A 115,343-nucleotide genomic window follows, 5' to 3' on the forward strand; every position below is an offset into this window, starting at 1 on the left:
CCACCCAAGTATCCTTTCCAAACAAAAATATGCCGCCACACTCGTTCGGCGCCGCAGCAGCCGGTGAGTAAAGCGTACAAATGACCTTAAAGAAACAGCGAGTTGGTAAAGTTTTTAAAGTTTACGCAATAACCTCGCCCGGTGCTGCAAACAGCGCAATTTTTTTGATCGCGGTTGCCTAAATATTAACTTTATTCCAACATGAATGCTCACTACGCCGCAACGGCGGCTTAATAAAAAGCAGGAGCGGATATGATTACGCTGTGGGGCAGAAACAACTCGACCAATGTGAAGAAAGTGCGCTGGGTGCTGGAAGAACTCGACCTCCCGTATCAGCAAATTCTGGCAGGCCTGGAGTTCGGTCTGAATCACGATCCGGCCTATCTGGCCATGAATCCCAATGGGCTGGTACCGCTATTGAAAGATGAGACGACCGATATCGTGCTCTGGGAATCAAACACCATTATTCGCTATCTGGCCGCGCAGTATGGTCAGGATCGCCTGTGGGTGGAGTCGCCCGCCGAACGCGCTCAGGGCGAGAAATGGATGGACTGGGCAAACGGCTCGCTCTCGCCGGCCCATCGGCCGATTTTAATGGGGCTGGTGAGAACCCCGCCGGAAAAACGCGACCCCGCCGCGATTGAAGCCGGAATTGCCGCCTGCGAAAAGCTGTTCGCCATTCTGGATGATGAACTGTCGCGTCATCAGTGGCTCTCAGGCAAGTCCTTCGGCCTCGGCGACATCGCCGTCGCGCCGTTCATTTATAACCTGCTGGAAACCGTTAAAACCTGGCAACCGCGCCCGCACCTGCAGCGCTGGTATCAGCAAATTAACCAGCGCCAGGCCTGGCGCAACGTGGTGATGATCCCGGTCACCTGATATTAGCCCGCCGGGCTCACCTTCAACAGCTCGCCGTTGGATTCGTCGGTTAGCACATACAGATAACCATCGGGTCCAACGCGCACATCGCGGATACGTTTTCCGCGATCGCCCAGAATCCGCTCCTGTTCCGTGACGTTATCGCCGTCAACCTTGAGAACAATCAGCGATTTATCCTTCAGCGCGCCGATAAACAGCCGGTGACGCCACTGTGGGAAGGTCTGCGCGTCGTAAAACGCCATACCGCTCACCGCCGGCGACTTCTCCCAGACAAACAGCGGCGCTTCGGTTCCTTCCGCCGTTTTGCCTTTGGCTTCGGGGATCGGCAGGCCGCTGTAGTTAATGCCGTGCGTCGCCAGCGGCCAGCCGTAGTTTTTGCCTTTTCGCGGAATATTGATCTCATCCCCGCCTCGCGGCCCGTGCTCATTTAACCACAGCGTATCGCTCCACGGGTTCATCGCCATCCCCTGTGGATTACGTATACCGTAAGACCAGATTTCAGGCCTGACGCTGGCCTGGCCGACAAAAGGATTATCATCCGGGACCTTGCCATCAGCCGTTAGCCGCACCACTTTTCCCTGCAGCTTATCAAGATCCTGAGCGGTCGAACGCTGGTTATTCTCCCCGAGTCCAATAAACAGATAACCGAGGCCGTCGAACACCAGCCGTCCGCCAAAATGATTGCCGGTTGAGAGCTTCGGCTGCTGGCGGAAAACTACCTGGAAATTTTCCAGGCGTTGGAGGTCATCGCTCAGTCGGCCGTAACCTACGGCGGTCCCGGCCTTGCCGTCACTTCCCCCTTCGGCGTAGCTCAGCCAGACCCGGCGCGACTGGGCGAAATCCGGGGCCAGCGCCACGTCCAGCAGACCGCCCTGTCCGTTGGCCCAGACCTGCGGCACGCCCGAAATCGCAGGCGCGAGGCCTTTATCCCGCTGCCACAGCCGGAGCTCGCCGCCGCGCAGGGTAATCAGAATCCCCCTGTCGTCGGGAAGAAAGGCCAGCGCCCATGGGTGTTCAAGCTGGTTCTGCAACACCTCTACGCGCTCCCGGGCGGCAAGGCTTGCCGTTGGCAACAACAGCGCGATAAGGGCGATCAGGGTAAGGGTCTGGCGCATGGCATACTCCTTTTGTCAGCAATGCGATAAGGGTAGCCAGCGAGGGAAAACGGGAAGGGATTTTTACATAACATTAATCAGGGGGAGCAGGCTCCCCCTGATTTCAGGCGTGAGTAATGGGCTGAGAATCATTCAATTTATGAATATTTAGCCGCAATACCGCCAGACAGCTTTCCAGCTTATCTACGTCGACAGCGATGTAGGAAGGGCAGTCATGATGTCCGCTCAGCAGGCAGACCGCTGCGGAAGCGACGGCCTCGCCTGCCAGCCGCAGGGCATCCTTTTCCTCCGGTGCGACGGCGTGCTGCAGGCGCGGCGCGTGTTGACGCATTTCATGGCACAGTTCAAACAAGTTATCACGTAGATGGTCGTTTTCGCTGACTGACATATAGCCTTTTGCCTTACGTAGCTGCAAATAAGCGTCGAGATCAATGTTGGCATTAATGAGCTTATTCATCAGGTTACGATACAGTCTGTCAACGGTCATCGCAGATCCTCCTCTGTCGTCCTTTACCACAACCATAATATGGTTATTTTTTGTACAAAACGATGAGGCAGATCAATAATTCTCAGGTCATTAACATCCTTTACAATGTTACAACGACGATTAAAATTCTCGCCTGCGATCTCAATGACCAACGATCGAAAATGTAATACGTTCTCAAAACAAAAACCCTTTAAAATCTCGATGATGAAATTATTTATTGCAGTAATGATCACATATTAGAGCAATGCACATTGCCATAAAATGCCGTCAGGTGTCATATCACTTCATAAAATGTATTACGTATAACATTGAATAAAAACAGCAAGCAGATCGATCCTGTTTGTTACCTTTACCGCTACCGCTTGAAGGAACTGAAATGATTACGCCCGGCAAAAGAAACTATATCTTGTTGAGTCTTTTCGATTTCCTCTACCTCTTCGCCTGGTCCTCAACCATGGCGTTCTTCGTTATCTGGACCACTCAGCATCTCGGGATTAGCGCAACCAAAACCGGCCTGCTCTACTCGGTCAACGCCTTTATCGCCCTGCTGATGCAGCCCTTCTTCGGATTTATTTCCGATAAGTTCGGCCTGAAAAAACGACTGATCTGGATCCTGGTCGCGATGCTGCTGCCGGTAGGCCCGTTCTTTATTTATTTGTATGCGCCACTGCTGGTGCACAGCTTCTGGCTGGGCGCGCTGCTTGGCGGGGTATACCTGGGGATTATTTTCAATTCCGGTTGCGGAGTTATCGATTCGTATATTGATAAAATTTCGCGGCGCTACCAGTTCGAATACGGCCGGGTCAGGATGTGGGGATCGTTAGGCTGGGCCGCAGCCGCGTGGATCGTCGGCAAATATATCGACAGCAATCCGAACCTCGCCTTCTGGTTGGCCAGCGTCGCCATCGTTATCGCGGCGATCTGCTTTATGATGACCAAAATCGAACTAACCGAAGCGGAAATGCAAAAAAGCAGTGCGCTGAAAGTTTCGCACGCCCTGGAGCTGGCGAAGAACGGCCAGTTCTGGATGCTGCTGGTCTTCACCCTTTTCGTCACGCAAATCTATGACACCTACGATCAGCAGTTCGCCCAGTATTTTTCTCTGCAGTTCCCGACGCCGGAGGAAGGCAATCGCTGGTACGGCATTCTTGCCTCCATTCAGGTATGCGGCGAGACTCTGTTTTTATGCCTGATGCCGTGGTTCGTAAACCGCACCGGCGCGAAGTGGGCGCTGATCATCGCCGGGCTGATTATGTCGGTGCGTATCGTCGGCTCCGCGATTCCGCTGGGTCCGGTGTGGATCGGCGCGGTAAAAATGATGCATGCGCTGGAAAAACCGCTGATTCTGGTGTCGGTGTTTAAATTTATCGCCGCCAACTTCGACAACAAGCTCTCGTCGACGGTCTACCTGCTGGTGCTGTTCGTCGCCTCTATCGCCACGGCCATTTACTCGCCGCTGGCCGGGTATTTGTACGATACCATCGGCTTCGCGCATACCTATTATATTCTGGGCGGCATCGCCGGACTGTTTACGCTCATCTCGGTATTTACGCTGCGCGATAATAGAGAACCGACCGCGCCGGGGGCTGCGCCAGGCGCAGGCGTGGCGCAAAGCCATTAAGCAACATTCGCCCGGAAGCCTCTTTCGGGCGAATTAACGGAAACTCCACTGTACGCTCATCACAAATATAGCCGGGACGATAATGCCCGTTTCGACGCCGAAATAATCGGTAAAATTGTACTGCAGGCCATGGTAAATATAGGGAGAGAAACCGACGCCAGTAAGTTTCTTTGCCGTTCGATAAGTGCCTGAATCGCCGCAATCGCGAAAGGCTTTAAAGAAGAACTCGCCGGTATAGGCATAGACGCCCTTGAACGTCCAGCCATTTGCCCCCGCGTACCAGTCTCTTCGTGCCCCCAAAGAGAGGCAGCGGTCGGCAAAACTATTCTTCATGGTCCCGACCAACGCGCTGTACTTTGAATCCGCAGACAGCTTACGCTCAACGGAAAAAAACTGGTTGTTGAATTTTTCATTATATTGGCCGTGATTACCGGTCATATGATAGACAAATGAACCGGTATTGACCGAATATAACGCCATCTCGTTGGCATAAACGGGCGTCGTGCTAATCATGGACAGCGCGCAGACTAAACCACCCAACTTTTTAAACATGGGAAACCTGATAAAAAATAAAGACGAAAAGCAGCGGCTATTTTACCGCTTCAGGTTAAACCAGATCTAAACCGACTTCCCCCGGTTGCCGAGATAATGGGTGAATAACCCCCTTATTTTGATTAACAATCTGGATAATCATCCCTATAAAAAGAAACACGGATATCGCCGGGCTAACAAGAAAAGGAGTATAAACTTTCCGCCGATCTCTGTAGAATCCCTGCCCTGACCATCCCAATAATTGAACACTTTTTAAGCTATGAGCAATGTCACCCATCAGCCGAAGATCGGCTTTGTCTCTCTGGGCTGCCCGAAAAATCTCGTGGACTCAGAACGTATCCTGACTGAACTGCGCACCGAAGGATATGACGTGGTTCCCTCCTACGATAACGCTGATATGGTTATCGTTAACACCTGCGGCTTTATCGATAGCGCCGTGCAGGAGTCGCTGGAAGCGATTGGCGAAGCGTTGAAAGAAAACGGCAAAGTGATCGTCACCGGCTGCCTGGGCGCAAAAGAAGATCAGATCCGCGAAGTGCATCCGAAGGTGCTGGAAATTACCGGGCCGCACAGCTATGAACAGGTGCTGGAACACGTCCACCACTACGCGCCGAAGCCTAAACACAACCCGTTCCTGAGCCTGGTGCCGGAACAGGGCGTGAAGCTGACGCCGCGTCATTACGCTTACTTAAAAATTTCCGAAGGCTGCAACCATCGCTGCACCTTCTGCATCATCCCGTCCATGCGCGGCGATCTGGTCAGCCGTCCGATTGGCGAAGTGCTGGCGGAAGCCAAACGCCTGGCCGACGCCGGCGTCAAAGAGTTGCTGGTAATCTCTCAGGACACCTCCGCCTACGGCGTTGATGTCAAACATCGCAGCGGCTTCCACAACGGTATGCCGGTCAAAACCAGCATGGTTAGCCTGTGCGAAGAGCTGGCGAAGCTCGGTATCTGGGTACGCCTGCACTACGTCTATCCGTACCCGCACGTTGATGATGTGATCCCGCTGATGGCGGAAGGTAAAATTCTGCCTTATCTCGATATTCCGCTGCAGCACGCCAGCCCGCGTATTCTCAAAATGATGAAACGCCCGGGCTCCGCAGACCGCCAGCTGGCGCGCATCAAGCAGTGGCGTGAAGTTTGTCCCGAACTTACCCTGCGTTCGACCTTTATCGTCGGCTTCCCGGGCGAAACGGAAGACGATTTCCAGATGCTGCTCGACTTCCTGAAGGAAGCTCGCCTCGACCGCGTCGGCTGCTTCAAATACAGCCCGGTTGAAGGCGCAACCGCCAACGAACTGGCGGATCAGGTACCGGAAGAGGTGAAAGAAGAGCGCTGGAACCGCTTTATGCAGCTGCAGCAGCAGATCTCCGCCGAGCGCCTGCAGGAGAAAGTCGGTCGCGAAATTATGGTGCTGATCGACGAAGTGGATGAAGAAGGGGCAATTGGCCGCAGCATGGCCGATGCGCCGGAAATCGACGGCGCGGTGTACCTGAACGGTGAGAGTAAAGTCAAACCGGGCGACGTTGTGCGGGTGAAAGTCGAACACGCCGACGAATACGATCTGTGGGGCAGCCGGGTTTAATTTCGCCCGCTAACCGTATCCCGGATAACGGCGCTCGCGCGCCTTATCCGGACGACAAAACCGCACAGGATTAACGTGCGGAGTGCTTTCCCGGACACCTGTCCGGGCTGCACAATCCTCGAACGCCTACCCTTTTATCCTCGGATCCAGCGCATCGCGTAGTCCGTCACCCAGCAGGTTAAACGCCAGCACCGTCAGGAAAATCGCGATTGCCGGGAACAGCGCCACGTGCGGCGCCATCACCATATCCGCCCGCGCTTCGTTGAGCATCGCCCCCCACTCCGGCGTCGGCGGCTGCGCGCCAAGCCCCAGAAATGACAGGCTGGCGGCGGAGATAATCGACACGCCAATACGCATTGTAAAGTAGACCACAATCGACGATACCGTTCCGGGCAAGATGTGATTAAACAGGATGTTGGCATCGCTGGCGCCAATGCTGCGCGCCGACTCAATAAAGGTCTGCTGCTTAAGCACCAGGGTATTACCGCGCACCAGACGCGCAAATGCCGGGATCGAGAAGATCGCCACCGCGATAATCACGTTCGACATTCCGCTTCCCATTACCGCCACGACCGCAATTGCCAGCAAAATCCCCGGGAAAGCGAACAGCACGTCACAGATACGCATAATGATGCGATCCCACCAGCCTTCGTAGTATCCGGCCAGTAGTCCAAGTACGGTGCCAATGGTCGCGCCGATGAATACCGCCAGTACCCCTGCGGCCAGCGAGATCTGCGCCCCCACCAGCACCCGACTGAAGATATCCCGCCCCAGCGAATCAACGCCGAACCAGTGCATCATCGACGGGCCGTCGTTGAGCCGGTCGTAGTCAAAATAGTTTTCCGCATCGAACGGCGCAATCCACGGCGCCACGATCGCCACCGCGATCAGCAGCAGGACAAATATCCCAGCCCCCATCGCCACCGGCTGACGGCGAAACCGCCGCCAGAACTCGTGCCATGGGGTACGTATCTGCCCGGGTTTAATCCCCGGCATCGCGTTGATAACCGCTTGTCTTCTCCAGTTGAGCAATCGCACCTTACTTGTACCTGATAGCTGGATTAATGGCGGCATACAGCACGTCCACCACTAAATTAATAAGAATAAACTCCAGCGAAAACAGGAGGACTTCCGCCTGAATCACCGGATAGTCGCGCATCTCCACCGAGTCCACCAGCAGACGTCCGAGGCCTGGCCAGTTAAAGACCTTCTCCACCACGATTGACCCCCCGAGCAAAAAGCCGAACTGCAGCCCCATCATGGTCACCACCGGGATCATCGCGTTGCGCAGGCCGTGCTTGAGCACCACCAGCGTTTCGCTGACGCCTTTCGCCCGCGCGGTACGCATGTAATCTTCATGCAGGACATCAACGAACGAGGCGCGGGTAAAGCGCGCCATTACCGCCGCCACCGCGGCGCCCAGGGTCAGCGAAGGCAGAATATAGTGGCGCCAGCTGTCTGCGCCCACCGTCGGCAGCCAGCCCAGCTCAACGGAAAAGACCTGCATCAACAGCATGCCGAGCGCAAACGCCGGGAACGAGATCCCAGTCACCGCCAGCGCCATCCCCAGGCGATCCGGCCAGCGGTTGCGCCAGACTGCCGCCACGATCCCCGCCGCCATCCCGAACACCACTGCCCAGCTCATGCTGGCGAGCGTCAGCCAGAATGTCGGCATAAAACGGCTAGCGATTTCGCTGCTTACCGGGCGACGCGAGGCCATCGAGGTACCGAAATCCCCCTGCACAATATTGCTGATATAGTGCCAGAACTGCACGTGCAGCGGCCGATCGAGCCCCAGCTGCTGGCGCACCATTCCCACCACCTGAGCGTCAGCTTCCGGCCCGGCAATCAGCCGCGCCGGATCCCCGGGCAGCATATGCACGAACAGAAACACCAGCACCGCCACAATCAGCAGCGTGGGGATGAGCCCCAGCAGGCGTTTAATCACATAATTGAGCATGCTTCTCCTTGCGCGAAGTCCCCGCAGCCTGCGCCCGGGGACCCACAGCTATCTACTTAAGATCCGCCTGTTCAAAGCTAAATCCGGTATCCGGCTGGATATAGAATCCGGTCAGATTTTTACTGTGTGCTGAGACCAGTTTTTCGACCACCAGCGGCACCCACGGCGACTCTTTCCAGATAGTATCCTGCGCGTCCTTATACAGCCGCGTTTTTTCCTGCGCATCGGTGGTTTTCAGCGCGTCGTTGAGATCTTTATCGACCTGAGGGTTGCTATAGAAAGCGGTATTAAACAGGGTCGGCGGCCAGTTTTGCGACGCGAAAAGCGGCGACAGCGCCCAGTCCGCTTCCCCGGTCGACGCCGACCAGCCTGTGTAGAACATGCGTACGCCGCTCTCTTTCTGCCCCTTACCTTCCACCTCCGCCGCGCGTTGACCCGCATCCATCGCCGTCAGTTGCGCTTTAATGCCCACCTGCGCCAGCTGCTGCTGGGTAAACTGCAGCACTTTCTGCGCCGTGCTGTGGTTGTGAGACGACCACAGCGTGGTGCTAAATCCATTGGGATAGCCGGCCTCTTTCAGCAGCTCGCGGGCCCTGGCCGGATCGTACGGCCAGGCGCTGTAGGTTTCAGCGTAGGCAATAGACGGCGGCACCACGCCGGTCGCCGGGGTGGCATAGCCCGCAAAGGCCACTTTCACCAGCGCCTGACGGTTGATGGCGTAGTTAATCGCCTCGCGCACTTTAGGGTTATCGAACGGCTTCTGCGTCACGTTCATGCTGATATAGCGCTGCATGATCGATGGGCTGGCCACCAGCTCCAGCTTGCTGTTTTTCGCCAGCAGCGGCGCCTGCTCGTAGGGGATCGGGAACGCAAACTGCGCTTCGCCGGTCTGCAGCATCGCCGCGCGGGTATTGTTATCCACGACCGGACGCCAGGTAATGGAGTCCAGCTTCGGCAGCCCCGGCTGCCAGTAACCGGCGAACTTCTTCACTTTAACGAAGTCGGTCTGATTCCAGGTGTCGAGCTGGTACGGGCCGGTGCCGACCGGATGGAAACCAATCTCTTTACCATATTTCTTCAGCGCCGCCGGAGAAATCATCGCCGTCGCCGGGTGGGCCAGGATATTAATAAACGCCGAGAAAGGCTGTTTGAGAGTAATTTTCACCGTCGTCGGGTCAACCGCCTCGGTGCTGGCGATATTTTTATACAGGTTATAGCGCTTGAGATGATTTTCCGGATTGCTGGCGCGATCGAGGTTGGCCTTGACCGCTTCGGCATTAAACTCGGTACCGTCCTGGAACTTCACCCCCGGGTGCAGCTTAATGGTATAAACCAGCCCGTCCGGAGAAACGGTATAGCTTTCCGCCAGCACGTTATGCAGTTTCATCTCTTTATCCAGGCCGAACAGCCCCTGATAGAAAGACTTCGCCACCGCCTGCGACAGCGTGTCGTTAGCATCATAGGGGTCGAGGGTCGTAAAGTTAGAACCGACCGCCACCACCACATCTTTTGCGGCAAAAGCCGGCGTCGCTGCCAGCGCCGAAGCGACGCCCAGCGCCAACAGCCATTTGCCTGAAACGCGTTGAGTCATGTTGTTCTCCTGAAATGCTGCATTATGGATGTCGTTGTTATCGTGCCAGCACGTCGGCGGCGGACTCTCTGGCGACAAAGTGCCCTGGCCCAACCTGCTGTAACGGCGTACTCACCCCCTCTTCGCCCCGTCTGAAGATATTCCCCGGCAGCTCGTCGGAGAGCAGCACGCGCTGCGGACGACGATGCGCAGGGTCGGCCACCGGAACAGCGGCCATCAGTTTACGGGTATAGGGATGCTGCGGGTTTTCAAACACCGCGCGGCGCGGGCCAATTTCGACAATGCGCCCTCGATACATCACCGCCACGCGGTGGCTGATGCGCTCAACCACCGCCATGTCATGGGAAATAAACAGAAATGCGATGCCCATCTCGCGCTGCAAATCGAGCATCAGATTGATAATTTGCGCGCGTATCGACACGTCCAGCGCCGACACCGACTCATCGGCAATCACCACTTTTGGATTGAGCGCCAGCGCGCGGGCAATACAAATGCGCTGGCGCTGACCGCCGGAAAACTCGTGCGGATAGCGCCAGGCATGTTCCGGCTCCAGTCCGACACGTTCCAGTAGCCAGGCGACACGTTCACGAGCAGCATCTCCCTCCAGCAGGCGGTGCACGCGCAGCGGCTCCATAATCGAATAGCCCACCGTTTGCCGCGGGTCGAGGGAAGCGTAAGGGTCCTGGAAAATAAACTGGATATCGCGACGCAGCGCCTGAAGCTTACCGCTCGTCAGCGTATCAATCCGCTGACCGTTGAAGGTAATGCTGCCGCCCTGGGTTTCCACCAGACGCAGCAACGCCCGTCCGGTGGTCGATTTACCGCAGCCGGACTCCCCTACCAGGCTTAAGGTTTCGCCGGGCCATAAATCAAAGCTGACTTTTTCGACCGCATGCACTTCACGGGTAATACGGTTGAGAATGCCGCTGCGCAGCGGGAAGCGCGCGACCAGATCGCGAACTTTGAGGATCGGATCCCCGGCCACAACAGTGTTCTGCTCCTCTGGCGACGGGCTTTGGTTCAGCAGCGGGAAACGGCGCGGCAGAGAGGTGCCATGCATCGCGCCCAGCCTCGGCACCGCGGCCAGCAGCGCCTGGGTATATGGGTGCTGCGGCGCGCGGAAAATCTCCTCCACGCTGCCGGTCTCCACCGCTTCGCCGCGATACATCACCAGCACGCGGTCGGCGATATCGGCCACCACGCCCATATCGTGGGTAATAAAGATAACGCCCATCGACATCTCTTTTTGCAGAACGGCGATCAGCTGCAAAATTTGCGCCTGGATAGTCACATCCAGCGCGGTCGTCGGTTCATCGGCAATCAGCACCGCCGGACGGCAGGAGAGCGCCATGGCGATCATCACCCGCTGACGCATACCGCCGGAAAGCTGATGCGGAAAGCGCGACAGCATGGCTTCCGCTTCCGGAATGCGTACCTGATCGAGCATTTTTTTCGCTTCGCGCAGGGCCTCATCATACTTCAGGCCCTGATGTAATCGAATCGACTCGGCAATCTGTTCACCGATGGTGAAGACCGGATTCAGCGAGGTCATCGGCTCCTGAAAGATCATCGCCATATCCGCGCCGCGCACGCCGCGCATATCGGCGTCAGACTGTTCGCTCAGCTCAATCACCTGCCGGTTGCGACGACGCAGCAGCAGCGCATCACTGCGCACTTCGCTGACCGCCCGATCGAGCAGGCGCATCAGTGCCAGCGACGTTACCGATTTCCCCGAGCCGGACTCGCCGACAATCGCCAGCGTCTCGCCGCGCCGCAGGGTAAACGACAGGTCGCGAACGGCGGAAAAAGCCTGCGGCTGCTGGCTAAACGCGACGTTCAGGCCGCGCACCTGCAGAACATCATTAGCATCGATTTCTTGACTATGCGGCAACGCCCTTTCCTCTTATTCGCGATAAATACCAATCGTGGGCGTATCACCCGCATAACACCAGGCCCGGTACATGCCTTCGCTATTAAACGGCAGCGCCACGTTGCCTTCACGGTCGACGGCGATCAGGCCACCGCTGCCGCCCAGCGCAGGAAGTTTCTCCATCACCACCCTTTCGCAGGCCTCCTGCAGGCTAAGTTGGCTGTACTCCACCAGCGCCGAAATATCGTAGGCCGCCAGCGTACGCATAAACACTTCGCCGGTGCCGGTACAGGAAACGGCGACGCTGGCGTTATTGGCATAGCAGCCCGCCCCCGGCAGCGGGCTATCGCCGACGCGTCCCGGCAGCTTATTGGTCATACCGCCGGTTGACGTCGCCGCCGCGAGGTTACCCGCCAGATCCAGCGCAACCGCGCCGACGGTGCCCATTTTGTGCCGCTCATCCAGCGGCGCGGCGTGGTGGTCGAGCACGATATCGCCGCCCTCCTGCGCCTGACGCAGCTGCAGCAAGCGCTCGGGGGTCGAAAACAGGCTGTTATCGACGTGTTCCATACCGTGGGTAGCGGCAAACGCTTCCGCCCCCTCGCCAATCAACAGCACGTGCGGGCTCTGTTCCAGCACCAGGCGCGCCGCCAGCACCGGATTACGTAAATGCTGAACTCCCGCGACGGCGCCGGCCTGCAAGCGGCAACCATCCATCACGCAGGCATCGAGTTCATGGCGGGTATCGCGGGTAAATACCGAGCCAATACCGGCGTTAAATAACGGGCACTCCTCCAGCAGCCGGACCGCTTCAGTTACCGCATCCAGCGCGCTGGCCCCGGCCGCCAGCATTTTTTGTCCGCTATCGACAATCGCCGCCAGCGCCGTTACGTACTCCCGCTCACGCGCCGGCGTCATCTGCGCGCGGCTAATCGCCCCGGCCCCGCCGTGAATTGCTATAACCGCCTTACCCATTACGCCGTTCCTTACCGATAAAGTGTATAAATATCATTATCGTGCTGACTGTCCTATACAATTTTTGAATATAGAAAGAGCAGACGATGATGTAAAGCTTGTCCCCTGGTGGGATATAGCCCGCCCCTCTTTTCTGCCATAATAGGCGTTTTCGATGTTTGCCCGCAGGAGAAACACATGGATTTTACCGCCGGACTGATGCCGCTCGACACAGCCCTGACCCAGATGCTCACTCGTATTACGCCGCTGAATGCGACGGAAACCGTACCGCTGTTGCAGGCCTTTTCGCGCGTAACCGCCCATGATCTCGTTTCGCCGCTCAACGTGCCCGGTTTTGATAACTCGGCAATGGACGGCTACGCCGTACGCCTGGCGGATCTCGCCGACGGCGCAGCGCTGCCGGTAGCGGGCAAGGCCTTCGCCGGTCAACCTTATAACGGCGTCTGGCCGGCGGGCGCCTGTATCCGCATTATGACCGGCGCGCCGGTACCGGAAGGCTGCGACGCGGTGGTCATGCAGGAGCAGACCGAACAAACCGATGACGGGATCCGCTTTATCGCCCCGGTGAAAAGCGGGCAGAATATCCGTCGTCTCGGCGAAGATATCGCCCATGGCGCGGTCGTCTTCCCCGCGGGAACACGCCTGACCGCCGCCGAGCTGCCGGTCATCGCCTCGCTGGGCATTGCCGAGGTTGACGTGGTGCGTAAAGTGCGGGTGGCGGTGTTCTCCACCGGCGATGAACTTCAGCTGCCGGGCCAGCCGCTGGCCGATGGGCAAATTTACGATACCAACCGCCTGGCGGTACACCTGATGCTGCAGGAGCTGGGCTGCGAAGTGATTAACCTCGGCATTATTCCCGACGACCCGGCTAAACTGCGCGAAGCCTTTATTCAGGCTGACCAGCAGGCCGATGTGGTGATTAGCTCCGGCGGCGTTTCCGTCGGCGAAGCGGACTACACCAAAGCGATTCTCGAAGAGCTGGGGGAAATCGGCTTCTGGAAGCTGGCGATCAAGCCGGGAAAACCTTTCGCTTTCGGCAAGCTTAGCCACAGCTGGTTCTGCGGCCTGCCGGGCAACCCGGTTTCCGCAACGCTGACCTTCTACCAGCTGGTTCAGCCGCTGTTGGCGAAGCTGTCCGGCAACGTCGGGCAAGCTCAGCCGATGCGCCTGCGCGTGCGCGCCGCCTCCGGCCTGAAGAAATCGCCTGGCCGCCTCGATTTTCAACGCGGCGTGCTGCAACGCGGCCCGGACGGCGAGCTGGTGGTTAGCAGCACCGGTCACCAGGGCTCGCATATCTTCAGTTCATTCAGCCTCGGCAACTGCTTTATCGTGCTGGAGCGCGAGCGCGGCAGCGTGGAAGCGGGCGAATGGGTGGACGTTGAGCCGTTTAATCATCTGTTCGGAGGGCTGTAATGAGCGTGGAGTTGAGCGATGCGGAGATGCTGCGCTATAACCGGCAGATTATTCTCCGCGATTTCGATTTTGACGGTCAGGAGCAGCTGAAAGCCTCCCGCGTGCTGGTCGTCGGCCTCGGCGGGCTGGGCTGTGCCGCCGCGCAGTATCTGGCGGCGGCAGGCGTCGGCCAGCTAACCCTGCTCGATTTCGACACCGTCTCGCTCTCCAACCTTCAGCGTCAGACCCTGCACAGCGACGCCGCCATCGGCCAGCCGAAGGTCGACTCCGCCCGCGCCGCGCTGGCGCGGATTAATCCCCACGTTCAGCTCACGGCGCTCAACGCGCGGCTGGAAGACGCGGCGCTGGCGGCGCAAATCGCCGCCCACGATCTGGTGCTCGACTGTACCGACAACGTCGCGATCCGTAACCAGCTCAACGCCGGATGTTTCCGCCATAAAACGCCGCTGGTCTCCGGCGCGGCGATTCGCATGGAGGGGCAAATCAGCGTCTTTACGTATCAGGAAAATGAACCCTGCTACCGCTGCCTGAGCCGCCTGTTTGGCGACAACGCCCTCACCTGCGTCGAAGCCGGCGTCATGGCGCCGCTGGTTGGCACCATTGGTTCGCTACAGGCGATGGAGGCGATTAAGCTGCTGACCCGCTACGGCAGCCCGGCGACCGGCAAAATCGTGATGTACGACGCCATGCGCTGCCAGTTCCGCGAAATGAAGCTGCCGCGAAACCCTCACTGCGAGGTGTGCGGTACGCCCTGACCCTTTTCCGGCGGCACCGCCGCCGGACGTTTTGTGACCCGCCGAGACTTTTTTCGCCTCCGTTTCTCCCCCTCGCTGTGCTTGTTGATTTATATCAATACAACTTTCATTCGAAAGTAATTTAATCTTCATATGCAAATAAGAGAGTGAATCATGATCTTCAACATTCAGCGTTATTCAACCCATGACGGCCCGGGGATCCGCACTGTCGTCTTCCTCAAAGGGTGTTCGCTGGGCTGCCGCTGGTGCCAGAACCCGGAAAGCCGCGCCCGCACGGCGGATTTGCTATATGACGCCCGCCTTTGCCTGGACGGCTGCGACCTCTGCCAGCAGGCTGCGCCGGAGGTGATTACCCGCAAGCTGGACGGTCTGATTATCCACCGCGAAAAGCTCACCGATGCGCATATCGGCAAATTGCGCGACTGCTGCCCGACGACGGCATTAACCGTGTGCGGCGAAGAGAAAAGCGTCGACGAGATTATGGCCACGGTACTGCGCGACAAGCCATTCTACGATCGCAGCGGCGGCGGCGTCACGCTTTCCGGCGGTGAGCCGTTTATGAATCCCGGGCTGGCCCGACAGCTGTTTGAGGCCAGCCACAACGCGAGGATCCACACCGCGGTCGAAACCTGTCTGCACGTGCCGTGGAAATACGTTGAGCCCTCTTTGCCGTTTATCGACCTGTTTCTCGCCGACCTCAAGCACGTTAACGAAGCGATTTTCCAGCAGTGGACGGACGGCAGCGCCCGCCGGGTGCTGAATAATCTGCAGCGCGTCGCGCAGGCCGGAAAGAAAATCATCATTCGCGTGCCGTTGATCCAGGGCTTTAACGCTAACGAAAGCGATATTGCCGCCATTACCGATTTTGCCGCTGACCGCTTAAAGGTCGGCGAGATCCATTTCCTGCCGTACCACACGTTAGGAATGAATAAATACCAATTACTCAGTCAGCCCTATACCGCTCCGGACAAACCGCTTGCTGCCCCCGAGCTGCTCGCCTTCGCGCAGAACTATGCTCAGAGCAAAGGTTTAACGGCGACTCTACGAGGATAACCCTATGACAATATTGAAACTGGATACTCTGAGCCCGCGCATTCAGGCGCATAAAATGGCGCTGGTGCATATCGTTAAGCCGCCGGTCTGTACTGAGCGCGCCCTGCACTATACCGAAGCCAATCAGCAGCACCTGGATAAACCGATCCCGGTACGCCGCGCGCTGGCGCTGGCTCATCACCTGGCGGAACGCACGATCTGGATTAAGCACGATGAACTGATTGTCGGCAACCAGGCCAGCGAAGTTCGCGCGGCGCCCATCTTCCCGGAATACACCGTAAGCTGGATCGAAAAAGAGATCGACGACCTCGCCGATCGCCCCGGCGCCGGTTTTGCCGTTAGCGAAGAGAACAAACGTGTGCTCCACGAAGTGTGCCCGTGGTGGCGCGGTCAAACCGTACAGGATCGCTGCTACGGCATGTTTACCGACGAGCAAAAAGCGCTGCTGGCGACCGGCATTATCAAAGCGGAAGGCAATATGACCTCCGGCGATGCTCACCTTGCGGTCAACTATCCGCTGCTGCTGGAAAAAGGCCTCGACGGCATGCGAGCGAAAGTCGCCGAGCGCCGTTCGCGCATTAACCTGACCGTGCTTGAAGATCTACACGGCGAGCAGTTCCTCAAAGCCATTGATATCGTGCTGGAAGCGGTCAGCGAACACTGTAAGCGCTACGCCGGGCTGGCGCGCAGCATGGCCGCGACGGAGATCCGCGAATCCCGCCGCGACGAACTGCTGGCGATAGCCGAAAACTGCGATATCATCGCCCACGAGCCGCCGAAGACCTTCTGGCAGGCGCTGCAGCTGTGCTATTTCATCCAGCTGATTCTGCAGATCGAATCCAACGGCCACTCGGTCTCTTTCGGCCGCATGGACCAGTATCTCTACCCTTACTACCGCCGCGACGTTGAGCTGGCACAATCATTGGATCGCGAACACGCCATCGAGCTGCTGCACTGCTGCTGGCTGAAGCTGCTTGAGGTGAACAAAATTCGCTCCGGCTCGCACTCTAAGGCGTCCGCCGGTAGCCCGTTGTACCAGAACGTCACCATCGGCGGCCAGAATCTGGTGGGCGGCGTAGCGCAAGATGCAGTGAACCCGCTCTCCTACGCGATTCTGGAATCCTGCGGTCGCCTGCGCTCGACGCAGCCTAACCTCAGCGTGCGCTACCACGCGGGCATGAGCAACGACTTCCTCGACGCGTGCGTGCAGGTGATCCGCTGCGGCTTCGGCATGCCGGCGTTCAACAATGATGAAATCGTTATTCCTGAATTTATCAAACTCGGCATTGAGCCGCAGGACGCGTACGACTATGCCGCTATCGGCTGCATCGAAACCGCCGTCGGCGGCAAATGGGGCTATCGTTGCACCGGGATGAGCTTTATCAACTTCGCCCGCGTCATGCTGGCAACCCTGGAAGGTGGCCGCGACGCCACCAGCGGCCAGGTTTTCCTACCGCAGGAACATGCGCTGTCAAAAGGTAACTTCGACAACTTCGAACAGGTTCTGGCCGACTGGGATACACAGATCCGCTACTACACGCGCAAATCTATCGAGATTGAGTACGTGGTCGACACCATGCTGGAGGAGAACGTGCACGATATTCTCTGTTCGGCGCTGGTTGATGATTGTATTGAGCGCGCGAAGAGCATCAAGCAGGGCGGCGCGAAATATGACTGGGTTTCCGGTCTGCAGGTCGGCATCGCTAACCTCGGCAACAGCCTGGCGGCGGTGAAAAAGCTGGTGTTCGATCAGGGCGTTATAGGCCAGCAGGCGCTGGCAAAGGCGCTGGCTGAAGACTTCGAAGGCCTGACCCACGAGCAGTTGCGCCAGCGCTTAATCAACGGCGCGCCGAAATACGGCAACGATGAAGACAGCGTGGATATGCTGCTGGCTCGCGCCTACCAGACCTATATCGACGAGCTGAAGCTGTATCATAACCCGCGCTACGGCCGCGGCCCGATCGGCGGCAACTATTACGCCGGTACCTCCTCCATCTCCGCTAACGTGCCGTTTGGCGCGCAGACTATGGCGACGCCGGATGGCCGTAAAGCGCACTCGCCGCTTGCGGAAGGGGCCAGCCCGGCCTCCGGTACCGACCACTTGGGGCCGACCGCGGTGATCAGCTCGGTGGGTAAACTGCCGACCGGCTCAATCCTCGGCGGCGTACTGCTTAACCAGAAGCTGAACCCGGCCACGCTGGAGAACGCGTCGGATAAGCAGAAACTGATGGTGCTGCTGCGCACCTTCTTCGAGGTGCACAAAGGCTGGCATATTCAGTACAACATCGTGTCGCGCGAGACGCTGCTGGAAGCGAAGAAACACCCCGACCAGTACCGTGATTTAGTGGTCCGCGTGGCCGGTTACTCGGCGTTCTTTACCGCCCTGTCGCCGGATGCTCAGGACGATATTATCGCCCGTACCGAGCATACGCTGTAACTAACATCCCCGGCTTGCGTTACGCTTAGCCGGGCTACAGGTTCTTAGCCGTTTGCGGGCCGGAGCCCCGGGTAAGGCGTTTACGCCGCAACCCGGGGTTTTCTCCTGCACATCGGTGAATGCAAACTTTCATTCGAAATAAATTTGTGCTCCCCATCACATTGTAATTAGAATGTTACTGGTCGAAGTTAAGCCAGGAGCATGTGTTATGACCGTTAAAGTTATCGTCACCGATATGGACGGAACTTTTCTCAATGACGCCAAGCAGTATGACCGCTCGCGTTTTCTTGCGCAGTTCGCGCAACTCCAGCAGCAGGGTATTGAATTCGTTGTCGCCAGCGGCAACCAGTACTACCAGCTGATCTCTTTTTTTCCGGAAATCCGCGACCAAATCTCCTTTGTTGCCGAGAACGGCGCGCTGGTTTACGAACACGGTCAACAGCTGTTCCACGGCGAACTTACCCGTCATGAATCCCAGGTGGTAATTGGCGAACTGCTCAAAGATCCGCAGCTCAACTTTGTCGCCTGCGGCCTCGAAAGCGCTTACGTCAGCGATCGCGCGCCCGACGCCTTTGTCGCGCTGATGTCAAAGCACTACCATCGTCTGCAGCGTATTAGCAACTACCATGGCATCGACGATAAGCTGTTTAAGTTTTCGCTTAACCTGCCGGATAGCGAAATTCCGCAGCTTATCGACAAACTGCACGTCTCGCTGGACGGCATTATGAAGCCGGTCACCAGCGGCTTCGGCTTCGTCGATTTGATTATCCCCGGCCTGCATAAAGCCAACGGCATCAGCCGCCTGCTGAAGCGCTGGAACATCTCGCCGCAGGCGTGCGTGGCCATCGGCGACAGCGCGAACGACACGGAAATGCTCAAGCTGGTGAAATACTCTTTCGCGATGGCCAACGCCGCCGAAAGCATCAAGGCGGTGTCGCGTTTTGCCACCGATGATAACAACCACGACGGCGCGCTGAACGTCATTCAGGCCGTCCTCGACCACGCCGCCCCCTTCAATCAGTAACGCCGCGCCGGGGTTGACCGCCCCGGCTTCCCGTTTTGTGCACCTCTGCATAATTTTAAACTTGCATTAACTTAATTTTAACTTAAATTATCATATGTAAGATTTAAAACTTTCGAATGAAAGATGAGAGGTCATCATGGCTGTTACCCATACCAGTGAAACTTTACCTGCCGATCCTAAAGCGGCTATCCGCCAGATCAAGCAGGAGCTGCGGGCGCAAATTGGCGATGTACAGGCGGTGTTCGATCGGCTGACCGCGCGTATCGCCGCGCGTCTGGAAGAAATTGACGCCCTTAAAGCCAGCGGCCAGGACGTCTGGCCGATAATCCCGTTCGAGGCGATTGCGCGTGGCCAGGTCACGGAGGCCCAGCGCGAGCTCATCAAGCGTCGCGGGTGCGCGGTCATCAAGGGCCATTTTTCTCGTGAACGGGCGCTGGCGTGGGATAACTCAATGCTCGACTATCTCGACCGCAACCATTTTGATGACGTCTACAGAGGCCCGGGCGATACCTTTTTCGGCTCGCTGGAGGCATCACGGCCGGAAATCTATCCAATTTACTGGTCCCAGGCGCAGATGCAGGCGCGACAGAGCGATGAAATGGCTGCCGTGCAGTCGTTCCTCAACCGTCTGTGGACGTTTAACCGCGACGGCAAGCAATGGTTCGACCCGGATGTCAGCGTCATCTACCCGGACCGCATTCGCCGCCGCCCGCCGGGGACCACCTCGAAAGGTCTGGGGGCGCATACCGATTCCGGCGCCCTGGAGCGCTGGCTGCTGCCGGCCTATCAGAAAGTGTTTGCCGACGTGTTTAACGGCAACATTGATGCTTACGACCCGTGGGACGCGGCGCACCGCACCGAAGTCGAAGAGTATACGGTCGACAACACCACCAAATGCTCGGTGTTCCGCACCTTCCAGGGGTGGACCGCGCTCTCCGATATGATCCCCGATCAGGGCCTGCTGCACGTGGTGCCGATCCCGGAAGCGATGGCTTACGTGCTGCTGCGTCCGCTGCTCGATGATGTCCCGGATGATGAACTGTGCGGCGTCGCGCCGGGTAAGGTGCTGCCGATTTCGGAAAAATGGCACCCGCTGCTGATCAAAGCCTTAAGCTCTATTCCGGCGCTGAATGCGGGCGATTCGGTATGGTGGCACTGCGACGTGATCCACTCGGTCGCGCCGGTGGAAAATCAGCAGGGCTGGGGCAACGTGATGTATATTCCCGCCGCGCCAATGTGTGAGAAAAACCTCGCCTACGCGCAGAAGGTCAAAGTCGCGCTGGCGCACGGCGCCTCGCCGGGCGACTTCCCGCGCGAGGATTATGAAGCCAGCTGGGAAGGTCGTTTCACGCTGGACGATTTAAACATCCACGGTAAGCGCGCGTTGGGGATGGCGAATTAATCGTCATATAGCCCCTTCGCTTCAACGGCGGTACGGCGGTTACCGGCGCGTATCCGCCGCACCGAATCACGTACCGCCAGCGTGCCATGCAGGAGTAACGCGCCGTGCGGCGCATCGGGACGGATCAGCCTCTGCTGTAGCAAATGTACCGCTTCAACGCCTAATTCATCGCGCGGGACGTGGACGGCAGTTAGCGGTACATCCTGAATCGCCGCCAGGTTAAAGCCGTCGATGCTCATGACGGAAACATCCTGCGGGACGCGCAAACCGCGTTTTTGTAAAGCGGCGATCGTGCCTGCCGCCATAAAATCACCGCCCACCAGAAATGCCGTCGGCAGTGGGCCGTCGCCGCGCTGATCCAGCCACTCCCCGACTTTTTCCTCGGTATCCCTGGCGCTGAAGTTGGCCACGGCGAGTAAATCCCTGCCATCAACGAAATGGAGATTCCGCGCCCGCCATGCCTGCTTAATGCCCAGCAGACGCAGCTCCATGGTATAGCGACGCAGGCACATCACGTTCATGATCGCCTGATGCCCCATCTCAAACAGATACCGGGCGGCGAACTGGCCGATCAGCCGATGATCCGGTGCGACGGAGGGTAAACGCATTCCAGCGTCATGGCAGTTGATCATCACGCAGGGCTTCGCCAGATCGGCCGCCAGATCGTGAATATGCGGATCGTCGATACCCAATAAAATAGCGGCCTGGGTCGATGCTTCATGCATGCGCTGCAAAAACAAATTGGCATCGCTGTCGTTCTCTTCCAGCGCGCAATAGCGCAGGTGTACCTCATGCGGCATAAGGGCGCTATTGATGCTTTGAATCACCCGATAGTAGTAAATATCCGTGCGTTCATCGAAAGCGCGCTGAGGGGCAAATACCACGAGGTTGTTGAGCAGCATTCGCCCGGCGGCGATCCCCTCCATCACGCCCAGCTCGCGGGCGCACTCCAGTACCCTCTGGCGAGCCCTGGCGCTGGTATTCGCTTTCCCTGCCAACACCCGCGATACCGTGCTCACCGACAGCCCGGTACGCGCCGCGATTTCGCTCACTTTTAGCTTTTTGTCCATTTTGTGATCGCGCTCTACTTTGCTCATGAAAAAATTTTCATATTGAGAATGTGAATATTTTTAAGCGATTTGGCGATGTCATACTGCGATCTGGATCGTCCCATGAAAATATTTGCAGAATTGTCGCTATTGCCCGCTCGCATTCTCCCTTAGCCTGAATTGGTCCAACACCTTTGATATTAGTCAACCAATAGTGTCGAGACATCAACCTTAACAAACAACGAAATAGAAAATTTTAGCGACAACTCAGCAAGCGGGTTGGTCAATTTTCCCTACTATATGTCTCGTGGAGAGTTCTATGAGCCAAGGCCTCAATAACGATATGGCGGTCAGTAAATCACGCCGCATAGTGAAGAACCTGCGCTGGTGGATGCTGGTGCTGTTTTTGCTCGGCGTCACCGTTAACTACATCACGCGCAATTCGCTGGGGATTATCGCCCCGGAATTAAAAACCTCTCTCGGTATTACCACTGAACAGTACTCGTGGATCGTCGGCGCTTTTCAGCTGGCGTATACCATTTTTCAGCCGCTCTGCGGCTGGCTTATCGACGTCATTGGTCTCAAGCTCGGCTTTATGATCTGCGCCACGCTGTGGGCCATCGCCTGCATCGCCCATGCCGGCGCGGGGAGCTGGCTGCACCTGGCGATTCTGCGCTTTTTCATGGGCGGCGCTGAGGCGGCAGCGACGCCAGCTAACGCCAAAACACTCGGCGAGTGGTTCCCTAAATCCGAACGCCCAATCGCAGCAGGCTGGGCCGGGGTTGGTTTCTCCATCGGCGCCATGCTGGCGCCGCCGATTATCTACTTCGCGCACGCCTCGTTCGGCTGGCAGGGTGCATTTATGTTCACCGGCGCGCTGGCGCTCGCATGGGTCGTACTGTGGTGGGCGTTCTATCATAACCCTGAAAAACACCCTAACCTCGGCAAAGCCGAGCTGGCGCTTATCCAGCAGGACAATGAAGCGCCGCCGGTCAAACTGCCCTTCTTTACCGCGCTGAAAACCGTATCGAAAAACAAGCGCTTCTACGGTATCGCCATTCCGGCCTTTATGGCTGAGCCCGCCTGGGCGGTGCTGAGCTTCTGGGTACCGCTCTACCTGGCGAAAGAGCACGGCATGGATTTAAAACAAATCGCCATGTTTGCCTGGCTGCCGTTTCTGGCGGCCGACCTCGGCAGCGTCGCCAGCGGCTATCTGACCAAACTGTATACCCGCTGGTTCGGCTGCTCGCGGGTGAACTCGGTGGTCGCCAGCTCCGTCACCGGCGCCTTCCTGATGATTTCGCTCGCCACCGTGGCGATCACCCGCGATCCCTATATCACCATCGTACTGATTTCAATTGGCGGCTTCGGCCACCAGATCATCTCCTGCATGCTCAGCGCGCTGGTGGTGGAGTCGTTCGATAAAGGACAGATGGCGACCGTGAACGGGATGCGCGGTTCCGCCGCCTGGATCGCCAGCTTTCTATTCTCGCTGCTGATTGGCGTCACCGCCGACAAAATCGGCTTCAACCCGCTATTTATCGCCATGGGGTTCTTTGACCTGATTGGCGCGGTATTCCTGGTGGCATTTATTGCTGAACGTCGCGCAAAACGCGCCTGAGAGTGGATGTAAAAAATGAAGACTTTGAAAAACTGGACCTTACACCAACGGCTGGACCACCACGTTGAGCTGATCGTAGACGGCCAGCACACCCTGTGTCTGTACGTGCTGGAAGAGAATATGTTCCGCGTGCTGCTAAAGCGGCACGGCCAGCTGGCGCTGGATCGCACCTGGAGTATCGCTCCCCAGCAGGACGTGCCGTGGGAAGGACGCCCGCGCGAAGATTTGAGCGGCTTTAGCCTCCCCGCCTGGCAGCTCACGGAGCATAGCGATACCCTGAGCATCGCCACCGACCAGCTGCGCGTCACCGTCCACCAGCCGCTGTGGCTGGAATGGAGTTATCGCGATGAAGCTGGCGAGTGGCAGCCGCTGGTTAACGACCGCCCCACCAGCGCCTACCTGGCGAATGCGCACGGCGACGGCGTTGCCCACTACCTGAGCCGCCGCAAAGACGAACGCTTCTATGGTCTGGGCGAAAAAGCCGGCGATCTGCAGCGTAACGGTAAACGCTATGAGATGCGTAACCTCGACGCCATGGGCTATAACGCGGCGAGCACCGACCCGCTGTACAAGCATATTCCGTTTACCATCGCGCAGCGTAGCGATGTCAGCTACGGTCTGTTTTACGACAACCTGAGCAGTTGCTGGCTGGATCTCGGCAACGAAATCGATAATTACCATACCGCCTATCGCCGCTGGCAGGCGGAAGCGGGAGACATTGATTACTATCTTTTTTCCGGCAAACGGGTACTGGATATCACCAAAGCGTTCGTCCGCCTGACCGGCAAAACGCTGTTCGGACCGAAATGGAGTCTCGGCTACAGCGGTTCGACGATGCACTACACCGACGCGCCGGATGCGCAAAACCAGCTGATGAACTTCATCCGCCTGTGCGATGAACACGCCATTCCGTGCGATTCATTCCAGCTATCTTCCGGCTATACCTCGATTGACGGCAAGCGCTACGTCTTTAACTGGAACAACGACAAGGTGCCGCAGCCGAAGGTGATGAGCCAGGCCTTCCACGATGCCGGACTGAAGCTGGCGGCCAATATTAAGCCCTGCCTGCTGCAGGACCATCCGCGCTATCACGAGGTCGCGGAGCGCGGGCTGTTTATCCGCGATTCACAGGCTGATGCTCCCGAGCGTTCCAGCTTCTGGGATGACGAAGGGTCGCATCTCGACTTTACCAACCCGCAAACCGTCGCCTGGTGGCAGGAAGGCGTGACGACCCAGCTGCTGGAGATGGGCATCGACTCTACGTGGAACGATAATAACGAGTATGAAGTCTGGGACGGCGAAGCCCGCTGTCACGGATTCGGCTACGAAATTGCTATCAAACATATTCGCCCGGTGATGCCGCTGCTGATGATGCGCGCGTCGCTGGAGGCTCAGCAGCGCTTTGCGCCGCAGAAACGCCCGTATCTGATCTCTCGCTCCGGCTGCGCCGGGATGCAGCGCTACGTTCAGACCTGGAGCGGCGATAACCGCACCAACTGGGACACGCTACGCTACAACACCCGGATGGGGCTGGGAATGAGCTTGTCCGGGCTGTTCAACGTCGGACACGATGTCGGCGGCTTCTCTGGCGATAAACCGGACCCGGAGCTGTTCGTGCGCTGGGTACAAAACGGCGTTATGCATCCGCGCTTTACCATTCACTCGTGGAATGACGACCAGACGGTCAACGAAGCCTGGATGTACCCGGAGGTCACCCCAGCTATCCGTTCAGCCATTGAGCTGCGCTATCGTCTGCTGCCGTACCTCTATACCCTGCTGTGGCAGGCTCACGCCGACGATGAACCGATGCTGCGCCCGACCTTCCTCGATCACGAACACGATGCGCAGACGTTTGCTGAATGCGACGACTTCCTGCTGGGTCGCGATCTGCTGGTTGCCAGCGTCGTCGAACCCGGCGCGCGTCAGCGCCGCGTGTGGCTGCCGGCAAACCAGGACGGCTGGTACGATTTTTACAACCACCAGTGGTATGCGGGCGGCCAGTGGATCGTCCTTGATGCGCCACTGGAAAAACTGCCCCTACTGGTTCGCGCCGGGGCAGGCCTGCCGCTGAGCGAGCGCGTCCGCCACGTCGATGCGCAAACAGACGATAATCGCGAGCTGAAGCTGTTCCCGCTGAAGGGCATGGGGACCTGTCGCGGCCTGCTGTTTGAAGACGACGGCGAAAGCTGGGGCTACCGGAACGGCAATGCGCTGTGGGTGGAATGGGAAATGGTCTGCGATAGCGCCAGCATTAACCTGAAGGTCAAGGCGCGCGGCGATTATCGTCCGGCGTGGAAAGCGCTGAAGGTGTCGTTGCCGGCGGGGGAAAAACGCAGGCTGCTGGTGAACGGTGAAGAAAGGAGCGAGTGGCGGGTGTAGTGCGGATAAGGCGCAGCAGCGCCTTTGGGAAATTCAGCCACTCTGCTAACGGCTCCCGGGGGCGGCGCTTGACGCGCCTTGCCCGGGCTACAGGTCCATCGCCGTCTGCGGGCCGGTAGCCCGGATAGGGCGCAGCAGCGCCGCAATCCGGGACAAGCAACAGAAAATTATTCGATACCTTTAGTGCGCAGATAATCTTCGTAGTTACCGGTGAAGTCGATCACGCGCTCCGGCGTAATTTCAACGACTCGGGTCGCCAGCGAGCTCACAAACTCACGGTCGTGAGAAACGAAAATCAGCGTTCCCTGATACATCTCCAGCGCCATATTCAGCGATTCGATCGATTCCATATCCAGGTGGTTGGTCGGTTCGTCCATCACCAGAATGTTCGGTTTCTGCATCATCAACTTACCGAAAAGCATACGGCCTTTTTCGCCACCGGAGAGCACTTTCGCCGGCTTTTTGATATCGTCCTGGCTGAACAGCAGTCGGCCCAGGATGCTGCGCACCGCCTGCTCGTCATCGCTTTCCTGTTTCCACTGGCTCATCCACTCAAATACCGTCAGATCGTTTTCGAATTCATATTCGTGATCCTGCGCGTAGTAGCCAATCTGCGCGTTCTCGGACCATTTAACGGTACCGTTATCCGGCGTCAGATCGCCGACCAGGGTTTTCAGCATTGTGGATTTACCCACGCCGTTGGCGCCCAGAATAGCGATCTTCTCCCCCACTTCCAGCAGCAGGTTGAAGTTTTTAAACAGCGGGCCGTTGTCAAAGCCTTTTGCCAGCGCTTCCACTTCCAAAGCGTTACGGAACAGCTTTTTATCCTGCTCAAAGCGAATGAACGGGTTCTGACGGCTGGACGCTTTCACTTCGTCCAGCTTAATTTTGTCAATCTGACGGGCGCGCGAGGTCGCCTGGCGAGATTTAGAGGCGTTGGCGCTAAAGCGGCTCACGAAAGATTGCAGGTCGGCAATCTGCGCTTTTTTCTTGGCGTTATCCGCCAGCAGACGTTCACGCGCCTGGGTCGCCGCGGTCATGTACTCATCGTAGTTGCCCGGGTAAACGCGCAGCTCGCCGTAATCCAGATCCGCCATGTGGGTACAAACCATGTTCAGGAAGTGACGGTCGTGCGAAATGATGATCATGGTGCTGTCGCGATCGTTGAGGGTCTGCTCCAGCCAGCGGATGGTGTCGATATCCAGGTTGTTCGTCGGTTCATCAAGCAGCAGGATATCCGGGTTGGAGAACAGCGCCTGCGCCAGCAGCACGCGCAGCTTCCAGCCGGGAGCCACTTCGCTCATCGGGCCGTAATGCTGTTCAACCGGGATGCCGACGCCGAGCAGCAGTTCGCCGGCGCGCGCTTCAGCGGAGTAGCCGTCCATCTCGCCGTAGAGCACTTCAAGGTCAGCCACCTTATAGCCGTCTTCTTCGCTCATCTCCGCCAGGGAGTAGATGCGATCGCGCTCTTGCTTCACTTCCCACAGCTCGCCGTGGCCCATAATGACCGTATCCAGTACGCTGAACTCTTCAAATGCAAACTGATCCTGGCGCAGCTTACCGATACGCTCGTTCGGGTCGAGGGAGACGTTACCCAGCGTCGGCTCAAGATCGCCGCCGAGGATCTTCATAAAGGTGGACTTGCCGCTACCGTTGGCGCCAATCAGGCCGTAACGATTGCCGCCGCCAAATTTGACGGAAATATTTTCGAACAGCGGCTTACTGCCGAACTGCATGGTGACGTTGCTGGATACTAGCACGGGGTTATCCTGAAAATAGAGAATGAGAAGTGTGATGAACCAGACATTATGCCAGCAAATGCTTCACTTTTCACGGGGCGTTATAAAATCATCAATGACGCTTGTGTTAGGGTCGTGTCATATTGCGCGGTTACACTGCTTAATGCGTAATTTTTTTACCTTAATCTGGAAGGAACCTATGACCACACTCTCCCGCCATCCGGCTTTCTTATCGCTGCAGGGCGGTATCAACTTTCGTGACCTGGGCGGCCAGCGTACCGCCGACGGCCGCCGCGTGCGGGCCGGAAAACTATTCCGCTCCGGCTCGCTGCATATGATGACGGCCGATGACCTCACCCACCTGGACGCAATCCCCCTTAGCCGGGTCATTGATTATCGCGATCCGGGAGAAGTGAATCGTAGCCCTGATAAGCTGAACGAAGCGGCTCGCTACCTCAACGCGCCCGCGAATCCGCACGTTCGCGACGTTAACGCCAAAGTCACCGAGCTCAACGCCGCCACGCTAAACGCCCTTAACGGCGAGCAGTTTATGCTGGAGCTCTATCGCCAGCTGCCATTCAATAACGCTGCTTATCGCCAGCTGGCCGGTTGGCTGATGGAGCCTTTCGATGGCGCGCTATTGCAGCACTGTGCGGTAGGGAAAGACCGTACCGGCGTGGGCTGCGCGCTGACGCTGTTCGCCCTCGGCTGCGATCGCCACACGGTGATGGAGGAGTACCTGCTCACCCAGGGCATGCTGACGCAGGTCGAGGATTTTTTGCTCGAATCCCTCGGCAATGAGCTGACCGCCCGCGGCCGGCAAAACCTGGCGGAAATGATGACGGTGCATGAATCTTACCTTGCCGCCGCGCTTTCCGGCATTGATGAACGTTACGCCAGCGTCGATGCCTGGCTGGAAAAAGAGTATCAGCTCACGCCGCAGGCGCGAGAAGCGCTCCAGGCACGGCTTCTGGAGGGGTAACCCCCTCCCGTTTTTAGTCTGCAGGGCCAGCGTTGACGGGCTACACTCACGGTCACAGGAAAAAAATGTGATTTCGTACACATCTCATTTACCTGTTTGCCGGAAAGCACATATAATGCGCTCCCATCGACTTCCTGTTTAAACTGACAAAGGCCTGTGCGGCATTAATATCGCCCACGACATAAAGATTATGAAATTATCAACACTCTTCGCGGCAGCCTTCGCCATCGTGGGCTTTTGCAACACAGCTTCTGCTGTAACCTACCCTCTGCCTACCGACGGCAGCCGTCTGATTGGCCAGAACCAGGTGATCACCATTCCGGAAGGCAACAAGCAGCCGCTGGAATATTTCGCCGCCGAATACCAGATGGGTTTATCCAACATGCTGGAAGCCAACCCGGGCGTGGACACCTTCCTGCCAAAAGGCGGCACCGTGCTGAATATCCCGCAGCAGCTGATCCTGCCGGACACCGTGCATGAAGGTATTGTCATCAACAGCGCGGAAATGCGCCTTTACTACTATCCGAAGGGCACCAACACCGTCATCGTGCTGCCGATCGGTATCGGCCAGCTCGGCAAAGACACGCCAATCAACTGGGTAACCAAAGTTGAGCGTAAAAAAGCCGGTCCGACCTGGACGCCTACCGCCAAAATGCACGCTGAATATGCCGCAGCAGGTGAACCGCTGCCGGCCGTTGTTCCGGCCGGCCCTGATAACCCGATGGGCCTGTACGCGCTGTATATCGGCCGCCTGTACGCTATTCACGGCACCAACGCCAACTTCGGCATCGGCCTACGCGTCAGCCACGGCTGCGTGCGTCTGCGTAACGACGATATTAAATTCCTGTTTGAAAACGTGCCGGTCGGCACCCGCGTAGAGTTTATTGATGAGCCGGTAAAAGCCACTACCGAGCCTGACGGCAGCCGCTTCATTGAAGTTCACAACCCGCTGTCCACCACTGAAGAGCAGTTCCAGGGCGGTGAGATCGTACCGATTAACCTGACCAAATCCGTACAGGCGATTACCAGCCAGACTGACGTAGACCAGAGCGTGGTCGATCAGGCGATCCAGAACCGTTCCGGTATGCCTGTGCGTCTGAACTAACAGCGCATCGCGCAGAGCGGCGGGCCCGGTGCCCGCCCTTTTTTTATCCGTTATTCACCAGAATAATTCCGCCGTGATCGTAGCGATAGTGGCAATGGGCATACTCCAGCGGCGTACCGTCCTCCAGATAAATCACCTGCTCCACCTCCAGCACCGGATCGCTCGCTTCACAGTTGAGGTGCTCCCTGTCCAGCGCCTGCGGTTTCATCGCCCGCACCACCCGATACGATCCCATCATCTTGAGCCCCAGCGTCTCCTGCAGGTAGCGAAACACCGAGCCTTCGAGATGCGTTTTATTCAGGCCGGGCACCAGCGCGACCGGCATCACGGTGAGATCCAGCGACACCGGCTCCTCGTTAAGCAGCCGCAGGCGAACGAAATCATAGACCGGGGCATCGGCGTCAATCAGTAACGAACTTTGCTCCTTTTCCGTCGGAAAGCGCAGCTCGAAGCGAATCACCCGGCTAGCCACTTCCCCTAAGTGCTCCCAGGTTTTGGTGGCACCAAAATAGTCGCTACCGGGCAGTTCCCACTGCGAAAGCTGGAGGAAATTTTTGCGCACGAAGGTTCCCTGCCCCTTACGGGTGTAGATAAGGCCTTCGACAATCAGCTGACGCATCGCCTGCTGGATCGTCATCCTGCTGGTGCTGAACTCCGCCGCTAACGCGAACTGGTCGGGTAACGGCGCGCTGGCGGGATACTGCTGGCTGATGATACGTTTTTTGATTTCCCGCGCGATACTCAGATATTTGGCCGTCATTCCCCGATCCTTTTACGTTACTGATAGCGACTGGCGGGCAGAATATACCATCTGCCCGCGCGAGGCGCCGTTACATCTCTTCGCCGTTACTGCGAATGACCCGCTTTAGCCAGGCATAGCTTTTCTTCGGAACGCGTTTAAGATCCTTCAGGTCGTGGTTTTCACGGTTCACGTAGACAACGCCGTAGCGTTTGCGCATATCGCCCTGCGAACTAAGGATATCGATCAGCCCCCAGCCCAGATAGCCAACCACTTCCGCGCCGTCCTCAAATATCGCCTCTTTCATGGCGTTGATATGATCGCGATGATAGGCGACGCGGTAATCGTCAGCGATCGGGTTCTCGCCGTCCCAGGACTCAATCACCCCGATGCCGTTTTCAATCGGGAAGACCGGCAGACGCCAGTCGTTGTAGTAGCGGGTAATGATGGTGCGAAAACCCAGCGGGTCAATCTGCCAGCCCCACTCGGTGGCCTGCAGAAAGTCATTCTTTTTATCGCCAAACTGCATGTAGTGGTTCACCGGCGTACCCGGCGGGATCGGGTCGCTGTCGAGAACCTTGCTGGCATAGTAGCTAAAGGCCAGATAGTCGATTTTGACCTGCGCCATCAGCGCCAGATCCTCTGCGCGGTAAATATCCGCAAAGCCTTCGCGGGCGACAACGTGCATGACTTCCGGGCTGTAGCCCTCCCCGGCGAAGGCGCGCAGCAGATTCTGGTTTAAAAACTCGTCGAGCTGCTGGGCGCAAAGGATATCACGCGGTTTACAGGTCGCCGGATAAACCAGCGCGTGGGCCAGCATGCCGCCCATCAGGCACTGTGGCTTCGCCTGGTGCAGATACTGCGTCAGGTGCACGTGGGCCATCATCACGTGGTGCTGGATCTGATACAGCTCGCGCAGGGTCTTCTCGCCGCGCATGTAGCCAGAAATCAGAAACGCGTCCGGCATATGGTAGAGATTCTGTTCATTAAAGGTCAGCCACCACTTTACCTTGTCGCCAAAGCAGTCGATCATCTTCTGCCCGTAACGAATAAAGGCTTCCATCACCCGACGGTCGGTAAAACCGTTGTAGCGTTCAGCCAGCGACAGCGGCATATCGAAGTGATACAGGCAGATCATCGGCTCAATGCCGCGGGCAATCAGGTCATCGATAAACTGGTGATAAAAGGCGATACCTTCTTCATTGAACTCACCGTCGCCTTCCGGGCAAACGCGGCTCCAGGCTATCTGGAAACGATAGCAGTTCATGCCCAAATCCTGCATCAGGTCGAAGTCTTCCCGGTAGCGGTGGTACGAATCGGTCGCCACCTTCCAGTCAGATGTCAATTCCGCCGGCTGGCGGATATCGTAAACCGACATCCCTTTACCACCCTCATTCCACGCTCCCTCGGTTTGCATGCTGGAAACCGAGTTACCCCATAGAAAATCTGCCGCCAGTGTTCTGTTCATCGCTCGCACCTATGACTAGTCATATAAATTTCATGACTAGTCATATAAACGAAATCTTATTTTCGGGCAAACTCAGGGATCGTTTTTTGTGAGCGCAGCGGATAAAAAAGCCGGATCGCGAAACAGACGATCCGGCGTGCAAGAACGGAAATTACTGCTGTGCGAGCTGGTCGCGACGGTATTCTCCCTGGCGCTCCAGCATCCAGCCCGGATACTCTCGCGGTAGCGTGCTGACCGCATCAAGCCGTGCCAGTTCATCATCATTCAGGGTAATGCTGGTTGCCGCAAGGTTCTCGGCGAGCTGCTCTGCACGCTTCGCGCCAATAATCACGCTGCTTACCGCTGGCTGATGAAGCAACCAGGCCAGCGCGATTTGCGCCACCGAAACGCCCTTCGCATCGGCAATCTCACGCATCACATCAATGCAGTCAAAAGCCCGCGCTTTGTCCACCGGCGGGAAATCAAACTCCTGACGACGGCCGCCGCTCGCCGACTGCCCGTCGCGATCGTACTTACCGCTGAGCAGCCCTCCCGCCAGCGGACTCCAGACCATCAGGCCCAGTCCTTCGCTCCGCATCATTGGCACCAGCTCGCGCTCCAGATCGCGCCCGGCAATGGTGTAGTAAGCCTGCAACGAGGCAAAGCGCGCCAGCCCCAGTCGTTCGGATATTCCCAACGCTTTGACTATCTGCCATGCCGCCCAGTTCGACACGCCGATATAGCGGACGTGGCCGTGCTGCACGAGATTATCCAGCGCATACAGCGTCTCCTCGATGGGGGTCGCCGGGTCGAAGCCATGGAGTTGATAGAGATCGATATGATCGAGCTGCAGGCGACGCAGACTCTCCTTCACGCTGCCGATGATGTGATAGCGCGAACTGCCGCGCGAGTTCACGCCTGCGGTGCCGGTCTCGCCAAACACTTTGGTCGCCACCACGACATTTTCACGCGGCACTTTCAGATTCTTCAGCGCCTGGCCGGTAATCGCTTCCGAGCGCCCTTCCGAATAAACGTTTGCGGTGTCGATAAAGTTGATGCCCGCATCGAGCGCGCTGCCCACCAGCCGCTCAGCCTCCGCCTGGCGTAGCTGACCTACCTTACCCCACAGGCCGCCTTCACCGCCGAAGGTCATGGTGCCCAGGCACAGTTCAGAGACAAAAAGGCCGGTATGGCCCAATTTTTGATAACGCATAGAACTCTCCTTCAATCAGGGTGATTCACCATCGTGAATAAAGTTATACCCCGGAAAAGGAGAGCGCGAATGTGGCGTTTCTGTCCGTTTCTTGCCCAATTCTCTAAAAATCAGAACTGCAGCAATCCATACCCCACCAGCGCCGCCCACAGCAGCATGGGCAGGGAATAGACGTGGAAACGCCACCAGATACGGCGATCGCCGGCCATTCGCAGCGCAATCAGATTGGCCAGCGAGCCTGGCAGCAGGCCGAACCCGCCGACATTAACCGCCCAGGCCAGCAGCGTTGAGGGCGGAACGTAATTGAGCAGCAGAATGGTCGCCGGGACGTTACTGATAAACTGCGACAAGCCAATCGAGGTCAGCCACAATCCTCCCGCCGAGAGCTGGCCGACGCCGTTGAGCGCATGCTGTAGAACAGGAAGCTGGATCAGCAGGTGAACGTCAATAAACATCGCCATAAACACCAGTAGCAGCGTCCAGTCGACGTTGATAATCACCGCCCGCGCCAGCAGCAGAAAACCCAACGCGATCAGCGCCAGTCCCCACAGCTCCTGCTTCAGTTCTAAGGCGATCAAAAAGACCAGATAGAACGCCAGACAGCTCCAGACCAGCGTTGGCTGCCACGATGGAGCCTTATCGCTGCTCTGATAGTTGAGACGCTTCGCGGGAAAACAGAACCAGCACAGCGCCAGCAAGGTGATCATCATCGCCGCCGCCAGCGGCAGCATCTGGCCGATAAAGGCCGGAAAGGAAAGGCCTGAGCGCCCCCAAAGAAGAATGTTTTGCGGATTTCCAATAGGTGTTAACAACGACCCGGCGTTCACCGCCAGCGCTTCAAAAATGATTAACCGGCTTGTTGGGATGGCGCACCATTTTTTCAGGGTCAGCGTGAGCGGTACGACAATAAACAGCGCCACGTCGTTAGTTAAGAAGGTGGAAAGCAGCGCGGCCGCCAGCACCATAAAAATGGCCAGCTGGCGTTCGGTCACAAAGCGGCGCGCCATTTTGCGGCCAATTACGTCAAAATAGCCGCTCAGTTCGATACCTTTGGTCAGTAGCATCAACCCGCTAAGGGTGATAATCGTATGCCAGTCAATGGCGTGAAGCCAGGCGGCGGGGGCAAACGGAACAAAGAAGCTTAAAACAACGCCAATAATCAACAGCAGATGTAAAAAGCGGTCGCGGATCAGCGACTGAACAAAGACGAGGTTCATTCTCCCAGTGACCCCTGCTTGAGGGTAAACTGTTTAAACATTGCCAGCGTCTCTTCGCTGACATGATGCTCCATCCCTTCGGCGTCGCGACGAGCAATCTCCGGGCTAACACCGATCACCAGTAAAAAGTTTTCGACGATCTGGTGGCGTTCCCGGCTTTCATGGGCCAGCTTCTCGCCTTCCGGGGTTAAAAAGATCCCCCGCCAGGGGATCTGTTCGATCAACCCGACGCTGGCCAGTCTTTTTAACATTTTCGCAACCGTTGGCTGCGACACCCCAAGACGCGCGGCCATATCGACCTGACGGGCTTCTCCTACTTCCATAATCAGATCGGAGATCAGCTCCACGTAGTCATCAATCAGCTCCCGACGATGCGCCTCGCGCACCTGACGAAATCCCTCAACGTGCTCTTCGACATTCACTAGCTGCGTCACTTTTTTTGTTATTGGCTTACCTGCGCGACGGTTCATTGTGCTTCCTCATTCCTGTGACGCATCAAGCATCATATAAAAGGATCCCTATTGTAATGGATCGCGCACGGAGAACAAAAAATTAACGTTTTAGCCATAGCTATAAAATATAGCCTGTGCTATATCTGTACGTAATACACACATCCTTCAAGGAGCGAAGGACGAAGTTACAGGAGGTCGTTATGAATGAATTCAAGAGGTGCTTAAACGTGTTTACTCATTCTCCTTTTAAAGTCCGGTTAATGCTTGTCGGTATGCTGTGCGATCTGATCAACGGCAAACCCCCACAGGATAAACCCAATAACTAGTGCGGCGTCGCGGTACGCCGCTTCATTTTTCTGTCATATTTCCCTGCCAGACTGGCTGATTACTCAGCGCTTCAGCAACTTTTTTCAAGTTTTGTAAGCTTTCTCCCAAAACAATCCGTTATGGATGGTTGACCTTAACATTTGCAAGCCCTATCTTTTGTCAGCCCTGCCACTACTGCGGCTCGCAGATACCCTCTTCACGCACTGTCCAGCAGGTTTTACCCCTTGATGCCAGGGGACGCACATGGCTCTTTTTTGATTGTTTACTATGAATGTCACGCTGAAAGAAACGCTGGTCGCCCGCGGACTGGTACTGAACCCATGGACAGGATTCTATTTTTTACAATCGCTGTTTATTAACCTGGCGCTGGGCTACGACTTTAGCCTGCTCTATACCGTTGCTTTTACCTGCGTGCTGCATCTTCTGTGGCGCAGCTTTCCGCGCGCGCAAAAAGTGCTGGTCGGCGTCTATTCGCTGCTGGCGGCCATGTACTACCCTTTTGGCCAGGCCTACGGCGCGCCCAACTTCAATACGCTGCTGGCGCTGCATGCCACCAACCTCGAAGAGTCCACCGAGATCCTGACTATTTTCCCGTGGTACAACTATCTGCTGGCCGTGTTTATCTTTGCGCTCGGCGTCATTGCCGTACGCCGCAAGCCGGAGACGTCGGCGCGCTGGGGGAAAATGGATACGCTGGGGCTGCTGTTCTGCACCGCGATTTTCTTTCTCCAGCCGGTGCAAAACCTCGCCTGGGGCGGCGTCTTTAAGGTTATCGATACCGGCTATCCCGCCGTCCGCTTCGTTAAAGATGTGGTGGTGAATAATAATGAAGTGCTGGATGAGCAGGCGCGAATGGCGCAGCTCGCCAATATGAAAGATAGCTGGCATGTACTGGCGGTGAAGCCGAAGTATCATCTGTATGTGGTGGTGATTGGCGAGAGCGCCCGTCGCGATGCGCTCGGCGCCTTTGGCGGCCACTGGGACAACACCCCGTTCGCCAGTTCAGTAAAAGGCTATCTGTTCAATGACTACGTTGCCGCCAGCGGTTCAACGCAGAAGTCGCTCGGTTTAACCCTCAACCGGGTGGTCGACAATAAGCCGCAGTTTCAGGATAACTTTGTGACCCTCGCCAACCGCGCCGGTTTTCAGACATGGTGGTTCTCGAATCAGGGGCAAATTGGCGAATACGATACGGCGATTGCCAGTATTGCCAAACGCGCGGATGAAGTTCAGTTCCTCAAGAACGGCGATTTCGAGGCTAATAAAAATACCCAGGATGAGCAGCTCTTAACGCTGACCGCACAGGTGCTGGCCACCCGCCGTACCCAGCCGCAGCTGATTGTCCTGCATTTAATGGGCTCACATCCGCAGGCCTGCGATCGCACCAAAGGGAAATACACGGTTTTTGTTCAGTCGAAAGAGACTTCCTGCTATCTCTACACCATGACGCAAACCGACACGCTGCTGAGCAATCTTTATACTCAGCTACAAAATTCTGGCGAAACCTTCTCGATGACCTATTTTTCCGATCACGGTCTGGCATTTAAAGAGCGCGGGAAAGAGGTACAGTACCTGGCGCACGACGATAAGTATCAGCAGAATTTCCAGGTACCGTTTATGGTGCTCTCCAGCGATGATAAAGCGCATAAGGTCATTAAAGCGCGGCGCTCCGCCAACGACTTCCTCAGCTTCTTTTCCCAGTGGACCGGCATCAGCGCTCAGGAGATTGCCCCGCGCTATCGTTTCATCTCTGAACAAAAGGCCGGCCCAACCTACATCACCAACTTCCAGCTGAAGAAAGTGGACTATACCCATTTGGGTACCGACGCATTCACTATCAATTAACGTAGACGCATAAACAGCAGGCAAAAAAAATCCGCCCCATGAGGCGGATTTTTTATATCACCGAAGTGATTAGAAGCGGTAACCTACGCCAGCAATCCAGGTGCCAACGTCAACGTTACGAATGCGAGACTGCTCGTAGGAGAAGTCCAGGGCAACGTTTTCGATCGGGTTGAACTGCAGACCAGCACCGTAAGAGAAACCGTAGTCGCTCATGTCAGATTTGTTCGGGTAGCTGTTGTCCTGGAATTTACCGTAACCAACACCTACTACGCCGTAGATGCTAGCCCAGTCGTTCAGACGGTAAGCCGGACCTGCGGTGATACCGTAGTACTGGCCTTTTTTGTAAACGCCAGATTCAGAACGATCTTTTTCGGTGTAGGTGAAAGAACCGATAACACCCAGCGGGTTGTTGTCTTGCTCGTAGCGGTACTTAAGGTTGAAACCGCCTGCTTTGTTCGCTTCACCCTGCATGTCGCTCTGCGCGTAGCCACCGGTAACGGTAGAAGTCGCAGCGAAAGCAGTGGTACCTACGGATGCAGCCAGAACAACGGCCAGTGCTGAAAAACGTGCAATTTTATTCATAACCACCTCAAATGTGTTTCTAATAAGTCCTAAGCTTTAAATATAACAAAAACTTTTGGGAAACTCTTTTCACTTTACATTGTCTAACGTACTTTTTCATGTAACCAAAGGTTTCTACGTTTCTATAACAAACTGGAAAACAAACCTTTTTTACAAATATACTCCTATTAAGGCTCATAAATCGCCAGACGTGTATCCAGATTATTCCTAATCTGCTGGTGAAATTATCTTCGCACCCTGCCCTATTGTACTGCTTTTAAGACCCTTTTTTTCAACATTAGCTCAACCGGGGCGGGGTAATTCAATTACACTGGAACCTTTACCGCATTTGACAAAATTGACAGGAGAAAGGATGCCCGGCTCGTCTCGTAAGGTACCGGCATGGTTGCCGATACTGGTTATTTTAATCGCCATGATTTCCATCCAGAGCGGCGCCTCGCTGGCCAAATCTCTCTTCCCGCTAGTCGGCGCCCCAGGCGTTACCGCCCTGCGCCTGGCGCTCGGTACCTTAATCCTGGTGGTCATCTTCAAACCCTGGCGCCTGCGCTTTGCCCCTGAGCAGCGTCTGCCGCTGCTCTTCTACGGCCTGTCGCTTGGCGCGATGAACTACCTGTTCTATTTATCGATTCAACGCATTCCGCTCGGCGTCGCCGTCGCGCTGGAGTTTACCGGGCCGCTGGCGGTAGCGCTGTTTGGATCCCGCCGTCCCCTCGACTTCGTCTGGGTGGCGCTGGCGGTGCTCGGGCTATGGTTCCTGCTGCCGCTGGGACAAAGCGTGGCGCAGATCGATCCCGTTGGCGCGCTGCTGGCGCTCGGCGCGGGCGCCTGCTGGGCGGTTTACATTCTGACCGGCCAGCGCGCCGGAGAAGAGCATGGCCCGGCAACGGTTGCCATGGGGTCGCTAATCGCCGCGGTGGTCTTTGTGCCGATGGGGATGATTCAGGCCAGCGATACGCTATTTCAGTGGGGACTGCTGCTACCGGGGCTAGGGATCGCCATTTTATCAACCGCGCTACCCTACTCTCTGGAAATGGTTGCCTTGACCCGCATGCCCAGCAAGACCTTTGGCACCCTGATGAGCATGGAGCCGGCTCTCGCCGCACTTTCCGGAATGGTGTTTCTTGGCGAAACGCTAACCGCGACCCAAACGCTGGCGCTGGGGGCGATTATTCTTGCCTCGATGGGATCCACGCTGACAATGCGTCGGGAAACGAAGATACAGAAGGTCGACATCAGCTAGCGGAAAGGAGCTGATTGACGAGAAAATTAATCATCTCCTTAATTTATAAACTATTTTTTCTGACTAACAGCCCTGCGCTATCAGACCGATAGAGACTACCGCCGCTGCAAAGCTCAAATCCGTTGCTATACTTAATTCCGCAAGTTATTGGGATGAGACGCTCCGAATAATTCGAATCTGAAGTATGACGAGTACAAATATCAAGAGGATATGACACTATGAGTACCGCAAAACTGGTTAAAACTAAAGCAACGAATCTGCTCTATACCCGTAACGACGTCGCTGATAGCGCGAAGAAAGCGACCGTTGAGCTGCTGAATCGCCAGGTGATCCAGTTCATTGACCTGTCTTTGATTACCAAACAGGCTCACTGGAATATGCGCGGTGCAAACTTTATTGCCGTTCATGAGATGCTGGACGGCTTCCGCACTGCGCTCGTCGACCACCTTGATACGATGGCAGAACGTGCCGTACAGCTTGGTGGCGTAGCGCTGGGTACCACTCAGGTCATCAATAGCAAAAGCCCGCTGAAAAGCTACCCGCTGGATATCCATAGCGTCCAGGACCATCTGAAAGAGCTGGCCGACCGCTATGCCATCGTCGCCAACGATGTGCGTAAAGCCATCGACGAAGCGAAAGATGAAGACACCGCTGATATCTTCACCGCCGCCTCCCGCGACCTGGATAAATTCCTGTGGTTCATCGAAGCCAATATCGAGTAACGCCAATTGCCGTCAGCCACGCTGGCGGCTTTTTTTACCCCCCCCCCCGCCACGCACCACCTCAGTGCATGAGAATGTTCAAAATACGTGCAAAAGTAAATCAATTGTAATAATCACCTCACACAATCGTTACGCCGAGATTGTTTTAACATCAGGGTTTGCGCTAAAAATGCTCGTGTTATGCGATGCTCTTATGATGCACCAAAGTAACGCCCCATATTGGTGCATTTAATGTTGTCCGTTATCAAAATTGTGCAACAGGATTCATCCTGGTTGTTATAAAACAACAGGTTGTAAAACTGGCATGATATTTTCATAAGGCAACTTGTTCTCGCAGGGGATCGTCCCGTGGATAAAAAAGGAAATGCTATGAAGTCTGTATTTAAAGTTTCACTGGCTGCACTGACCCTGGCTTTTGCGGTTTCTTCTCACGCCGCTGATAAAACACTGGTTGTCGCGACCGATACGGCGTTTGTTCCGTTCGAATTTAAGCAGGGCGATAAGTATGTTGGTTTCGACGTTGACCTGTGGGCAGCGATTGCAAAAGAGCTTAAGCTCGATTACACCCTGAAGCCAATGGACTTCAGCGGCATTATTCCGGCGCTGCAAACCAAAAACATCGATCTCGCGTTGGCGGGAATCACCATTACCGACGAGCGTAAAAAAGCCATCGACTTCTCAGACGGCTACTACAAAAGTGGCCTACTGGTCATGGTCAACGCCAATAACAATGATATTAAGGATGTCAAGGATCTGAACGGTAAAGTGGTTGCTGTGAAAGGCGGCACCGGTTCCGTCGATTACGCAAAAGCGAATATCAAAACTAAAGATCTGCGCCAGTTCCCGAACATCGATAACGCCTATATGGAACTGGGCACCGGTCGTGCCGATGCGGTCCTCCACGATACGCCAAACATCCTTTACTTCATCAAAACTGCGGGCAACGGCAAGTTCAAAGCGGTAGGCGAATCGCTGGAAGCGCAAAACTACGGTATCGCTTTCCCGAAAGGCAGCGATGAGCTACGTGAAAAAGTGAACGGCGCACTGAAAACGCTGCGTGAGAACGGCACCTACAACGAAATTTATAAAAAATGGTTCGGTACTGAACCCAAATAATAATTAGCGATTATCTCTTCCAGGCCAGCTGTGGTCTGGTAGACCTGGAGCACTCCGGGCTACCCCCTCAGCAGGCCTGAATAGTTTTCTCAGAGGGTATTCCTCTGTTTTCGAGACGGTAACAGGAACACATTATGCAGTTTGACTGGAGTGCCATCTGGCCCGCCATTCCTATTTTGCTGGAAGGCGCCAAAATGACGCTGTGGATTTCGGTCCTCGGCCTGGTCGGCGGTCTGATAATCGGTCTGGTGGCCGGTTTTGCCCGCTGTTTCGGCGGCTGGATTGCCAACCACATCGCGCTGGTCTTTATCGAAATCATCCGCGGCACCCCGATTGTGGTGCAGGTGATGTTCATCTACTTCGCTCTACCCATGGCGTTTAGCGATTTGCGTATCGACCCGTTCTCCGCGGCGGTGGTCACCATTATGATTAACTCCGGCGCCTATATTGCGGAAATCACCCGCGGCGCGGTGCTGTCGATCCATAAAGGCTTTCGCGAAGCCGGCCTCGCGCTGGGCCTCTCTCGTCGGGAAACCATTCGCTACGTGATCCTGCCGCTGGCGCTGCGCCGTATGCTGCCGCCGTTGGGCAACCAGTGGATTATCAGCATCAAAGATACTTCGCTGTTTATCGTCATCGGCGTGGCCGAACTGACCCGCCAGGGCCAGGAAATTATTGCCGGTAACTTCCGCGCGCTGGAGATCTGGAGCGCCGTTGCGGTTATCTATCTGATCATCACCCTGGTGCTGAGCTTTGTTCTGCGTCGTCTTGAAAGAAGGATGAAAATCCTGTGATTGAATTTAAAAACGTTTCCAAGCACTTTGGTCCAACCAAGGTGCTGCATGATATCGATCTGAAGATCAACCAGGGCGAAGTCGTGGTGATTATCGGGCCGTCCGGCTCCGGTAAATCGACCCTGCTGCGCTGTATTAACAAACTTGAAGAGATTACCAGCGGCGATCTGATCGTCGACGGTCTGAAGGTCAACGACCCGAAGGTTGACGAGCGGCTGATTCGCCAGGAAGCCGGTATGGTGTTCCAGCAGTTTTATCTGTTCCCGCACCTGACGGCGCTGGAAAACGTGATGTTCGGCCCGCTGCGCGTTCGCGGCGCCAATAAAGCGGCGGCGGAAAAACTGGCGAAAGACCTGCTGGCGAAAGTGGGCCTCGCGGAACGTGCGCACCACTACCCTTCTGAGCTTTCAGGCGGACAGCAGCAGCGCGTGGCCATTGCCCGGGCGCTGGCGGTTAAACCCAAAATGATGCTGTTTGATGAGCCAACTTCCGCGCTTGACCCTGAACTGCGTCATGAAGTGCTGAAAGTGATGCAGGATCTGGCCGAAGAAGGCATGACCATGGTTATCGTTACCCACGAAATCGGCTTCGCCGAAAAAGTGGCGTCGCGCCTGATTTTTATCGATAAAGGGCGCATTGCGGAAGATGGCGATCCGCAGATGCTGGTGAATAACCCGCCCAGCCCGCGCCTGCGCGAGTTTTTGCAGCACGTAGCCTGATGCCCCCCGGCTCTCCCTTCGCGGGAGAGCCGCTTTCCAGAATCACTGCGTTGAGAAAGTCTCCTCTCCTGTTAAGAAAGACAAACGTGCAAGGGATCAACTGATATTATTCTTATTAAATATAATAACCGGGAGTTATTAAACTCATCCACATCAAGAGTCATTGAATAGCTATTATCTACACCGTGGATATATGAAGTGTGCTCTTCGCCAATAATTATCACTTTATAAACTTTTCGCTCCTGCATTCTCCACCGACTCCCCCCTCTTCAGTTCAGCATGACGCAAAAGCATTCATATTCTTTTTGTGATGAGCATCAAAAACAAAATCATTTCACAATAAAAAGTAAAAATATCATGCTTCTATAGCTAAACAGCTTTTCTTAGCCGCACCGTTTATTAGGGAATGATGAACTATGAACCGAAGCTTTAATATCGTCTGGAGCGCTACACGTAATATGTTTGTCGTCGCGCCGGAATTTGCCAGCAGTAATGGACGCCTTCTCAGCCATACCCGAATCAACGTTCTGGCGGCATCATTTTTATGCGTGTCTGGCGTCGCCCTGGCAGAAGACCGCACTTTTACAACTTATAATTCTGGTGAATATAAATTAAGCGGAACCTATCTTTCCAGCAACCACGACCCCAATAGCAGAGGAGCAACTGCAATCTCAGCATGGGGTTGGGGTAATGAGGAAATTGTTATCAGTGACGAGGGTGTCGTCACGATCAGGACCTCAGGTTCGCAAACTAATGGCATATACATTGACGGAGCCAATAGTAGCCTAACGCTTGATAATCAGGGTTGGTCAATACTCACCGCGGGCAATAGCTCATCGGCGGTGACCGCGGTTTCAGGAGCCCAGATATCCCTCAACGGCGGTTCAATCGCTACCCAAGGTGAAAATTCGTTTGCAGTATCTACTTCTGATGTTAACAGCATAGCCACCCTCAATGATGTCACGATTACGACAGCAGGGGACCGGGCTGGCGGTCTGATTGCCTATGATGGTGGAAAAATTGCGCTGACGGACGGCAGTATCATCACTGAAGGATATTCAGCAACCAGCGTCCTTGCATCTTCATCAGAAAGCATCATTGACCTCGATAACGTATCTGTTTCATCGGCAGGTGACTGGAGTACTGCGCTATCAGCCAACAATGGCGCTCATGTTACAATGACAGGCGGTAGCGTAGCCACTGCAGGAATATATTCACATGGACTAACATCCTATAACAACAGTGTAGTTACGCTGAAAGACGTGACGATTTTAACCTCGGGTAACAATTCTGACGGCTTGTCAGCAAGCTTCAATGGCTCTATCAATACTATAGGTGGCAGTATTACAACCACAGGTGATTATGCTAATGGTATCTATTCTGGGGATGTGGATAGCCCAATCGACCTGAACAGCGTCACAATATCTACCTCGGGTGAGTGGTCTTATGGATTATTCTCACGTGGAAATATCGTCATGAGTGATAGCAGCATACAGACTAGCGGAAACTACTCTGATGGAGTCAGAAACAGCAGCAATATTCTTTTGCAACTCAGCAATGTCAATATATCAACTAAAGGTGATAACGCTTTGGGACTGTTTACCAACAGTGGTGATATTCACTTAGTAAACAGTAAAGTGACCACGTCTGGCGATCATGGCTATGGAATTGCGTTGGATAATGCGAATGTTTATCTGGATAATATTGACGTACTGACTCACGGTGAATTTGCTTATGGATTAGAAGCTGACAATACAAGCCAAACCACCATAAATAATTCTCATCTGGAAACCTCAGGTAACGAGGCTCATGCAACCTATGCATATTTTGCCAAAATATTACTTAATGATGTCGATATATTGACCTCAGGTTCTATTGCTGCCGGAATATACTCCCGGGAAGGCAGTCATATTACGGTAACGGGCGGAAGCATTAAAACCATTGGAAATAATGCTAACGGAATCGATGTTTACCATTCAGATGTTGAATTAAAACAGATATCGATAGAAACTCAGGGAAAATATGCCCATGGACTCAGAATCAGTGACAAAGGAACACTTACGGGTGATGATCTAAATGTGTTCAGTAATAGAGCATCTGGTGTATTACTGGACAAAAGCTGGAATTCGGCATCGGCATCATTAACGAATAGCCAGATAACTGGCGATAGCGCGGCCTATTATCTGGATTCGTCATATGCTTATTACGACGATGAGGTCAATTCGCTAAATATCACCGGCGGCAGCGTTACCGCCACAGCAAAGGACGGGAGTGCATTTTATGTCAATGCAGGTGCCGCAGATATTACCGTTGATAATCTGCAAAACGTCAGTGCTGCAAATCTGCTGACGGTTAATGATAACAACTGGAATAACGTTATATTCCGCGCCAAAAATGACAGTACCCTGAGCGGTGCCATTCAGGCCGGAAACAGCAATGTCACGGTCGACCTGGACAAAACCAGCCTCTGGAATGTTCACGGCGATTCCGCGATCGGTAATCTTACTAACGCTGGTGTCATTAATCTCAATACCGCTTCTGGTTCTCTTTATGCCGAGAAATTAATGCTCACCGACAGCAGCGTACTCAACATACAATTGGATCACGGCGTTGGTGAACCGGTTATTGTCACAAGCTACAGCAGCCTTAATGGGGCGTTGAATATTAGTGGCATCGGTAATATTAATAATTCTTTAATAACCACGCCGTACACCTTTACGCTTATTAGCGCAGAAAATGAAATCAACGGAGACTTCAATAATTTCACTGTTGCCGGAATAGATGCGAAAGAAACCGACTTTTTAACCATAGATGGACGAATTAATCCTGACAATAAAGCGCAATATGAGTTAGTCACTGCACTTTCCTGGTATGCAGATAAACACAATGCCGCAACCGATGCGCACGGAACCTTTACGCTAAGTGCAGCGAACGGCGAATTTACAGTAAATAATCATCTCGATGATGTCACAAATACGCTAGCCTCAACCAATAGCAGCGGCTGGGATGGGAAATCACTGACTAAACTGGGCGACGGTACGTTGATTCTCTCCGCGGCCAATACCTACAGCGGTGATACTCACGTTAAAGAGGGCACCTTATGGCTGGAAAACAGCGGAATAATTGGCTCCGCTGGAAGTAAGCAAAAAATTAACATCGCATCAGCAGCTCGTTTCGGCGGTAGCGGCATTGTTAATGGTAACGTCTTTAATAGCGGCAATCTTGCCATGAGCAAAAGCGGAGAGGTTGGCAACAACCTGACCATCAATGGCGACTATACCGGCAATAACGGCAACCTCTTTTTCAATACCCGGTTAGGTGGCGATAACTCGTTAACCGATAAACTGACGATCTCCGGTGATTCAAACGGTAATTCTACCGTCTATATCACTAACGTGGATGGCAAGGGTGAATTGACGAATAAAGGTATTGAATTAATTGACATTTCAGGAAATTCAAACGGTGTCTTCACCCAGGGAAATCAGGTCCAAATTGGCTTGTATGAATACCGTTTGTACAAGGATACCGGAGACTGGTATCTACGCTCGCAATCAAACGCACCTGTAGATCCTAAACCTGATGACGGCAACAGCGGCAACGTCGACCCGGTTAAGCCTGATGACGGCAACAACGGCAACGTCGACCCGGTTAAGCCTGATGACGGCAACAACGGCAACGTCGACCCGGTTAAGCCTGATGACGGCAATAACGGCAACGTCGACCCGGTTAAGCCTGATGACGGCAATGACGGCAACGTCGACCCGGTTAAGCCTGATGAGGGTAACCATGGCGATACCCCCCCATCAGGTTCGCATCAATATCGCGCTGATATAGGGGCATATCTTGGTAATCAGTGGATGGTACGCAACTTGCAAATGCAAACGCTTTACGATCGCGAAGGCAGTCAGCTTCGAACCGCTAATGGCAATATGTGGATGCGGTTTAAAGCTGGACGTGCCGATTCCCGGGCCGTTAGCGGCAACGTTGATATTAACAACAACTACTCTCAAATCCAGATAGGCGGGGACATACTCGCCTGGGATAACGGTGAACAAAGCCTGGTCACAGGCATTATGGGCAGCTATATCAATGCCGACACTGACAGTACCGGTAATCGAGGTATGGATGGCAGTCAACTGTCAGCCAGCGGCAACGTTTCCGGGTACAACGTAGGCATTTACTCGACCTGGTTTGCCGATTCCCAAACGCACCGAGGGCTATACATTGACAGCTGGTACCAGTACGGGATGTATAGTAACACAGTGAAAAACGGGGGTATCAGCTCAACGGACTATGATTCCCACACTCATACGGCCTCGCTGGAAGCGGGATATCGATACGACGTTCCCCTGAAAGGAGGGCATCAGATGAGCCTGACGCCACAGGCGCAAATCATCTGGCAGAATTATTCTGCTGATACCGTTGTCGACAAGGGAAGAACGCGTATTGATGGGCAAAGCAGCAGTAGCTGGGCCTCCCGCCTCGGTCTACGCGTGGATGGCAAGCTATATAAAAATCGCACCTCTGTCATTCAACCCTTTGCGGAAGTCAACTGGTTGCATACCAACGATGATATCTCCGTTGCATTTAATCATACTGACGTTCAGATGGATTTACCGGCAAATCGCGCCGAACTCAAAGCGGGAATTGAGGTGAATCTCAATAATCAGTGGAGCGTAACAGGAATGGTGACGGGTCAGAAAGGCAGCAATCATTACGATGACCTTAACGGCAGCCTCAACGTCCGATACAGCTGGTAAAACATATCCCCCCGGCTCTCCCTTCGCGGGAGGGCCGCTTTCCAGAATCATCCCAACCTCGCTCAGCGGATCTCACCTTCTATACTTATTGGTTTGAGATGCAATGGAGGTGCCTGTGTCGCGGATTTTGTTACTGCTTGCCCTACTCTTCACTGCTCCGCTCTGGGCCGCGACGCTGCCCGGCGTTCCGGCAAGCACAGCGGACCAGTCCAGCAGTAGTGAACCCGATCTGGCGCAGAAGAAAGCGGCCTACGGCGCGCTGGCCGACGTGCTTGAAAACGCCGATGCCCGTCAAGAGCTTATCGATCAGCTGCGGAAAGCCGCCGCCACGCCGCCGCCGGACAGCACACCGAAGCTGACGCCGCCGGAAATAAAAGACGAGACCACGGTACTGGAGAACGTCACCCAGATCAGCCGCGAATACGGTGAACAGCTCTCGTCACGTTTTTCCCAGCTGTGGCGCAACATCACCGGTTCTCCGCACAAAGCGTTTAATTCTCAAACCTTCACCAGCGCCGCCTGGCATTTCCTGCTGCTGGCGGGCCTGGTCTTTGCGTTCTGGTGGCTGGTACGCCTGGCGGCCCTGCCGTTATATCGCAAGATGGGTCACTGGGGACGGCATAAAAACCGCGACCGCAGCAACTGGCTTCAGCTACCTGCAACCATCGCCGGCGCGTTTATTTTCGACCTGCTTCTGCTGGCGCTCACCCTCTTCGTGGGCCAGCTTTTAAGCGATCGCCTGAACGGTAATAATCCCACTATCGCCTTCCAGCAAAGCCTGTTTCTCAACGCCTTCGCGCTGATTGAATTTTTCAAGGCCATTCTGCGGCTTATTTTCTGCCCGCGCATCCCGGAGCTACGGCCATTCAACCTCAGCGATGAAGCGGCGAAATACTGGAACCTGCGCCTCAGCGCGCTGAGCAGCCTGATTGGCTACGGGCTCATCGTCGCGGTGCCAATTATCTCCAACCAGGTCAACGTACAGTTTGGCGCGCTGGCCAACGTGATGATTATGCTGTGCATTACGCTCTGGGCGCTGTATCTGATATTTCACAATAAGAAATTGATTACCCAGGGACTCATCCATCTCGCCGACCGCTCGCTGGCCTTCTTTAGCCTGTTTATCCGCGCCTTTGCGCTGATCTGGCACTGGCTGGCCTGCGCCTATTTTATCGTGCTATTTTTCTTCTCGCTGTTCGACCCCGGCAACAGCCTGAAATTTATGATGGGCGCGACGCTGCGCAGCCTGGCCATCATCGGCGCCGCCGCGCTGGTCTCCGGTATTCTGTCGCGCTGGATTGCGAAAACCATCACCCTGTCGCCGGAAACTCAGCGCAACTATCCTGAACTGCAAAAACGGCTTAACGGCTGGATCTCCGCCTCGCTGAAAGCTGCACGGATATTAACGGTCTGCGTGGCGATTATGCTGCTGCTCAGCGCGTGGGGCCTGTTCGATTTTTGGCAGTGGATGCATAACGGCAGCGGGCAAAAAGCGGTGGATGTGCTGATTCGTATCGCGCTGATCCTCTTCTTCTCGGCGATTGGCTGGACGCTGCTCGCCAGCCTGATTGAGAACCGGCTGGCATCGGATATTCACGGCCGCCCGCTGCCCAGCGCCCGCGCCCGAACGCTGTTGACGCTGTTTCGCAACGCGCTGGCGGTGGTCATTAGCACCATTACTATCATGATCCTGCTTTCGGAAGTGGGCGTGAATATCGCCCCGCTGCTGGCCGGCGCAGGCGCGCTGGGCCTGGCGATTTCGTTCGGCGCGCAAACCCTGGTCAAAGACATTATTACCGGGATTTTTATCCAGTTTGAGAACGGCATGAACACCGGCGACCTCGTGACGATTGGGCCGTTAACCGGAACGGTGGAGCGCATGTCGATTCGTTCCGTCGGCGTACGCCAGGATACCGGCGCCTATCATATTATTCCATGGTCTTCGATAACCACCTTCGCCAACTTCGTGCGCGGTATCGGCTCGGTGGTGGCCAACTATGATGTTGACCGGCAAGAAGATCTGGATAAGGCCAACCAGGCGCTGAAAGACGCGGTCGCGGAAGTGATGGCGCAGGAAGAAATCCGCGGGCTGATCATTGGCGAGCCCTCTTTCGCCGGGCTGGTGGGCTTAAGCAACACCGCTTTCACCCTTCGCGTTACCTTTACTACTCTGCCGCTGAAGCAGTGGACGGTCCGTTTCGCCCTTGATACTCAGGTAAAACGACACTTTGACCTCGCGGGCGTGCGGGCACCGGTACAAACCTACCAGGTCCTGCCGATGCCAGCGCCGGTGGGACCGCCGGCTCCCACCGAGCCGACGTTATAAAGGCCGACGGCGTTTGGCTTCGTCCATAAAGGTCCAGGCGATAAAGCGGCTCTGCTTATTCCCCTGGGCCATCTCTTTTTTCACCACTTTCACCGCACCGACGTCGGTCAGCGCACGGTAGAGCGGCGGCAGATTGTCGCCGCGAGAAACCAGCGAGGTAAACCATTTCACCTGACGGCCAAACTGCTGGCTTTCCTTAATCATCTGCGTAATAAAAGCGACCTCGCCCCCTTCGCACCACAGCTCCTGCTGCTGGCCGCCAAAGTTCAGCACGCTCTCCTCGCCCAGCCCCAGGTTGCGACGTTTACGCTCACCGCCCGCCTGCGCGCTGGCGGCAGAATCATGGAACGGCGGGTTACACAGGGTCGCGTCGTAGGTCTCATTTTTATGAATAATGCCGCTCAGAATCGCTTTGGCGTCTTTTTGACGGCGCAGACGGATCTGGCGAGTGAGGCCTGGGTTACCGTTGACGATAGCCTGGGCGCTGGCGAACGCCTCGGCGTTCACTTCGCTGCCGGTGAAGCGCCAGCCGTACTCGTGCACGCCGATGAGCGGATAGATGCAGTTTGCGCCAACGCCAATATCGAGAATGCTGGCGTTGGCCGGGATGGTCCCGCTATCCAGCGCCAGCAGATCGGCGAGATGATGGATGTAATCCGCCCTGCCCGGCACTGGCGGGCAGAGAAAGCCATCTGGTATATCCCAGTGTTTCACCGCGTAGAAGTGCACCAGCAGCGCTTTATTCAGCGCCTTCACCGCCAGCGGATTGGCGAAGTCGATGGTCTGCTCACCCACCGGGTTAAGGGTGATAAAGCCCTTTAGCTCAGGGTGGGCCTGGCACAGCGCGGGCAGGTCGTAGCGTTGTTGGTGACGGTTACGCGGGTGTAACCCCGGTTTCTGGGCTTTCATGGCAATCTCCTTTGAACAGCCGCGTAAGATACCCGTTGACGGCGGCGCGGTAAATAAGTGAGTCTGGATATCTCTTTTTTTGTCACGGGTGTCGTATGTACTTCTACCAACCTTCGCACGGACACGGGCTGCCTCACGACCCGCTGAACGCTATTATCGGGCCGCGGCCCATCGGCTGGATAGCTTCCGTTGATAACAGCGGCCAGCGTAACCTCGCCCCCTACAGTTTTTTCAACTGCTTTAACTATCGGCCGCCCATTATTGGTTTTGCCAGCAGCGGCTGGAAAGATAGCGTGCAGAATATTGTTGAGACAAAAGAGTTCGTCTGGAATCTGGCCACCCGCCCTCTGGCGGTCGCGATGAACGAAACCTCCGCCACCCTCCCCCATAACGAAGATGAATTCATCCGCGCCGGGCTGACTGCCGCTCCCAGCCGCATCGTCAGCGCGCCGCGGGTCGCCGAAAGCCCGGTAAACTTCGAGTGTCGTCTCTCGCAATGCATCCAGTTAAACACCGCCGAAGGGCAAGCGGTTGACACCTGGCTGGTGCTGGGCGAAGTGGTGGCGGTGCACATCGATGAATCGCTGTTGGATGACGGAATTTACCAGACCGCCAAAGCCCAGCCGATCCTGCGCGCCGGAGGACCAAGCGCCTATTACGGCATCGACGAAAGCCTGCGTTTTGATCTTATTCGTCCGGACGCCCGCTAAGCCTACTTCCCGGCCGGCAATCTCTCCGTTGCCCATGCCGGGCTGCTGATTTCCGTTTCCCCGCTTTAAGCTCCCCCGTACGCTTTATGTAGAAAAATTGCAGTCAATGTAAATAAATGTATTTATTTTTTTATAAATGAGTGATAAAAATTCGTTCGTTTTTGATAATGATTATCACAATCATTATCAAAATCATTGCTTTTGTAAAAAACACCTGCAGTGGTCGGGGCGAAGCAACGCTTCGTCTGCGGTCGTTATGGCCTAATTAAAACGATAAGTCACTTATTGAAATGGAAAAAAATAACAATTTGCCGTTCAGCAGTTTTAACTCGCTCACTCTCTTCACTGGCTTATGTCTGAGTCTTTCTCCGACCGGCCAGCTACTTGCAGCGGATAGCACTGAAAATAATAGTGGAGAAACGCTGGTGGTCGAAGCGCAGACGCCATCGCTTTACGCGCCGACCCGCTCCGCCGATCCAAAATTTTCTCGGCCGATCGCCGACACCACGCGAACGGTTACCGTGGTTTCAGAGCAGGTGATGAAGGATCAGGGGGTCACTAACCTCACCGACGCGCTGAAAAACGTTCCCGGCGTCGGCGCTTTCTTTGCTGGTGAAAACGGCAACTCGACCACCGGCGACGCCATTTACATGCGCGGTGCGGACACCTCCAACAGCATTTACGTCGACGGTATCCGCGATATTGGCAGCGTCAGCCGCGATACGTTTAATACCGAACAGGTCGAAGTCATCAAGGGACCTTCAGGCTCCGACTATGGGCGCAGCGCGCCGACCGGCTCGATCAATATGATCAGCAAACAGCCGCGCCTCGATTCCGGTATCGACGCCTCCGCCAGCGCTGGCAGCGCCTGGTTCCGACGCGGCACGCTGGATATTAACCAGGCCATTGGCGAAACCAGTGCGGTGCGTCTGAATCTGATTGGCGAGAAAACCCACGACGCGGGCCGGGACAAGGTGAAAAACGAGCGTTACGGCGTCGCGCCATCAGCGGCATTTGGTCTCGGCACCGAGAACCGCCTTTACCTTAACTATCTGCACGTGACCCAGCACAACACCCCCGACGGCGGCATCCCTACCATCGGGCTGCCGGGCTATTCTGCTCCCAACGCCGGCACCTCGGCGCTGAATCACTCCGGCAAGGTCGCCACCAGCAACTTCTACGGCACCGACTCCGACTACGATGATTCCACGACCGATACTGTGACGATGCGTTTCGAGCACGACCTGAGCGACACGACGACGATCCGCAATACCACCCGCTGGTCTCGCGTGAAGCAAGATTATCTGATGACCGCGGTGATGGGCGGAGCGTCAAACATTACCCAGCCAAACCCCAACGATGTGGGCACCTGGACCTGGTCGCGCCTGGCGAATACCAAAGACACCAGCAACAAGATCCTGACCAACCAGACTAACCTGACATCGAAGTTCTACACCGGCGCTATCGGACATGACGTCAGCACCGGCGTGGAGTTCACCCGTGAAACCCAGACCAACTACGGGGTATATCCGCTCACGCCTCCGGCGGTGAATATTTACCATCCGAACAGCGACATCTCCATCGGCGGCCTGAACCGCAGCGGCGCCAACGCCAACGGACAAACGGATACCTTCGGCATCTATGCTTTCGATACCCTGCAAATTTCCCAGGACTTCGAACTTAACGGCGGGATCCGTCTGGACAATTACCAGACCAAATATGATAGCGCCAGCCTGTGCGGCGGTACCGGACGCGGTGCCATCGCCTGCCCGGCCGGGGTCGCGAAAAATACTCCCGTCACCACCGTCGATACCTCAACCAGCGGTAATCTGGTGAACTGGAAGGCCGGCGCGCTATACCACCTGACCGATAACGGCAACCTCTACGTCAATTACGCCGTTTCCCAGCAGCCGCCGGGAGGCAGCAACTTTACCCTCGCGCAAAGCGGCACCGGCAGCAGCGCCAACCGAACCGACTTTAAACCGCAGAAGGCCAAAACCAGCGAGCTCGGCACCAAGTGGGAGCTGATGGATAAACACCTGCTGCTGACCGCCGCCCTCTTTCGCACCGATATTGAAAACGAAGTCGAGCAGAACGATGACGGCAGCTATTCGCAGTACGGTAAGAAGCGCGTTGAAGGCTATGAGATTTCGCTGGCCGGTAACATCACCCCTGACTGGCAGGTAATTGGCGGCTATACCCAACAGCATGCCAGCGTTCGTGAAGGCGCGAACACCGCCCAGGATGGCACCAGCGCGCTGCCGTATACGCCAGAGCACGCGTTTACCCTCTGGAGCCAGTACCAGGCCACCGATGCGATCGCCGTCGGCGCCGGCGCACGATACGTCGGCAGCATGCATCGCGGCAGCGACGGTGCGGTCGGCACGCCTTCCTATACCGAAGGCTACTGGGTGGCCGATGCTAAAGTCGGTTACCGCATTAACCGTAATTTCGACCTGCAGCTGAACGTCTATAACCTGTTTGATACCGACTACGTCGCCTCGATTAACAAGAGCGGCTACCGTTATCACCCGGGCGAGCCGCGGACCTTCCTGCTCACCGCCAATATGCATTTCTGATCACCGGCGGGGCGGCAACGCCCCGTTTTCTCAGGAGATAAAACGATGATGTACCATATTCCCGCCGTTCTCACCCCTCAGGAAGTGGACGATTTTACCGCTCAGCTTCAGCAGGCGGAATGGGTTGACGGGCGCGTGACGACCGGCGACCAGGGCGCTCAGGTCAAAAATAATCAGCAGGTGGACACCCGCAGCAACCTCTACGCCAAGCTTCAGGGCAACGTGCTGGCGGCGCTAAACCGCAGTTCGCTTTTTTTTGCCGCCGCGCTGCCGAAGGCCATTTCCAGCCCGCTGTTCAACCGCTACCAGCAGAGCGAAACTTATGGTTTCCACGTCGACGGCGCGGTGCGCAGCCTGGCGCAGGGCGGCTGGATGCGCACCGATCTTTCCGCCACCCTCTTTTTAAGCGCTCCGGAAAGTTACGCAGGCGGTGAGCTGGTCGTCAACGATACCTACGGGCAGCACGCGGTTAAGCTCCCGGCCGGGGACCTGGTGCTCTATCCTTCGAGCAGCCTGCACTGCGTCACCCCGGTGACCTCAGGCATCCGCGTCGCCTCGTTCTTATGGATTCAGTCAATGATCCGTGACGATAAACGCCGCAGTATGCTGTTTGAACTGGATGGCAATATTCAGAAATTAAAAAGCCGCCACGGCGAAAGCGACGAAGTGCTATCTCTGCTTAATCTGTACCATAACCTGCTGCGCGAATGGTCAGAGATCTGAACCTTGCCTGCTCATTTTTTACCCCCATATTCTCTATACTAAAGAGAGACGAGATAGCGAGGTGAACTATGGCATCAGGTTGGGCAAATGATGACGCGGTGCAGGAACAGATCGACAGCACCATCAACGACGCGATAGCCCGGGCGCGAAATGAGCTGTCATCGGGGGAAAGCAACAAATTTTGTGAAGAATGCGGAGAGCCGATTCCTGAGGCGCGCCGACGAGCGGTGGCGGGAGTCAAATACTGCGTTAAATGCCAACAGGAGAAAGATTTACATAACAATACATTTTCGGGATATAATCGCAGAGGATCCAAAGACAGCCAGCTTCGCTGACCGATGTTTACCGTTCATTACCGCATATCGCATTAACTTTTCGCGCACGTTTTTTGGCAAACGGAGTGGCAAAATGTGCCCTTCCAGCCTGCTGGACGCCGCCGCAACCTGTTTCGCCGCCAGCGGCTTAAATAATTTATTAATATTCAATAAATTAATAATCATTCAAAAAATTAGATAGAGATTGTTAATTTCCTTCGATTTTATCTCCCGCTAAAAACCGTGATACTTATCACATCGACGGAACATCGTCCCCTATACAGAACAACCTGCGAGAGATTAATTATGAAAAACATCAAATACGCTGCTGCCGCTATCGCCCTTTCCGCTCTGTCTTTCGGCGCCTTCGCCGCTCAGCCGGTAACATCGGCTCAGGCAGAGAGCATGAACAAAATCGGTGTGGTTTCTGCTGAAGGCGCGACGACGCTGGATGGACTGGAAGCCAAACTGGCTGAAAAAGCAGAGGCCGCTGGCGCGACCGGCTATAGCATTACCTCCGCTAACAGCAACAACAAACTGAGCGGTACCGCGGTTATCTATAAATAATCGCCAGATTTCCTGTAGCAACACTCTGTAATGCCACTGTTTTAACCCTGTAAGATCCTTTAATACCCTTGCCTTGCCCGTCCACGCCACTGGACGGGCTTTTTTTTGCCTGCCGATACGGTTACCAGCTCTCAGCCACCTTCGCCAGCCCTTGCTCCAGAGAGGAAACGACGCCGGTCGCCACCAGACAGCAGGCCAGCTGAATTTTCAGCGATTGCGGCAACGGCTCGCTCCCTACAGAACAGCGCTCGATCCAGCGCGCGGTCACTTCGGGATCTTTTGACGCCGGCAAGACGAGCGCCTGCTCCGCTGCGCCATCCTGACGTTCGTTAACCACCCGCGTACCGGCCGCGTCAATCAGGCTGATCTGCGGACAGCGCTGCGGATTGGCGTAAACTTCGCCTTCGGTTCCGTGCATCAGCAGCGCCCGGCCGCCGATCCCGGCAAAGAATTTCGCCACCCTGCCAACGTATTCAGGATGCGAAACGCTCGACAGGCGCAGCGCCGCATCTTCAGCAAACGGCGTCGCCAGCTTGGCCAGCGTGTGGGCGCTGTTACGCACCCCCATGCGCCAGCGCATCGCCAGCTGTTTTTCCAGCGGCGGACAAAATGCGCCGACCGGCACGTAAACCGGCTGGTGGCTGTCTAACCGCGCCTGGGCCTGGCCTGCCTGAAGCGTCGCCGGGATCCCCATCAGTTCAAAAATCGTTTCCGTCAGCACGCGGGTGGGATCGTGGCTTACGCCGTGAACAATCACCGGGAAGCCAAGCTTATGCAGAAGCACGGCGAGCAGAGGCGTCAGGTTGGCCTGCTTGCGCGCGCCGTTATAGCTGGGGATCACTATCGGCATCGGTTTAGCGACCGGCGGCGTCAGCTTCATCGTATGATTCTGCATCGCTTCATAGAAGCCCTTCATCTCCGCTTCACCTTCTCCCTTAATGCGCAGGGCAATGAGAATGCCGCCGAGCTCGAGCTCAGGCACCTCGCCGTTAAGCATTCGCGAGTAGAGCGCGCGCGCCGTCTCCACGTCAAGGTCGCGGGCGTGGTTTTTGCCGCGCCCGACTTCTTTAATGATTTTGCTGTAATCCATTGCAGGCTCCTCTGAGCTTCTCACATCGTCGACACTGCACCGCTAACGCCGTTTGCGACGCGTCTGTTTTGTTTTAGTTTTTACTATAACCTCAGGGACGGCTGGCTGCTCTATCGGAAATACGGGTAATGCATTCAATAAGCGCTTACCGTAGTTTTTGGTCAACAGGCGTTTGTCATAAATCACCACCTCTCCCCAGCAGCTATGGCTACGGATCAGGCGGCCAACCTGCTGAATCAGGTTGAATGACGCGCTGGGCAGGCTCTGAACTTCGAACGGGTAGCGGTTGAGGCTTTTGAGCCATTCGCCTTCTGTAATCACCACCGGGCTGTCTATCGGCGGGAAAGCAATCTTATGAATATGCACCTGACTTAACAGCTCGCCTTTTAAATCCAGCCCTTCCGCGAAGGATTGCAGCCCAACCAGTACGCTGCGCTCGCCGCCTTCTACGCGTTTGCGATGCAGCTCGACCAGCCGGTAGCGAGGCTTATCGCCCTGAACCAGCAGCAGCAGGCGCAGATCGGTAACGTGTTCGAGAAAGCGCTGCATCGCTCTTCCGCTGGCGAATAGCACCAGCATGCCGAGGTGCTTTTTGCTCTCGACCTGCTCCCGAAAATAGGCGGCCATCTCGGCAATATGCTGCTCTTCGTTATCGATAAGCGGTTCATAATGCATCTGCGGAATGACGATTTTGCCCTGTTCGACGTGGTTGAAGGGCGAGTCCAGGGCCACAAAGCGATCTCCCGCCTTCTCTTTCAGCCCGCTCATCTCCTGCAGACGCGAAAAACTATTCAGCGAACGCAGCGTCGCAGAGGTGACGACGATATGCGGAACGCTGCGCCACAGCAGCCTCTCCAGCTGATCGCTGACGCGGATCCCCACGCAGTGGAACCAGATATGCAACTGGCCGTCCCGCAGGTCGCGGGTAACCCATTTGGTCACCGGCGCGCCGGAGGACTGCGCCAGCGATGCCAGCCGCCAGAGTTTACTTTGGCTTTCAAACATCCCCAGCGCGCGGTTCATCTGCAGCAGAACCCGGTGCAAACGTACCACATCGTGACTGCCGGTTTTTTCGCCCAGATCGTTAAGGAACAGCTCTGCCAGACCGCGCAGCGTCTCGGTAAGCTTCGCCAGCCGCTGGCAGATTTCCATCACTTCCGCCGGTAGCTCTCCCATCGGGAAGCGGTACTCCGCCTCCTGCCCGGCCGGCATGTACAGATTGAGGATGTTATTCAGGGAGGCGATGAGTTCGTAGAGCTCCTCGCAATGCCCATTCAGGCGCTCGGGATTGGCCAGCGGCGGCGTTGTTTTAGGGCGAAACTGCTCCATGCAGGTCGCGACCAGCTTCGTAAAAAGATCCAGTTGCAGGCGGTACCACGGGGCGGTAATTTCCGCGCTCATTTCCAGCGCATCGCGGGCCACCTCCGGAAGATGGTGACCTTCATCCAGCACCAGCAGCAGATGCTTAGGTTCCGGCAGCACCGCTTCGCTCTCCATGGCCGCCATCACCAGCGCATGGTTAGCCACCACCACTTCCGCTTCCTGGATTTCCCGGCGGGCGACGAAGAAGGGGCATTCGCGGTAGTAGTGGCAGTTACGGTTCAGGCAGCTGGCTTTGTCGGTGCTCAGGCGGCTCCATAATGAATCATCAACGTTTTTATCGGTATGATCGCGCAGGCCGTCCCATTTGTAGCTATCGAGATCCGCTTTCAGCGTCGCGCACAGCTTCTGCTCCGCCTGGTTGTTGGGCGTGAGTTCGTCATCAAGAAAGGCCAGTAAATCCTGCTGCGTGGGCTCGGTGCTGGCAAGGGCGGCCAGGTTACGCGGGCAGACGTAGCGCCCGCGGCCAAAGGCGGCGGTAAAGCGCAGGTCGGGAATGATTTTGCGCAGCAATGGTAGGTCTTTGCTGTAGATTTGGTCCTGCAGAGCAACGTTGGCGGTACTGACCACCAGCGTTTTTTGTTCTTCTCGGGCAATGGCGATACCGGGAATCAGATATGACAAGGTTTTGCCGACGCCGGTCGGAGCTTCTATCGCCAGATGCCGCCCCTCTTCCCCGGCAAGCGTCTTCGCCACATCGGCGATCATCTGCCGCTGCGGAGGACGGGGAATAAAGTCAGGAATTTGTTCCTGAAGCGCCTTATACCAGGCGGCGATTTGCGCTTTCAGCGCTGCGGTCAAAGCCATGAGAAAACCTGAATACTGTATAAACAGCCACTATTGTGCCATTTTTTAGCCATCGGGAGGAATGTCTTTCTGAGCAAACTGGAATCTCGCTCGAGGTTCAACGTGAGCGAAGAGCATGCCGGGCAAGGAGCCTTACCCGGATAACCCATCCGGGGCATGGCCGCGCGTTCGCGGCTATGCCCGCAGGAATGACGGGATAGGGTTACTCAGCCGCCGCGGGTTTGCGCGGGCGACGACGGCGAGGAGGTTTACCGTCCTGAGTTCGCGCTTTAGGCGCTTCGCCATCGGTACGACGCGGGGCGGACTGCTGACCGCGACCTTGTCCCTGGCCGCCGCGGCCCTGGCTTTGGCCACCACGGCCGCCGCCGCGCTGCTGCTGACGACCGTTCTGAATCGGCTCGGCTTTGATCGACGGATCCGGCTCATAGCCCGCAAGGGCGATACGCGGGATCTCTTTTTTCAGCAAGCGTTCGATATCATGCAGCAGTTTATGTTCATCTACGCAGACCAGCGACAGCGCTTCGCCCGTTGCCGCGGCGCGACCGGTACGACCAATACGGTGCACATAGTCTTCCGGTACGTTTGGCAGCTCGTAGTTCACCACGTGCGGAAGCTCTTCAATGTCCAGACCGCGCGCGGCGATATCGGTCGCCACCAGCACGCGAATGCCACCGGATTTAAAGTCAGCCAACGCGCGGGTACGCGCGCCCTGGCTCTTGTTGCCATGAATGGCGGCGCTGCGGATGCCGTCTTTATTAAGCTGCTCCGCCAGATGGTTAGCGCCGTGCTTGGTGCGGGTAAAGACCAGCACCTGCTGCCAGTTGCCTTCACCGATCATCTGCGATAGCAGCTCGCGCTTGCGCTTTTTGTCGACAAAATGCACCAGTTGGCTCACCTGTTCAGAAGCAGTGTTGCGGCGGGCGACTTCAATTTCCAGCGGATTATGCAACAGCTTTTCCGCCAGCGATTTAATCTCGTCGGAGAAGGTTGCGGAGAACAGCAGGTTCTGGCGCTTCGCCGGCAGCTTCGCCAGTACCCGGCGAATATCGTGAATAAAGCCCATATCCAACATACGGTCGGCTTCATCCAGCACCAGCACTTCAACTTTGTCCAGGCTCACGGCGTTCTGATGTTCAAGATCCAACAGGCGGCCGGGCGTTGCCACCAGGATATCGACGCCGCTGCGCAGCTTCATCATCTGCGGGTTAATGCTCACGCCGCCGAACACCACCAGCGAACGAACATTAAGGTATTTGCTGTAATCCCGCACGTTTTCGCCAATCTGCGCCGCCAGCTCGCGCGTGGGGGTCAGGATCAGCGCGCGTACCGGACGACGGCCTTTAGCGTGCGGTTCTTTCTGGACCAGGTGCTGAAGCAGAGGCAGCGTAAATCCCGCCGTTTTACCAGTACCGGTCTGGGCGCTGGCCATCAAATCGCGACCCTGTAATACCGCCGGGATGGCCTGCTGCTGAATAGGGGTTGGCTCAACGTAGCCCTGCTCAGCGACGGCGCGCAGGATTTCAGGATTCAGGCCAAGGGAATCAAAAGACATAACAACTCCGAACCGCCCCGGCCCTTCACAGGCGTAGTTTTCAGGGAGATTATTGCGAAAGAGATGGCAAAAACCACAATGCCATGAAGCTGCGCAGTCTAGCAGATTTTGTGATGAACCGCATAAAATCTGCCGAAAAGAATCCTCTGGCTAACAAACCACTGCTCCCCGTCCTGGCGATAACGAGCGCCGCCGCATAACGCGGCGGCGAAAACCACTAACGCAGGCGATACTTAATTTTTTCGACCATTTTCGCGGTGGAAATGCCGTAGCGGTCGTGCAGCGTCGGAAGCGCTCCGGCCAGCAGGAATTCGTCGGGCAAACCGACGGTATCCAGTTCGCAGCGTACGCCTTTGCGCATCAGCAACGCGGCAACCGCCTCCCCTAACCCGCCAACCGACGTGTGGTTTTCCGCGGTCACCACCAGACGACCGGGCTTCGACGCCTGCGTAACGATCGCTTTTTCATCGAGCGGTTTGATGGTGGGTACGTGCAGCACCGCAGCGCTGATATTATCGGCCCGCAGTTGTTCAACCGCCTCCAGGGCGCGCATGGTCATCAGCCCGGAAGAGATAATCAGCACATCGTTACCGTCCTCCAGCAGCTTCGCCTTGCCCAGCTCAAACTGATAATCATATTTATCGAGCACCAGCGGCACCTTACCGCGCAATAGACGCATATACACCGGACCGCTGTGGTCGGCAATCGCCGGTACCGCCTGCTCTATCTCCAGCGCATCGCAGGGATCGACGATGACCATGCCGGGGATGCCTCGCATAATCGCCAGATCTTCCGTTGCCTGATGGCTCGGCCCGTAGCCGGTGGTCAGGCCCGGCAGCGCCGCGCAGATCTTCACGTTCAGATGCTCTTCGGCGATAACCTGATGGATAAAATCATAGGCGCGGCGGGTGGCAAAAGCGGCATAGGTGGTGGCGAAGGGAATAAATCCCTCCTTCGCCATTCCTCCGGCGGCCGCCATCAGCAGCTGCTCCGCCATCCCCATCTGGAAGAAGCGATCCGGGAAGGCCTGGGCGAAGATATGCAGATCGGTATACTTTGACAGATCCGCGGTCATCCCGACGATTTCCGGGCGCTGCGCCGCCAGCTTCGATAGCGCGACGCCAAACGGGGCGGAAACGGTCGCCTGGCCTTCATCAGCAATAGAGGCGATCATCGCTGACGTCTTTAAACGTGGTTTACTCTGGCTCATTACAGCACTCCTTCCGGTTTGTTGGCGTCCAGCACCGCAATCGCCTTTTGCCATTCGTCGGCATCGACGCGGATAAAATGGTTCTTATCGCGGGTTTCCAGGAACGGCACCCCTTTGCCCATCAGCGTGTCGCATAAAATCACCCGCGGCTGGTTGCCCGCATGATTTTTCGCGTTGTCGAAGGCGGTAATCAACGCCGCCAGATCGTTGCCGTCCACGCGCTGCACGTACCAGCCGAAGGCGGACCATTTTTCATGCAGCGGCTCAAAGCCGAGGATTTTGCGCGAATCGCCGTCCGCCTGCTGTTTGTTCACATCAACGATGTTTATCAGGTTCGTCAGGCCGTAGTGGGCCGCCGACATCGCTGCTTCCCAGGTCGACCCTTCGTCCAGCTCGCCATCCGACATGGAGTTATAAACCCAGGATGCGCTGCGCTTCTGCCGCAGGCCGAGCGCCATCCCGACGGCAATGGAGAGCCCCTGCCCCAGCGAGCCGCCTGACATCTCCATCCCCGGCGTATAGGTTGCCATACCCGACATCGGCAGACGGCTGTCGTCGGAACCGTAGGTCTCCAGCTCCTCTTGCGGGATAATTCCCGCTTCCATCAGCGCCGCATAATAGGCGATGGCGTAATGGCCGTGCGAGAGCAGGAAGCGGTCGCGCCCTTCCCACTCCGGGTCCTCAGGGCGGTAAGTCATCGCGTGGCTGAACGCGGTGGCCAGCACATCCGCATAGCCTAATGCCTGGCCGATGTAGCCCTGTCCCTGGACTTCGCCCATTTGCAGGGCATAGCGACGAATACGCCACGCCGCCGCAGCAACTTTTTGTAATTCTGTGATTTTCATCTGCTTGCCTCGCTTAGTGGATTAACATGCCGCCATTCACGTCCAGGGTGATACCGGTCGAGTAGGAAGAGAGCTCGCTGCCGAGGAACAGGGCGGCGCGCGCGATATCCACCGCATCGCCAAGGCGGTTCATCGGGATCCCGGCGAGGATATTGGCCGTCATGTCGTCGGTCAGCTTACCGGCGGTGATATCGGTCTGAATCAGCCCCGGAGTAATGCAGTTAACGCGGACGTTATCCGGACCAAGCTCGCGCGCCATCGCCCGCGCCAGGCCGAGCACCCCGGCTTTCGCCGCGCTGTAGTGCGGGCCGCCGAAGATACCGCCGCCGCGCTGGGCGGAAACCGAAGAGATACAGACGATGCTGCCCGATTTTTGCGCCCGCATCGTCGGAATAACCGCCTGCGACATCAGCAGCGTGCCGCGCAGGCTGACATCCAGCACCGCGTCGTAGTTGGCGCGCTTAATATCCATCAGCTTCAGCGGCTGAGTAATCCCGGCATTATTCACCAGCACATCGACCCGGCCATATTTCGCGAGAATCTGTTCCATCGCCGCCTGAACCTGAACTTCATCGGCAACGTTCGCCGCCAGGCCAAGATGGCCTTCGCCTAAGGCCGCGGCTGCCGCTTTGCTGGCTTCGCCATTGAGGTCGATAATGACCACGCTGGCGCCGTTTTCAGCAAATAATTTGGCGGTGGCAAAACCCAAACCGCGTGCCGAGGCCGCGCCGGTAATAATGGCGACTTTATCTTTTAATAACATATTTTCACTCCATGACATGACGTCAGATTAATTAACAGGATATATTTCCGTTATTGTGGTTCATCGAGAAAGAGAATCACCACCAGACCTATTGCGGCGCAGATACCAAAATAGGTGAATACAGAATTAAAGCTGCCGGTTTTATCGAGTAAAAAGCCCGCAGCCATCGGGGCAACAAATCCGCCGAGGTTACCGCCGCTATTGATAATAGAAGAGGCGATCGGATAGGTTTTATTATCCGAAACGGCCATACCGTAGGCGGTAAAGGCCGGCCAGCCAATATTCAAACATAAACCGACGAAGAATAATCCGACACAGACCGCCCAGGTGCTCGCGGGAATATTTAGCATAATGAGCATCATGACCACGGTGGAAATCGCCGTAAACATCATTGTCGGTTTACGTCGCCGGCCTAATACCTTATCCGAAATCCATCCACCGCCAATCGCGCCTATAAAACCGCCAATGCACGGCATACTTGCCACGAAGCCCATGCTCATTACATCAAACCCGCGTTCTTTAACCAAATACAGCGGGATCCACGTTAATAATCCGTACAGCACACTAACCATCATAAAATAAGCCAGGCAGTCGCCAAGAATATTTTTCGAGGTAAATAATCCTTTCGCCGTATCAATAGGGGTAAGCTTTTTCACCCGAATAAATTTATCCAGCCAGATAAAGCAATCGGCAATTAATATATTTTGCCGTACGGTGTTTTTATCGCTTTCACGCCCGGCGTTAATCTCTTCCAGCTCGCTTTGCGAAACAAATCCGCTCTCTGCGGGTTTTGACTTAACCAACAGGTACCACGCCACCGCCGCCACAATCCCCGGTATCGCAAAGGAGAAAAAGACCCACCGCCAACCCCAGGTTACCGCGATCCATACCGCCAGCGGCGGTACGATTATCGGCGCAAACATGGTGGCGGCAATGTAGACGCCCGTTGCCGTGGCTTTCTCTTTCGGCGGGAACCAGTTATTAATGGTTGAAGCCAGGCCTACCGGACATGGCCCTTCGCTAAGCCCCAGTCCCAGCCGCACCATCTTCAGGCCAAACACCGAGCTCACGGTGCCCATCAGCCAGGTAAAAGCGGAAAAGCCGAAAATCGACAGCGCGACCAGTCCCCGGGTGCCGCGTTTGGCAATGAAAAAGCCGGCCGGGATCTGGCTGACCGCGTAGCCCAGGAAAAACATGCTGGCGATGGCACCGGCCTCAAAGTTGTTGATATGAAACTCATCAATAATGAACGGCAGTACCGCACCGATATTCGTTCTGTCGGCGTAATTTATGGCATACACCAGGAAAATCATCGTCAAAACCACAAAACGATATTTTGTTTTCCTGGCGTCAGTACAGACCACAGTATCTATACGTGACATAGGGTATCCTCTTTATTTTTATGCTTTTTGTCGCGAACCTTACCGCATCGCGCCTTGTTATCAGGCCTGTGCTTGCAATATAACAATCCCAAAAAGAAAGGGTATTCAAAAAACCTCAATTATGACTGAGAAAAATTTGCTTCGTGACTGCATTCAAATTCCTGTCAATTATTTTTTTTCGAGAGCTTCACATTTAAAACTGTTAAGTTCATCACGGATTACGCCATGTGTTATTTCCCGGCTATGCTATCCTGACCGTCATTTTATGGGATAACCGCTGGATGTACTGTTTTTTGAGTAAATAAATCACCCTAATTATTCCACTCACCGGAGGAAATCATGAACCAGCCGCTGCCAAATAAAAGCTTGCCGATGCCATCCTTACGCAATATTCAGGCATTTATTGAAGTGGCCGATACCGGCAGCCTGAACCTGGCAGCAGAGAATCTCAATATTACAGCTTCAGCAGTCAGTCATCAGATAGCCAGCCTGGAACAGTATCTGGGAAAGAAGATATTTTCCCGCAGCAGTAAAGGAATGGTCTTAACCACCATTGGTGAAAAATATCTTAAAGAAGTTTCCGGAGCCTTAAATATTATTGGTCAGGCCACTAACCAGGTGATTAATGATATTCACCAGGATTATTTACGGATTCATTCAGCGCCGAGCTTTGGCTTATTGTGGTTGATGCCCCGACTTAATAAGTTTCGCCAGGCATGGCCGGAGCTTAAAATTAGCCTGACCTGTTCTTATGAAAGCATTCAGTTCTCCCGCGATAATATTGATATTCGCCACGGTCTCTCACAGTGGCCGACCCTGGTGGTCAAGACCATAAAAAACGAACGCATGCTGCCCTTCACCTCATCGACTTATTTAGCCGGGCGCAACGTTCAGTCCATTGAAGATTTGTTGGCGTGCGATCTTATTCATTCCGATAGCACGCTGATCGGCTGGAGCAACTGGCTGTCGTGGCATAAGGTTCGCGGCTGGAATAAAAATTTTATTTTTAATTTTGACCGCTCCTATATGAGTATCGAGGCCGCGCGCATGGGGATGGGGGTTATTCTTGAGAGTAATTTGCTGGCCGGGCAGAGCGTTCGTCAACGTCACCTGGAACCCGTCTTTAGCCGCGACGTCAGTATGCCGGTTAATGCCCATCACTTCGTTTTACCGCACCCGAATGAGCAAAAAGAGAAAGTGAAGATCTTCTTTAACTGGGTTGCCGAAGAGCTAAGCCACGAAGGATTTCATATCTAGCAGCAAACGGTGGACAAACCGCAAACCTGGGCCTAGAGTTAATCAATCGATTGATTAACTTTTCCAGCGCGATGACAACAACTCCTATTACCAGCAAGGGCGAGCAGGCGAAAAGCCAGCTTATCGCCGCCGCAATCGCCCAGTTCGGCGAATACGGCCTGCATGCCACGACCCGCGATATCGCCGCCCAGGCCGGGCAAAATATCGCCGCCATCACCTACTATTTTGGTTCCAAAGACGATCTCTACCTCGCCTGCGCCCAGTGGATCGCTGATTTTATCGAACACAATTTCCGCCCCCACGCGCAGGCGGCGGAAGCGCTGTTCACTGAGCCTGTGCCCGATAAAGCCGCGATGCGCAGCCTGATACTTGGCGCCTGCCAGAATATGATCCTGCTGCTGACCCAGGACGACACCGTCAATTTGAGCAAATTCATCTCCCGCGAGCAGTTGTCGCCGACGCCGGCCTACCGGCTCATCCACGATCAGGTGATTGCTCCACTACACTGCTACCTGACACGTTTAATCGCCGCCTATACCGGCCTGAACGCCGACAGCACGCAAATGGTGCTTCACACCCACGCGCTGTTGGGCGAAGTTCTCGCTTTTCGCCTTGGACGGGAAACGGTACTACGCCGCGCGGGCTGGGCCGAGTTCGATCGGGACAAAACCGCGCAAATTATTGAGGTTATCACCTGCCATATTGATTTCGTTCTGGAAGGATTATCGCAAAGGAGTCTGGAGTCATGAAAAAACCGCTCATCGTCGTTGTGCTGCTTCTCCTGCTGGCTGCTGTCATTGGCGGAGGCTGGTGGTGGTACCAGAGCAGCCAGCAGAAAGCGCTCACGCTATATGGCAACGTGGATATTCGTACCGTCAACCTCAGCTTCCGCGTGGGCGGGCGGCTGGCGTCGCTCAGCGTCGACGAGGGCGATGCGATTAAAGCCGGACAGACCCTGGGCGAGCTGGACCGCGCGCCGTACGAGAACGCGCTCCAACAGGCGCAGGCCAACGTGTCCACCGCCCAGGCGCAGTACGACCTGATGATGGCGGGGTATCGTTCGGAAGAGATTGCCCAGGCCGCCGCCGCGGTCAACCAGGCGCAGGCGGCTTACGACTACGCGCAGAACTTTTACCAACGCCAGCTGGGGCTGCGCAAAAGCAGCGCCATCTCCGCTAACGACCTGGAAAATGCCCGCTCCTCGCGCGATCAGGCCCAGGCGACGCTGAAGTCCGCGCAGGATAAGCTGCGCCAGTATCGCGCGGGGAATCGTCCGCAGGAAATCGCCCAGGCCAAAGCCAGCCTTGAGCAGGCGCAGGCCGCGCTGGCGCAGGCGAAGCTGGATCTGCACGATACCACGTTGATCTCGCCGTCCGACGGAACGCTGATGACCCGCGCCGTCGAACCGGGCAGCATGCTCAGCGCCGGCGGCACGGTGATGACGCTCTCGTTAACCCATCCGGTGTGGGTACGCGCCTATATCGATGAAAAAAATCTTGGCCAGGCCCAGCCGGGTCGCGAAGTGCTGCTTTTCACCGATAGTCGCCCGGATAAACCCTACCGCGGCAAAATCGGCTTCGTCTCCCCTACCGCTGAATTCACGCCAAAAACCGTGGAGACGCCGGACCTGCGCACCGATCTGGTTTATCGCCTGCGTATTGTGGTCACCGATGCCGACGACGCGCTGCGCCAGGGGATGCCGGTCACCGTCACCTTCAGTCACGGAAACGGCCAATGAGCGAGGACGTCATTACGCTGAGCGGCCTGACCCGGCGCTTTGCCGGCATGAACCGCCCGGCCGTCGCGCCGCTGGACTGCACTATTCATTCCGGCTATGTGACCGGTCTGGTGGGCCCGGATGGCGCCGGAAAAACCACCCTGATGCGCATGCTCGCCGGGCTGCTGAAAGCTGACGCAGGCAGCGCAACGGTGATCGGCTACGACCCGATTGCCGACGATAGCGCCCTGCACGCAGTGCTCGGCTATATGCCGCAGAAATTCGGCCTGTACGAAGATCTGACGGTAATGGAAAACCTGACGCTCTACGCCGATCTGCGCAGCGTGACCGGCGAGGCGCGGGAAAAAACCTTCGCCAGGCTGCTGGAATTTACCTCCCTCGGCCCCTTTACCGGCCGGCTGGCGGGCAAGCTTTCCGGCGGCATGAAGCAGAAACTTGGTCTGGCCTGCACCTTGGTCGGCGAACCGAAAGTCCTGCTGCTTGATGAACCCGGCGTCGGCGTCGACCCCATCTCTCGCCGCGAACTGTGGCAGATGGTGCACGAACTGGCAGGCGACGGAATGCTGATCCTCTGGAGCACCTCTTATCTTGATGAGGCCGAGCAGTGCCGGGACGTGCTGTTGATGAACGAGGGCCAGTTGCTCTATCAGGGCGCGCCAAAAGAGCTGACGCAGACCATGGCCGGACGCAGCTTTTTGATTTCCAGCGGCGAGGAGAATAATCGCCGTCTGCTCCAGCGGACGCTGAAGCTGCCGCAGGTCAGCGATGGCGTGATTCAGGGTAAATCGGTACGCCTGATCCTTAAAAAAGAGGCCAACATCAGTGAAGTCCAGAACGCTAACGGTATGCCGCCGCTCGAGGTGGCCGAAACCGCGCCGCGCTTTGAGGACGCCTTTATCGACCTGCTGGGCGGCGCCGGGACCGCCGAATCGCCGCTGGGCAACATTATCCACACCGTGGAAGGCTCCCATGAGGACACGGTGATTGAAGCGCAGACCCTGACCAAGAAATTTGGCGATTTTGCCGCCACCGACCACGTTGATTTTCAGGTCAAGCGCGGGGAGATTTTCGGCCTCCTTGGGCCTAACGGCGCGGGCAAGTCCACCACCTTTAAGATGATGTGCGGCCTGCTGGTCCCCACCTCCGGTAAAGCGCTGGTGCTGGGCATGGACCTGAAAGTCAGCTCCGGCAAGGCGCGTCAGCATCTGGGCTATATGGCGCAGAAGTTCTCGCTCTACGGCAACCTTTCTGTTGAGCAGAATCTGCGTTTCTTCTCCGGGGTGTACGGCCTGCGCGGGCGGGCGCAGAACGATAAAATCGCCAGCATGAGCGAGGCATTTGGCCTGAAAAGCATCGCCCGGCAGGCCGCTGACGACCTGCCGCTCGGCTATAAGCAGCGCCTGGCGCTGGCCTGCTCGCTGATGCACGAGCCGGATATCCTGTTTCTTGATGAACCCACTTCCGGGGTTGATCCCCTCACCCGCCGCGAATTCTGGCTGCATATCAACAGCATGGTGGATAAAGGCGTGACGGTGATGGTCACCACCCACTTTATGGATGAAGCGGAGTATTGCGATCGTATCGGCCTTGTCTATCACGGCAAGCTGATCGCCAGCGGCACGCCGGACGATCTGAAGGCGCTGGCGGCGGATGATAAACAGCCCGACCCGACGATGGAGCAGGCGTTTATCACCCTCATTCACGACTGGGATAAGGAGAACGCCGGTGAGCGCTAAACTGCTATCGTGGCGGCGCGTGCGCGCCCTGTGCGTGAAAGAGACGCGGCAGATTGTCCGCGACCCCAGCAGCTGGCTGATTGCGGTGGTCATCCCCCTGCTGCTGCTGTTTATCTTTGGCTACGGGATTAACCTCGACTCCAGCAAGCTGCGGGTGGGCGTGCTGCTGGAACAGCAGAGCGAAGAAGCGCTGGATTTTGTCCATACCATGACCGGCTCCCCCTATATCGACGCCACCATCAGCGATAACCGCCAGGAACTGGTGCAGATGATGCAGGCGGGACGCATTCGCGCGCTGGTAACCATTCCGGTGGATTTCGACCGCAAGATGGCCCGCCCCGGCGACGATGCGCCGATCCAGCTCATCACCGACGGCAGCGAACCGAATACCGCTAACTTCGCCCAGGGCTACGTCGAAGGCATCTGGCAAATCTGGCAGCAGCAGCGAGCGGAAGATCGCGGCGAAACCTTCGAGCCGCTAATCGACGTGCAGACGCGCTACTGGTTTAACCCGGCCGCGATCAGCCAGCATTTTATTATCCCCGGCGCGATCACCATCATTATGACGGTGGTCGGCGCGATCCTGACCTCGCTGGTGGTGGCCCGCGAGTGGGAGCGCGGCACCATGGAGGCGCTGTTGTCGACCGAGATTACCCGCGCCGAGCTGCTGCTGTGCAAGCTGATCCCCTACTATTTCCTCGGCATGCTGGCGATGCTGCTGTGTATGCTGGTGGCGGTGTTTATTCTCGGCGTGCCCTTTCGCGGTTCGCTGGTGATTCTGTTTTTTATCACCAGCCTGTTTTTGCTGAGCACTCTGGGAATGGGGCTGCTGATTTCCACCATTACCCGCAACCAGTTTAACGCCGCGCAGGTGGCGCTGAACGCCGCGTTCCTGCCGTCAATTATGCTGTCCGGGTTTATTTTTCAGATCGACAGCATGCCGGCGATAATCCGCGCGGTGACCTACGTGATCCCGGCGCGCTATTTTGTCAGCACCCTGCAAAGCCTGTTTCTGGCGGGCAATATCCCGGTGGTGCTGCTGGTGAATGTGATGTTTTTAATCGCCTCGGCGGTAATGTTTATTGGCCTGACGTGGCTGAAAACCAAACGGCGTCTGGATTAGCGAACGCCTGACCCGGGCTACAAAGGCTGACAAACGGGTAGCCCGGATAAGCGCAGCGCAGTCCGGGGATACGAAGCAGCATAAAGAGAGAATATAAGATGTTTCATCGCTTATGGACGTTAATCCGCAAAGAGCTGCAGTCGCTGTTGCGCGAGCCGCAGACGCGGGCGATTTTGATTATGCCGGTGCTGATCCAGGTGCTGCTGTTCCCCTTTGCCGCCACGCTGGAGGTGACGAACGCCACCATTGCCATCTATAACGAAGACAACGGCAAGCACGCCGTGGAACTGACCCAGCGCTTCGCCCGCGCCAAAGCCTTCACCCACATTCTGCTACTGAAAAGCCCGCAGGAAATAAGACCAACTATCGATGAACAAAAAGCGCTATTGGTCGTGCGTTTCCCGGCAGATTTTTCGCGCAACCTCGACACCAACCAGACCGCCCCGCTCCAGCTTTTGCTGGACGGGCGCAACTCTAACAGCGCGCAAATTGCTGCGAACTATCTCCAGCAGATCGTCAAAAACTATCAGCAGGACCTGCTGGAAGGTAAAACTAAACCGAACAATAGCGAGCTGGTGGTGCGCAACTGGTATAACCCGAATCTCGATTACAAATGGTTCGTGGTGCCGTCGCTGATCGCCATGATCACCACCATCGGCGTTATGATCGTCACCTCGCTCTCCGTTGCCCGCGAGCGCGAACAGGGCACGCTCGACCAACTGCTGGTCTCGCCGCTGGCAACCTGGCAAATCTTTATCGGTAAAGCGGTCCCGGCGCTGATCGTCGCTACCCTGCAGGCAACCATCGTGCTGGGGATTGGCATCTGGGCCTATCAAATTCCGTTTGCCGGCTCATTGCTGCTGTTTTACTTCACGATGATCGTTTACGGCCTGTCGCTGGTAGGATTCGGCCTGTTGATTTCGTCGCTGTGCTCCACGCAGCAGCAGGCGTTTATCGGCGTATTCGTCTTTATGATGCCGGCGATCTTGCTCTCCGGCTACGTTTCGCCGGTGGAGAATATGCCGGTATGGCTGCAGAACCTGACGTGGGTAAACCCGATACGTCATTTCACCGATATCACCAAGCAGATCTATCTGAAGGATGCGAGTCTGGAAATCGTGTGGGGGAGTTTGTGGCCGCTACTGGTCATAGCGGCCACCACCGGCTCAGCGGCGTATGCGATGTTCCGAAGAAAGATCGCGTAATACTCGTCATCGTTCGAACCACAACTGCGTTGGCTCGCCTTGCTCCCCCAGTCACATAGTTATCTATGCTTCTGGGGATTCGCTGCGTTGCCGCCTTGTTGTAGCCCGAACGATTTAGCGTATCTGTTTTTATCTTTCGCGAGCAGTGAAACCACCGCCGGACCTGCCAGTATTGCCAGCCCGGCGAGGGCCAGCAGCAGGTTATTGTGCAGTACACGCGACAGCAGCCACAGCACGATCACCGCGGTACCGAAGTACCAGGTAGTGGTGAGTTCCTCAAGGAAATCACCGACGTCGCGCCAGCGCTCATCGTGATGGCGCTGCAAAAACAGCATCGACACTAACGTGACGCCGTACAGTACGCACAAACCTAATCCGACGCGCACCAGCGCGCCGCTCATCCAACCCATCACCAGTACTGCCACGACCAGTAGATGCAACATAATCTGCCAGCAACTAAGACCCGTTGCGACGCGTACACGTTGTTGCCACTTCATGGCTTCTCTCCTGAAGGATTTTTCTCTGCTACTCAGAGTACCGCACTTTACGGAAAATTCCGTATCACCGCATCTTTTTGTGACCTCTACTACACTATTTCCTACAGGAAAGTGACATTGCCCAGAGAAATAAGGACGAACAAATGCCGCGATTTTCGTTAAACGTGCTGACAATTAACACCCATAAAGGCTTTACTGCGTTCAATCGCCGCTTTATTTTGCCCGAATTACGCGAAGCGGTGCGCAGCGTCAGCGCCGACATTGTTTGCCTGCAGGAGGTGATGGGGGCGCACGAAATTCATCCGCTGCATATCGAAAACTGGCCGGATACCACCCACTATGAGTTTCTCGCCGATACCATGTGGAGCGATTACGCATACGGCCGCAACGCCGTTTATCCGGAAGGACATCACGGCAATGCGGTACTTTCCCGCTTTCCCATTGAACATTATCAAAATCTCGATGTTTCGGTGGGCAACAGCGAAAAGCGCGGGCTGCTTTACTGCCGCATTGTGCCGCCGGAAAGCGGGATCGCTATCCATGTGATCTGCGCGCATCTGGGGCTGCGTTCTCATCAGCGCCAGGCCCAGCTGACGATGCTGGCGGAGTGGGTGAACGGTTTACCCGCGGGCGAACCGGTAGTGGTGGCCGGTGATTTTAACGACTGGCGGCAGCAGGCTAACCGCCAGCTTAAAACCCAGGCCGGGCTGGAGGAGATTTTTACCCGCGCCAGAGGGCGTCCGGCGCGAACTTTCCCGGTCAGCTTCCCTCTGCTGCGCCTCGACCGCATCTACGTAAAAAACGCCTATGCCAGCCAGCCAAAGGCGCTGGCGTTAAAACAGTGGCGTCATTTGTCCGATCATGCACCGCTTAGCGTGGAGATACATCTGTGAAATGCAGCTGGCAGGAAGGAAACCGCATTCGGCTATTAGAAAATGGCGATAACTATTATCCGGCGCTGTTTGCCGCCATTGGTCGCGCGCAGCAGCGGGTGATCCTGGAATCCTTTATTTGGTTTGAAGATGACGTCGGCAAACAGCTCCATGCCGTTCTGTTAAAAGCGGCCCAGCGCGGCGTCCGCGTCGAGGTGTTACTGGACGGCTACGGCTCGCCGGATCTGAGCGAAAGCTTTGTGGGCGAGCTGACGTCGGCTGGCGTGATTTTTCGCTACTACGACCCGCGCCCGCGACTGCTCGGCATGCGCACTAATTTATTCCGCCGCATGCATCGTAAAATCGTGGTGATCGACGACGTAACCGCCTTCGTTGGCGGAATTAACTACTCCGCCGAGCATATGACCGATTACGGTCCGGAGGCCAAACAGGATTATGCCGTGCAGGTCGAAGGACCGGTGGTGCTCGATATCCTGCAATTTGAACTGGAAAACCTGCCCACCAATGAGGCGACCCGCCGCTGGTGGCAGCGGCGTCGGCATAAGCCTGAAATCAACCGCAACCCCGGCGAGGCCCAGGCGCTGTTTATCTGGCGGGATAATCAGGATCATCGTGACGATATTGAACGTCACTATCTGAAGATGCTGACCACCGCCCGCCGGGAAGTGATTATCGCCAACGCCTACTTTTTCCCCGGCTATCGCCTGCTGCACGCCATGCGCAACGCTGCCCGACGCGGCGTGCGCGTCAAGCTTATCGTGCAGGGCGAACCGGATATTCCCATTGTCAAATTCGGCGCGCGCCTGCTCTATCACTATCTGGTTAAAGGCGGCGTGCAGATTTTCGAATACCGCCGCCGTCCGCTGCACGGCAAAGTGGCGCTGGCGGACGACCACTGGGCCACCGTCGGCTCCAGCAACCTCGACCCGCTCAGCCTGTCGCTGAATCTGGAAGCTAATCTGGTGATTCACGACCGCGAGTTTAACCAGACGCTGCGCGATAATCTCAATGGCTTAATCCTTAACGACTGCCGCGAGGTCGATAAGCGCATTTTGTCGAAACGCACCTGGTGGCGGCTCGGTATTAGCGTGCTGGCGTTCCACTTCCTGCGCCACTTCCCTGCCTGGGTCGGATGGCTACCGGCCCATACGCCGCTGCTGTCGCGGGTTCAGCCCCCGGTACAGCCGGAGATTGAAACTCAGGATCGCGTAGACCCGGAAAATCAGGAGGTGAAATCCTGATGGCGAAATCTCACCCTCGCTGGCGGATGGCGAAAAAAATCATGACGGTGCTCTTTTTTATCGCCGTCGTCGTTCTGCTGGTGGTCTACGCCCAGAAAATTGACTGGCAGGACGTGTGGAAAGTGATTCGCGATTACAACCGTATGGCGCTGCTCAGCGCCATCGGGTTAGTTATCGCCAGCTACCTGATCTATGGCTGCTACGATCTGCTTGGGCGCGCTTACTGCGGCCACAAGCTGGCTAAACGCCAGGTAATGCTGGTGTCATTTATTTGCTACGCCTTTAACCTGACGCTCAGTACCTGGGTGGGTGGGATTGGTATGCGCTATCGGCTGTACTCGCGCCTCGGCCTGAGCGGGGCGACCATTACCCGAATTTTTTCGCTGAGCATTACCACCAACTGGCTGGGCTATATTCTGCTCGGCGGCATTATTTTTAGCTCCGGTATGGTGAAGGTTCCCGATCGCTGGTATATCAGCCAGTCGTCGCTGCAAATTCTGGGCGTCGTTTTACTGCTGATTTCCGCGTTTTACCTGTGGGCCTGCGCCTTTGCTAAAAAGCGCCATCTGACGATAAAAGGTCAGCGGCTGGTTCTGCCGTCCTGGCGCTTCGCGATATTGCAGATGGCGGTTTCCAGCCTGAACTGGATGGCGATGGGGGCGATTATCTGGCTGCTGTTGGGGCCGCAGGTGGACTATTTCCTCGTGCTCGGCGTACTGCTGGTCAGCAGCATTGCGGGGGTTATCGTGCATATTCCGGCAGGCATTGGCGTACTTGAGGCGGTGTTTATCGCCATGCTTTCCGGGGAAGAGATTTCGCGCGGCGCGATTATCGCCGCCCTGCTCGCCTACCGCGCGCTGTACTACTTCCTGCCGCTGCTGCTGGCGACCATCGGCTACCTGATTCTGGAGAGTCGGGCGAAACATCTGCGGGAGAAAAACCAGCGCAAGCTGGCGGGAGAAAAGTAAAAAAAGCCCCGGTCGCGAATGCTGACCGGGGCTGCAGGTTCACCACCGTCTGAGATCCAGTAGCCCGGACAGATGCGCAGCATCGCCTTCGGGAACGAGTTAACGACGATTGCCGAAAATGCGCAGCAGCATCAGGAACAGGTTGATAAAGTCCAGATACAGCGTCAGCGCCCCAAGAATCGAGTATTTACGCAGCGTTGATGCATCGCGAACGTCAATCTGCTCGCCGATGTTTTTCAGCTTCTGGGTGTCATAGGCGGTCAGACCGACGAATACGATAACCCCGATGTAGGTCACCGCCCACATCAGCGCTTCGCTCTTCAGCCAGAAGTTAACCAGTGACGCCAGCAGGATACCGATCAGCGCCATAAACAGCATGTTGCCGAAGCCGCTCAGGTCGCGTTTAGTGGTATAGCCGTAAAGGCTCATCACGCCAAACATCCCGCCGGCCACCACGAAGGTACTGGCAATCGACGAGTAGGTATAAACGATGAAAATACTGGAAAGCGTTAGCCCGGTGAGCGCCGAATAGAGCATAAACAGGGTGGTCGCCATTCCCGCGCTCAGCCGCTGCACCATGCCGGAGAGCACGAATACCAGCCCCAGCTGAGCGATTATCAGGCCGAAAAAGGTTATTTTACTGGAAAAAACAAACATCATCACCGCAGGGGTGTTGGCCGCAAACCACGCGATAAACGCCGTGAGCAGTAGCCCGACCGTCATCCAGCCGTACACCTGCGCCATAAAAGTTTGAAGTCCGCTGCGACCCTGTACGATCGCCCCGGAACGAGGATATCTATCCATGACTGTCTCCTGATTAACGAAATTTATCTTCTAAGCGTACCACACTACCAGCGTTCTGCCGCTTCACGGTCGCTATCTCGCGCATCAACCCAGCGCTCGCCTTCCGGCGTCGCCTCGCGCTTCCAGAACGGCGCGCGGGTTTTCAGATAATCCATAATAAACTCCCCCGCCGCAAACGCGCTGCCGCGATGGGCGCTGGTGACGCCAACAAAAACAATCTCTTCTCCGGGCCACATCTCGCCGATACGGTGAATCACCGTGACCCGCCCCAGCGGCCAGCGCTCGCGCGCCAGCTCAACGATTTCCGCTAGCGATTTTTCAGTCATCCCCGGATAGTGCTCAAGGGTCAGCGCTTTCACGCTGTCGCCAAGGTTGTGGTTGCGAACCTTACCGGTAAAGGTCACCACCGCGCCGTCTTCATCGAGCTCGGCCAGCCAGGGGTATTCGTCGCCGACCTTAAAGCGGTCATGGCTGACGATAATACGCGTCTGCGTCATCTTATCCTCCGGTAACCGGCGGGAAAAACGCCACTTCATCACCGGCCGCCAGCGGATGATCGAAGGTGGTCAGCGTCTGATTTACCGCCGCCAGCAGTTTGCCCTCTTCCAGCGCCAGCGCCCAGCGGTCGCCGCGGGCGATCAGTTGCTGGCGAACGGCTTCAACCGTGGAAAGCCCGTGCGGATCGAGCGTCAGGGAATCGGTGCCGAGCAGTTCACGCACCTGAGCAAAAAAAAGAACCTTAATCATGGCTATCTTCCACTTTAAAATCGCCGGACTTGCCGCCGCTTTTCGCCAGCAGGCGCACCGGGCCAATCACCATATCTTTCTGTACCGCTTTGCACATATCGTAAATCGTCAGCGCGGCGACAGAGGCGGCGGTCAACGCTTCCATCTCAACGCCGGTTTTCCCGGTCAGGCGGCACAGGGATTCAATGCGCACCCGGTTATACTCGGGCTGCGCCTGCAGATTGACCTCAACTTTGCTCAGCATCAGCGGATGGCACAGCGGAATAAGCTCCCAGGTGCGCTTTGCCGCCTGGATCCCGGCGATGCGCGCGGTGGCGAAGACATCGCCTTTGTGATGGCTGCCGTCGATGATCATCGCCAGCGTCGTAGCCTGCATCTCAACATAGGCCTCGGCGCGCGCTTCGCGAACCGTCTCCGCTTTCGCCGAAACATCGACCATGTGCGCTTCGCCGGCGGCGTTAATATGGGTCAGCTGTGACATAAATTACTTCTTAAGGTGAGAGATAAAGTTGCACGGACGCGTACGCGCATCGAGCTGCGGCGCAATAATATTGTCCCACGCGGTACGACAGGCTTTGGTTGAGCCAGGCATCGCAAAAATCAGCGTACGGTTGGCGATCCCGGCAACAGCGCGGGACTGCAGGGTCGAGGTACCGATCTCTTCGAATGAGAGCATGCGGAACACCTCGCCGAAGCCTTCGACTTCGCGGTCAAACAGCGGCAGCAGCGCTTCCGGCGCCTGGTCGCCGTCGGTAAAGCCGGTGCCGCCGGTAATCAGCACCACCTGCGCCTCATCGCCGGCAATCCACGCCGATACCTGGGCGCGAATAGCGTAGCGGTTCTCTTTCACAATCGCCTTATCGACGATGACATGGCCTGCCTCCTCTGCCGCATCGCGCAGCCAGTGGCCGGAGGTGTCGTCCTCTTCGCCGCGTCGGCTGGAGACGGTGAGAATAGCAATACGGGTCGGGATAAACTCAGCGCTGGCCTGGCTCATCTGATCGCTCCTTAAAATGAATTATCCGCCGATATACGACAGGTTCTGCGTAATACCGGTGTTGCCCTGATGCAGGAAATGAGTTTGCTTTTTGTGCGTTAACGCCTCGGATATGCGCGCCTCCAGCGCCGGCTGCTGCTGCTCATCGGCGAGAAGATCGCGCAAGTCGACGCCGCCTTCGCCGAACAGGCACAGGTGCAATTTACCCACGGAAGAGACGCGCAGGCGGTTGCAGGTGGCGCAGAAATCTTTTTCATAAGGCATGATCAGGCCGATTTCCCCGGCATAGTCCGGATGGCAAAACACCTGCGCCGGGCCGTCGCTACGCTGGCGGATCTGATGGATCCAGCCGCGGCGCAGCAGCTCATCGCGCAGCACCATGCCCGAGATATGATGGCGGCGGAACAGATCGCTGCTTTCGCCGGTTTCCATCAATTCAATAAAACGCAGCTGAATGCGGCGCGGCTGGATCCACGCCAGAAAGGTGTCGAGCTGGTGATGGTTAACGTCGCGCATCAGCACGGTATTAACCTTCACTTTTTCGAAGCCAGCGGCAAAGGCGGCATCAATGCCGTCCATCACCTGACGAAACTTGTCCTGCCCGGTGATGGCGTGAAACTGACGCGCATCGAGGCTGTCCACGCTGACGTTAATCGCCGTCAGCCCGGCATCGCGCCAGCTTTCAACATCCCGCGCCAGCCGGTAGCCGTTGGTGGTGACCGCAATCTGGCGAATGGAGGGATTTTCCCGCACGGCGGCGATGATGTCGGTAAAATCGCGACGCAGCGAAGGCTCACCGCCGGTCAGGCGTACCTTTTCCGTCCCCAGGGCGGAGAATGCGCGAGTGACGTGACGAACCTCATCGACGCTGAGGAAGCCTTTATTGGTGACGGCGCCGGGCTTATAGCCATGGGGCAGGCAGTAGGTGCAACGAAAGTTGCAGACGTCGGTAATTGATAAGCGCAGATAGTAAAACTTCCGCGCATATGCATCGGTAAGCTGTGAAGCCATAGACACCTTTCCAAATACGGGAGACGCGGTCATTTCTTTCCGCGCCCTGGTGGCAACCGAAGTTGTCACGGCCAAAGCACCATATCTTTTGACACAGGCACAGAGGCTAGAGTGTTAACGGGTTATGCCGATAGTAGCGCTTTAATAACGGTTTCGCCATTTCCGATTTCGTTATATATTCAATTACATATCGCTACGATCGCGCATTTTCGCTACAGAATAGCTAAAAACCACGCTTTTGCATTGATGTCGGTCAGTTTGTCAGGTCCCGCCCATCGTCTTTTAGGGGTAGATCGGTTACTGTGAGCCCGATTAATTGTTATAAAGGATTTTTATGCGCAATCGTACTTTCGCCGATCTTGATCGCGTTGTGGCTCTCGGCGGCGGGCACGGCCTGGGCCGGGTGATGTCATCCCTCTCTTCGCTCGGTTCACGCCTTACCGGCATCGTCACCACCACCGATAACGGCGGCTCTACGGGACGCATTCGTCGCGCGGAAGGCGGTATCGCCTGGGGCGATATGCGCAACTGTATTAATCAACTTATCGCTGAACCTAGCATAGCGTCAGCGATGTTTGAGTACCGTTTTAGCGGCAACGGCGAACTTTCCGGGCATAACCTCGGTAATTTGATGCTTAAGGCGCTGGATCACTTGAGTGTCCGGCCGCTTGAAGCGATCAATTTGATCAGAAATCTCCTTAAGGTTGACGCGTTTCTGATCCCGATGTCGGAACAACCGGTCGATCTGATGGCTATTGACCACGAAGGGCATGAAGTCTACGGCGAAGTGAATATCGATCAGCTTGCCAGCGTGCCGCGCGAGCTTATGCTCTCGCCGCCGGTCCCCACCACTCGCGAAGCGATAGAAGCCATCGCCGAAGCCGACTTAATCCTGATTGGCCCCGGCAGCTTCTATACCAGCCTGATGCCGATTCTGCTCCTCGATGAGATGGCGCAGGCGCTACGCCGCACGCCCGCGCCGATGGTATTTATCGATAACCTGGGCAAAGAGCACAGCCCGGCAGCCAGCCTGACGCTGGCGGACAGAGTGGCCATTATGGAAAAGCAGATCGGTAAACGGGTGATTGACGCGCTAGTTGTCGGCCCGAAGGCCGATGTCGCAGGGATTGAAAATCGGGTCGTCATTCAGACGCCCCTGGACGCCAGCGATGTGCCCTACCGCCACGATCGGCAGCTATTACGCCGCGCGCTGGATAAAGCGATTCAGGCATTAGGCTAATCCTCAAAACAGGCTTATTGTCGGGACAAAATCAGGCTGGCTTAAAATCTTAAGGTTGTCTTAAAAAAAAACGGGCAGCATAGCGAACATCTCTTTATGTGGACGTTCGCTATGTCGTTATTTTCTTTACGCCGGCCAATGCTTAACCGTACGGTCTATTTGATTCTTTTCGCCAGCTATATCGGTCTGGTGCTGAATATCGCTTTCTATCGCCAGGCGTTTACCCTGCTGCCGGTCAACGGTCTGCACAACTGGCTGGTGTTCCTCAGTATGCCGATTGTGGCCATCAGCGTGATGAATATCATCACCACGATAGCGTCGTTCCTGAAGCTTGACCGCCTCGTCATCAGCCTGTTTATTTTGCTGAGCGCCTCGGCCCAGTATTTTATCTGGACCTTCGGAGTGATTATCGATCGGGCGATGATCACCAATATTCTTGATACTACGCCCGCCGAAAGCTTTGCGCTTCTCTCAGGCAGAATGGTCCTGATACTGGGTCTCACCGGCGTGCTGGCGGTGGTCGCGGCCTGGTGGGTTAAAATCCGCAAACCGGCCACCCTGTGGCGCAGCGTGGCGGTAAGGCTGGTGAGCATCGTGGTTTCAGCGCTGCTGATTATTCTGGTCGCGGCATTTTTTTATAAGGATTACGCCTCGCTGTTTCGCAATAACAAAGAGCTGGTGAAGTCCCTGAGCCCGTCAAACAGCATTGTGGCGGTGAATTCATGGTATGCGCATAACAGAATGGACAATCTTCCGCTGGTCAAAATTGGCGAAGACGCGGTTCAGAAACCGGAGATGCGCAGCGGACCGCGGAAAAACCTGACCATCGTGGTATTAGGCGAAACCTCAAGGGCGGCCAACTTTTCCCTGAACGGCTACACCCGCGAGACCAACCCGCGCCTGAAACAGGATAATGTTATCTATTTCCCCGACACCACTTCCTGCGGCACCGCAACCGCGGTTTCCGTGCCGTGCATGTTCTCTAATATGCCTCGCGCCCACTATGATGAAGAGCTGGCGCACCACCAGGAAGGCGTGCTGGATATCCTGCAGCGGGCGGGAATTCAGGTGCAGTGGAATGATAACGACGGCGGCTGTAAAGGGGCCTGTGATCGGGTGCCGCACCAGAACGTCACCGATCTCAAGCTGAGCGGCCAGTGCATCGACGGCGAGTGCTACGATGAGGTGCTGTTCCATAACCTGGATAGCTATATCGACAATCTTCAGCAGGACGGGATTATTGTTCTGCACACCATCGGCAGCCACGGTCCGACCTACTACAATCGCTATCCGGCGCAGTTTAAACAGTTTACGCCGACCTGCGATACCAACGAAATTCAGAGCTGTACCCAGCAGCAGCTCACCAATACCTACGACAATACGATTTTGTATGTCGATTATGTGGTCGACAAAGCGATAAAATTACTCCAGTCAAAGCAGGATAAATTTACCACCAGCCTGGTGTATCTGTCGGATCACGGCGAGTCGCTTGGCGAGGATGGGGTATATTTGCACGGGCTGCCGTGGTCCATCGCGCCGGAGACGCAAAAACACGTCCCGATGCTGCTGTGGCTGTCCGCGGATTATCAACAGCGCTATGGCGTGTCCAGCCAGTGTTTGCAGCAAAAAGCGAAAACGCAAGCGTATTCGCAGGATAATCTCTTCTCCACCCTGCTCGGTCTGCTCGGGGTCAGCACCCGCGAGTACCAGGCAACAGACGATATCTTAACGCCATGTAGAGAGGCAGGCCGATGAAAATTTTAGTCATTGAAGACGATGCGCTCCTGTTACAGGGATTAATCCTGGCGATGCAAAGCGAGGGTTACGTCTGCGACGGCGTGTCAACCGCCCACGAAGCAGCGCTATCTCTGGCCAGCAATCACTATAGCCTGGTGGTCCTCGACCTCGGCCTGCCGGATGAGGACGGCCTGCACTTCCTGGCGCGCATGCGACGGGAGAAGTTCAGCCAGCCGGTGCTGATCCTCACCGCCCGCGATACCGTGGATGACCGCATCAGCGGCCTGGATACCGGCGCGGATGACTACCTGGTTAAACCGTTTGCGCTGGAAGAGCTTAACGCGCGCATTCGTGCCCTGCTGCGTCGTCACAACAATCAGGGCGATAACGAACTGACCGTCGGCAATTTACGCCTGAACGTCACCCGGCGACTGGTCTGGATCGGCGAACAGTCTCTGGATTTAACCCCCAAAGAGTACGCCCTGCTTTCTCGTCTGATGATGAAGGCGGGCAGCCCGGTGCATCGCGAAATTCTCTATAACGATATTTACAGCTGGGACAACGAACCGGCCACCAACACGCTGGAGGTGCATATCCATAATCTGCGCGATAAAGTCGGCAAATCACGCATCCGCACCGTTCGGGGCTTTGGCTATATGCTGGTTGATAACGCGGAGACCGAATAACGCTATGGCTTTTTTTGTCAGTGAAAACTGGACTATGCGTCATCGGCTGCTGCTGACAATTGGCGTTATTCTGGCCGTTTGTCAGCTCATCAGCGTGTTCTGGCTTTGGCATGAAAGCCAGGAACAGATACAGCTGCTGGTCGCCAGCGCCATCGAAGGGCATAACAATCAGAAGCATATTGAGCACGAGGTTCGCGAAGCGGTAGCCAGCCTGCTGATCCCGAGCCTGCTGATTATTGGCCTGGCGCTGTATATTTCCCTGCTGGCGGTTAAAAAAATCACCAGGCCGCTTTCCAGACTGCAGCTTGAGCTGGAAAGCCGCACCCCGGACAATCTGCAGCCTATCACGCTGAAGGAATCGGTTCCTGAAGTCACCGCGGTGACCACCGCGATTAATCAGCTGGTGTCCCGCCTGAATTTAACCCTCGATCGCGAGCGTCTGTTTACCGCCGACGTCGCCCATGAGCTACGCACGCCGCTGGCCGGGCTGCGTCTGCACCTGGAGCTGCTGGCGAAAGTGCACAACGTTAGCGTGGACCCGCTGATACAGCGTCTCGATCAAATGACCAACAGCATTTCTCAACTGCTTCAGCTGGCGCGCGTCGGCCAGTCATTCTCCGCCGGTAGCTATCAGCAGGTTGCGCTAAAAGAGGATGTTTTCGAGCCGCTGCAGGACGAGCTCGAAACGATGCTGCAGCAGCGCCAGCAAAAGCTGGTGTTCAGCGAAAAAGAGGGTGAAGCGGTGGTTTCGGGCGACGCCACGCTGGTGCAGGTAATCCTGCGAAATCTGGTGGAAAACGCCCATCGCTATAGCCCGACGGGGTCGACGATTAAAGTGTCGATAGCGCCCGGCCCAACGCCAATTCTGGCGATCGAAGACGAAGGCCCGGGAATCGATGAGGCGAAAAGCGGTGAATTAAGCAAAGCGTTCGTTCGCATGGACAGCCGCTACGGCGGTATTGGTCTTGGGTTAAGCATCGTCACCCGCATCGCCCAGCTGCACGACGCGCAGTTCTTTTTACATAACCGTCAGCCCGGCCCCGGCGTTCGCGCCTGGGTACTCTTCCCTAAAGCTTCGCGTCAGAACGTCAGCACCCACTGATGGAAAAAGGCAACGACAATAACAAACGCGCAGGTGACTGCCAGGTATTCGCGGAAGGTTAATTTTTGCATGGCGCTATCCTCAGTAAAGTGAGGATAGTTTCGCCAAACAAGATTAAGCCAACATTAAGCATCAGGGAAAATCGCGACAGAGGTGCAATAAATAACCAAAGCATTCCGGCCACCTCGTTTTGTCGCAGGGCCCGCTTTTCTGTCGGGTGGCGGCTAGCGCCTTACCCGACATGCGAACAACACATCCCGTCCATCACCCCGAAGACCCGTAAGGTCCTGGCGATTACTCCGCTACGAAGCGGCGATAAACAGCTCGCGCAACTGGTGAAGCTGGTCGCGAATTTGCGCCGCCTCTTCGAACTCCAGGTTCTGCGCGTGCTGCATCATCTGCCCTTCCAGCTCGTGAATCTTCTGCTGAAGCGCCTTCGGCGTGAGGGCGACCGTATCCGCCTCAACCGGTGAGCGGGACTTGCCGCGCCCCTTGGTTTTGGTTTTCGCGATATTCTGTCCAAGCGCCAGAATGTCGACCACTTTCTTGTTGAGCCCCTGCGGAACAATGCCGTGCTCTTCATTGTACGCCTGCTGCTTCTCACGGCGGCGCTCGGTTTCACCGATCGCTTTCGCCATCGACGGGGTGATTTTATCGCCGTAGAGAATCGCTTTGCCGTTGATATTTCGCGCCGCGCGGCCAATGGTCTGAATCAGCGAGCGTTCAGAGCGCAGGAAGCCTTCTTTATCAGCATCAAGGATCGCCACCAGCGAGACTTCCGGCATATCCAAACCTTCACGCAGCAGGTTGATGCCCACCAGAACGTCAAACTCGCCGAGGCGCAGGTCGCGGATAATCTCCATGCGCTCCACGGTGTCGATGTCCGAGTGCAGGTAGCGAACCCGCTCGCCGTGCTCTTCCAGATATTCGGTTAAATCTTCCGCCATCCGTTTGGTCAGCGTCGTGACCAGCACGCGCTCGTTGATCGCGGTGCGGATGCGAATTTCCGAGAGTAGATCGTCGACCTGGGTGCCCACCGGACGCACTTCGATAACCGGATCCAGCAGCCCCGTAGGACGGACGACCTGATCCACCACCTCGTCGCCGGATTTATCCAGCTCATAGGCCCCCGGCGTCGCCGATACGTAGATAGTTTGCGGCGCCAGGGCCTCAAACTCTTCAAACTTCATTGGCCGGTTATCGAGCGCCGACGGCAGACGGAAACCGTACTCCACCAGCGTCTCTTTACGCGCCCGGTCCCCGCGGTACATGCCGCCGATTTGCGGGATCGTAACGTGGGATTCATCAATCACCAGCAGACCATCGGCCGGCAGGTAGTCAAACAGCGTCGGCGGCGGCTCGCCCGGGCCGCGGCCCGACAGGTAGCGCGAGTAGTTTTCAATCCCCGAACAGTAGCCCAGCTCGTTCATCATTTCGAGGTCGAACTGCGTACGCTGGCTCAGGCGCTGCTCTTCCAGCAGCTTGTTGTTCTCCAGCAGCACCTTACGCCGCTCCGCCAGTTCCACTTTAATCTCTTCCATCGCCTGGACGATACGCTCGCGCGGGGTGACGTAGTGGGTCTTTGGGTAGACGGTGAAACGCGGGATCGTCGACTCGATATGACCGGTCAGCGGATCGAATAGCGACAGGCGCTCAACTTCCTCATCGAACAGCTCAACGCGCAGCGCGACGTCGTCAGATTCCGCCGGGAAGATATCAATCACTTCGCCGCGCACGCGGAAGGTACCGCGCTGGAAGGTCTGATCGTTGCGGGTATACTGCAGCTCGGCCAGGCGGCGCAAGATAGCGCGCTGGTCAATGATCATGCCCACCGTCAGGTGCAGCATCATCTTCAGATAGAGGTCCGGATCGCCCAGGCCGTAAATAGCGGAGACCGACGCCACCACCACCACGTCGCGACGCTCCAGCAGGGCTTTGGTCGCCGACAGACGCATCTGTTCAATGTGTTCGTTCACCGACGCATCTTTCTCGATGAAGGTGTCCGAGCTTGGTACATAGGCTTCCGGCTGGTAGTAGTCATAGTACGAGACGAAATACTCCACCGCGTTCTCCGGGAAGAACTCTTTCATCTCGCCGTAAAGCTGCGCCGCCAGGGTTTTGTTCGGCGCCAGCACCATCGTCGGGCGCTGCAGGTCAGCAATAACGTTGGCGATGGTAAACGTTTTACCTGAGCCGGTTACCCCGAGCAGCGTTTGATGCGCCAGGCCATCTTCCAGCCCCTCTTCCAGGCGACGAATGGCTTCCGGCTGGTCGCCGGAGGGACGGAAAGCAGAATGCAGCTTGAACGGTTTACTCATCAATCAGAACCTGAAGAAGGGTTGAACGGCAGGTGTTTAATTCTACTCGTCAGCTCAGCTTTTGCCAATAAAAAACACTGGATATAAAGCCAGTGTCCTATTATCGTATCCGGTCTAATTGGCGCTTTTTACCGCCAACATGGGCAAATAAAAAGCGCTTTACGGGATAATCCGCCACTCTGTAGGGTTATCCCCAAAAAGTATTGTCATTTAACATTTGTCAAGCGAGGGGATGAATGTTTTATGGCAGCCGGTGACACTTTTCTTACAGGCATTGCTTTTATCTAATCAATTGATATTTAATAGAATTTAATAAAAGACGGGTTTCGCGCCAATTCGCCCGCAGGCCGCGTACTCTCTAGCTTACCGCAAGTTTTCTAACTCTAATGCACAAGGTTATCCACAGGAATAGTGGATAACTGTCTGCAGCCCATGACCCGTGCCACCCGCACAAAACCGATCGCCTCGGCAAAACCCGCCGCGAAAAAAATTAATTGAATTTTTTTTGCTGTTTATCGACGAAGAGTAGCGAGATTTTTGCACCACGTTTCAGCGCGCGGGCACCGGGAAAGTGCAAGGCCGATCCGCTTTCGCCCGGCAGCACCTGTATAGACCAGCAAATACCGAGAGTTCTTTTTCCTGGCAAGAGATTTGCAGAATCTTCTTGTCGCCTGCTATCCCAGGAAAGGAGAAAACGTCTATGTTGAGTCTACGTGCCGTGAATCACTATTACGGAAGCCAGCACACGCTGTGGAATGTCGACCTCGAGCTCAGGCCCGGTAAATGCACCTGCGTAATGGGGCTTCAGGGGATGGGTAAAACCACGCTCGTCAATTGCATTACCGGCCATCTGCCGGTGGCCAGCGGCAGTATGACCTGGCAGGACGGCGGATCGGCGCCCTATGATCTGATGCCGCTCTCCGCGCAGTCGCGCAGCGCCATCGGCATTGGCTACGTCCCGCAGGATAAACGGATTTTTTCACAGCTGAGCGTCGAGGAAAATCTGCACATCGCCCTCGCGGCGGGCGGTGAACCGGCATCAGCGGTCGCCGGAGAGATTTACGATCTGTTTCCCGAGCTGTACGCTCTGCGGCAAAGTAAAGGGATTACCCTGACCGCCGACGACCAGTATCAGCTGGCGCTGGCGAGAGCGCTGATAACCCGCCCGCGCCTGCTGATCCTCGACGAGCCCTCACGCGGCGGCGGCCAGCGTTTCCTGCACAAACTTGGGGATTTACTGATGCGTCTGAACCGCGATATTGGCCTGACGGTGCTGATCGCCGAACAGCATCTGCCGTTTATTCGCCGGGTGGCGGATCGTTTCTGTCTACTGCACTGCGGACGCAGCGTCGCTCAGGGCGACGTTAACCAGCTGGATACTCCACTGCTGGCGAAGTGGATGACGCCCGATCCAGCGCGCTGAGGTCGAGATACTGTCCCAGATCCTCACGCTGAACCGCATTCGCCAGCCACGGGATCTCGCCGAGCAACGGCGCGGGCAGTACGCGCTTCAACGTCGCCAGATACTCAGAGTGGCGCCTGCCCGGCGGCTGGATATCATTGGCTATCCAGCCCGCCAGCGGCAGCCCGGCCTGAAGCACCGCCTGAGCGGTAAGCATCGCATGGTTGATGCACCCCAGCTTAACGCCGACCACTAAAATCACCGGCAGCCGCTCTTCCCGTACCCAATCGGCAAAGGTCAGCGTCTGCGAAAGCGGCGTAAACCAGCCCCCTGCCCCTTCCACCAGCAGCCAGTCAGACAGCGCTTCCAGACCGCGCAGGCCTGCAGAGATCGCGGCGGCGTCGATCGGCCTCCCTTCTTCGGCGCTGATAATATGCGGTGACGTCGGCTCAGCAAAGGTGAACGGGTTGACCTGCTCGTAGCGTAGCGCCACCCGGCTATTGCGCTGTAAAGCCAGCGCATCCTCGTTGCGCAGACCCTGCGGCGTATATTCGCTGCCGGAAGCCACCGGTTTGTAGCCCGCGCTCTTAAATCCTTCGCGATTGGCCGCCTGCAGCAGAGCGCAGCTGGCGACGGTTTTACCCACCTCGGTGTCGGTGCCGGTAACGAAAAAACGTTTAATCACGTTCGATAACTCCTGTGAAAAGATGATACGTCAGCGGACACTGGCCCTGCTGCTGCGGCCAGGCGAGCTGAAGCTGCCTCAGCTTGCCGCGGCTGAGCGTAGCCGCGCCGCGCCCGTGGTGTAGATGGGTCGCGCCAATGCCTTTAAGCGAGCGCATCGCGCTGAGCGCGTCGGCAAACGGCAGCGTGATGGCGTGGACGTGGCCGCTGGCGCGGCGACCGGCCAGCGTCTGGCGCACCGCCTGCTCGCTGAGAAAACGGTTGGCGTGCGGCCGCGCATCGATGGCTCGCCAGGCCTGATTGAGCTCAGGTAAAGAACCTGACAGCAGCGTACTAAACGCGACGCGCCCGCCGGGCCGTACCACCCGGGACAGCTCATCAACGGCGGTAGCGAGATTGTCGCACCACTGAACCGCAAGATTGCTCCACGCCAGGTCAACACTACCGTCCGCCAGCGGCAGCGCTTCGATGTCGCCCTCCAGGTAGCGGTGCGCGCAGTTTCCGCGGCGGGCTTCCGCCAGCATGTCGACGGAAAGATCCAGTGCCGTCACCCGGCTCCCTGCATCGCGCCAGAAACGGCTTATGCTGCCGGGGCCGCAGCCCGCGTCCAGCACCTCAGGAAAGGTCTTGATATCCAGCTGTTCCAGCAGCAGAGAGGCACTTAGACGCTGTAATTCGTCGTGCTGGGTATAATGCCCCGCCGCGCGGCCAAACGCCGCCGCGATGGCGCGCTTATTCACCGCCGTCATGCAGCACCTCCAGCAGGCGAGCGATATCGGCAGACTTATGCGCGGCGGTCAGCGTCAGGCGCAGCCGCGCGCTGCCGGCGGGGACCGTCGGCGGGCGGATTGCCGTCGCCCAGCAGCCTTCCTCGCGCAGACGCGCCGCCAGCCGCAGCGCGCGCGCGTTATCACCGACGATCAGAGGCTGAATCGCGCTGCCAGAATCGGTGAGTTCACCGGGATAGTGGGACATTCCCCGGCGAAAGTCGGCGATATGGCCGGCCAGGGTTTCCCGCCGCTGCTGACCCTCGTCACTGCGAATCACGGCCAGCGCGGCGCTCAGCGCCACCGCTTGCGCCGGGGGCATGGCAGTGCTGTAAATCAGATGGCGGGCAAACTGCAGCAGATAATCCGCCAGCGCCTCGCTGCACAGCACCGCCGCGCCGCTGACGCCAAACGCTTTACCGAAGGTGACGATAAGCAGATCCGGGAGTATCTGCTGCGTATGGCAGCTGCCGCGCCCCTCTTCGCCGAGCGCGCCGATACCGTGCGCGTCGTCAACCAGCAGAAGCGCGCCCGCGACCCGCGACGCCTGGCAAACCTCCGCCAGCGGCGCGCTATCGCCGTCCATGCTAAAAATGCCTTCGGTCACCACCAGTTGCTGGCCAGTAAGCGGTTTCGCCAGCAACTCGTCAAGATGGCGGCAGTCATTGTGCTGAAAGCGTCGCAGCTGCGCCGGGCTCAGGCTGGCGGCTTCCAGCAGCGATGCGTGGCTGAGACGGTCGGCGACAATCCGATCCTCTTTGCCCGCCAGCGCGGCAATTACCGCCTGGTTCGCAGCAAAGCCGGAAATAAACAGCAGCGCGCGCGGATAGCCCAGCCAGTCGGCCAGCTGCTCCTCCAGCGCGCGGTGCGCCTCGCTATAGCCGCTGACGTGGCCGGAGCCGCCGCTGCCGACGCCGTAGCGCTCCGCGCCCTGCTGCCAGGCCTTGACGACAGCCGGATGCTGGCTGAGGCCAAGATAATCGTTGCTGGAAAAATTGAGCCAGCGCCGTCCTTCGCGGCTGAGCCAGCGTCCTGCGCCCAGCGTCACCGGTAGGCGACTGCGCAAGGCATCCGCCGCTCGCCGCTCCTCCAGCGCCAGCTCGATACGGTGCTGCCAGCTCATAGCGCCGCCGCGTTGTAATATTCCTCGGTATCCGGATTCATCAGCGCCTGCTCCAGGCGCTGCTGCTGGGCGTTATCGCCTTCCAGCACCGCGGTCTGCTGCGGGTTAATGCCCAGCTTGCGGAACAGCTGCAGGTCTTTGTCCTCTTCCGGGTTTGGCGTGGTCAGCAGCTTGCAGCCGTAGAAAATCGAGTTCGCTCCGGCCATGAAGCACATCGCCTGGGTCTGTTCGTTCATCTGTTCGCGCCCGGCGGAAAGACGCACGTGCGAGGTTGGCATCATGATGCGCGCAATGGCGATAGTACGAATAAAATCAAAGGCATCCACGTCGTCGTTGTCCGCCAGCGGCGTGCCTTTAACCTTCACCAGCATGTTGATCGGCACGCTTTCCGGCGGCGTCGGCAGATTGGCCAACTGCAGCAGCAGCCCGGCGCGGTCTTTAACCGTTTCGCCAAGCCCGACAATCCCGCCGGAGCACACTTTAATCCCGGCATCGCGTACCTTGTCGAGGGTATCAAGGCGCTCCTGGTAGGTGCGGGTGGTGATGATATTGCCGTAGAACTCCGGCGAGGTATCAAGGTTGTGGTTGTAATAATCCAGACCGGCGCCGGCCAGGCGCTGCGCCTGGCTATCGTTGAGCGTACCGAGGGTCATGCAGGCTTCCAGCCCCAGCGCTTTCACCCCTTTCACCATCTGCTCAAGATACGGCATATCGCGATCGTTCGGATTCTTCCACGCCGCCCCCATACAGAAGCGGGTTGAACCGGCTTGTTTCGCCTGTCGCGCCGACTCCAGGACCTGTTCAACTTCCATCAGGCGCTCGGATTCGAGGCCGGTTTTATAGCGCGCGCTTTGCGGGCAGTATTTGCAGTCTTCCGGGCAGGCGCCGGTCTTAATCGACAGCAGCGTGCTGACCTGAACCTGGCGCGGGTCGAAGTGCTGGCGATGGATCTGTTGCGCTTCAAACAGCAGGTCCAGAAAGGGTTTATTAAATAACTCAGTAACTTGCGACATTGTCCAGCGGAGGTGGTGAGCCATTAGCCTCTCCCAAGGGTTTTGTTAATTGTTGGTTCGGTTTATACTCGTAAACCTAAATGTTTTCAAAATGGTTTACAAGTCGATTATGACAACGGACGATCTCGCTTTCGATCGGCGCCACATCTGGCACCCTTACACTTCAATGACTTCGCCGCTGCCGGTCTATCCGGTCGTGGCCGCCCACGGCTGTGAGCTGACCCTCGCCGACGGCGGGCAGCTGGTTGACGGCATGTCGTCCTGGTGGGCGGCTATTCACGGCTACAACCACCCGCGGCTGAACGCGGCGATGAAAGCGCAGATTGAGCAGATGTCGCACGTGATGTTCGGCGGGATCGTTCACCCTCCCGCGATCGCCCTGTGCCGTCAGCTGGTGGCGATGACGCCGGAAAGCCTTGAGTGCGTGTTCCTCGCCGATTCCGGTTCCGTCGCCGTTGAAGTAGCGATGAAAATGGCGCTGCAGTACTGGCAGGCGAAGGGCGACCCGCGCCGACGCTTTCTCACCTTCCGCAACGGCTATCATGGCGATACCTTCGGCGCGATGTCGGTCTGCGATCCGGCGAACTCAATGCACAGCCTGTGGCAGGGTTATTTGCCCGATAACCTCTTCGCCCCGGCGCCGCAAAGCCGCTTTGACGGTGAATGGGATGAGCGGGATATCGTGCCGTTCGCCCGGCTGATGGCCGCCCATCGTCATGAAATCGCCGCGGTGATCCTCGAGCCGATTGTCCAGGGGGCGGGAGGCATGCGGATGTACCATCCCGAGTGGCTCAGGCGGATCCGCAAGATGTGCGATCGGGAAGGCATTCTGCTGATTGCCGATGAGATTGCCACTGGCTTTGGCCGAACGGGTAAGCTGTTCGCCTGCGAGCACGCGGCTATCGCGGCGGATATTCTGTGCCTCGGCAAAGCGCTGACCGGCGGCACCATGACGCTCTCCGCCACCCTCACCACTCGTCAGGTGGCGGAAACCATCAGCGACGGTGAAGCCGGCTGCTTTATGCACGGCCCGACCTTTATGGGCAACCCGCTGGCCTGCGCGGCGGCGACCGAGAGCCTGCGCCTGCTGGAAAGCGGCGAATGGCAGCAGCAGGTGGCGGCCATTGAAGCGCAGCTCAACGCCGAGCTGGCGCCGGCGCGCGAATCCGCGCAGGTTGCCGATGTGCGGGTGCTGGGAGCCATTGGCGTGGTCGAGACGCATCGGCCGGTCAACATGGCCGCTCTGCAGCGCTTTTTCGTCGAGCAAGGCGTGTGGATCCGCCCGTTCGGGCGCCTTATCTACCTGATGCCGCCGTACATCATTACGCCGGCACAGCTAAGCCGCCTGACGCGGGCGGTTAACATCGCTGTTCAGGATGAAACATTTTTTAGCGAATAAGCGACGGTAAAGGCGCGCCTCACGCGCTACACTTCTTTGCTAATCAGTGAATTAATGCGAGGAGAGACGATGAAATTAATCAGTCATGATTTGCAGGATGGCGAGAAGCTGCCCAATCGTCATGTCTTCAACGGTATGGGCTACGATGGCGATAATATTTCGCCGCATCTGGCGTGGGACGATGTCCCGGCCGGAACCAAAAGCTTTGTGGTGACCTGTTTCGATCCCGATGCGCCGACCGGCTCCGGCTGGTGGCACTGGGTGGTGGCCAACCTGCCGGCCGATACCCGCGTGCTACCGCAGGGAGCGGGCTCCGGGCAGGCGGAACTGCCCGAAGAAGCGATACAGACCCGCACCGATTTTGGCCAGGCCGGGTACGGCGGCGCGGCACCGCCAAAGGGCGAGACCCATCGCTATATCTTTACCGTCCACGCGCTGGACGTCGAAAAGATTGACGTCGATGAGGGCGCAAGCGGCGCGATGGTAGGCTTTAACGTCCATTTCCACGGCCTCGGCAGCGCGTCGATTAGCGCCCTGTTTAGCTAACGATCCCGGATTACGGCGTAAACGCTTTATCCGGGCTACGAGTTCATGCAATTTGGTCGCCCGGGTAAGGCGTTAGCCGCACCCGGGAAAACCAAAACAATCACGACTCCGTCATCGCCAGCACGGCGTTTTTGCGCACCCGCGCAAACCACACCGCCGTCAGCAGTCCGAGCCACACCAGACCGGCGATCAGCGCAATCCGCGTCTCTTCCACCATTCCGAGCACCGCAATCACCAGCCCCATAAACAGCAGCGTCAGCAGCGGCGCAACCGGCCAGAACGGCACCGGGAACGCAATATTGCCGCGCTCTTCAGCGGACAGGCCGCGACGCATCGCAAAGTGGGCGAGCAGGATCATCACCCAGACCCACACCGTCGCGAAGGCCGCCAGCGAAGCGATCAGCACAAACACCTGCTCCGGCATCAGGTAGTTCAACACCACCGCCGCCAGCAGCGCCACGCCCATCACCACCACCGTCATCCACGGCACGCCGTTGCTGGCGATACGCTGGAAGCTCTTCGGCGCCAGCCCCTCTTTCGCCATACCGTACATCATGCGCCCCGCGCCGAAAATATCGCTGTTGATCGCCGAAATACTGGCGCTGATGACGATGATATTCAGAATGGTGGCCGCCGCAGGAATACCCAGACCCTCAAAAATCAGCACGAAAGGACTGCCCCGCTCGCCGAAGCTATTCCACGGGAATATCGCCATCAGAATGGCCAGGGTGCAGACATAGAACAGCACGATACGCAGCGGGATAGTGTTGATCGCCTGCGGGATCACCTTCTGCGGATTCTTCGCTTCCGCCGCGGTCACGCCGATAATCTCGACGCCGCCAAAGGCAAACATCACGATACCGAGCGAGGCAATAATCCCCTCCCAGCCGTTAGGGGCAAAGCCGCCGTGGCTCCATAGGTTCTCCAGCCCGGTTGCCGGGAAAGCATTACCGAACCCGAAGAAAATAATGCTGCCGCCCGCCACAATCATGGCGATAATCGCCACCACTTTGATCAGCGACAGCCAGAACTCCATCTCGCCAAAAACGCGCACGCTGCACAGGTTCATGGCGCCGATAAAAAAGATAATGCTTAGCACCCAAATCCAGCGCGGAACATCGGGATACCACAGTCCCATATAGATGCCGAAAGCGGTAACGTCCGCGAGGGCGACGATCACCATTTCAAAAGTGTAGGTCCAGCCGGTGATAAACCCCGCCAGCGGACCAAGATACTGGCGCGCGTAGCTGCTGAAGGAGCCGGAAACGGGGTTGCGTACCGCCATTTCCCCCAGCGCGCGCATCACGATAAACACCGCCGCGCCGCCGATCAGATAGGCCAGCAGTACCGCCGGGCCCGCGGCTTTGATCGCCGATGCCGAGCCGTAAAACAGCCCGGTACCGATGGCGGAGCCGAGGGCGATAAAACGAATGTGCCGGGCGTTCAGCCCGCGCAGCAGGTGTGGCTTGTTTTGTTGTTGCATATGCAAGTGTCCTGATAGTTTTTATACGACGACAAATATGCGTGTAGGGTGGCCGGGAAGAAGCGATCCCCCCGGCGCGGGTACAGAGAACAGCGATGATTTAGAGCACGGCGGGCAGCAGCCGCGTCAAATGACGCGCCGCCAGAAGCGCAATGGCGTTTTCGATATCCGGGGCGAAGAAACGATCCTCGGTGTAATGGGTTACCCGTTCGCGTAGCAGGTGTCGCGCCTCTTCCAGCAGCGGGCTACTGGTCAGGCCTTCGCGCATATCCAACCCCTGTACGGAAGCCAGCCACTCAACGGCCAGCACGCCGCGGGTATTTTCCGCCATCGCCCACAGGCGACGCCCGGCGGCCGGCGCCATGGAAACGTGGTCCTCCTGGTTGGCTGAGGTCGGCAGACTGTCCACGCTGTGCGGATGCGACAGCGCTTTGTTCTCGCTGGCCAGCGCCGCCGCCGTCACCTGGGCAATCATAAAGCCGGAGTTGACGCCGCCGTTTTTCACAAGGAACGGCGGCAGCTGCGACATATGGCTGTCCATCATCAGGGCGATGCGGCGCTCCGACAGCGAGCCAATTTCGGCAATCGCCAGCGCGATATTATCCGCCGCCATCGCCACCGGTTCGGCGTGGAAGTTACCGCCGGAAATCACGTCGTTCTCGCTGGCAAATACCAGCGGGTTGTCGGATACCGCGTTGGCTTCCACCAGCAGCACCTCCGCCGCCTGGCGAAGCTGGGTCAGGCAGGCCCCCATCACCTGCGGCTGACAGCGCAGAGAGTACGGATCCTGCACCTTGGTACAGTTATGATGCGACTGGGAAATGGCGCTGTCGTCGGTCAGCAGATGGCGATAGAGCGCCGCGGCGTCAATCTGCCCGCGCTGGCCGCGCGCTTCATGAATGCGCGGGTCAAACGGCCGGCGCGATCCAAGCGCCGCCTCGGTGGTTAACGCCCCGCAGACCACCGCAGAAGAGAACAGATCTTCGGCTTCGAACAGGCCGCGCAGGGCAAATGCCGTCGAGGCCTGCGTGCCGTTGAGCAGCGCCAGTCCCTCTTTCGCCGCCAGAGTAATCGGCTCCAGCCCGGCTTTACGCAGCGCTTCCGTCGCCGGCAGCCACTCCCCGCCGCGCACCCGCGCTTTCCCCTCGCCAAGCAGGGTTAAAGACATATGCGCCAGCGGCGCGAGGTCGCCGGAAGCGCCGACCGATCCCTTCGCCGGGATCCACGGCGTCACACCCGCGTTGACCAGGCCAATCAGCGCCTGGATCACGCTCAGGCGAATCCCGGAAAAGCCGCGCGACAGGCTGTTAATTTTCAGCACCATAATCAGACGCGCGAGGTCGTCATCCAGCGGTTCGCCTACTCCCGCCGCGTGCGACAGCACCAGCGAGCGCTGCAGGTTTTCCAGGTCTTCGGTAGAGATGCGGGTTTGCGCCAGCAGGCCAAAACCGGTGTTGATACCGTAGGCGGTGCGACCTTCCGCCAGAATGGCGTTAACGCAGGCGACGCTGTCATCAATCGCCGCGAACGCGCTTTCGTCGAGGGCGAGCTTTAGCGGCTGGCTGTAGACGTCGCGCAGCTGCGACAGGCTGAGTTGACCCGGAATCAGTGTTAAAGCGTTCATTTAGCGTGCCCCTGCGTTGCTGCCACCATCGGAAGATTCAAACCTTGTTCTGTCGCGCACTCAATCGCGATATCGTAACCTGCATCGGCATGACGCATCACGCCGGTCGCCGGATCGTTGTGCAGGACGCGGGCGATGCGCGCGGCCGCCTCATCAGTACCATCGCAGACGATAACCATACCGGAGTGCTGCGAAAAGCCCATCCCGACGCCGCCGCCGTGGTGCAGCGACACCCAGGTCGCACCGCTGGCGGTATTCAGTAAGGCGTTGAGCAGCGGCCAGTCGGAAACGGCGTCGGAACCATCGCGCATCGCTTCCGTTTCGCGGTTCGGGCTGGCGACGGAGCCGGAGTCAAGGTGGTCGCGGCCAATGACGATCGGCGCGGAGACTTCACCGCTGCGCACCATTTCGTTAAACGCCAGCCCCAGCTTCTGCCGCCATTCGAGACCTACCCAGCAGATACGTGCCGGCAGTCCCTGGAAACTGATACGCTCGCGGGCCATATCCAGCCAGTGGTGCAGGTGCTTATCGTCTTTAACGATCTCTTTTACTTTGGCGTCGGTTTTATAGATGTCCTGCGGGTCACCGGACAGGGCAACCCAGCGGAACGGGCCGATGCCGCGGCAAAACAGCGGGCGGATATAGGCGGGTACAAAACCGGGGAAAGCAAACGCGTTGTCAACGCCCATCTCCTGGGCCATCTGGCGAATGTTATTACCGTAGTCAAACGTCGGCACGCCCATTTCGTGGAATGCCAGCATCGCCTGCACGTGGTCGGCCATTGAGCGCTTCGCCGCCAGGATAGTGCCCTGCGGGTCTGACTCGGCTTTCGCCTGGTACTCTTCCCAGCTCCAGCCTTTCGGCAAATAGCCGTGCAGCGGGTCGTGGGCGCTGGTCTGATCGGTCACCATATCCGGGCGCACGCCGCGCTTGACCATTTCCGGCACGATGTCGGCCGCGTTTCCGCACAGGGCGATAGAGATCGCCCGGCCTTCGGCGGTGTATTTTTTGATGCGCGCCAGGGCGTCATCCAGCGACGTCGCCTGTTCGTCAACGTAGCGGGTACGCAGACGGAAATCGATACGGCTTTGCTGGCATTCAATATTCAGCGAGCAGGCGCCCGCTAAGGTCGCGGCCAGCGGCTGCGCGCCGCCCATGCCGCCCAGACCGGCGGTCAAGACCCAGCGTCCTTTCAGGCTGCCCTGGTAGTGCTGGCGGCCGGCTTCAACGAAGGTTTCATAGGTGCCCTGCACGATGCCCTGGCTGCCGATATAGATCCAGCTGCCGGCGGTCATCTGACCGTACATCGCCAACCCTTTGGCATCCAGCTCGTTAAAGTGTTCCCAGGTTGCCCAGTGCGGCACCAGGTTGGAGTTGGCGATCAGCACCCGCGGCGAATTTTCATGGGTTTTGAATACGCCCACCGGCTTACCGGACTGCACCAGCAGGGTTTCATCGCTCTCCAGGTTTTTCAGCGCCTTCACGATGGCGTCATAGCATTCCCAGTTGCGCGCCGCGCGCCCGATACCGCCGTACACCACCAGCTCATGCGGGTTTTCGGCGACATCCGGGTCAAGGTTATTCATGAGCATACGCAGCGGAGCTTCGGTCAGCCAGCTCTTCGCATTTAGCGTCGTGCCACGCGGTGCACGGACGTCCTGCTGGCGGTATTTGCTTTGCGACATCGGGGGTTTCTCCTGACAATTAACGTTGTGTACGTAGATACATATACTTGTCTATACAAGCATGCGCAAGCCAGGATTTAACACAAATGATACATTTTTGTTATATTGCGTCAGCAATCACGTTTTGCTGACGCGCAGGGAGATCAGGACGCAAAATGGCCCTGCAGACGGTAGCGGCTGCCGGGGAAAAGCAGGCGCGCGTGGGAGACGATATGGGTAGTGGACCAGGTGCGGCGGCGGATCAGCAGACAGGGGTCGTGCGGGTGAATATGCAGCAGCGCGCACTCCTCAGCCGTTGCCTGCACCGCCTCGACAATGTGCTCCCCTTCGGTCAGCGGGGCGATCAGCGACAGATAGTCGTGGGGCGTGGTGGCGGTATAGTCCTGACGCAGATAGTCCGGCACCACGGCGGCGTTGACGCAGCGGTCCTCAATCTGTACCGGGACGTCATTTTCAAAATGTACCATTAGCGAATGGAAAATCCGCGTACCGGCGGCCACGTTCAGCGCCGCGGCCTGAATCAGGTCGGCCTGCGTTTCCTCCAGCAGCAGCACTTCACAGCGGTGCTGATGGCGGCGCGAAGCAATTTCTTCGGCGATGCTGCGCACTTCAAACAGCGCCGACTGCCCTTTCGGCTCCGCGACAAACGTCCCTACCCCCTGTAATCGCACCAGCAGGCCTTCATCGGTCAGTTCACGCAGCGCCCGATTGATGGTCATGCGGCTAAAGCCAAACTGCGCCACCAGTTCCGCCTCCGAAGGAATGCGATCGTGCGGACGCCAGACGCCGCTGTGGATCTTTTCGCTGATAGCCTGCTTCACCTTTTCATAGAATGGCGCAGGCGCGGAACGAGGTTGCGGTGAGAACATGGCCGGGCTTCCTTGTGCAAATGGGCGGCGAAACGTCCAGAATATACCGAATCGCTACCGCCACCAATGGGCGATTTGCCACGCCAGGCGGGCTGCCGTGCGGGCTCCACGGCTATCAATATCGTACTGCGGATTAAACTCCACCAAATCCACCGCCTGGAGCTTACCGCTGCGGCACAGCGGCTCGACGATGCGCAGCAGCATGGCCATCGGGATGCCGAGCGCGGCAGGCGCGGAGACGGCGGGCATTTCACTGGCGGGCAGCACGTCGAGATCGATAGTCAGATACAGACGATCGTAGCGGGCGATATTTCGCGCGATCTCCGGGATCGCTCGCGCCTCGAAAGCGGTAAGCACATCGAGATCTTCAATAATCGTCACCTCGCGGCGGGCGGCCTCGTCCAGCAGCGCCTGGGTATTGGCGGCGCGGCTCACGCCGATGCAGGCGTAATGAAAAGCGCGCCGCTGCGCTTCGCAGGCCAGCGCCAGCTGACGGAACGGCGTACCGGAGCTGGCCCGGTCGGCGATACGTAAATCCAGATGCGCATCAAGATTAATAATGCCGACCTCCTCCCCCGGGAACGCGTCCAGAACCCCGGCGCCGTGGCCGAAGGCCGTCTCGTGCCCGCCGCCGAGAACCAGCGTACGCTTGCCCGCGCGTTGGCAGGCGGTTACCGCTTCGCGCAGCGCCTGCTGTGCCGCCTCCAGCGCGTCGTCCACCACATGGATAGTCCCCATATCCACGCAGCGGTCGTGTCCATCATGGCTGGCCATATTTGCCAGTGCCCGGCGCAGGGTTTCCGGCCCCATTTCAGCGCCGGTGCGCCCTTTATTGCGCCGAACCCCTTCATCACAGGCGAATCCAAGCAGGGCAATCTCGCCAGCCAGCTTCTCCGGCTCAAAACGCTCGGCCCGGACGATAGTCTGAAACAGGCGCAGCGCGTTGGCCGCCTCCGCGCTGTCGTCGCGTCCCTGCCAAAGCGCGGCGGGGGTAGGTTGCCATAGCTTCATACGATTTCTCCACGAACGACCCGCTGCCAGAGCGGACTGCGCCCGGGCTCATAAACCATCTCCACCGGATGCTCCGCATCCCAGATAGCGAAATCGGCAACAAAGCCCGGCGCCAGCTGGCCATGGCTCGCCTTGCGGCCCAGCGCCTGCGCCGCATGACGCGTCACGCCTGCCCACGCCTCCTCCGGCGTTAAGCCAAATTTCACACAGGCCATATTCATCGCCAGATGCAGGCTGGCAAAGGGGCTGGTGCCGGGATTGTAGTCCGTCGCCACCGCCATCGGGACCTGATATTCACGCAGCAGTTCAACCGGCGGCCTGCGGGTTTCGTTAAGGAAATAGAACGCGCCGGGCAGGAGCACCGCCACGGTGCCGCTGCGACTCATCGCCGACACGCCTTCTGGCGTCAGGTATTCGATATGGTCGGCGGAAAGACCGTGATAGCGGCTCACCAATTCAGCGCCGCCCAGCGAAGAGAGCTGCTCGACGTGCCCTTTTACCGGAATACCCAATGCCTGGGCCGTGCTGTAAACCCTTTCCGTTTGCGCCGGACTAAAGCCAACGTTTTCGCAGAAGGCATCAACGCTTTCAAATAGCCCCTCTTCCCACAGCGTGGGAAGAATGGTTTCACATACCAGATTAATATAACCGTCCGGGTCGCCTTTATATTCCGGCGGCGTGGCGTGGGCGGAGAGCAGCGTGGGGGAAATCTCAACGCTATGCGCCGCGGCAAGCTGTTGTACAACCCGCAGCATTTTACGTTCGTTTGCGAGATCCAGCCCGTAGCCAGACTTGATCTCGAGAGTAGTGACCCCTTCGCGCAGCAGACGAGCCAGCCGCTGTCGGGCCAGCGCCAGCAGTTCGGCTTCGCTGCTGTCGCGGGTAGCCCGCACGGTCGCGTTAATACCGCCGCCGTTGGCGCTAATGGTCTGGTAGGAGACGCCGTTGAGGCGCTGCTCCCACTCTTGCGCCCGGCTGCCGCCAAAGACCAGGTGCGTATGGCAATCTATTAGCCCCGGCGTAAGCAGTCTGCCGCCAAGGTCAATACTCTGCCCTGCGGGCGCCTGGGCTTCTGGCACAATGGCTTCGATACGTCCGTTGCGTACCAGCAGCGCATGATAATCCAGCAGCCCGTAAGGCTGAGAGGAACGAGGATCGAGCGTGGCCAGGCGGACGTTTCGCCAGATTACGCGTTCGGAAGGTAGGTGTGTCATAGCCGTCAACTTGTCATGGGTTGTATAGACATTTATTTTGATTCCGCGAAAAATGTCAACCCGACAGCGGCGAATGTTATTTATTTGTGATCAAAAGCGATCCATTCCAGCCGCTCGCTATGTAAAGGAAGCAACTTTTTTTCGCTACATCTTCCCGTTTCGCTTAAGTTGGTATAAAACAGCAGGCTTTAAAGGACTTATCCCCTTAATTTATTCTTGCCCGGAGCAATATGAACACATATTCCGTTTCCCGCCTGGCGCTGGCGCTGGCCTTTGGCGTGACATTGTCCGCCTGTAGTTCGACGCCTGCCGATCAACAACCCTCCACGCAGACTGCGCCGGGCACGGCCTCTCGTCCTGTTTTAACCGCCGATGAGGCGAAGAACTTTTTACCGGCGAGCTATTTCCAGTCTCTCGATCCGAACGCTGCTGCGTGGACGCCGTCCGCCATCAGCCTTCCGGCGCAGCCGGATTTTGTCGTTGGGACTGCGGGTACCCAAGGGGTAACCCACACCACCATTCAGGCCGCGGTGGATGCAGCGATTACCCGCCATTCTAATCGTCGCCAGTTTATCGCCATTATGCCGGGCGAATATGCCGGCACCGTATACGTGCCGGCGGCACCCGGCGCGCTGACCCTGTACGGCACCGGCGAGAAGCCGATTGACGTTAAAATCAGCGCCGCAATTGACTCAGAAATGGATCCGGTCTCCTGGCGTCACCAGGTCAACCCGGGCGGTAAATATATGCCGGGTAAACCGGCCTGGTATATGTACGACAGCTGCCAGAACAAACGTACCGCTACCGTTGGCGTGATGTGCTCAGCGGTTTTCTGGTCGCAGAACAACGATCTCCAGTTGCAGAACCTGACTATCGCCAACAACCTCGGCGACAGCGTTGACGCGGGTACCCACCAGGCCGTGGCGCTGCGTAGCGATGGCGATCGGGTGCAGATTAACCACGTGAACATCCTTGGCCGCCAGAACACCTTTTTCGTGACCAACAGCGGCGTACAAAACCGCCTGCAGGATAACCGTCAGACCCGTACGCTGGTCAGCAACAGCTATATAGAAGGCGATGTCGACATCGTTTCCGGCCGTGGGGCGGTGGTGTTCGATAATACCGACTTCCGCGTGGTCAACTCACGCACCCAGAAAGAGGGTTACGTCTTTGCTCCGGCGACCCTGAAGAGCGTGACCTACGGCTTCCTCGCAGTGAACAGCCGCTTTACCGCTTCCGGCGATAACGTCGCGCAGTTGGGTCGTTCTCTGGACGTTGACGGCAACACCAACGGGCAGGTCGTGATTCGCGATAGCGTCATTAATGAAGGCTTTAATGTTGCCAAACCGTGGGCTGATGCCGTCGGTTCAAACCGTCCGTTTAGCGGCAACACTGGTACCGCGGATGCCAAAGGCAACACGCAGCGGAACCTGAACGACACGAACTTCAACCGCATGTGGGAATACAACAACCGCGGCGTGGGAAGCTTTGTCGTCGCAGAACCGAAGCAATAACGCTCAAACCGAAAGGGGGAGCCCTTCCCCCTTTGTCTCTTTCTCTTCCCGCTGTACCCTTCCTTCTTCTTCACCACTATCCCCTCATCATGAAGGTTATTCCTGCACATACGCCGTTCTGTACAAGTTTCCTGCATTATCTTTACAATAAAATATTCATATAAAACAATAAATTAAAGAATTATTTAAAAAAAATAAACTAAATGTACAAAATTAATTCGTAAAAATTGTACATCCTGAAAATCGTGACTATAGTTATTACGTAAGTTTTAAATCCTGCATTACAGCATTCTTATGATTTAAAAAAATGCCCACCATTTCCTTGGGGATGGTGAAGAACCGTATCGCAAAGATGATGGCTAGCCACATCTTTGTTTGGTGATTAATTGCCTAATATGACTCGAGATATACTATGCAGACTAAAAACACAATTCCCGCAGAGTTTATTGCGAACTCTGCTTTGCTGAAAAATATCGAACATATGGTGCAGGCCCAGACGGAGAATGAAACCGTTAGCCACGATCGTTTAATCGTTGAAGTGCAGCATCGCCTGAATATCGAAAAAAATGAAATTCTCGCCGACTTATATATCCAAACGCTGCATATGCTTCGTGCCAAAAGTCATCATTAAGCGTGATATATGATTTGTTAAATCAAGCCTGCATTAACATTTCTGCCTCGGAGGACAAATGAACAACGACAAGCAAGGTCACTTTTTTAATCATTACGATCTTTGGATTAACAATAACCTTCTTCGTCAAGGATTACAGCTGATACTGGATTCGTTATCACCAGGCTGTTTCCATGGAAAATATGTCTTTTTCACCAGCGATAACTATTATGCGGTGCTCAATCATCATTATGATCGCAAAAGAGTTCGTTTTGTCCTGCTCACCGATGGCAATGATTTAAACTTTCTAAGCGAGCTGCCGATGTACAGAATTCCTGCACGCGCAACGCCGGCTGAGATAAAATCTTTTATTCTCCGCCCTACCTTGTTCGGCAAGAAGCCTGACAGAGAATCAGAAAATATTATTTTCACCAGCCGTGAAAAAGAAGTGATTCGTCTGATGAACAATGGCGAGGCGATGGTGAATATAGGGAAGTCCCTGAATTTACATATTAAAACAATTTATCAAATTCGCCTCACCTTAATTAAAAAACTTGGCTGCTCGGGCCGGACAGATTTTTTTAATATTAGCCGCAGCGAAACATTTAAAGCCTGGACACAGCTCAATTTCTGACAGTTACCGAACGGCCAGGCAGGTGTTGGTTCGGGAAGACAAGCGGCGGAATAACATCTCTAAAAATGTTCCGCTGCTAACCCTCTCTTACGCTTACTCTCCGTGAAACTCGATAGTGTAGCCCTGGCTTTGCCAGTGGCTCAGTAATTCTGCCTGCAAAGGGGTCAGCGCGCGGCCGGTCCAGACAAAAATATGCTGACCGGGGAATAACTCGGGGCGGGGAGAGTCAAGCGGCTCTGCCAGCACGTTGACATGCCAGGCGCGCTGCGATAAACGCCACGCTTCCAGCCACACCCGGGTACGATCTTCATTTCCCCAGCCTACCAGCAGGGTCTCTTTACCCACCTTTTTACGCGACTCCGCAAGAATAAGCGCCACGCAATCAATCAGGATACCGTCCAGCATGCTTATGATGGCCAGGGAAGTGTTCTGATCGAGATTGAGCTTGCTGCGCACCGGGATGAAAAGCTGGTCAATAAGTTTATCTACGGGATATTCATGGCTGAGTGACATGATGCGGGTACGTAATTTCGCAGGCTGTACAAGGCGCAGAAGAGACATCATTTCTTCCTGGAGCAGAACGCCTGCGTCGTGCGATTCAGGGTGCTGGCCTTCCAGTAGCGCCTTAACCTTGCCAACCGAAACCCCCCGATCGATCCAGCGTTTGATTTCCTCAATGCGCTGAACGTCCTCCTCGTCAAACTGGCGGTGTCCACACTCGCTTCTCTGCGGCTTGAGCAAACCATATCTCCGCTGCCATGCACGCAAAGTCACAGGGTTGATTCCGCAACGTTCGGCAACTTCGCCGATGCTGTAATGTGCCATTAGCGCCCTCTACCTGAAAATACTTTCCCGACTAAATTAACTAATTTAGCCGGATTGTACAATTAACTTTTCTTGTACAGTTAAAATAAACAGGTCGGACGCCAATGTACAGGTCAAAAAAGAATGATTATTTTACCCTTCGCTACGTTTTTTTTACGTAAACATGCACTCCGCCGCAGAAAAAAATTTATAGCAGCTCCCACGCTGTTTTTTTCTCAGGCCATGCTACCGCAGGAATTCCCCCCAGACACGGCCTGGCAAATAAATTTCCCTGGAAATGGATAATACCCGCGGACTCCAGCCACATCCACTCCTCCGGCTGCTCAATGCCCACCGCTGAAATGGCGATTTCCAGCGAATTACAGCATTTAATGATGGCCTGCACGATGGCCTGTTTTGGGCCGTGCTTATGAATATCCTTAACCAATTGGCGATTAATCTTAATGCGGTCCGGCTGAAACTGGGCCAACAGCAAAAGCCCGGCAAATCCGGCGCCAAAGTGATCGATCGCTACGCGAATTCCTGCGGACTTAAGCTTTCGCACGGAATCGGTGAATTCATCAATGCGGGAAATGGCTTCACTCTCGGTGAACTCGACGATAATTTGTTCTGGAATCAAACCATTGGATTCAATTTCCGCCAGCAGAAATTCGACGGCCCCGGAAATATTTACCAACGTCATCGGTAGCAGGTTAATCGACAGAGTGCGTCCATGCAGGCGCAGACGGCCCGCCATGGCAAATGCAATACGCTTGCTAAGGAGGTCCGTTGAGTACATTTCCTCTCGTGACAGCCCATCAAAATAGACTGCCGGCGATTCGCCAGAAGGGGTACGCAGCAGCGCTTCCACGGAGACGATCTCTTTCGCAAACGGGTCGATAACCGGCTGGAACGCGAAACTGCACTCGGCCCGCGCCAGCGGAGTATCAGGATACGAGGCTTCCCCTTCCGTCACAAAATCCCAGCTTTCGGCCGCAGGAATCTCGTAATAGTTCTCCTTTTCCGTTGCTTCCACGAAGGTACGGAAAAAATGGAGCGCTCTGTCGTCATAGGTGAGTTGATATTTCGTTGTGCCTTTATCCAGCACAACTTGCAGCACTTCATCGCGGTCATACTCTCGTAAATCAAAGAGTTCCATACCTATTTTGCCGAAGCGCCGCGTCGGACCATGATCCCTGAGCAGTTCAACAAGATTATGGTGCCGCGGGTCTGTGCAGATACGGCGATAAATTCCTTCAACCTTCTCTTCAGGCCCTTCTAATAATTGAAAAAAATGGGTGCCGTTAAAAAGCAAAATCCCCGACACGTCTTCCTGGCCATTTTTTACATTTGCTTCAGCAACCATGCTATCAAGCGATTTAATTGACACGTTGTCGCAGATATGGCTGCGATAAATGATGGTAGTGAGCATGAAATTTCCGACAGAAGAGATAAAACTAATGAGATATTACAGTAGCAGTTCCACTGCAATAAATCCTGTAAAACAGCCGGTCTTCCTAACAAATATTTTGCATTAACCGACTCATTTCACTGCGATTCTTGCCTGACGGCACACCTGTACAAGACGTACATCTTACGCTGGCGCACCCCTCACAACAAAAAAGATAAAAAAAACATTTAAAATCAAATTGTTATAAAAAATATTAAAAAAAATAACATTTTTTCTTCATTTTTTATGTACAAGTTAGCAATCATTGTATAACTTTAATCGCAAGTTTACTGATGATTGAACTGACAGGAGCACATATGCAGCAGAACGGTTACATTCCTGACACGGCTAACGCTATTGCCCACTACTTTAATAAAGCTTCACTGCCTTCGCAGCAGGAAACGTTAGGGCAGATAGTGATGGATATCCTCAATGAAGGACGGAACCTTAATCGCAAATCCCTGTGTACAAAACTGTTGGCTCGCCTCGAAGTCGCTTCTGGGTTTGAAGAAGAGATCCATTATCAAACGCTGATCGGCCTCCTGTTCGAGAACCAGTGATAAAAGTTCCTCCGGCTATCTGGTGATTTGAGTCGTTACTGAATGAGGAAATATAAGGGATGGGCCAGAATCTGACACCGATTACCGGCTTGCGACTAAATTCCCAGTCATGGAGATGACGATGATCAGAGATACAGTTATGAACAACGATGATTATGATCCATTAACAGATTTACTGATTGGAGAAGCGGTCTTATCCCTACTCAAAAGTAAGGGACCTATAAGTCAACAAGCGCTGATCGATAAACTCCAGGCCATGCAGGCGGGAGAAGTCGATACAAAGCGGCGGAACACCCTTGGGCATATTATCGAGGAAATCAGTAATAGGGTATCTCGCCGTGGTAAGAAAATAACTCTGGGTACTTCAGACGCTAAAAATAATTGGGCAGAACAAACGACTTTATTAGGTTCTCCCTCGCAGCCTGGTACAAATAAAATTCACTGACCCTTCGCGGTCAATCGTTTAACTAACACAGTAGAGAATATGATGAGACAAACTATACATCAACAACCGGATATTTACGCTGGCCTGAACGATAACGCACTCTCTGAATATTTCCGCAATGCAGGCGATAGGCTGATTGATGAATCCGCGGTTATGTCGCTGGCTATTAGCAGTATTCTTGAGTCTGAGGGACATCTCAGCAACAAGGCAATTATTCTTTGGTTGATTACCGCTCTCGAGACCACTAGCGACGTGGTAACCGCGGACGTCATTCGCAAAACGCTGGAAATCGTCGTAAGCTATACAATGGATGATATCTAATTTATTAACCGCTCCGCATTAAACAGGGAAGTCGCATATCGCGAATCGAAGGATTATTTTTTACCAAAGCGGTGGGTATATGTTAAATCCTCGCGCGGTGTCATTTTTTTAAAACTCGCCACCTGACATCAGATGAATTATCTGGATGGGGCGAGTTTTAAATCAACATAAGTATGCTAGCCCGGTAATCAACGTTATTCATTCCGTGGAAAAGACCGCCGATATCACTGCGCTACAGCACCCCGGCCAGGCGGCGAACGCCGTCGAGCAGCACCTCTGGCGGATGGTTGGCAAAACCGAATAAAACCCCCTCGCGCGACATCGGCCGCTGGCAATATCGCGCAAAAGTCTGCACGCCTAAGCCGATCTGGCGCGCCTTAGCGACGACCTCTTTTGCTTTCAGACCATCTGCTAACCAGCAGACGATATGCACTCCCGAATCCGTTGGATGCACCCGCATACGCCCGGCAAAATAGCGTTCAATCGCCGCCTCCAGCGCGCTTTTTCGCTCAAAACAGGCTTTACGGATACGACGAACATGGCTGGCATAGTGTCCCTCGTGGATAAAACGCGCCAGAACGGCCTGTTCCAGATATCCGCTACAGAGATCGGTGTAATATTTCGTTATGGCGAACTGTTCGCGCAAATGCTCAGGGACCACTAAAAAACCCAGACGAAACTCGGGGTACATCATCTTAGAAAAGGTGCCGGAATAGATAACCCTCTGATGTTTATCTAACCCTTGCAATGCCTGTAAAGAGCGGGCGGCATAGCGGAATTCGCTGTTGTAATCATCTTCAAATATCCAGGCCCGATTGGCTTGCGCCCATTCCAGCAAAGCAAGCCTTCTTGGCAGGCTAAGGGTTCCACTGAGCGGGAATTGATGCGACGGCGCGGTATAGACCAGCTTAGCTTGCGGGTAATGGCGTATTCCATCCTGAATATCCATGCCTTCACCGTCAACGCGAACGGGCCGGACCATCGCTCCCCGGGCGGCGAATGCGCCGCGCGCGCCGTTATAGCCGGGATCATCGAGCCAGACTTCATCGCCCTTTTCCAGTAAAACCTGAGCGGCAATGGCCAGCGCCTGTTGAATACCATTGACAATAATAACCCGATCTTCATGGCAATTTACGCCGCGCGTGGCCTGAATATAGTGGCTAATCGCCTGTCGTAAAGGTAGATATCCATAAGCCGTGGCGTGCGCCCCCAACTCACGGCGCGATTGCCGCCAGACGCGCCCCAGCAGCCGCCCCCATAACGCATGCGGGAAGAGATCGGTACAGCCGATACCGACGGCAAAAACCTGACGCATTTCACCACTCCCTTCTCTTTCAGACCATGATGGCAACAATGCGGCAACGTCAGGATTAAGCGGGCCAACGGCGGCCATTGCCGTTTCCGGCTGTGGCGACGATTCATACTCGCTAATGACGCTATCCGGAATATGCTCGCAAACAAAGGTGCCCGCCCCCTTGCGCGTGACCAGATAGCCCTCATCCACCAGGCGGTCAAAACCGGCAATAACCGAGTTTCGCGAGATCGCCATCATCTCAGCCAGCGCCCGGCTGGAGGGGATCTTTGAACCCGCCGTTAAGCGCCCATCCAGAATCGCGTTACGCAGGGCGTGATACAGCTGATCTTTGATAACGCCGCGCGGGAGCAACAATTCCTGAAACAGCGGTGCAATAGGTTTTGGCATAGCGGTAATGGCGATCGGTAAGCTAAAAGTGGATCCTATGAATATACATAAAGTGTCACTTTTTAGGAACCATAAGAGCGCCTACCATAGCGGCATGTAAAGACCATCCCGGTTTATAAAAGTAAGGAACCGCCATGAATAGCCAAAATAGCGACATTAATCACGGGCAAATCACCCTCCTCCCCGCAGCTGATAACGACTTTGCCCAGTGGCTGCCGCTGTGGAAAAGCTACCAGACGTTTTATCGCGTCGACATTCCGGAGGAGGTGACGCGCCTAACCTGGAGTCGGTTTTTAAATCCGGTCGAACCGATGTTTTGCGCCGTAGCAAAACGTGAGGGGAAGATAGTTGGATTCGTTCATTATCTCTTCCACCGCTCCACCTGGGCCGAAAGCGACTATTGCTATCTGGAAGATTTATTCGTTGATCCGGACGTCCGGGGTCAGCATATCGGTAAACAATTAATTGAGTATGTTCAACGGCAGGCGCGAAAACGCCACTCCGCCAGCCTGTACTGGCATACGCATGAGACCAACCTTCGGGGCCAGCGTCTGTATAACTGGGTTGCGGAAAAAAGCGGCATGATTGAGTATCGTATGCGGGTGAAGTAGCCCTTTCGTCAGGCGTAAAAAAACCTCGCCGCGGCGAGGTTTTTGTCAAACACGCCGGCTTAGTAAGCGTTTACCACCACCCACATTGGGCCCTGGCCTACGGCATAGCGCCCTTTTTCCTGGAGCAGCCCCTGCTCGCCTTCGATTTCATACACCGCGATATGATGGGACTTCTGACCGGCAGCGATCAGATATTTGCCGCTATGATCGAGGTTAAAGCCGCGCGGCTGGGTCTCGGTATTCTGATAACCTTCGATGGACAGCACGCTGCCGTCTTCCGAGACGCTGAAGATGGTGATAATGCTGGCGGTACGATCGCAGGCGTAGAGGTGACGGCCATCCGGGGTCAGATGGATATCCGCCGCCCAGCGCACGCCGGCAAAATCAGGCGGCATGATGTCCAGGGTCTGCACGCACTCGATTTTGCCGTGCGGATCTTTCAGCTCCCAGACGTCAACGGAGCTATTCAGTTCGTTTATGCAGTAGCCGTATTGCTGATTCGGATGGAACACCATATGACGCGGGCCTGCGCCTTCAACGGTGGTCACTTCAGCCGGCTCCTGCTCTGCGAGGAAACCGTCGTCGCTCAGGGTAAACAGGCAGATACGATCCTGCTTCAGCGCCGGTACCCATAGGGTGCGATTATTCGGAGAGATATTTGCCGAGTGGCAGCCTTCCAGACCTTCAACCACCGCCACCGCTTCTCGCGGCAGGCCGTCCACCAGCGGCGTAACGCTCACGCAGCCCGCGTTATAGGAAGCGCTGAACACAAAACGCCCCTGATGATCGGTAGAAATATGCGTTGGGCTACCCGGCAGCGGAGCTTCGCCAGCGAAAGTCAGGGCGCCATTATCGGGCGCAATGCGGTAGGCCAGTACGCGAAACTCCGGACGCACGCCGACGTAGAGAAACTCTTTGTTCGGGCTCACCACCATCGGCTGTACCTGGCCCGGGGCATCAACAACCTGCACCAGGGTCAGTTTCCCCTCAAGATCCAGATCCCAGACGTGAATCTGCTGGCTTTCCGGGCTGGCGGTATAAACGGTTTGTTTCATGAATACTCCTTCCTCACTGCACGTGGAAATTTCATTTTTCAGATGAATGACACCCTGAAAAATACAATATGCATACACCATGCTATTCAGGTTGCCTCCTCGCAGCCTGAAAGATCAAGTGTATCGGCTCTTTAGCGGTAGATGCTGAAAAGTTTGCCCGAATGGCGCAGCGGTGTACCATCATAGCCTGCTAACTTTTCATCATTAACCGGAAACAACACATGACCTCACGCGTGATTGCCCTGGACTTAGACGGCACCCTACTCACCGGCAAAAAAACCATTCTCCCCGCCTCACTCGACGCGCTGGCACGCGCCAAAGACGCGGGATATCAAATCATCGTCGTCACCGGTCGACATCACGTCGCTATCCATCCTTTTTATCAGGCGCTGGCTCTGGATACACCTGCAATTTGCTGTAATGGCACTTATTTGTATGATTATCATGCAAAAAAGGTTCTGGAGTCCGATCCTATGCCGGTTGACAAAGCCTTGAGCCTGACGGAAATGCTGAACGAGCACGCGATTCACGGCCTGATGTACGTCGATGACGCCATGCTTTATGAGCAGCCGACCGGGCACGTGATTCGCACCGCCAACTGGGCGCAGTCGCTGCCCGTCGAGCAGCGTCCGGTGTTCACTCAGGTCGATTCTCTGGCGCAGGCGGCCCGTGAAGTCAAGGCCGTGTGGAAATTCGCCCTGACTGATGAAGACACCGCAAAACTGCAGCGCTTTGCCCAACATGTTGGCCAGACGCTGGGTCTGGAGTGCGAATGGTCGTGGCACGATCAGGTGGATATTGCCCGGGAAGGCAATAGCAAAGGTAAACGCCTGGCCCAGTGGGTCGCGTCGCAGGGGCTGTCGATGCAGGATGTTATCGCTTTCGGCGACAACTATAACGACCTCAGTATGCTGGAAGCCGCCGGTATCGGCGTGGCGATGGGCAACGCGGTGGAGGACGTCAAAGCGCGCGCCAACGTCGTGATCGGCGAAAACGAGACCACCAGCATCGCCGACTACATCTATCGCCACCTGTTGTAATCAGGCGGCTATCGACACGCTTTTTATCTGCGCATACAGCCGCTGGCCTGGGACAACCCCCAGCTCATCGCGAGCCCAGGGGCTGATGCGCGCCCATAGCGTACGGCCGCTAATCTCCAGCCTGACCTCAACCTGGCCATGGCTTTCAATACACTGCATGACCTGCGCGGGCAAAATGTTACGGATACTGGTTTGCTGAGCGGGCTGCAGCACCAAAGAAACGTCCGAGGCCTGAATGCGGATCCGCGCGCTTTCGCCCTGCGGCCTGTCGAGCCGGTTGACCCATATCTGCCGATCGCCCAGCGCCAGCGCGGTCATGGCATACCGCGGATGCTGAGCGGCGACGGTTACGTTCAGGATAGTGCTTTGCTGATCCTGGGGAAGCCAGGGATGCATTACGCTGCTGCTCCACACCTCTTCCAGGCAACCAAAGGCTTTGACTTTCCCCGCTTCCAGCACCAGGACGTTATCCGCCAAATGCTGAATCTCATCCAGAGAGTGGCTGACGTACAGCATCGGGATATTGATTTCGCGCGCCAGACGCTGCAGATAGGGCAATAGTTCACGCTTGCGCGGGATATCCAGCGACGCCAGCGGCTCATCCAGAAGCAGCAGTTCCGGGGCGGTAAGCAGCGCCCGGCCAATCGCCACCCGCTGTTTTTCTCCGCCGGAGAGACCGCCAGGCAGGCGGTCAAGCAGCGGCGCAATGCCGAGCAGCGCCACCAGCTTGTCAAACTGCGCCGCCATATTCTTCGCCATGCCATATTGCAGATTGCCGCGCACCTTATAATGCGGGAACAGGCGAGCGTCCTGAAAAACGTAGCCAATGCGGCGTTTTTCCGGCGCCAGGCAGATACGTTTTTCAACATCATTGAGCACTCTGCCGTTAAGAACGATGCGCCCCTGCTGCGGGCGCGTCAGGCCGCTAATGGCGTTAATCAGCGAGGTTTTACCCGCGCCTGAAACGCCGAAAACCGCGGTGATGCCGCTGGCGGGAAGCGTCTCGCGAATTTGCAGGCGGTGGGTGCCCAACGTCTGGCTAAAATCGAGTTCGAGCATGATTATTTCCCCATCCGCTGACGGCTAAGGCGGGCCAGCCATTCGGAAATCAGCAGCGATACCAGCGCCAGCGCAATCGAAATCAGGCATAAACGCGCGGCCGCGCCTTCCCCACCGGGAGTCTGAATCAGGGTATACATTGCCGAAGGAATCGTGCGCGTTTCGCCTGGAATGTTGGAGACAAAAGTGATGGTGGCGCCAAACTCGCCCAAAGAACGGGCGAAGGCCAGCACGGTGCCGACGATAATACCGGGTAGCGTCAACGGTAGCGTAATAGTGAAAAATACCCGCCAGCGCCCGGCGCCCAGGGTACGCGCCGCCTGCTCAAGTTTGATGTCGACCCCTTCCAGCGCAAGACGAATGGCACGCACCATCAACGGAAAGGACATCACCGCCGCCGCCAGTACCGCGCCGCGCCAGCTAAACGCAAAGCTCAGACCAAACCAGTCATACAGCCAGCTGCCGATAAAACCCCGTCTTCCCATCGCGATCAGCAAGAGATACCCCACCACCACTGGCGGTAATACCAGCGGCAGGTGGAGGATGCTATCGAGCAGCGCTTTACCGGGAAAATCCCGGCGAACCAGCAGCCAGGAAAAAAAGATGCCAAAAGGCAAGCTCAGTACCACCGCCAGGGAGGAGACTTTCAGGCTCAGCAGTACCGCCTGCCATTCAGGATCGCTTAAGAACATTAGTGGGTAGTAAATCCGTAACGTTTAAAGATGGCGGAAGCTTCCGGCCCTTTTAGATAGTCATAAAACGCGCTGACTGCGGCATTTTTATGCCCGTCGACGATTGCCAGAGGATATTCAACTTTCTTATGCGAATCTTCCGGGAAGGTACCGACAACTTTTACGCCCTTGCTGGCGACCGCATCAGAGCCGTACACGATCCCCAACGGCGCTTCGCTGCGCTCAACCAGGGCCAGCGCGCCGCGCACGTCTTCCGCAGGAGCCAGCTTCGGCGACAGCGTCTCCCAGGCCCCCAGTTTTTGCAACGCTTCTTTCGCATAGATGCCGGCTGGCACGTGCGCCGGGTCGCCAACGGCCAGACGACCGCCTTTCAGCAGGCTGGTCCAGTCGGTTTTATCATTAATGCTGATATCGCCCTGAGCGCTGGCCTTCGGCGCCACGACCACCAGGCTGTTGCCGAGCAGCGTCGCGCGGGATGCGGTATCAATGCTTTTTTTCTCCACCGCGTAATCCATCCATTTCTGGTCGGCGGAGATAAACAGATCCGCCGGCGCGCCCGCTTCAATCTGTCGCGCCAGGGTCGATGAAGACGCAAACGAAGAGACAACCTCGACGTTCTTCTCTTTCTTATACTCTTTAGCGATATCCTGCATGGCGTTGGTGAGCGATGCCGCGGCAAAAACCGTCACCTTGCCCTCTTCCGCCAGCGCGTGGCCCGCAACGGAAAGCGTTAACGTTGCTCCAGCAATAAAGCGAAACCATTGACCTGTCATCAGAAACTCCCGTCGGTTCGTTATGTAGAAGACAATATAACGATAGCGCTAAGATTTTCCCAGAGAAAATTAGGGGTAATCAGTAACGGCTCAATTGAGGGGGGACAGATAAAAACGCCCGGGAGAACCGGGCGCGGGGGAAAATCAGTGGTTTTGCGGTCTGCTGTCTTTATGACCGGCTCCGGAGAAGAGGTTAAACACTTCGCCCAGCCCATAAATCAGCCCCAGGATGACCGCCATTACCACAGGGACCATGACTACGGCAAAAACCAGACTTTTCAATAGCTCTAACATGGTTGGCTCCAGAAAGTACGAATAGTTTATTGTAACTAATTCAGCCGGAAAAACACGCCCCATTTGTGCGGTGCCTCACTGGACACCGTGAGAGATGCACCTTGCAAGATGACCGCTATCGGTCACAATACTCTTTTTCATCAGGATATGATTATGCAGGCTGAAATCCTTCTTACCCTCAAATTACAGCAGCGCCTGTTTGCCGATCCCCGCCGTATCGCCCTGCTGAAACAGATTGACCAGACCGGCTCGATTAGCCAGGGGGCAAAAAACGCGGGCATCAGCTATAAAAGCGCATGGGATGCGATAAATGAGATGAACCAGCTCAGCGAGCAGACCCTGGTTGACCGTGCGACCGGCGGCAAAGGCGGCGGCGGCGCGGTCCTCACCCGCTACGGGCAGCGGCTGATTCAGCTTTACGACTTGCTGGCGCAGATTCAGCAGAAAGCGTTCGATGTCCTGAGCGATGATGATGCCCTTCCCCTCGACAGCCTGCTGGCCGCTATTTCGCGATTCTCTCTACAGACCAGCGCGCGCAACCAGTGGTTCGGCACTATTACCGGCCGCGACCATCAGCAGGTCCAGCAGCACGTTGAAGTCCTGCTGGCCGATGGGCAAACCCGCTTTAAAGTCGCCATTACCGCCCAAAGCGCCGATCGTCTGGGTCTTGCGGAAGGCCAGGAAGTATTAGTGCTGCTCAAAGCGCCGTGGGTCGGCATGACCCAGGATTCAGCCCTGGCGAAACAGGCGGACAACCAGCTGGCCGGACGTATCACCCACATCGAACGCGGGGCGGAGCAGTGCGAAGTGCTCATGGCGCTCCCGGATGGGCAGAGCCTTTGCGCCACCCTGCCGCTGGAACAGACGCGCGATCTGGCGGAAGGGGCGCAGGCGATAGCATATTTTAACGCCGATCGCATCATTCTTGCCACGTTGTGCTAACGCCATTGACATTGCGCTCGCGAAGACGTATCCCTGAAGTACATCGCTGCAAAAAGTGGGATACACAATGTCATTGTTGCAAATTTCGCAAGGCACGTTTCGTCTTAGCGATACCAAAACGTTAAATATTGAACACCTCAGCGTGCGGGCTGGCGAGAGCTGGGCTTTCGTCGGCAGCAACGGTAGCGGGAAGTCGGCGCTTGCGCGGGCGCTATCCGGCGAGTTGACCCTGCTAAGCGGGCAGCGCGAGTGCACCTTCTCGCGCATCACCCGTCTCTCTTTTGAGCAGCTGCAAAAGCTGGTCAGTGATGAGTGGCAGCGTAACAACACCGATCTGCTCAGCCCAGGAGAAGAAGATACCGGGCGCACGACGGCGGAAATTATCCAGGATGAGTTTAAAGACCCCTTCCGTTGCGCTCGCCTTGCTGAACAGTTTGCGATTAGCCACCTGCTCGAGCGCCGCTTTAAATACCTCTCTACCGGTGAAACGCGCAAGACCTTGCTGTGCCAGGCGCTGATGGGCGATCCCGACCTGCTTATCCTCGATGAGCCGTTCGACGGCCTCGATGTCGCCTCGCGCCAGCAGCTCGCCGAGATGTTGGCCACGCTGAACGAAGAAGGTATCGCCCTTGTTCTGGTGCTCAATCGTTTCGACGAGATCCCGGCGTTCGTGCAGTATGCCGGGGTACTGGCGGACTGCGTGCTGAGCGAAACCGGCGAAAAGCAGACCCTGCTACAGCAGGCGCTGATTGCCCAGCTCGCGCATAGCGAAAAGCTTGACGGCATGACGCTG

The 115,343-nt window shown here is 56.3% G+C and carries 103 protein-coding genes and 1 riboswitch (1 of these 104 cut by a window edge); of the genes, 53 read left to right on the top strand and 50 right to left on the bottom strand.

The window, feature by feature from the left end:
- Window positions 1-252 precede the first annotated feature (252 nt).
- Window positions 253-879, top strand: coding sequence for a glutathione S-transferase family protein (locus EGY08_RS05790; RefSeq protein ID WP_123828311.1), 627 nt, complete (start codon window positions 253-255; stop codon window positions 877-879).
- Between the two features lie 2 nt (window positions 880-881).
- Here the strand turns inward: EGY08_RS05790 and EGY08_RS05795 are convergent, their stop codons facing one another.
- On the bottom strand, window positions 882-1,994 hold the full coding sequence (locus EGY08_RS05795) for a PQQ-dependent sugar dehydrogenase (RefSeq protein ID WP_049111941.1): 1,113 nt from the start codon (window positions 1,992-1,994) through the stop codon (window positions 882-884).
- A gap of 103 nt (window positions 1,995-2,097) precedes the next feature.
- On the bottom strand, window positions 2,098-2,481 hold the full coding sequence (bssR, locus tag EGY08_RS05800) for a biofilm formation regulator BssR (RefSeq protein ID WP_004130808.1): 384 nt from the start codon (window positions 2,479-2,481) through the stop codon (window positions 2,098-2,100).
- 379 nt (window positions 2,482-2,860) lie between these two features.
- Between bssR and EGY08_RS05805 the strand changes: the two genes are divergently transcribed.
- The gene (locus EGY08_RS05805) at window positions 2,861-4,102 is read left to right on the top strand and encodes an oligosaccharide MFS transporter (protein WP_177447581.1); all 1,242 of its coding nucleotides are present in this window, start codon (window positions 2,861-2,863) and stop codon (window positions 4,100-4,102) included.
- A gap of 33 nt (window positions 4,103-4,135) precedes the next feature.
- On the opposite strand, the gene EGY08_RS05810 is transcribed toward EGY08_RS05805, so the two are convergent.
- Window positions 4,136-4,615 (bottom strand): hypothetical protein, encoded by a 480-nt coding sequence (locus EGY08_RS05810; RefSeq protein ID WP_162626028.1) that lies wholly within the window; start codon window positions 4,613-4,615, stop codon window positions 4,136-4,138.
- A gap of 298 nt (window positions 4,616-4,913) precedes the next feature.
- Here EGY08_RS05810 and rimO point away from each other — a divergent pair, with 298 nt between their 5' ends.
- Window positions 4,914-6,239, top strand: coding sequence for a 30S ribosomal protein S12 methylthiotransferase RimO (gene rimO, locus EGY08_RS05815; RefSeq protein ID WP_049111940.1), 1,326 nt, complete (start codon window positions 4,914-4,916; stop codon window positions 6,237-6,239).
- Between the two features lie 126 nt (window positions 6,240-6,365).
- On the opposite strand, the gene gsiD is transcribed toward rimO, so the two are convergent.
- Genes gsiD through iaaA form a run of 5 tightly spaced genes read right to left on the bottom strand, consistent with a single transcriptional unit; the run spans window position 6,366 to window position 12,635 of the window.
- Entirely contained in the window at window positions 6,366-7,277 is a 912-nt protein-coding gene (gsiD, locus tag EGY08_RS05820) for a glutathione ABC transporter permease GsiD (protein ID WP_032742081.1), read from the bottom strand.
- A 1-nt stretch (window position 7,278) separates the two neighbouring features.
- The gene (gsiC, locus tag EGY08_RS05825; RefSeq protein ID WP_004130799.1) at window positions 7,279-8,199 is read right to left on the bottom strand and encodes a glutathione ABC transporter permease GsiC; all 921 of its coding nucleotides are present in this window, start codon (window positions 8,197-8,199) and stop codon (window positions 7,279-7,281) included.
- Window positions 8,200-8,251: 52 nt separating this feature from the next.
- Entirely contained in the window at window positions 8,252-9,790 is a 1,539-nt protein-coding gene (gene gsiB / locus EGY08_RS05830; RefSeq protein ID WP_004130796.1) for a glutathione ABC transporter substrate-binding protein GsiB, read from the bottom strand.
- A 37-nt stretch (window positions 9,791-9,827) separates the two neighbouring features.
- Window positions 9,828-11,681: a glutathione ABC transporter ATP-binding protein GsiA gene (gsiA, locus tag EGY08_RS05835; protein WP_123828313.1), complete on the bottom strand. Its 1,854-nt coding sequence runs from the start codon at window positions 11,679-11,681 to the stop codon at window positions 9,828-9,830.
- 12 nt (window positions 11,682-11,693) lie between these two features.
- Entirely contained in the window at window positions 11,694-12,635 is a 942-nt protein-coding gene (gene iaaA / locus EGY08_RS05840) for a beta-aspartyl-peptidase (RefSeq protein ID WP_004130794.1), read from the bottom strand.
- Between the two features lie 177 nt (window positions 12,636-12,812).
- Between iaaA and moeA the strand changes: the two genes are divergently transcribed.
- The 6 genes from moeA (at window position 12,813) to EGY08_RS05875 (ending at window position 20,719) form a co-directional block, all read left to right on the top strand.
- A complete protein-coding gene (gene moeA, locus EGY08_RS05850; protein ID WP_004130793.1) occupies window positions 12,813-14,048 on the top strand; it encodes a molybdopterin molybdotransferase MoeA in 1,236 nt (411 codons plus the stop codon).
- Window positions 14,048-14,803 (top strand): molybdopterin-synthase adenylyltransferase MoeB, encoded by a 756-nt coding sequence (gene moeB / locus EGY08_RS05855; protein ID WP_004130792.1) that lies wholly within the window; start codon window positions 14,048-14,050, stop codon window positions 14,801-14,803. The genes moeA and moeB overlap by 1 nt, the downstream gene beginning before the upstream one ends.
- Window positions 14,804-14,956: 153 nt before the next feature.
- A complete protein-coding gene (locus EGY08_RS05860) occupies window positions 14,957-15,856 on the top strand; it encodes a glycyl-radical enzyme activating protein (protein WP_123828314.1) in 900 nt (299 codons plus the stop codon).
- A gap of 4 nt (window positions 15,857-15,860) precedes the next feature.
- Entirely contained in the window at window positions 15,861-18,293 is a 2,433-nt protein-coding gene (locus tag EGY08_RS05865; protein WP_123828315.1) for a formate C-acetyltransferase/glycerol dehydratase family glycyl radical enzyme, read from the top strand.
- A gap of 208 nt (window positions 18,294-18,501) precedes the next feature.
- The gene (locus EGY08_RS05870) at window positions 18,502-19,317 is read left to right on the top strand and encodes a Cof-type HAD-IIB family hydrolase (protein WP_004130787.1); all 816 of its coding nucleotides are present in this window, start codon (window positions 18,502-18,504) and stop codon (window positions 19,315-19,317) included.
- A gap of 136 nt (window positions 19,318-19,453) precedes the next feature.
- The gene (locus EGY08_RS05875) at window positions 19,454-20,719 is read left to right on the top strand and encodes a DUF1479 domain-containing protein (protein WP_049113908.1); all 1,266 of its coding nucleotides are present in this window, start codon (window positions 19,454-19,456) and stop codon (window positions 20,717-20,719) included.
- Here EGY08_RS05875 and EGY08_RS05880 read toward each other — a convergent pair.
- Window positions 20,716-21,816, bottom strand: coding sequence for a LacI family DNA-binding transcriptional regulator (locus EGY08_RS05880; protein ID WP_004130783.1), 1,101 nt, complete (start codon window positions 21,814-21,816; stop codon window positions 20,716-20,718). The two genes, EGY08_RS05875 and EGY08_RS05880, sit on opposite strands and share 4 nt — an antisense overlap.
- Window positions 21,817-22,087: 271 nt before the next feature.
- Here EGY08_RS05880 and EGY08_RS05885 point away from each other — a divergent pair, with 271 nt between their 5' ends.
- Window positions 22,088-23,389, top strand: a complete 1,302-nt coding sequence (locus tag EGY08_RS05885; protein ID WP_004130781.1) for an MFS transporter — start codon at window positions 22,088-22,090, stop codon at window positions 23,387-23,389.
- 15 nt (window positions 23,390-23,404) lie between these two features.
- A complete protein-coding gene (locus tag EGY08_RS05890) occupies window positions 23,405-25,768 on the top strand; it encodes a TIM-barrel domain-containing protein (RefSeq protein WP_123828316.1) in 2,364 nt (787 codons plus the stop codon).
- A 167-nt stretch (window positions 25,769-25,935) separates the two neighbouring features.
- Here EGY08_RS05890 and EGY08_RS05895 read toward each other — a convergent pair whose 3' ends face one another.
- Window positions 25,936-27,528: an ABC-F family ATPase gene (locus tag EGY08_RS05895; protein WP_004130777.1), complete on the bottom strand. Its 1,593-nt coding sequence runs from the start codon at window positions 27,526-27,528 to the stop codon at window positions 25,936-25,938.
- Window positions 27,529-27,706: 178 nt separating this feature from the next.
- Between EGY08_RS05895 and EGY08_RS05900 the strand changes: the two genes are divergently transcribed.
- Both EGY08_RS05900 and ldtB read left to right on the top strand, forming a co-directional pair.
- A complete protein-coding gene (locus tag EGY08_RS05900) occupies window positions 27,707-28,489 on the top strand; it encodes a tyrosine-protein phosphatase (protein WP_004130775.1) in 783 nt (260 codons plus the stop codon).
- Between the two features lie 190 nt (window positions 28,490-28,679).
- Window positions 28,680-29,594 (top strand): L,D-transpeptidase, encoded by a 915-nt coding sequence (ldtB, locus tag EGY08_RS05905; protein ID WP_004130773.1) that lies wholly within the window; start codon window positions 28,680-28,682, stop codon window positions 29,592-29,594.
- Window positions 29,595-29,637: 43 nt separating this feature from the next.
- Here ldtB and EGY08_RS05910 read toward each other — a convergent pair whose 3' ends face one another.
- From EGY08_RS05910 to mntR, 5 genes are all read right to left on the bottom strand, one after another.
- Window positions 29,638-30,354, bottom strand: coding sequence for a GntR family transcriptional regulator (locus tag EGY08_RS05910; RefSeq protein ID WP_004130772.1), 717 nt, complete (start codon window positions 30,352-30,354; stop codon window positions 29,638-29,640).
- Between the two features lie 70 nt (window positions 30,355-30,424).
- Window positions 30,425-31,801, bottom strand: coding sequence for a glycoside hydrolase family 1 protein (locus EGY08_RS05915; RefSeq protein ID WP_004130770.1), 1,377 nt, complete (start codon window positions 31,799-31,801; stop codon window positions 30,425-30,427).
- Between the two features lie 151 nt (window positions 31,802-31,952).
- Window positions 31,953-32,993 carry an aldo/keto reductase gene (locus tag EGY08_RS05920; RefSeq protein WP_049123021.1) on the bottom strand — a complete coding sequence of 347 codons (1,041 nt, stop codon included), beginning with the start codon at window positions 32,991-32,993 and terminating at the stop codon, window positions 31,953-31,955.
- A gap of 110 nt (window positions 32,994-33,103) precedes the next feature.
- Complete coding sequence (locus tag EGY08_RS05925) at window positions 33,104-34,210, bottom strand: anion transporter (RefSeq protein WP_049114795.1); 1,107 nt, start codon at window positions 34,208-34,210, stop codon at window positions 33,104-33,106.
- Window positions 34,207-34,680, bottom strand: coding sequence for a manganese-binding transcriptional regulator MntR (mntR, locus tag EGY08_RS05930; protein WP_004130763.1), 474 nt, complete (start codon window positions 34,678-34,680; stop codon window positions 34,207-34,209). Before mntR ends, EGY08_RS05925 begins: the two co-directional genes overlap by 4 nt.
- 182 nt (window positions 34,681-34,862) lie before the next feature.
- Here mntR and mntS point away from each other — a divergent pair, with 182 nt between their 5' ends.
- The gene (gene mntS, locus EGY08_RS05935; protein WP_004130761.1) at window positions 34,863-34,988 is read left to right on the top strand and encodes a manganase accumulation protein MntS; all 126 of its coding nucleotides are present in this window, start codon (window positions 34,863-34,865) and stop codon (window positions 34,986-34,988) included.
- A 268-nt stretch (window positions 34,989-35,256) separates the two neighbouring features.
- The gene (locus EGY08_RS05940; RefSeq protein WP_004130758.1) at window positions 35,257-36,834 is read left to right on the top strand and encodes a phosphoethanolamine transferase; all 1,578 of its coding nucleotides are present in this window, start codon (window positions 35,257-35,259) and stop codon (window positions 36,832-36,834) included.
- Window positions 36,835-36,903: 69 nt separating this feature from the next.
- On the opposite strand, the gene ompX is transcribed toward EGY08_RS05940, so the two are convergent.
- On the bottom strand, window positions 36,904-37,416 hold the full coding sequence (gene ompX, locus EGY08_RS05945; protein WP_004130755.1) for an outer membrane protein OmpX: 513 nt from the start codon (window positions 37,414-37,416) through the stop codon (window positions 36,904-36,906).
- A 352-nt stretch (window positions 37,417-37,768) separates the two neighbouring features.
- Here ompX and rhtA point away from each other — a divergent pair, with 352 nt between their 5' ends.
- From rhtA to ybiO, 7 genes are all read left to right on the top strand, one after another.
- Complete coding sequence (gene rhtA / locus EGY08_RS05950; RefSeq protein WP_087830032.1) at window positions 37,769-38,656, top strand: threonine/homoserine exporter RhtA; 888 nt, start codon at window positions 37,769-37,771, stop codon at window positions 38,654-38,656.
- A 218-nt stretch (window positions 38,657-38,874) separates the two neighbouring features.
- Window positions 38,875-39,378: a DNA starvation/stationary phase protection protein Dps gene (gene dps / locus EGY08_RS05955; RefSeq protein WP_004130751.1), complete on the top strand. Its 504-nt coding sequence runs from the start codon at window positions 38,875-38,877 to the stop codon at window positions 39,376-39,378.
- Window positions 39,379-39,747: 369 nt separating this feature from the next.
- Window positions 39,748-40,494: a glutamine ABC transporter substrate-binding protein GlnH gene (gene glnH, locus EGY08_RS05960; protein WP_004130748.1), complete on the top strand. Its 747-nt coding sequence runs from the start codon at window positions 39,748-39,750 to the stop codon at window positions 40,492-40,494.
- A 134-nt stretch (window positions 40,495-40,628) separates the two neighbouring features.
- Window positions 40,629-41,288, top strand: coding sequence for a glutamine ABC transporter permease GlnP (glnP, locus tag EGY08_RS05965; RefSeq protein ID WP_004100490.1), 660 nt, complete (start codon window positions 40,629-40,631; stop codon window positions 41,286-41,288).
- Window positions 41,285-42,007, top strand: a complete 723-nt coding sequence (gene glnQ / locus EGY08_RS05970; RefSeq protein ID WP_004130746.1) for a glutamine ABC transporter ATP-binding protein GlnQ — start codon at window positions 41,285-41,287, stop codon at window positions 42,005-42,007. The genes glnP and glnQ overlap by 4 nt, the downstream gene beginning before the upstream one ends.
- 416 nt (window positions 42,008-42,423) lie before the next feature.
- Window positions 42,424-46,767 carry an autotransporter outer membrane beta-barrel domain-containing protein gene (locus EGY08_RS05975; RefSeq protein WP_123828317.1) on the top strand — a complete coding sequence of 1,448 codons (4,344 nt, stop codon included), beginning with the start codon at window positions 42,424-42,426 and terminating at the stop codon, window positions 46,765-46,767.
- A gap of 103 nt (window positions 46,768-46,870) precedes the next feature.
- Window positions 46,871-49,093 carry a mechanosensitive channel protein gene (ybiO, locus tag EGY08_RS05980; protein WP_004130741.1) on the top strand — a complete coding sequence of 741 codons (2,223 nt, stop codon included), beginning with the start codon at window positions 46,871-46,873 and terminating at the stop codon, window positions 49,091-49,093.
- Here the strand turns inward: ybiO and rlmF are convergent.
- Window positions 49,088-50,002, bottom strand: coding sequence for a 23S rRNA (adenine(1618)-N(6))-methyltransferase RlmF (gene rlmF, locus EGY08_RS05985; RefSeq protein WP_123828318.1), 915 nt, complete (start codon window positions 50,000-50,002; stop codon window positions 49,088-49,090). The two genes, ybiO and rlmF, sit on opposite strands and share 6 nt — an antisense overlap.
- Before the next feature lie 95 nt (window positions 50,003-50,097).
- Between rlmF and EGY08_RS05990 the strand changes: the two genes are divergently transcribed.
- The 5 genes from EGY08_RS05990 (at window position 50,098) to ybiJ (ending at window position 54,895) form a co-directional block, all read left to right on the top strand.
- A complete protein-coding gene (locus EGY08_RS05990; protein ID WP_004130736.1) occupies window positions 50,098-50,712 on the top strand; it encodes a flavin reductase family protein in 615 nt (204 codons plus the stop codon).
- Window positions 50,713-51,002: 290 nt separating this feature from the next.
- Window positions 51,003-53,291 carry a catecholate siderophore receptor Fiu gene (locus EGY08_RS05995; protein ID WP_123828319.1) on the top strand — a complete coding sequence of 763 codons (2,289 nt, stop codon included), beginning with the start codon at window positions 51,003-51,005 and terminating at the stop codon, window positions 53,289-53,291.
- Between the two features lie 45 nt (window positions 53,292-53,336).
- Window positions 53,337-54,014, top strand: coding sequence for a PKHD-type hydroxylase YbiX (gene ybiX, locus EGY08_RS06000; RefSeq protein WP_004130733.1), 678 nt, complete (start codon window positions 53,337-53,339; stop codon window positions 54,012-54,014).
- 68 nt (window positions 54,015-54,082) lie between these two features.
- Window positions 54,083-54,349 (top strand): DksA/TraR family C4-type zinc finger protein, encoded by a 267-nt coding sequence (locus EGY08_RS06005; protein WP_004130731.1) that lies wholly within the window; start codon window positions 54,083-54,085, stop codon window positions 54,347-54,349.
- 285 nt (window positions 54,350-54,634) lie between these two features.
- Window positions 54,635-54,895 carry a DUF1471 family protein YbiJ gene (ybiJ, locus tag EGY08_RS06010; RefSeq protein ID WP_004130722.1) on the top strand — a complete coding sequence of 87 codons (261 nt, stop codon included), beginning with the start codon at window positions 54,635-54,637 and terminating at the stop codon, window positions 54,893-54,895.
- A gap of 121 nt (window positions 54,896-55,016) precedes the next feature.
- Here ybiJ and ybiB read toward each other — a convergent pair whose 3' ends face one another.
- The 7 genes from ybiB to EGY08_RS06045 all read right to left on the bottom strand — a co-directional run bounded on the left by ybiB (window position 55,017) and on the right by EGY08_RS06045 (window position 63,924).
- A complete protein-coding gene (gene ybiB, locus EGY08_RS06015) occupies window positions 55,017-55,985 on the bottom strand; it encodes a DNA-binding protein YbiB (RefSeq protein WP_004130720.1) in 969 nt (322 codons plus the stop codon).
- A gap of 42 nt (window positions 55,986-56,027) precedes the next feature.
- Window positions 56,028-58,172, bottom strand: coding sequence for an ATP-dependent DNA helicase DinG (dinG, locus tag EGY08_RS06020; protein WP_004130718.1), 2,145 nt, complete (start codon window positions 58,170-58,172; stop codon window positions 56,028-56,030).
- Between the two features lie 202 nt (window positions 58,173-58,374).
- Window positions 58,375-59,724 (bottom strand): ATP-dependent RNA helicase RhlE, encoded by a 1,350-nt coding sequence (rhlE, locus tag EGY08_RS06025; protein ID WP_004130715.1) that lies wholly within the window; start codon window positions 59,722-59,724, stop codon window positions 58,375-58,377.
- A 217-nt stretch (window positions 59,725-59,941) separates the two neighbouring features.
- Complete coding sequence (locus EGY08_RS06030; protein WP_004130713.1) at window positions 59,942-60,934, bottom strand: transketolase family protein; 993 nt, start codon at window positions 60,932-60,934, stop codon at window positions 59,942-59,944.
- On the bottom strand, window positions 60,934-61,779 hold the full coding sequence (locus EGY08_RS06035; protein WP_123828320.1) for a transketolase: 846 nt from the start codon (window positions 61,777-61,779) through the stop codon (window positions 60,934-60,936). The genes EGY08_RS06030 and EGY08_RS06035 overlap by 1 nt, the downstream gene beginning before the upstream one ends.
- A 13-nt stretch (window positions 61,780-61,792) precedes the next feature.
- Window positions 61,793-62,542: an SDR family NAD(P)-dependent oxidoreductase gene (locus EGY08_RS06040; RefSeq protein WP_123828321.1), complete on the bottom strand. Its 750-nt coding sequence runs from the start codon at window positions 62,540-62,542 to the stop codon at window positions 61,793-61,795.
- A 50-nt stretch (window positions 62,543-62,592) separates the two neighbouring features.
- Entirely contained in the window at window positions 62,593-63,924 is a 1,332-nt protein-coding gene (locus tag EGY08_RS06045; protein ID WP_123828322.1) for an MFS transporter, read from the bottom strand.
- A gap of 339 nt (window positions 63,925-64,263) precedes the next feature.
- On the opposite strand from EGY08_RS06045, the gene EGY08_RS06055 reads away from it, so the two are divergent.
- The 6 genes from EGY08_RS06055 to EGY08_RS06080 all read left to right on the top strand — a co-directional run bounded on the left by EGY08_RS06055 (window position 64,264) and on the right by EGY08_RS06080 (window position 70,983).
- Window positions 64,264-65,181 (top strand): LysR substrate-binding domain-containing protein, encoded by a 918-nt coding sequence (locus EGY08_RS06055; protein ID WP_123828324.1) that lies wholly within the window; start codon window positions 64,264-64,266, stop codon window positions 65,179-65,181.
- Between the two features lie 71 nt (window positions 65,182-65,252).
- Window positions 65,253-65,930, top strand: coding sequence for a transcriptional regulator CecR (gene cecR, locus EGY08_RS06060; RefSeq protein ID WP_004130696.1), 678 nt, complete (start codon window positions 65,253-65,255; stop codon window positions 65,928-65,930).
- Entirely contained in the window at window positions 65,927-66,919 is a 993-nt protein-coding gene (hlyD, locus tag EGY08_RS06065; RefSeq protein WP_004130694.1) for a secretion protein HlyD, read from the top strand. The genes cecR and hlyD overlap by 4 nt, the downstream gene beginning before the upstream one ends.
- Window positions 66,916-68,655, top strand: a complete 1,740-nt coding sequence (locus tag EGY08_RS06070) for an ATP-binding cassette domain-containing protein (protein WP_004130692.1) — start codon at window positions 66,916-66,918, stop codon at window positions 68,653-68,655. The genes hlyD and EGY08_RS06070 overlap by 4 nt, the downstream gene beginning before the upstream one ends.
- Window positions 68,645-69,778: an ABC transporter permease gene (locus EGY08_RS06075; RefSeq protein WP_004130690.1), complete on the top strand. Its 1,134-nt coding sequence runs from the start codon at window positions 68,645-68,647 to the stop codon at window positions 69,776-69,778. The genes EGY08_RS06070 and EGY08_RS06075 overlap by 11 nt, the downstream gene beginning before the upstream one ends.
- A gap of 98 nt (window positions 69,779-69,876) precedes the next feature.
- Window positions 69,877-70,983: an ABC transporter permease gene (locus EGY08_RS06080; protein WP_112165385.1), complete on the top strand. Its 1,107-nt coding sequence runs from the start codon at window positions 69,877-69,879 to the stop codon at window positions 70,981-70,983.
- 59 nt (window positions 70,984-71,042) lie between these two features.
- On the opposite strand, the gene EGY08_RS06085 is transcribed toward EGY08_RS06080, so the two are convergent.
- Complete coding sequence (locus tag EGY08_RS06085) at window positions 71,043-71,480, bottom strand: YbhQ family protein (RefSeq protein ID WP_004130686.1); 438 nt, start codon at window positions 71,478-71,480, stop codon at window positions 71,043-71,045.
- Window positions 71,481-71,623: 143 nt separating this feature from the next.
- Here EGY08_RS06085 and EGY08_RS06090 point away from each other — a divergent pair, with 143 nt between their 5' ends.
- From EGY08_RS06090 to EGY08_RS06100, 3 genes are read left to right on the top strand one after another with little or no spacing between them, the layout of a single operon-like run.
- Entirely contained in the window at window positions 71,624-72,373 is a 750-nt protein-coding gene (locus tag EGY08_RS06090) for an endonuclease/exonuclease/phosphatase family protein (protein ID WP_004130684.1), read from the top strand.
- Window positions 72,370-73,614 (top strand): cardiolipin synthase ClsB, encoded by a 1,245-nt coding sequence (gene clsB / locus EGY08_RS06095; RefSeq protein ID WP_004135240.1) that lies wholly within the window; start codon window positions 72,370-72,372, stop codon window positions 73,612-73,614. The genes EGY08_RS06090 and clsB overlap by 4 nt, the downstream gene beginning before the upstream one ends.
- The gene (locus EGY08_RS06100; protein WP_004130682.1) at window positions 73,614-74,582 is read left to right on the top strand and encodes a lysylphosphatidylglycerol synthase transmembrane domain-containing protein; all 969 of its coding nucleotides are present in this window, start codon (window positions 73,614-73,616) and stop codon (window positions 74,580-74,582) included. Before clsB ends, EGY08_RS06100 begins: the two co-directional genes overlap by 1 nt.
- 99 nt (window positions 74,583-74,681) lie before the next feature.
- Here the strand turns inward: EGY08_RS06100 and EGY08_RS06105 are convergent, their stop codons facing one another.
- From EGY08_RS06105 to moaA, 6 genes are all read right to left on the bottom strand, one after another.
- Window positions 74,682-75,386 carry a Bax inhibitor-1 family protein gene (locus EGY08_RS06105; RefSeq protein ID WP_004130681.1) on the bottom strand — a complete coding sequence of 235 codons (705 nt, stop codon included), beginning with the start codon at window positions 75,384-75,386 and terminating at the stop codon, window positions 74,682-74,684.
- 44 nt (window positions 75,387-75,430) lie between these two features.
- A complete protein-coding gene (gene moaE, locus EGY08_RS06110) occupies window positions 75,431-75,883 on the bottom strand; it encodes a molybdopterin synthase catalytic subunit MoaE (RefSeq protein WP_123828325.1) in 453 nt (150 codons plus the stop codon).
- 1 nt (window position 75,884) lies between these two features.
- A complete protein-coding gene (gene moaD, locus EGY08_RS06115; protein WP_004130677.1) occupies window positions 75,885-76,133 on the bottom strand; it encodes a molybdopterin synthase sulfur carrier subunit in 249 nt (82 codons plus the stop codon).
- Entirely contained in the window at window positions 76,126-76,614 is a 489-nt protein-coding gene (gene moaC, locus EGY08_RS06120) for a cyclic pyranopterin monophosphate synthase MoaC (RefSeq protein WP_004130675.1), read from the bottom strand. The genes moaD and moaC overlap by 8 nt, the downstream gene beginning before the upstream one ends.
- 3 nt (window positions 76,615-76,617) lie before the next feature.
- Window positions 76,618-77,130 (bottom strand): molybdenum cofactor biosynthesis protein B, encoded by a 513-nt coding sequence (gene moaB / locus EGY08_RS06125; protein WP_004130673.1) that lies wholly within the window; start codon window positions 77,128-77,130, stop codon window positions 76,618-76,620.
- A gap of 21 nt (window positions 77,131-77,151) precedes the next feature.
- Complete coding sequence (moaA, locus tag EGY08_RS06130) at window positions 77,152-78,141, bottom strand: GTP 3',8-cyclase MoaA (RefSeq protein WP_123828326.1); 990 nt, start codon at window positions 78,139-78,141, stop codon at window positions 77,152-77,154.
- Window positions 78,129-78,267: riboswitch (molybdenum cofactor riboswitch) on the bottom strand. It overlaps the preceding gene by 13 nt.
- A gap of 208 nt (window positions 78,268-78,475) precedes the next feature.
- Between moaA and yvcK the strand changes: the two genes are divergently transcribed.
- The 4 genes from yvcK to pmrB all read left to right on the top strand — a co-directional run bounded on the left by yvcK (window position 78,476) and on the right by pmrB (window position 82,906).
- Complete coding sequence (gene yvcK, locus EGY08_RS06140) at window positions 78,476-79,381, top strand: uridine diphosphate-N-acetylglucosamine-binding protein YvcK (RefSeq protein WP_123828327.1); 906 nt, start codon at window positions 78,476-78,478, stop codon at window positions 79,379-79,381.
- Window positions 79,382-79,492: 111 nt separating this feature from the next.
- Window positions 79,493-81,136 carry a phosphoethanolamine transferase EptA gene (gene eptA / locus EGY08_RS06145; protein WP_087830011.1) on the top strand — a complete coding sequence of 548 codons (1,644 nt, stop codon included), beginning with the start codon at window positions 79,493-79,495 and terminating at the stop codon, window positions 81,134-81,136.
- Window positions 81,133-81,804: a two-component system response regulator PmrA gene (pmrA, locus tag EGY08_RS06150; RefSeq protein ID WP_004130665.1), complete on the top strand. Its 672-nt coding sequence runs from the start codon at window positions 81,133-81,135 to the stop codon at window positions 81,802-81,804. The genes eptA and pmrA overlap by 4 nt, the downstream gene beginning before the upstream one ends.
- A gap of 4 nt (window positions 81,805-81,808) precedes the next feature.
- Complete coding sequence (gene pmrB / locus EGY08_RS06155) at window positions 81,809-82,906, top strand: two-component system sensor histidine kinase PmrB (RefSeq protein WP_004130664.1); 1,098 nt, start codon at window positions 81,809-81,811, stop codon at window positions 82,904-82,906.
- A 302-nt stretch (window positions 82,907-83,208) separates the two neighbouring features.
- Here pmrB and uvrB read toward each other — a convergent pair whose 3' ends face one another.
- Complete coding sequence (uvrB, locus tag EGY08_RS06165) at window positions 83,209-85,224, bottom strand: excinuclease ABC subunit UvrB (RefSeq protein ID WP_123828328.1); 2,016 nt, start codon at window positions 85,222-85,224, stop codon at window positions 83,209-83,211.
- Window positions 85,225-85,924: 700 nt separating this feature from the next.
- Between uvrB and EGY08_RS06170 the strand changes: the two genes are divergently transcribed.
- A complete protein-coding gene (locus EGY08_RS06170; RefSeq protein WP_004135264.1) occupies window positions 85,925-86,647 on the top strand; it encodes an ABC transporter ATP-binding protein in 723 nt (240 codons plus the stop codon).
- On the opposite strand, the gene bioD is transcribed toward EGY08_RS06170, so the two are convergent.
- Genes bioD through bioB form a run of 4 tightly spaced genes read right to left on the bottom strand, consistent with a single transcriptional unit; the run spans window position 86,589 to window position 90,237 of the window.
- Window positions 86,589-87,311 carry a dethiobiotin synthase gene (gene bioD / locus EGY08_RS06175; RefSeq protein WP_004130661.1) on the bottom strand — a complete coding sequence of 241 codons (723 nt, stop codon included), beginning with the start codon at window positions 87,309-87,311 and terminating at the stop codon, window positions 86,589-86,591. The two genes, EGY08_RS06170 and bioD, sit on opposite strands and share 59 nt — an antisense overlap.
- Window positions 87,304-88,059, bottom strand: a complete 756-nt coding sequence (bioC, locus tag EGY08_RS06180) for a malonyl-ACP O-methyltransferase BioC (RefSeq protein WP_004130659.1) — start codon at window positions 88,057-88,059, stop codon at window positions 87,304-87,306. Before bioC ends, bioD begins: the two co-directional genes overlap by 8 nt.
- Window positions 88,043-89,200 carry an 8-amino-7-oxononanoate synthase gene (bioF, locus tag EGY08_RS06185; RefSeq protein WP_123828329.1) on the bottom strand — a complete coding sequence of 386 codons (1,158 nt, stop codon included), beginning with the start codon at window positions 89,198-89,200 and terminating at the stop codon, window positions 88,043-88,045. The genes bioC and bioF overlap by 17 nt, the downstream gene beginning before the upstream one ends.
- On the bottom strand, window positions 89,197-90,237 hold the full coding sequence (gene bioB, locus EGY08_RS06190; RefSeq protein ID WP_049113316.1) for a biotin synthase BioB: 1,041 nt from the start codon (window positions 90,235-90,237) through the stop codon (window positions 89,197-89,199). Before bioB ends, bioF begins: the two co-directional genes overlap by 4 nt.
- Window positions 90,238-90,322: 85 nt before the next feature.
- Between bioB and bioA the strand changes: the two genes are divergently transcribed.
- The gene (bioA, locus tag EGY08_RS06195) at window positions 90,323-91,612 is read left to right on the top strand and encodes an adenosylmethionine--8-amino-7-oxononanoate transaminase (protein ID WP_049113319.1); all 1,290 of its coding nucleotides are present in this window, start codon (window positions 90,323-90,325) and stop codon (window positions 91,610-91,612) included.
- Between the two features lie 69 nt (window positions 91,613-91,681).
- Entirely contained in the window at window positions 91,682-92,158 is a 477-nt protein-coding gene (locus EGY08_RS06200) for a kinase inhibitor (RefSeq protein ID WP_049113315.1), read from the top strand.
- Between the two features lie 100 nt (window positions 92,159-92,258).
- Here EGY08_RS06200 and EGY08_RS06205 read toward each other — a convergent pair whose 3' ends face one another.
- The 6 genes from EGY08_RS06205 to hutI all read right to left on the bottom strand — a co-directional run bounded on the left by EGY08_RS06205 (window position 92,259) and on the right by hutI (window position 100,044).
- Window positions 92,259-93,641: an amino acid permease gene (locus EGY08_RS06205; RefSeq protein WP_004130642.1), complete on the bottom strand. Its 1,383-nt coding sequence runs from the start codon at window positions 93,639-93,641 to the stop codon at window positions 92,259-92,261.
- Window positions 93,642-93,741: 100 nt separating this feature from the next.
- Window positions 93,742-95,265, bottom strand: a complete 1,524-nt coding sequence (gene hutH, locus EGY08_RS06210; protein ID WP_004130641.1) for a histidine ammonia-lyase — start codon at window positions 95,263-95,265, stop codon at window positions 93,742-93,744.
- Entirely contained in the window at window positions 95,262-96,950 is a 1,689-nt protein-coding gene (hutU, locus tag EGY08_RS31035; protein ID WP_004130640.1) for a urocanate hydratase, read from the bottom strand. The genes hutH and hutU overlap by 4 nt, the downstream gene beginning before the upstream one ends.
- A gap of 143 nt (window positions 96,951-97,093) precedes the next feature.
- On the bottom strand, window positions 97,094-97,819 hold the full coding sequence (locus tag EGY08_RS06220) for a histidine utilization repressor (protein ID WP_004130638.1): 726 nt from the start codon (window positions 97,817-97,819) through the stop codon (window positions 97,094-97,096).
- A gap of 54 nt (window positions 97,820-97,873) precedes the next feature.
- Complete coding sequence (hutG, locus tag EGY08_RS06225; protein ID WP_004130636.1) at window positions 97,874-98,830, bottom strand: formimidoylglutamase; 957 nt, start codon at window positions 98,828-98,830, stop codon at window positions 97,874-97,876.
- Window positions 98,827-100,044 carry an imidazolonepropionase gene (gene hutI, locus EGY08_RS06230; protein WP_123828330.1) on the bottom strand — a complete coding sequence of 406 codons (1,218 nt, stop codon included), beginning with the start codon at window positions 100,042-100,044 and terminating at the stop codon, window positions 98,827-98,829. Before hutI ends, hutG begins: the two co-directional genes overlap by 4 nt.
- A gap of 230 nt (window positions 100,045-100,274) precedes the next feature.
- Here hutI and EGY08_RS06235 point away from each other — a divergent pair, with 230 nt between their 5' ends.
- The 3 genes from EGY08_RS06235 to EGY08_RS06245 all read left to right on the top strand — a co-directional run bounded on the left by EGY08_RS06235 (window position 100,275) and on the right by EGY08_RS06245 (window position 102,802).
- Window positions 100,275-101,558 (top strand): putative acyl-CoA thioester hydrolase, encoded by a 1,284-nt coding sequence (locus EGY08_RS06235; RefSeq protein WP_049123128.1) that lies wholly within the window; start codon window positions 100,275-100,277, stop codon window positions 101,556-101,558.
- A gap of 412 nt (window positions 101,559-101,970) precedes the next feature.
- The gene (locus EGY08_RS06240) at window positions 101,971-102,189 is read left to right on the top strand and encodes a hypothetical protein (protein ID WP_004130630.1); all 219 of its coding nucleotides are present in this window, start codon (window positions 101,971-101,973) and stop codon (window positions 102,187-102,189) included.
- Window positions 102,190-102,247: 58 nt separating this feature from the next.
- Window positions 102,248-102,802 (top strand): LuxR C-terminal-related transcriptional regulator, encoded by a 555-nt coding sequence (locus tag EGY08_RS06245; protein WP_004130629.1) that lies wholly within the window; start codon window positions 102,248-102,250, stop codon window positions 102,800-102,802.
- Between the two features lie 93 nt (window positions 102,803-102,895).
- Here the strand turns inward: EGY08_RS06245 and EGY08_RS06250 are convergent, their stop codons facing one another.
- Window positions 102,896-103,627, bottom strand: a complete 732-nt coding sequence (locus tag EGY08_RS06250; protein ID WP_123828331.1) for a MerR family transcriptional regulator — start codon at window positions 103,625-103,627, stop codon at window positions 102,896-102,898.
- A gap of 187 nt (window positions 103,628-103,814) precedes the next feature.
- Entirely contained in the window at window positions 103,815-105,038 is a 1,224-nt protein-coding gene (locus EGY08_RS06255; protein WP_004130625.1) for a diguanylate phosphodiesterase, read from the bottom strand.
- A gap of 335 nt (window positions 105,039-105,373) precedes the next feature.
- Here EGY08_RS06255 and ycgZ point away from each other — a divergent pair, with 335 nt between their 5' ends.
- From ycgZ to EGY08_RS06270, 3 genes are all read left to right on the top strand, one after another.
- Window positions 105,374-105,616: a regulatory protein YcgZ gene (gene ycgZ / locus EGY08_RS06260; protein WP_004130623.1), complete on the top strand. Its 243-nt coding sequence runs from the start codon at window positions 105,374-105,376 to the stop codon at window positions 105,614-105,616.
- A gap of 121 nt (window positions 105,617-105,737) precedes the next feature.
- Window positions 105,738-106,061, top strand: a complete 324-nt coding sequence (locus EGY08_RS06265) for a hypothetical protein (RefSeq protein WP_117076007.1) — start codon at window positions 105,738-105,740, stop codon at window positions 106,059-106,061.
- 54 nt (window positions 106,062-106,115) lie between these two features.
- On the top strand, window positions 106,116-106,382 hold the full coding sequence (locus EGY08_RS06270; RefSeq protein WP_032742286.1) for a biofilm development regulator YmgB/AriR family protein: 267 nt from the start codon (window positions 106,116-106,118) through the stop codon (window positions 106,380-106,382).
- A 232-nt stretch (window positions 106,383-106,614) separates the two neighbouring features.
- On the opposite strand, the gene EGY08_RS06275 is transcribed toward EGY08_RS06270, so the two are convergent.
- A complete protein-coding gene (locus EGY08_RS06275; protein ID WP_004130620.1) occupies window positions 106,615-108,084 on the bottom strand; it encodes a PLP-dependent aminotransferase family protein in 1,470 nt (489 codons plus the stop codon).
- 134 nt (window positions 108,085-108,218) lie between these two features.
- Between EGY08_RS06275 and EGY08_RS06280 the strand changes: the two genes are divergently transcribed.
- On the top strand, window positions 108,219-108,695 hold the full coding sequence (locus tag EGY08_RS06280) for a GNAT family N-acetyltransferase (protein WP_004130619.1): 477 nt from the start codon (window positions 108,219-108,221) through the stop codon (window positions 108,693-108,695).
- Window positions 108,696-108,754: 59 nt separating this feature from the next.
- Here the strand turns inward: EGY08_RS06280 and pgl are convergent, their stop codons facing one another.
- Complete coding sequence (pgl, locus tag EGY08_RS06285; protein ID WP_004130618.1) at window positions 108,755-109,750, bottom strand: 6-phosphogluconolactonase; 996 nt, start codon at window positions 109,748-109,750, stop codon at window positions 108,755-108,757.
- A gap of 221 nt (window positions 109,751-109,971) precedes the next feature.
- Between pgl and EGY08_RS06290 the strand changes: the two genes are divergently transcribed.
- Entirely contained in the window at window positions 109,972-110,790 is an 819-nt protein-coding gene (locus tag EGY08_RS06290; RefSeq protein ID WP_004130617.1) for a pyridoxal phosphatase, read from the top strand.
- Here the strand turns inward: EGY08_RS06290 and modC are convergent, their stop codons facing one another.
- The 4 genes from modC to EGY08_RS06310 form a co-directional block, all read right to left on the bottom strand.
- The gene (gene modC / locus EGY08_RS06295) at window positions 110,791-111,849 is read right to left on the bottom strand and encodes a molybdenum ABC transporter ATP-binding protein ModC (protein WP_049115998.1); all 1,059 of its coding nucleotides are present in this window, start codon (window positions 111,847-111,849) and stop codon (window positions 110,791-110,793) included.
- A gap of 2 nt (window positions 111,850-111,851) precedes the next feature.
- On the bottom strand, window positions 111,852-112,541 hold the full coding sequence (gene modB, locus EGY08_RS06300; RefSeq protein ID WP_004848997.1) for a molybdate ABC transporter permease subunit: 690 nt from the start codon (window positions 112,539-112,541) through the stop codon (window positions 111,852-111,854).
- Window positions 112,541-113,314 carry a molybdate ABC transporter substrate-binding protein gene (gene modA, locus EGY08_RS06305; protein ID WP_004130612.1) on the bottom strand — a complete coding sequence of 258 codons (774 nt, stop codon included), beginning with the start codon at window positions 113,312-113,314 and terminating at the stop codon, window positions 112,541-112,543. Before modA ends, modB begins: the two co-directional genes overlap by 1 nt.
- A 144-nt stretch (window positions 113,315-113,458) precedes the next feature.
- Window positions 113,459-113,608, bottom strand: coding sequence for an AcrZ family multidrug efflux pump-associated protein (locus EGY08_RS06310; RefSeq protein ID WP_004848993.1), 150 nt, complete (start codon window positions 113,606-113,608; stop codon window positions 113,459-113,461).
- A gap of 153 nt (window positions 113,609-113,761) precedes the next feature.
- Between EGY08_RS06310 and modE the strand changes: the two genes are divergently transcribed.
- Both modE and modF read left to right on the top strand, forming a co-directional pair.
- On the top strand, window positions 113,762-114,550 hold the full coding sequence (modE, locus tag EGY08_RS06315) for a molybdenum-dependent transcriptional regulator (protein WP_004130607.1): 789 nt from the start codon (window positions 113,762-113,764) through the stop codon (window positions 114,548-114,550).
- Window positions 114,551-114,617: 67 nt separating this feature from the next.
- On the top strand, window positions 114,618-115,343 hold the 5' end (the start) of the coding sequence (gene modF, locus EGY08_RS06320) for a molybdate ABC transporter ATP-binding protein ModF (protein ID WP_049116000.1). It continues 750 nt past the right edge of the window; 726 of the gene's 1,476 nt are visible here — the first part of the coding sequence; it begins with the start codon at window positions 114,618-114,620; the stop codon falls past the right edge of the window.

Source organism: Klebsiella sp. FDAARGOS_511 (assembly GCF_003812845.1).
GTDB lineage: Bacteria > Pseudomonadota > Gammaproteobacteria > Enterobacterales > Enterobacteriaceae > Klebsiella > Klebsiella grimontii.

Excerpts from the sequence above, each read along its gene's own strand:
- ompX (WP_004130755.1), bottom strand. The coding sequence starts at position 37,416 with ATGAATAAAATTGCACGTTTTTCAGCACTGGCCGTTGTTCTGGCTGCA.
- hutI (WP_123828330.1), bottom strand. The coding sequence starts at position 100,044 with ATGACACACCTACCTTCCGAACGCGTAATCTGGCGAAACGTCCGCCTG.
- bioC (WP_004130659.1), bottom strand. The coding sequence starts at position 88,059 with ATGACGGCGGTGAATAAGCGCGCCATCGCGGCGGCGTTTGGCCGCGCG.
- iaaA (WP_004130794.1), bottom strand. The coding sequence starts at position 12,635 with ATGGGTAAGGCGGTTATAGCAATTCACGGCGGGGCCGGGGCGATTAGC.
- modA (WP_004130612.1), bottom strand. The coding sequence starts at position 113,314 with ATGACAGGTCAATGGTTTCGCTTTATTGCTGGAGCAACGTTAACGCTT.
- EGY08_RS05795 (WP_049111941.1), bottom strand. The coding sequence starts at position 1,994 with ATGCGCCAGACCCTTACCCTGATCGCCCTTATCGCGCTGTTGTTGCCA.
- glnH (WP_004130748.1), top strand. The coding sequence starts at position 39,748 with ATGAAGTCTGTATTTAAAGTTTCACTGGCTGCACTGACCCTGGCTTTT.
- EGY08_RS05790 (WP_123828311.1), top strand. The coding sequence starts at position 253 with ATGATTACGCTGTGGGGCAGAAACAACTCGACCAATGTGAAGAAAGTG.
- ybiO (WP_004130741.1), top strand. The coding sequence starts at position 46,871 with ATGGAGGTGCCTGTGTCGCGGATTTTGTTACTGCTTGCCCTACTCTTC.
- rhlE (WP_004130715.1), bottom strand. The coding sequence starts at position 59,724 with ATGTCTTTTGATTCCCTTGGCCTGAATCCTGAAATCCTGCGCGCCGTC.
- EGY08_RS05865 (WP_123828315.1), top strand. The coding sequence starts at position 15,861 with ATGACAATATTGAAACTGGATACTCTGAGCCCGCGCATTCAGGCGCAT.
- rhtA (WP_087830032.1), top strand. The coding sequence starts at position 37,769 with ATGCCCGGCTCGTCTCGTAAGGTACCGGCATGGTTGCCGATACTGGTT.
- EGY08_RS06265 (WP_117076007.1), top strand. The coding sequence starts at position 105,738 with ATGATCAGAGATACAGTTATGAACAACGATGATTATGATCCATTAACA.
- EGY08_RS06005 (WP_004130731.1), top strand. The coding sequence starts at position 54,083 with ATGGCATCAGGTTGGGCAAATGATGACGCGGTGCAGGAACAGATCGAC.
- bioA (WP_049113319.1), top strand. The coding sequence starts at position 90,323 with ATGACAACGGACGATCTCGCTTTCGATCGGCGCCACATCTGGCACCCT.
- hutU (WP_004130640.1), bottom strand. The coding sequence starts at position 96,950 with ATGTCGCAAAGCAAATACCGCCAGCAGGACGTCCGTGCACCGCGTGGC.
- EGY08_RS06080 (WP_112165385.1), top strand. The coding sequence starts at position 69,877 with ATGTTTCATCGCTTATGGACGTTAATCCGCAAAGAGCTGCAGTCGCTG.
- bioF (WP_123828329.1), bottom strand. The coding sequence starts at position 89,200 with ATGAGCTGGCAGCACCGTATCGAGCTGGCGCTGGAGGAGCGGCGAGCG.
- modC (WP_049115998.1), bottom strand. The coding sequence starts at position 111,849 with ATGCTCGAACTCGATTTTAGCCAGACGTTGGGCACCCACCGCCTGCAA.
- EGY08_RS05870 (WP_004130787.1), top strand. The coding sequence starts at position 18,502 with ATGACCGTTAAAGTTATCGTCACCGATATGGACGGAACTTTTCTCAAT.
- pgl (WP_004130618.1), bottom strand. The coding sequence starts at position 109,750 with ATGAAACAAACCGTTTATACCGCCAGCCCGGAAAGCCAGCAGATTCAC.
- EGY08_RS06070 (WP_004130692.1), top strand. The coding sequence starts at position 66,916 with ATGAGCGAGGACGTCATTACGCTGAGCGGCCTGACCCGGCGCTTTGCC.
- modE (WP_004130607.1), top strand. The coding sequence starts at position 113,762 with ATGCAGGCTGAAATCCTTCTTACCCTCAAATTACAGCAGCGCCTGTTT.
- EGY08_RS06045 (WP_123828322.1), bottom strand. The coding sequence starts at position 63,924 with ATGTCACGTATAGATACTGTGGTCTGTACTGACGCCAGGAAAACAAAA.
- EGY08_RS05925 (WP_049114795.1), bottom strand. The coding sequence starts at position 34,210 with ATGAACCTCGTCTTTGTTCAGTCGCTGATCCGCGACCGCTTTTTACAT.
- gsiC (WP_004130799.1), bottom strand. The coding sequence starts at position 8,199 with ATGCTCAATTATGTGATTAAACGCCTGCTGGGGCTCATCCCCACGCTG.
- hutH (WP_004130641.1), bottom strand. The coding sequence starts at position 95,265 with ATGAACGCTTTAACACTGATTCCGGGTCAACTCAGCCTGTCGCAGCTG.
- uvrB (WP_123828328.1), bottom strand. The coding sequence starts at position 85,224 with ATGAGTAAACCGTTCAAGCTGCATTCTGCTTTCCGTCCCTCCGGCGAC.
- EGY08_RS06240 (WP_004130630.1), top strand. The coding sequence starts at position 101,971 with ATGCAGACTAAAAACACAATTCCCGCAGAGTTTATTGCGAACTCTGCT.
- EGY08_RS06310 (WP_004848993.1), bottom strand. The coding sequence starts at position 113,608 with ATGTTAGAGCTATTGAAAAGTCTGGTTTTTGCCGTAGTCATGGTCCCT.
- dps (WP_004130751.1), top strand. The coding sequence starts at position 38,875 with ATGAGTACCGCAAAACTGGTTAAAACTAAAGCAACGAATCTGCTCTAT.
- EGY08_RS05885 (WP_004130781.1), top strand. The coding sequence starts at position 22,088 with ATGAGCCAAGGCCTCAATAACGATATGGCGGTCAGTAAATCACGCCGC.
- EGY08_RS05860 (WP_123828314.1), top strand. The coding sequence starts at position 14,957 with ATGATCTTCAACATTCAGCGTTATTCAACCCATGACGGCCCGGGGATC.
- EGY08_RS06035 (WP_123828320.1), bottom strand. The coding sequence starts at position 61,779 with ATGAAAATCACAGAATTACAAAAAGTTGCTGCGGCGGCGTGGCGTATT.
- mntR (WP_004130763.1), bottom strand. The coding sequence starts at position 34,680 with ATGAACCGTCGCGCAGGTAAGCCAATAACAAAAAAAGTGACGCAGCTA.
- EGY08_RS06170 (WP_004135264.1), top strand. The coding sequence starts at position 85,925 with ATGTTGAGTCTACGTGCCGTGAATCACTATTACGGAAGCCAGCACACG.
- EGY08_RS06290 (WP_004130617.1), top strand. The coding sequence starts at position 109,972 with ATGACCTCACGCGTGATTGCCCTGGACTTAGACGGCACCCTACTCACC.
- EGY08_RS05940 (WP_004130758.1), top strand. The coding sequence starts at position 35,257 with ATGAATGTCACGCTGAAAGAAACGCTGGTCGCCCGCGGACTGGTACTG.
- dinG (WP_004130718.1), bottom strand. The coding sequence starts at position 58,172 with ATGGCTTTGACCGCAGCGCTGAAAGCGCAAATCGCCGCCTGGTATAAG.
- moeB (WP_004130792.1), top strand. The coding sequence starts at position 14,048 with ATGAGCGTGGAGTTGAGCGATGCGGAGATGCTGCGCTATAACCGGCAG.
- EGY08_RS06100 (WP_004130682.1), top strand. The coding sequence starts at position 73,614 with ATGGCGAAATCTCACCCTCGCTGGCGGATGGCGAAAAAAATCATGACG.
- EGY08_RS06090 (WP_004130684.1), top strand. The coding sequence starts at position 71,624 with ATGCCGCGATTTTCGTTAAACGTGCTGACAATTAACACCCATAAAGGC.
- moaA (WP_123828326.1), bottom strand. The coding sequence starts at position 78,141 with ATGGCTTCACAGCTTACCGATGCATATGCGCGGAAGTTTTACTATCTG.
- bssR (WP_004130808.1), bottom strand. The coding sequence starts at position 2,481 with ATGACCGTTGACAGACTGTATCGTAACCTGATGAATAAGCTCATTAAT.
- modB (WP_004848997.1), bottom strand. The coding sequence starts at position 112,541 with ATGTTCTTAAGCGATCCTGAATGGCAGGCGGTACTGCTGAGCCTGAAA.
- moaE (WP_123828325.1), bottom strand. The coding sequence starts at position 75,883 with ATGACGCAGACGCGTATTATCGTCAGCCATGACCGCTTTAAGGTCGGC.
- rlmF (WP_123828318.1), bottom strand. The coding sequence starts at position 50,002 with ATGAAAGCCCAGAAACCGGGGTTACACCCGCGTAACCGTCACCAACAA.
- EGY08_RS05880 (WP_004130783.1), bottom strand. The coding sequence starts at position 21,816 with ATGAGCAAAGTAGAGCGCGATCACAAAATGGACAAAAAGCTAAAAGTG.
- EGY08_RS06030 (WP_004130713.1), bottom strand. The coding sequence starts at position 60,934 with ATGAGCCAGAGTAAACCACGTTTAAAGACGTCAGCGATGATCGCCTCT.
- EGY08_RS06275 (WP_004130620.1), bottom strand. The coding sequence starts at position 108,084 with ATGCCAAAACCTATTGCACCGCTGTTTCAGGAATTGTTGCTCCCGCGC.
- EGY08_RS06235 (WP_049123128.1), top strand. The coding sequence starts at position 100,275 with ATGAACACATATTCCGTTTCCCGCCTGGCGCTGGCGCTGGCCTTTGGC.
- bioB (WP_049113316.1), bottom strand. The coding sequence starts at position 90,237 with ATGGCTCACCACCTCCGCTGGACAATGTCGCAAGTTACTGAGTTATTT.
- EGY08_RS06040 (WP_123828321.1), bottom strand. The coding sequence starts at position 62,542 with ATGTTATTAAAAGATAAAGTCGCCATTATTACCGGCGCGGCCTCGGCA.
- hlyD (WP_004130694.1), top strand. The coding sequence starts at position 65,927 with ATGAAAAAACCGCTCATCGTCGTTGTGCTGCTTCTCCTGCTGGCTGCT.
- EGY08_RS05900 (WP_004130775.1), top strand. The coding sequence starts at position 27,707 with ATGACCACACTCTCCCGCCATCCGGCTTTCTTATCGCTGCAGGGCGGT.
- pmrB (WP_004130664.1), top strand. The coding sequence starts at position 81,809 with ATGGCTTTTTTTGTCAGTGAAAACTGGACTATGCGTCATCGGCTGCTG.
- moaD (WP_004130677.1), bottom strand. The coding sequence starts at position 76,133 with ATGATTAAGGTTCTTTTTTTTGCTCAGGTGCGTGAACTGCTCGGCACC.
- moeA (WP_004130793.1), top strand. The coding sequence starts at position 12,813 with ATGGATTTTACCGCCGGACTGATGCCGCTCGACACAGCCCTGACCCAG.
- ldtB (WP_004130773.1), top strand. The coding sequence starts at position 28,680 with ATGAAATTATCAACACTCTTCGCGGCAGCCTTCGCCATCGTGGGCTTT.
- rimO (WP_049111940.1), top strand. The coding sequence starts at position 4,914 with ATGAGCAATGTCACCCATCAGCCGAAGATCGGCTTTGTCTCTCTGGGC.
- EGY08_RS05995 (WP_123828319.1), top strand. The coding sequence starts at position 51,003 with ATGGAAAAAAATAACAATTTGCCGTTCAGCAGTTTTAACTCGCTCACT.
- cecR (WP_004130696.1), top strand. The coding sequence starts at position 65,253 with ATGACAACAACTCCTATTACCAGCAAGGGCGAGCAGGCGAAAAGCCAG.
- moaC (WP_004130675.1), bottom strand. The coding sequence starts at position 76,614 with ATGTCACAGCTGACCCATATTAACGCCGCCGGCGAAGCGCACATGGTC.
- EGY08_RS05890 (WP_123828316.1), top strand. The coding sequence starts at position 23,405 with ATGAAGACTTTGAAAAACTGGACCTTACACCAACGGCTGGACCACCAC.
- EGY08_RS06055 (WP_123828324.1), top strand. The coding sequence starts at position 64,264 with ATGAACCAGCCGCTGCCAAATAAAAGCTTGCCGATGCCATCCTTACGC.
- gsiB (WP_004130796.1), bottom strand. The coding sequence starts at position 9,790 with ATGACTCAACGCGTTTCAGGCAAATGGCTGTTGGCGCTGGGCGTCGCT.
- EGY08_RS06085 (WP_004130686.1), bottom strand. The coding sequence starts at position 71,480 with ATGAAGTGGCAACAACGTGTACGCGTCGCAACGGGTCTTAGTTGCTGG.
- EGY08_RS06220 (WP_004130638.1), bottom strand. The coding sequence starts at position 97,819 with ATGTTCTCACCGCAACCTCGTTCCGCGCCTGCGCCATTCTATGAAAAG.
- EGY08_RS05990 (WP_004130736.1), top strand. The coding sequence starts at position 50,098 with ATGTACTTCTACCAACCTTCGCACGGACACGGGCTGCCTCACGACCCG.
- mntS (WP_004130761.1), top strand. The coding sequence starts at position 34,863 with ATGAATGAATTCAAGAGGTGCTTAAACGTGTTTACTCATTCTCCTTTT.
- EGY08_RS06205 (WP_004130642.1), bottom strand. The coding sequence starts at position 93,641 with ATGCAACAACAAAACAAGCCACACCTGCTGCGCGGGCTGAACGCCCGG.
- EGY08_RS06250 (WP_123828331.1), bottom strand. The coding sequence starts at position 103,627 with ATGGCACATTACAGCATCGGCGAAGTTGCCGAACGTTGCGGAATCAAC.
- EGY08_RS06255 (WP_004130625.1), bottom strand. The coding sequence starts at position 105,038 with ATGCTCACTACCATCATTTATCGCAGCCATATCTGCGACAACGTGTCA.
- glnP (WP_004100490.1), top strand. The coding sequence starts at position 40,629 with ATGCAGTTTGACTGGAGTGCCATCTGGCCCGCCATTCCTATTTTGCTG.
- pmrA (WP_004130665.1), top strand. The coding sequence starts at position 81,133 with ATGAAAATTTTAGTCATTGAAGACGATGCGCTCCTGTTACAGGGATTA.
- EGY08_RS05875 (WP_049113908.1), top strand. The coding sequence starts at position 19,454 with ATGGCTGTTACCCATACCAGTGAAACTTTACCTGCCGATCCTAAAGCG.
- ybiJ (WP_004130722.1), top strand. The coding sequence starts at position 54,635 with ATGAAAAACATCAAATACGCTGCTGCCGCTATCGCCCTTTCCGCTCTG.
- ycgZ (WP_004130623.1), top strand. The coding sequence starts at position 105,374 with ATGCAGCAGAACGGTTACATTCCTGACACGGCTAACGCTATTGCCCAC.
- moaB (WP_004130673.1), bottom strand. The coding sequence starts at position 77,130 with ATGAGCCAGGCCAGCGCTGAGTTTATCCCGACCCGTATTGCTATTCTC.
- ybiX (WP_004130733.1), top strand. The coding sequence starts at position 53,337 with ATGATGTACCATATTCCCGCCGTTCTCACCCCTCAGGAAGTGGACGAT.
- EGY08_RS05810 (WP_162626028.1), bottom strand. The coding sequence starts at position 4,615 with ATGATTAGCACGACGCCCGTTTATGCCAACGAGATGGCGTTATATTCG.
- hutG (WP_004130636.1), bottom strand. The coding sequence starts at position 98,830 with ATGAAGCTATGGCAACCTACCCCCGCCGCGCTTTGGCAGGGACGCGAC.
- EGY08_RS05975 (WP_123828317.1), top strand. The coding sequence starts at position 42,424 with ATGAACCGAAGCTTTAATATCGTCTGGAGCGCTACACGTAATATGTTT.
- EGY08_RS06280 (WP_004130619.1), top strand. The coding sequence starts at position 108,219 with ATGAATAGCCAAAATAGCGACATTAATCACGGGCAAATCACCCTCCTC.
- EGY08_RS06105 (WP_004130681.1), bottom strand. The coding sequence starts at position 75,386 with ATGGATAGATATCCTCGTTCCGGGGCGATCGTACAGGGTCGCAGCGGA.
- EGY08_RS05910 (WP_004130772.1), bottom strand. The coding sequence starts at position 30,354 with ATGACGGCCAAATATCTGAGTATCGCGCGGGAAATCAAAAAACGTATC.
- eptA (WP_087830011.1), top strand. The coding sequence starts at position 79,493 with ATGTCGTTATTTTCTTTACGCCGGCCAATGCTTAACCGTACGGTCTAT.
- EGY08_RS05915 (WP_004130770.1), bottom strand. The coding sequence starts at position 31,801 with ATGAACAGAACACTGGCGGCAGATTTTCTATGGGGTAACTCGGTTTCC.
- EGY08_RS05920 (WP_049123021.1), bottom strand. The coding sequence starts at position 32,993 with ATGCGTTATCAAAAATTGGGCCATACCGGCCTTTTTGTCTCTGAACTG.
- ybiB (WP_004130720.1), bottom strand. The coding sequence starts at position 55,985 with ATGGATTACAGCAAAATCATTAAAGAAGTCGGGCGCGGCAAAAACCAC.
- EGY08_RS06200 (WP_049113315.1), top strand. The coding sequence starts at position 91,682 with ATGAAATTAATCAGTCATGATTTGCAGGATGGCGAGAAGCTGCCCAAT.
- yvcK (WP_123828327.1), top strand. The coding sequence starts at position 78,476 with ATGCGCAATCGTACTTTCGCCGATCTTGATCGCGTTGTGGCTCTCGGC.
- EGY08_RS06245 (WP_004130629.1), top strand. The coding sequence starts at position 102,248 with ATGAACAACGACAAGCAAGGTCACTTTTTTAATCATTACGATCTTTGG.